This is a genomic window from Streptomyces sp. NPDC044704, assembly GCF_056433525.1.
This window is the reverse complement of record NZ_JBWKGY010000005.1, coordinates 531,734-630,707: the sequence shown is the minus strand read 5'-3', so window position 1 is coordinate 630,707 and position 98,974 is coordinate 531,734. Positions and strand designations below refer to the sequence as shown.

Here is a 98,974-nt window from a genome sequence, read left to right as displayed (position 1 = left end):
CGCGTACTGGACGTACTTGGCTTTCGCCCGGTGCGGCGAGAGCGCGTGCCAGGCGTCGCGGGGCAGACGGGAGTTTGACGACAGGCCCTAGCCGACGGCGCGCCCGGCCGCCGGGGGCGGGGTGGGCTTGCGGCGCGGCGGGAAGACCTCGCCGGGCGTCGGAACGGGCTTCGCGGGCTGCGCGGGGCGCTGCGGCTCCTCGGGCTGCCGGTCGGGGGCCGGCTTCGGCCGGGGCTGGGGCCGCCCGGGGTCGGGGTCGGCCGCGGAGCGGGTGCCCTCGCGGCCGCCGGCCAGGGCCAGCAGCCGGGTCCGGGGCGCGGGCGCGGCGGCCGACAGGCGGCGGCGTACGGAGCGCTCGGCGATGCCCTGGGCCCGCTCCAGCACCGCGGCCGCGACGGGGTTGGCCCGTAGGGCGCGCAGGGCGGCGAGGTCGTCGGGCACCGGCTCGTACCCGGCGGCGAGGGCGTCCTGGAGCAGCTCCAGGTACCCGGGGAGGCTGCCGGGGAGGGCCTCCCGGTAGCGGGCGAGGTCGGCCAGCAGGAAGGCTCTGAGCCGGCCCGCCTCCGCGGCCGCGTCGTCCACCGACGCGGCGAGGCGCAGGCAGTCCTGTACCTCGGCGGCCGCCAGGGGGGCCGTGGAGGGCTGAAGGGCGTGGGCGAGGAGACGCCTGAGCACGTGCAGCTCGGCGGCGCTGAACGCCATGCCGCCGCGGGATCCGTAGGGCGTGGGCATGACGCCGAAGATACGCGCTAATCGGACAAAATCCCCCGAGGGCGGGGAATTCCGGCGCGGCGGGCGCTCCCCCCGCGCCCGTCCTCTTTCAGCCGGTCTCCTTGACGGACCGGAGGAAATCGGCCCAGGCGGCGTGGGTGGTGGCCATCACGAGGTGGGCCGGGTCGGCCCGGTCGGCGATCCGGACGAGCGTCCCCGGGGCGGCGGCGACGTAGACGCAGGCGTCTCCGTCGCCGCAGTAGGACGACTTCTGCCAGGCAGGCCGGGCGGCGTTCTCGGTCATGGTGTCTCCTCCGCCGTGGACGAGGGTCGTGGTGGTTCTCGAGCGTGACGCTATCGCCGCCGGAGTCGTACTCCGGCCATTTCCGCAAAAATCACAGCGCGAAAAATACACGGTGGTACGGAACACCGGTACGCGGGCCCGGCTCGGAAAGCGGCGGCGGGGGCCCGGCCGTCATTCCACGGGGAAGGCGTACGCGATCTCGTAGCGGGAGTCCGGGATGACGAGATCGGCGGTTTCGACGGGGCGGCCGTCGGTGTCCACGTACGTGCGCTCGATCTCGGTGATCATCGCGCCGAGGCTGATCCCGAGCAGGTTGGCCTGGTCCTGGTTCGCTCGGGACGGGCGCGGGACCTCCACCACGGAGGCGACGGTGATCCCGATGGACCGCATCCGCGCCACGACTCCCGCCCCGCGCAGTTCCCCCACCTCCGGCAGCACGACCGGGGTGCCCGAGGTGATCGCCAACGGCTCCCAGGACTCGGAGAGTTCGGCGGGACTCCCGTCGGCCATGAACTCGTAGCGGGTCATCACGCAGGGGTCGCCCGGGGCGATGGCCAGGCGGGCCGCGATGCGTTCGGGGGCGGGCAGCTGGGCGACGGTCCGGGAGTCCCAGGACGCGGCGATGCCGTGGGCGGCGGCCTCGGAGCGGAAGGTGTTGCCCGCACCGGGGACCCGGCGGCGGGTGCGGAGCATCCGCATGCGCCGGCGCGGGGTGCGGACGTAGGTGCCGGAGCCGGCGCGGCCCTCCAGGAAGCCCTCGATGATCAGCTGCTCCATCGCCCGCTGGGTGACGCTCTGCCCGACGCCGTACTCGGTGGCGAACCGGGCCCGGGAGGGCAGCTTGTCGCCGATCACCCACTCACCCGCCTCTATGCGGGACCGGAGCGAGTCGACCACCTGCAAGTACGGGGATTCACGCGGCATTTGGCCACCTCAGGAGCGTGTGCGTCCGACGCGGCCCAAGCTAACCCATCAGGTTGAAGCTGACGGATCGACCTGACGAGGGGTGAAGGGGCAGGTGGGACGGGACGGGTGACCGGGACGTGACGGCCCCCGCCCGGGCGGGGCGGGGGCCGTCACGTCAGGCGAACTTGGGCGCGTTGCGCTCGTACACCAGCCGCAGGCCGATCAGGGTCAGCCACGGCTCGTGGTCGTCGATCACCGAGGACTCGCCGAGGACGATCGGGGCGAGCCCGCCCGTGGCGATGACCCGCACGTCGTCCGGGTCGCCGCCCGGGCCCGCGAGCTCCTTGGACATGCGGGTGACGATCCCGTCGACCTGGCCCGCGAAGCCGTACACCACGCCCGACTGCATCGCCTCGACCGTGGACTTGCCGATCACGTTGCGCGGGCGGGCCAGCTCGATCTTGCGGAGTTGGGCCCCGCGCACGCCGAGCGCCTCCATCGAGATCTCGATGCCCGGGGAGATCACCCCGCCCACGTACTCGCCCTTCGCGGAGACCGCGTCGAAGGTCGTCGCCGTACCGAAGTCGACGACGATCGCCGGACCCCCGAACAGCTCGGCGGCCGCGACCGCGTTCACGATGCGGTCCGCGCCGACCTCCTTCGGGTTGTCCATCAGGATCGGCACGCCCGTCTTCGTGCCCGGCTCCACCAGCACCGCCGGGACGTCGCCGTAGTAGCGGCGGGTGACCTCGCGCAGCTCGTGCAGGACGGACGGCACCGTCGAGCAGATCGCGATGCCGTGGATCCCGTCGCCCAGCTCGGTGCCGAGCATCGGGTGCGTCCCCATCAGGCCCTGCATCAGGACGGCCAGTTCGTCGGCCGTCCGGCGCGGGTCGGTCGAGATGCGCCAGTGCTCGACGATCTCGTCACCGTCGAACAGTCCCAGGACCGTGTGGGTGTTGCCCACGTCGATGGTGAGGAGCACGGGTCACACCGCCTGGCGCAGGTCGAGACCGATGTCGAGGATCGGCGAGGAGTGCGTCAGGCCGCCGACCGCGAGGAAGTCCACACCGGTCTCCGCGTAGGCGCGGGCCGTCTCCAGGGTCAGCCGGCCCGACGATTCGAGGGTGGCGCGGCCCGCGACGAGGGTGACGGCCTCCTCGGTCTCCGGGACCGTGAAGTTGTCCAGCAGGATCAGGTCGGCGCCCGCGTCCACGACCTCGCGGACCTGGTGCATGGTGTCGGCCTCGACCTCGACCGGCACCTCCGGGAAGGCCTCGCGGACGGCCTTGAAGGCCTGCGCGATGCCACCGGCGGCGATCACGTGGTTGTCCTTGACCAGCGCCGCGTCCGACAGGGACATGCGGTGGTTGACGCCGCCGCCGCAGCGGACCGCGTACTTCTCCAGGGAGCGCAGGCCCGGCGTGGTCTTGCGGGTGTCGCGGACCTTCGCGTTCGTGCCCTCCAGGACGTCCGCCCAGCGGCGGGTGGCCGTCGCGATGCCGGAGAGCCGGCACAGGATGTTCAGGGCGCTGCGCTCGGCCGTCAGCAGGTCGCGGGTACGGGCGCGCACGGACAGCAGTACGTCGCCCTCCGCGACCCGGTCGCCGTCCTCGGCGTGCCGCTCCACCTCGAAGGACTCCGTGCACACCACGGAGAACACGGCCTCGGCGACGCGCAGTCCGGCCACCACGCCGGCCTCGCGGGCCACGAAGTCGGCGACGGCCTCGGCGTCCTCGGGGACGGTGGCGACGGTGGTGACGTCGACCCCGCCGTCCAGGTCCTCCGACAGCGCCATGTGCGCGATGTCCTCGACCTCGATCGGGTCCAGGCCCGCGTCCGCCAGCAGCTGGGCCAGCGCCGGGTCCAGGCCGGACTCCTCGCCCTCGCCGCAGCCGCAGTCGTCGCCGCAGCCGCCTTCGTTCTGGTCGATCAGGGGAAGTTCGGGGGTGCTCACGTCACTGCTCCAGGCTCGGGGGGTTGAGGGGGACGTCGACGGACGGGAAGTCCGCGGAGTCGGTGGGGGTGACGACCAGGGCGCGCTTCTCCGTCGCCGACAGCCGCACCACGAGGTGGCGGCGCCAGGCGGCGTCGTCGCGGTCGGGGTGGTCCTCGCGCCAGTGGCAGCCGCGGGTCTCCGCGCGCCGCTGGGCGGCCGCGACCAGGACCCGGGCCACGCACAGCAGGTTGGTCGCCTCCCAGGTCTCCACCCCCGGGACGGCCGTCTTGCCGTGGCTCTCCAGCTCGCCCAGCGCCCGCGCGTACAGGGTCTCCAGGGCCTCGGCGGCCCCGGCCAGGGAGGCGGCGGAACGGAGCACGCCCGCGCCGTCCGTCATGATCCGCTGGACCTCGTAGCGGGCCTCGGCCGGCTGGAGGGGACCGGTCGCGGGCACCGGGACGCCCGGGCCGCTGCCGGTCGGCGCGTGGGCGACGACGTCGTCCGCGATGCGCTCGGCGAAGACCAGGCCCTCCAGGAGGGAGTTGGACGCCAGCCGGTTCGCGCCGTGCACACCGGTGCAGGCGACCTCGCCGCACGCGTACAGGCCCGGCACGGTCGTACGTCCCTGGAGGTCGGTCCGCACGCCGCCGGAGGCGTAGTGCGCGGCCGGCGCGACCGGGATCGGCTCCGTCACCGGGTCGATGCCGTGCGCGCGGCAGGCCGCGAGGATCGTCGGGAAGCGCTGCTCCCACATCTGCGCGCCGAAGTGCCGGGCGTCCAGGTACATGTGCTGCGCGCCCTGCTCCTGCATGCGGCGCATGATGCCCTTCGCGACGATGTCGCGCGGGGCCAGCTCGGCCAGCTCGTGCTGCCCGGCCATGAAGCGCACGCCGTCCGCGTCGACGAGGTACGCTCCCTCGCCGCGCACGGCCTCCGACACCAGCGGCTGCTGCCCCTCGGCGTCCGGGCCCAGGAACAGCACCGTCGGGTGGAACTGCACGAACTCCAGGTCGGAGATCTCCGCCCCGGCGCGCAGCGCCAGGGCCACGCCGTCACCCGTGGACACCGACGGGTTGGTGGTCGCGGAGAACACCTGGCCCATGCCGCCGGTCGCGAGGATCACGGCCGGCGCGTGGACGGCGCCGACGCCGTCGTGCTGGCCCTCGCCCATCACGTGCAGGGTCACGCCGGCCGTGCGGCCCTCGGCGTCCTGGAGGAGGTCCAGGACGAGGGCGTTCTCCACGGTCTCGATGCCCGCCGCGTGCACGGCCTCGACCAGCGCCCGGGAGATCTCCGCACCCGTGGCGTCACCGCCCGCGTGCGCGATCCGGCGCCGGTGGTGGCCGCCCTCGCGGGTCAGCTCTATCTCACCGGTCTCGGCGGAGGTGTCGAAGACGGCACCGGTCGCGATGAGCCGGCGCACGGCGTCCGGACCCTCCGTGACCAGCAGCCGCACGGCCGCCTCGTCGCACAGGCCGGCGCCCGCCACCAGGGTGTCGTCCAGGTGCTGCTCGGGGGTGTCGCCCTCGCCGAGCGCCGCGGCGATGCCGCCCTGCGCCCAGCGGGTCGAGCCGTCGTCGAGGCGCGCCTTGGTCACCACGACCGTACGGCGGCCCGCGGCCGCGCAGCGCAGGGCCGCCGTCAGGCCCGCGACGCCGGACCCGACGACCACGACGTCCGCGTCGACGGCCCAGCCGGGGGCCGGGGCGTGCAGCCGTATGCCGGTGCCCGTGCCGCTGCTGTGGGCAGCGCCTCTGCCTGTGGTGCTCACGCGTGTGCTCCGAACTCCAATGGAATGTTGTCGATCAGCCGGGTCGTGCCGACCTTCGCCGCGACGGCCAGCACGGCCCGTCCGGTGAAGTCCGGGCCGACGTCGGTGAAGTCCTGCGGGTCCACCAGCGCCAGGTAGTCCAGCGCCAGCGGCGGGTCGTACCGGCCCGCCTCGTCCAGGACGTGGCGCGCCGCCGCCCGGACGGCGTCCGGCAGACCGGCGCCCGCCGCCGACACGGCGTGCGCGTCGGCGGACGCCCGGATCTCGCCGAGCCTGGCCAGGGCCGTGGCCCGTTCGTCGCTCGCGGGGGAGGCCTCGGCGCGGGCGCGCAGCGCGGCCTGGGCGGCGAGCCGGTCCCGGCCGGCGAACAGGGCGCGGGACAGGGCCAGCGCCGTACGCCGCTCCACGAGGGAGAGGTAGCGGTTCCGGGAGGACAGCGCGAGACCGTCGTCCTCGCGGACCGTCGGTACGCCCACCACGTCGACGGGGAAGTTCAGGTCGGTCACCATGCGCCGGATCAGCGCCAGTTGCTGCGCGTCCTTCTGGCCGAAGAAGGCCAGGTCGGGGCGGGTGAGGTGGAGGAGCTTGGCGACGACGGTCAGCATGCCGTCGAAGTGCCCGGGACGGGTGGCCCCTTCGAGGCGCCCGCCCATCGGCCCGGCCGTCACCCGCACCTGCGGGTCGCCGCCCGGGTAGACCTCGTCGACGGCGGGCGCGAACACGGCGTCCGCCCCGGCCTCCCCGCAGAGGGCGAGGTCGGCGTCGAGGGTGCGCGGGTAGCGGTCGAGGTCCTCGTTCGCCCCGAACTGGAGGGGGTTCACGAAGACGGTCACCACGACCTGGCCCCGCGGCCCGGCCTGCTCGCGGGCCGCGCGGACCAGCGTGGCGTGGCCCTCGTGCAGGGCGCCCATGGTCATCACGACCGCGCGGCGGCCCGTACGGGGCAGCTTCTCCAGCTCTTCGGCGGTGTTCAGCAGGAGCGGGCCGGTCATCGCTCGCCACCCTCCGGTTCGGCGTTGTCCGCGGGACTGGTGTCCGCGAGGACGCCGAGCAGGTCCTCGGCGAGTTCGGGCTTGAGCAGACCGTGCGCGAGGGCCCGGTCGGCGGTCGTACGGGCCATCGCCAGGTACCCGGCGACGGTCGCGGGGGCGTGCTTGCGCAGCTCCGAGACGTGCGCGGCGACCGTACCGGCGTCCCCGCGGGCCACCGGCCCCGTCAGGGCTCCGTCACCGGACCGCAGCGCGTTGTCGAGGGCCGCGCCGAGCAGCGGGCCGAGCATCCGGTCGGGGTGCTCGACCCCGGCCTGGCCGAGCAGTTCCATCGACTGGGCGACCAGGGTGACCAGGTGGTTCGCGCCCAGGGCGAGGGCCGCGTGGTACAGCGGACGGGCCTCCTCCGCGATCCATTCCGGTTCCCCGCCCATCTCGATGACCAGGGCCTCCGCGGCCAGGCGCAGCTCCTCGGGGGCGGTCACGCCGAAGGAGCAGCCCGCCAGGCGCTGTACGTCGACCTCGGTACCGGTGAAGGTCATCGCGGGGTGCAGGGCCAGCGGGAGGGCGCCCGCACGGCGCGCGGGGTCCAGCACGGCGGCCCCGTACCGCCCGGAGGTGTGCACGAGGAGCTGGCCGGGGCGGACGGCGCCCGTCTCCGCGAGGCCCTCGACGAGCCCGGGCAGGGTGTCGTCGGGGACGGTCAGCAGGACCAGGTCGGCCCGCTCCAGCACCTGCGCGGGCGGCACGACCGGCACGTCGGGCAGCAGCCGCGCCGCACGGCGCACTGAGGCGTCCGAGACGGCCGACACGGCGACGGGACGGTGCCCGGCCTGCTGGAGGGCGCGGGCCAGGGCGGGACCGACGCGGCCGGCGCCGACGACGCCGACGGCGAGCCGGGCAGGGCGACCGGACGGATCCCGGGGCTCCGTCTGATGGGGTGCGTTCACGCGGGGAATGCCTTCCGTTCCAGTCCGCGGGGGGTACCGGACGATACGCCGCCATGCTAGCCCCTGGGGGCCCGGGCCGATCGGCGGCGATCCGCGATGATCGGGGGCATGAGTGATGACGCGGAACGCAAGAAGCGGCTGGTGACGGCGTGGCGGGGGGCCGACCGGGTCCTCTCGCACGGCCTGCTGGAGCCGACGGTGGGCGAGCTGCTGGCGGCGCTCGCGCGGGCCCCGTACGAGCTGGACACCCCGTACGACCTGGACGCACCGGCCGACCTGTACGGCGACGGCGTCGTCGCCGACCTGGAACGCCGCGTCGCCGAACTGCTCGGCACCGAGGACGCCGCGTTCTTCCCCACCGGCACGATGGCCCAGCAGATCGCGCTGCGCTGCTGGGCGGGACGCACCGGCAACCCCGTCGTGGCCCTGCACCCCATGAGCCACCCGGAGCGCTGGGAGGGCGGCGCCCTGTCCGCCGTCTCCGGGCTGCGCACCGTCCATCCCGTGGCGGAGGCCCGCCAGCCCACCGCCGCCGAGGTCCGGGACCACCCGGAGCCCTTCGGCACGCTGATGCTGGAGCTGCCGCTGCGCGACGCCGGCTTCCTGCTGCCCACCTGGGAGGAACTGACGGAGCTGGTGGACGCGGCCCGTGAGCGCGACGCGGTCGTCCACTTCGACGGGGCCCGGCTGTGGGAGTCCACCGTCCACTTCGGCCGGCCGCTGCCGGAGATCGCGGGGCTCGCCGACTCCGTCTACGTCTCCTTCTACAAGTCCCTCGGCGGGCTGAGCGGGGCTGCGCTGGCCGGATCGCGGGCCTTCGTCGAGGAGACCCGGGTGTGGCGCCACCGGTACGGGGGCCAGGTCTTCCGGCAGTTCCCGCAGGCCCTGTCCGCACTGGCCGGCCTGGAACGGGAACTCCCCCGGCTGCCCTCGTACGTCGCCGGGGCCCGCATGGTCGCCGGGGCCCTCAGGGAGGGCTTCGCCGAGGCGGGGCTGCCCTGGTACCGGGTCCATCCGGAGGTCCCGCACACCCACCAGTTCCAGGTGTGGCTCCCCTACGAGGCGGACCGCCTCACGGACGCGGGCCTGCGGCTCGCGGAGGAGACGGGCACGGTCCTCTTCCGCCGCTGGTCCCCCGACGCCGCCCCGGGCCTCGCGATGACGGAACTCGACGTCACGCAGCCGGGCCTGACCTGGACCCCGGAGCAGGTCCGGGACGCGGTGAGGGAGTTCCTGGGGCGGGTGTGAGGGGGCGGGCGCGGCCCCGGCCGGTCCGCATTCCTCCCTCAGCACGCCCTGCGGCGCAGCGGGAGCAGGCGGCGCAGCGTCGCCCGCCAGTGGTGGGTCGCCGGGCGGCCGGCGAGGACGGCCCGGAACTGGGCTTCGGTGTGGAGGGCGCGCAGGGTCGCGACGTCGTCGCGGCCCGGGGGCGGGGGCATCGGGGTGTGCTGCTGCGAGGCCCGGTAGGTGTCGATGAGGTACTGCTCGATCGAGGTCATGCATCCACCCTCACCCCCTCGGGCGCAGCCCGCGCGCCGATTGACGTTCCGCGTCAATCGACGCCTCCGACCTGCGGCGGAGCCCTCGTACGGGTCGCCCGGACGGCGGTGCCGCGGAGGGCACCCCGGGCCGCCGCGCCGCGGCCTGCCGGGCGAGAATGGGGCGATGAGCGTCACCATCGACATCGCCGGACTCCCCGCGGAGCGGATCGGCTTCGCGCCGTCCCCGCTCGCCGAGCTCTGCATGGCCCTGCACGCGCTCTCGCAGCCCGCCCACCACCCCGGGCTCCATTCCTGGACGACCGCCACCACGGCCGCGCTGGACTCGTGCCTCGCGGACCGGCTGCTGGAGGCCGACTTCATGTGGCGCAGTTCCTTCTCCGACATCTTCATGCCCTTCGCCGGGGTCCCGGGCGCGGGCCTGCCGGCCGCGACGCTGGCCGAGGAGCTCGACGTGCTCGACCGGCTGGACGACGAGCGGTTCGTGATGGCGGCCCTGGAGCACTGCTGGCTGGCGCTGTACAACGAGGGCGGCGGGCCGTCCCCCCTGCGCGATCCGGCCGCGCGGGCGAAGGCGCTGGACACGGCGGCCGCGCGCGGGCCCCGGCAGCTGGCGTTCTCGCTGCGGCTGCTGGACGACACGGCGGCCGTGCGGGTGTGGCTGCGGCGGCTCCTGGAGGACTGCGAAGAGGCGTTCTTCGCCGAGATCTGGCGGCGGGTGGGGCCCCGGCAGGCCGCGGACGCCCGGCACAAGGCGGAGGTGCTGCGCCGCAAGGGGCTGCCGGCCGCGCTGCGGGAGGTGTCGACGGCGCTGAGCGTCGACCGGGAGCAGCGCACGATCACCGCCGACAAGATGGTGCACGGGCAGGCCACGGCCACGGATCCGCGGATCGGGGCGGGGCTGGTGTTCGTACCGACCGATTTCGGCTGGCCGCACCTGCTGGTGCTGCACGCGCCGGGCTGGCGTCCGGTGGTCCACTACCCGCTGGAGTCGCCGGAGCTGGCGTCCACGACGGGCTCGGTGGAGCTGCTCCAGCGGCGGATGGAGGCGCTGGCGCATCCCATGCGGATGTCGCTGTGCCGCAGTCTGGCGCGGGCTCCGTACACGACGAGCGAACTGGCGACGGTGTACGCGATATCCGCGCCCGAGGTGTCCCGGCACCTGACGGTCCTGAAGAAGGCCGGCCTGTTGCGTACGTGGCGTCAAGGCCGCTATGTCCAGCATCAGTTGGATCTGTCCGTGGTCGCGCGGATAGGCTCCGATTTCATCGAGGGCATTCTCCGCTGACTGTCGGCCGACCTTTTTCCGGACGCTGGCCTGAATTGTTCGGCGGAGACTCACCGATATACGGATTTCACAAACCGGAAGCAGTGAAAACTCTGGCGAGAGGCGCCTGTTGGTGCCTAACGTGCGTCCACCACTCCCCCACGCACCGTGCGATGCGCACCTGCTGTGAAAGGACCTTCATGCCCTCTCGCCGTATAGCCGCAGCAACCGCCGCACTGGCGGCCGCGGCCCTCGTCTCCCCGCTGCTGCTCGCCGGACCCGCCGGTGCCACCGGCAGCCCGCAGAGCGACGCCGCCCGGGGTGACGCCCTGGCCAAGAAGCTGGTCCAGGAGGCGACCGGGAAAGGCGCCAACAACCACCTGAAGGTCTTCCAGTCGCTGGCCGACTACAACAACGGCAATCGGGTGGCGGGTTCCAAGGGACACGTGCAGTCGGCGCAGTACATCGAGGCCGTGCTGAAGGCCGCCGGCTACAAGGTCACGAAGAACGAATTCGACTTCGTGTACGTGGAGGCGATCGCCGAGAAGCTTTCGGTGAACGGCGACGGCGGCCGGGACATCCCGATCCACCTGATGACGTACACGGCGAGCGGCCCGGAGGAGGGCGTGACCGCTCCGGTCGCGGTCGTCCCGGTGGACGCCGACGGTACGAACGGCTGCGAGCCCGGCGACTTCGCGGCGGGCGCCTTCACGGGCAAGATCGCCCTGGTCCAGCGCGGCGGCTGCACCTTCGCGGTGAAGCAGGCGAACGCGGCGGCGGCGGGTGCGGTCGGCGCGATCATCTACAACAACACCGACGGCGCCCTGAACGGCACCCTCGGCGACGCGAACGCGGGGAAGGTCCCGACCGGCGGCATCACGAAGGCGGACGGCGAGAAGCTCGCCGCCGACGCGGCGGCCGGCCCGGTCGAGGTCACCCTCGACATCCGCGAGCTGCGCGAGAACCGCAAGACGTACAACGTGATCGCCGAGACGAAGGGCGGCGACGAGAACAACACCGTCTTCCTCGGCGCGCACCTGGACTCGGTCGCGGCCGGTCCGGGCATCAACGACAACGGCTCCGGTTCGGCGGGCATCCTCCAGGTCGCGCAGCGCCTGGCGAGCCAGCAGACGAAGATCAAGAACAAGGTCAAGTTCGCCTGGTGGTCGGCGGAGGAGTACGGCCTGCTCGGCTCCGAGGCGTACGTCGCCTCCCTGACCGAGGCCCAGAAGAAGCAGATCAAGCTGTACCTGAACTTCGACATGATCGGCTCGCCGAACGCCGCCTACTTCGTCTACGACGGCGACGACTCGGACGCGACGGGCGCGGGCCCCGGCCCGGAGGGTTCGGCGCAGCTGGAGAAGGGGATCACCGACTTCCTCGACTCCAAGAACATCCCGCACGAGGGCACGGACTTCTCGGGCCGTTCGGACTACGGCCCGTTCATCGAGGTCGGCATCCCGTCGGGCGGTACGTTCACCGGCGCCGAGGGCATCAAGTCGCCGGAGCAGGCCGCGAAGTTCGGCGGTCAGGCGGGTGTCGCCTACGACGTGAACTACCACGGCAAGGGTGACGACATCACGAACATCGACCAGAAGGCGCTCGACATCAACGTCGACGTCATCGCGAACGCGGTCGGCCACTACGCCCACGACCTGGCTCCGCTGTCCCAGCCGGTCGTCTCGCAGCCGACCACCCCGGGCACGGGCAGTGGCGGCGGCCTGCACGAGGGCCACGGCCACGAGGTCACCAAGTAACGGCACACCGCACCCGCTGCGGGGCAGGGGCCGGGACTCCCGTCAGGGGGTCCCGGCCCCTGCCGCGTCCCCGGCGCCGCCCGGCCAGGCCGGGACGCCGACGGGCTGGACCAGCCAGCCGAAGTCGCCGAGGCCTCCGCGCGCGGTGAGCTCCGCCGCCTCGCCCGCCGCCGCCAGGGCGCGGACGTACGCCGCCGGGTCGGCGGAGGCCAGGGCCAGCGGGGGCCGGCCGCCCGAGACGCCGAGGGCGGTGAGGGCCTCGCGCTGGGTGAGCAGGACCGCGCCCGGTCCCGCGCAGGCGTCGAGCGCGACGTGCGCGGTCAGATCGCGGCCGCCGTCCGGGACGGGGGCCACCTCCCGGCCCGCCCGGAACCCGGTCAGGGTGCCGTACGGGGGCCGGGCCGCCCGGGTGTGGCAGTAGTCGACGGCCACCGCCAGGCCCCGGTCGAGGGTGGCGACGGCCGCCGCCCAGGCCTCGTCCCGGGGCCGGCCGATCTCGGCCCGCCCGGTCCGTTCCCCGTCCGGCCACCACCGCTCCAGCCAGGCCCGGTCGGCCGCGTCGAGGGGTCCGCCGGGGCTCTCCGTACCGTCGGCGGCGACCAGGACGTACCGGCCGTCCTCGGCGACGTCCAGCGGTACGTTGTCCAGCCACTCGTTCGCGAAGAGCAGCCCGGTCGTCCCCGCGGGCGGCTCGGCCACCCAGCGGATCCGCGGGTCCAGCCCGTCCGGCGCCGCCGCGCGTTCGACGGCGTACGGGCGCACCCGCACGGCCGTCTCCGCCGGCAGGGCGGCGAGGACCCCGGTCAGCAGTTCTCCCCGGCCGGCGCCCACGTCGACGAGGTCGAGCCGCCCGGGCCGCCCGAGCGCGGCGTCCACCTCGGCCAGCAGCCGGGCGACGGCCCGCGCGTACAGCGGGGAGGCGTGCACGGAGGTGCGGAAGTGTCCGGCGGGTCCGGGGCCGCCGGGGCGGACGTAGAAACCGCCGGGACCGTACAGCGACGTCTCGATCGCCGTCCGCCAGCGGAGGGGCCCCGCGCCTTCATCCTGAGCACTCATCACACGAAGGGTAGGCTCACCCTCCACCTTGGGGAGTACTCCCCCGTCACAGGGATCGCTCCTGTGGTTGACTCCAGCACCTATCTCCTTTCCCTACTCTGGGTTACGTGCAGCGCCTCTACGACTTCATCCGCAGACACCCGACGGGCGTCGACAGCTTCTGGGCTGTCCTCTTCTTCGGGCTCTCGATGGCGGCCGTGGTGGGAAATCCCGAACCGAGCACGGCCCTGCGCCTGGCCACCGTGCCGGTGGTCCTCGCGCTCACGGCCGCGCTGGCCCTGCGCCGCAAGTGGACCCAGGCCATGTTCTGGGTCACCGTCGGCGCGGGCGTCTACCAGCTGGCCTTCGGCATCGAGGCGCAGATCTGCGACCTGGCGATGCTGGTCGTGCTGTTCACGGTCGCCGCCGGGGACGTGCCGCGCTGGGTCTCGCGGGCCGCCCTGGGCGTCGGACTGCTGGCCTCCCCGGTGTACTTCCTGCGCTTCGGCGTGGACAAGGGCCTCTCCCTCACCGAGAGCATCACCTTCGCCCTGATGGTGATCGTCCCCTTCGCCCTCGCCTGGGTGACGGGCGACTCCCTGCGCACCCGCCGGGCCTACTACGCCCAGCTCGTGGAGCGCAACCAGCGGCTGGAGAAGGAGCGCGAGGCGCAGGCGAAGGTCGCGGTGGCCGCCGAGCGGGCCCGCATCGCCCGCGAGCTGCACGACGTCGTCGCGCACAACGTGTCGGTGATGGTGGTGCAGGCCGACGGCGCCGCGTACGTCATGGACGTGGCCCCGGAACAGGCCAAGGAGGCCCTCCAGACGATCTCCGGGACCGGCCGTCAGGCCCTCGCCGAGATGCGCCGCCTGCTGGGCGTACTGCGCACCGGCGAACCGCAGGACTCCGAGGACTACGTGCCGCAGCCGGACGTCGAGCAGATCGAGGTGCTGGTGGAGCAGGTGCGGGCGGCGGGCCTCACCGTGGACTTCGAGGTCGAGGGCGCTCCGCGGAAGCTGCCGAGCGGGGTGGAGCTGACCGCGTACCGGATCGTGCAGGAGGCGCTGACGAACACGCGCAAGCACGGCGGTCCGGAGGCGAAGGCGAGCGTGCGGCTCGTCTACTTCGACGACGGGCTGGGCCTGCTGGTCGAGGACGACGGCCGGGGCGCGGCGCACGAACTGTACGAGGACGGCGGCGCGGACGGCGCCGGACACGGTCTGATCGGCATGCGGGAACGGATCGGTATGGTCGGAGGCACCCTGGACGCGGGACCGCGACCCGGCGGAGGCTTCAGGATCAGTGCTCTGCTCCCGCTCAAGAAGAGGTAGAGGTATTCACCGATGTCCATCCGAGTGATGCTCGTCGACGACCAGGTGCTGCTGCGCACCGGCTTCCGGATGGTGCTCGCCGCCCAGCCGGACATGGAGGTGGTCGCCGAGGCGGGGGACGGCCTGGAGGCGCTGGAGGTGCTGCGGGCCACGAAGGTGGACGTGGTGCTGATGGACGTCCGCATGCCGCGGCTCGACGGGGTCGAGGCGACGCGGCGGATCTGCGAGCCGGAGGAACACCCGAAGGTGATCATCCTGACCACCTTCGACCTGGACGAGTACGCGTTCTCCGGGCTCAAGGCGGGTGCGAGCGGCTTCATGCTGAAGGACGTCCCGCCCGCGGAGCTGCTGGCCGCGATCCGGTCCGTGCACAGCGGGGACGCCGTCGTGGCCCCGTCGACGACGCGCCGGCTGCTGGACCGGTTCGCCCCGATGCTGCCGACGACGACGGAGGAGCCGAAGAACAAGGAGGTCGAGCGGCTGACGGAGCGTGAGCGCGAGGTCATGCTGCTGGTGGCGCAGGGGCTGTCGAACGGCGAGATCGCGGCCCGGCTGGTCCTCTCGGAGGCCACGGTGAAGACGCACGTGGGCCGCATCCTGACGAAGCTGAGCCTGCGCGACCGCGTCCAGGTCGTGGTCCTGGCGTACGAGACGGGCCTGGTCCGCGCGGGCGGCCTGTAAGGGCCCCTCCCGCTACAGCGGGGCCGGCGCCGAAGTGCGCAGGTGGGCCAGAAGGGCGCCCAGGGTGTCCCAGCCGGCCGGGTCGGTGCCGTCGCCCAGCGGGTAGTGCAGTCCGGGCCGGCGGGCCGGGCCCACCCGGGCGGGCTTGAGGGCCAGCGGGGGCCGACGGGCGTGGGTCAGGGTGGCCTCGGCCACTCCGGCCCCGCCCAGGGTGAACGACACGGGCAGCGGGGGCGGCGCGAGGCGCGGGGCCACGCCGAGGTCCCGCCGTCCCGGTCCGGCCGAGGCCAGCATGCTGATCAGGCCGTGCCCGGTCACGAGCTCCTCCGCCAGGGCGGGCAGCGCGTCCAGCGGGAGTTCCTCCGACGGGCCGTAGCCGAGGGACAGGGTGACGTCCTCCTCGACCCCGGCGGCCGTCCGGGTCACGCGTACGGTCGCCAGCGCGGGCCGCTCCGGGTGTCCGACGGCGGTGATCAGGGTCGGTTCCGGGGCCCGGCCGCGGGCCAGGTCGGTGAGCTGGCGCGGGGACCAGGGCAGGTTGACGGGCTCGGCGGTGCCCCAGCCGGCGGGCGGCCGCCCGGTCAGGGTGCGCCAGGCGGCTTCCAGGGAGCGGCCCAGGGTCACGTCCGCCTCGGCGGGGTGTTCCGTACGGAACGACACGGTCAGGCGGCGTTCGCCGGAGGCGTCCGGCTGCGCGAAGGCCTCGGCGGGGCGGGTCTGCCCGGCTGCGTCCCGGACCGGGGCGAAGGTGCCGTCCTGCCAGCTCAGGACCGCTCCGGACAGGCCGTCGTAGTAGCCGCCCGCGGGGTCCTGGACGACCCACCGGTTGGGCGCGCCGGTCAGGGCGGTGCGCAGCGGGAGGCTGAGGCGGCAGTGGGCGGGGGTGACGACGTGCAGGGCCGCGCCGAAGCCGGCCGTGGTCCGCAGGACGTCCGACAGCCAGGCCGTGAGCGGGACCACGGGCCGGTCGGCGAGGACCACCGCCGTGGACTCGGTGACGACGTCCACGGTGGGCAGGGCGCCGACGGGCGCGGGCGCGGCCGAGGCCTCGGAGGTGACCTCCACGGCGCCGACGCGGCCGGCGCCCTCGGGCCAGACGGTGCCGCCGAGGACCTCGGCGAGCCGGCCGGCGACGGCTCCGGCGAGGGTGGCCGCCTCGGGCACGGCCGTGGACGCGCGGGTCTCCGTCCACCACACGGGGGTGGCGGTCGGGGTGCCCAGGAGCCGTTCCGCCTCGCCGGGGACCTGGACGAGTACGGGCGCCTCCACGGAGACCAGCGGCCGGCCGCCCGCTCCGAGGAGCTGGATGACGGCGCCCTCCCCGGCGGCCTGGGCGTCGAGGTCGGCGCCGCCCGCCGCGAGGGCCACCAGCATCGCGGTGGTGTCGGGCATGTGCGGGGTGAGGGCGATGACGTCCTTGGTCACGGTGCTTCCCGATCGGCCGGGGGCGAGGTGTTCTGCGGTGCGCCGGTCAGCGCGGTCTGCACGATCTGGTGGGGCCGTCCGCGCCGGACGAGCGTGCCGCGGCCCGGCGGCTGCGCGCTGGCGTACAGCTGCGGGAACAGCTGTCCTTCGGAGCGTTCGCCGGTCATCACGAGCGCCGCGGTGCCCGATTCGCGCAGGGTGGTCATCAGCGGTTCGTACAGGGCCCGGGAGGATCCGGCGACCCGTCGGGCGAGCACGAAGTGCAGGCCGATGTCCTGGGCGGACGGCAGGTACGGCACGAACGCCTGGAGCGGCTGCTGCCCGGCGGTGGTGAGGATGTCGTAGTCGTCGACGAGGACCACGATGCGCGGGCCGGTGAAGCCGGGGCCCTCGTCGGCGTCGGGGTCGATGCCGTCCTCGGGGAGCCGCTTGCCGAGCTCCTTGGCGATGCCGGCCGACAGCGCGGAGGCGATCTTCGCGTTGTGCGCGTACCCGCCCCGGTAGGGCTCGGGCACCACGCCGCGCAGGCCGCGCCGCGGGTCGTAGACGGCGAAGACCAGCTCGTCCTCCCCGTAGCGGGCGATGAGCTGCCGGGCGATCAGGGCGAGCAGGTTGGTCTTCCCGCACTCGCTGTCGCCGAGGACCATCAGGTGCTGGTCCTGCTCGAAGAGGTCGAGGAGGACCGGCGCGAGGACGTCCTGGTCCACCCCGATGGGGATCCGGTACGGCTCGTCCTGCGCGGACGGCAGCCGCTCGGCGGGCAGCCGCGCGGGCAGGACCCGTACGGGGGAGGCGAGGTCGCCGTGCCAGGTGGCGCGGACGGTGCCCGCGGCTTCCTCCAGGGCGGCGGCGAGGTCCGTGGTCCCGGACCGGGAGTCGATGCGGGGCAGGGCGACCTGCGCGAACAGTTTGGCGTCGGTGAGGACCCGGCCCGCGTCGTCCGGGGAGATGGTCTCGGACAGCTTGCGGTCGATGGCCGAGTCGGAGGGGTCGCCGAGGCGCAGTTCGACGCGGCCGCCGAACAGGGACTGGTTGGCGATGCGGACGTCGTTCCAGCGGAGCATGCCCGCGACGACGTGGATGCCGTAGCCACCGCCGCGCTTGAGGAGGTCGGTGACGGCGTCGTCGAGCTCGTCGAACTCCTCGCGCAGGGCCCCGTACCCGTCGACGATCAGGACGATGTCGGTGGAGGTGAGCTCCGGCAGCCCGCCCTGGGAGCGGAGCCGGCGCAGCTGGTCGACGGAGTCGATGGAGTGCTCGCGGAAGAGTTCCTCGCGGGCGGAGAGCATGCCCCGTACCTCGGCGACCGTGCGGGCGGCCCGTTCGCGGTCGGCGCGTCCGGCGATCCCGCCGACGTGGGGGAGCCCGGCGAGGGCGGCGAGGCCGCCTCCGGCGAGGTCGAGTCCGTAGACCGCGACCTCCTGCGGGGTGTGGGTGAGGGCGAGCGACAGTGCGAGGGTGCGCAGCAGGGTGGTCTTGCCGGACTGCGGGCCGCCGGTGACGGCGGTGTGGCCGCCGGCGACGGTGAGGTCCAGCTCCCAGGGGCCGCGCCACTGCCGGGCCGGGTCGTCGAGGACCCCGAGAGGGACGCGCAGGGGGCGGCGTTCGCCGGTGCCGAGGCGCAAGCCGCCCCCGGTGACGGAGAGGGGTCCGGCGGCGGCGTCGAGGGGGATCGCGTCGGGCAGCGGCGGCAGCCAGATCCGGCGGACGGGCGGGGCGGCTTCGGCGAGCTGGTCGACGATGACGGAGAGCACGCTGGGGCCGGTCTCGCGGACGGTGGCGGCTGGCTTCTCCTCGGCGTCCTCGGGCGGGGCGGCCGTGTCCCCGAGGGTGTTGAAGGTGGGGTAGGCGAGGGCGAGGGGGCCCTGCGCGTCGCCGTCGCGGTCGGCGGCCGGGCCGCGGTAGCGGCCGGAGACGTAGCCGGCCTTGAAGCGGGTGTAGGTGGAGGTGTCCACCTTGAGGTAGCCGAAGCCGGGCAGCGGCGGCAGCATGAAGGCGTCGGTGGTGTCGAGGACGGTGCGCGATTCGTCGGCGGAGAAGGTGCGCAGGCCGAGCCGGTACGACAGGTAGGTGTCGAGGCCCTTGAGCTTGCCGCCCTCGATGCGCTGGCTGGACAGCAGCAGGTGCACGCCGATGGAGCGGCCGATGCGGCCGATCGACAGGAACAGGTCGATGAAGTCGGGTTTGGCGGTGAGGAGTTCACCGAACTCGTCGATGACGACGAACAGGTGGGGCAGCGGCTCCAGTTCGGGCTTCTCGGCGCGCAGGACGGCGTAGTGGCCGATGTCGGCGACGTTCCCGGCGGCCTTGAGGACCTGCTGGCGGCGCTTGACCTCGCCGGCGAGGCTGGTGTGGACGCGTTCGACGAGTCCGGCCTGGTTCTCCAGGTTGGTGATGACGCCGGCGACGTGCGGGAGCTTCTCGAAGGGGGCGAAGGTCGCGCCGCCCTTGTAGTCGACGAGGACCATGGCGAGGTCCTCGGGCGAGTGGGTGGCGACCAGCGCGAGGACGAGGGTGCGCAGCAGCTCGCTCTTGCCGGAGCCGGTGGCGCCGACGCACAGCCCGTGCGGGCCCATGCCGAGCTGCGAGGACTCCTTGAGGTCGAGCAGGACGGGGCCGTGGCGGTCGTCGATGCCGATGGGCACGCGCAGGAAGTCCCGTTCGCCGCGCGGCGCCCAGAGGCGGGCCACGTCGAGGGCGGCCGGGTCGGTGATGCCGAGGAGGCCCATGAAGTCGACGGGTCCGGAGACGGGGGTGCCCTCGGCGACGGACTCGGCGGACAGGCGCAGCGGGGCGAGCATCCGGGCGAGGCCCTCGGCGGTGGCGGGGGCGAGCGGGTCGCAGAGGCCCTCGGCGGTGGGGCCGTGCGGGGTGCGCAGGTCGCGGACGGTGACGCGGGAGCCGTCGACGGTGATCCGTATGGTCACCTCGTCGGGCTCGTGGACCTGTTCGGCGAGCAGGTGGAGCACGGTGGTGTTCATGTCGGACAGGCCCACCGCGGTGTCGGGGCGGGGCAGTTCGACGGCGTTCTCGCCGTACTCGTCGCTGACGACGAGGAGCCGGCCGGCGAGCCGCAGCGCGCCCCTGTCGGACAGGCCGCGGCGGACCTCGGCGGCGTAGGAGGCCCTGCGGCGCAGGTCCGGTCCGAGGACCTCGGCGAGCTGGGGCAGGCTGGGGGCGATCCGCCGGGCGGGGACCGGGCCGTCCAGTTCCTGCGGGTCGAGGACGTGGGGCAGCCACTTGGCCCAGTCCCAGTCCCCGGCGAGGCGCTCGCCGGGGACGCCGAGGGCGATCGCGACGTCGTCGGGGGCGTGCAGCACGGCGGTGTGGACGAGCAGGGCGCGGGCGACGCGCAGGACGCCTTCGCGGTCGCCGACGATGCTGACGTTCCCGGCCCGGTCGAGGGGGACGGTCAGCGGGAAGTCGCTGGCCCGCTGGAAGCGGGACATCAGGGCGCCGGCCTCGTTCAGCATGAACCGGTCGGGCGGGGTGAGCACGCCGCCGGCGCCGGGGGCGAGGCCGAGGTCCTGGACGGCGACGGCGCCGGTGCCCAGGCGGGGGCGCAGGAAGTCGGGGTCGGTGCGGCGCCGCTCCCACAGGCGGGCCGGGTCGCGCACGAGGTCGTAGAGGGCCTCCGGCGGCGGGTTGAGGCGGCGGGCCTCGTCGCGCAGCGCCTTTTCGCGGGCGCCGAGTTCCTCGCGCTGTTCCTCCAGGTATTCGAGGTAGCGCTCGCGCTGGGCGCGGCGGGTGCGCTGGGCCTTGCCGCGCTGGGACCAGAAGAGGGCGACGGCGCCGAGCAGGGCGAAGACGAGCACGATCGCACCGACGGCGGCGAACTGGCTGTTGCGGATCACGGTCATCATGACGACCGAACCCATGACGCCGGCCATCGGCAGCAGTGCGGTGGCCGGGCTGCCGATCTTGCCTTCGGGGAGGTTGGGCGGGGCTTCGACGGTGCGGGGCGCGGCCGGGGCGGGGGGCAGGGTGCCCCGGGCGGGCCGGTGGACCAGCTGCTGCGTCACCGGGCGGCGCCGGCTGCCGGGAGCGCGACGGCGCGCTGGAGGACTTCGGCGGCCAGCCGGACGGCCGCCAGCCGGGTTTCGGCGCCGAGGAGTTCGGTGCGGACGGCGCCGCCGGAGGCGAGGTGGCGGTCGTAGGGCAGTACGACGACCCCGGCGCCCGTGGCCCGTAGTTCCCCGGCGGCCTTGGTGAGGTCGACGGCGGGGTGCGGGGCCTGGGAGGTGAGCACGACGACGGTGCGGGGCAGGACGGGCACGGGCAGGGAGCCGAGCCAGTCGAGGACGGCGTGGGTGGAGACCAGGCCCTCGGCGGTCGCGGGGGTGGTGAGGACGCGGGCGTGCGCGGTGTCGAGGGCGGTACGGGCCACCTCGCCGGGCAGGGTCTCGCAGTCGACGACGGTGACCCCGAAGTAGCGGCGCAGCGCGACCATGACGGTCCGGTAGGTGGCGACGTCGACCTGGGCGCCGATGCGGCCCTGGCTGCCGGGCAGCAGCCAGCCGCCGTCTGCGAGGGGCACGAGGTAGCCGGTGACGTCGGTGAGCTGCATGGAGGGGCGGACGATCTGGGCGAGGTCGCCGCAGGTCCAGCGCAGGGACTGGACGCCGAGCCGGACCGGGAGGGTGCCGAGGGCGGCGTCGGCCTCCAGCGTGAGCACCGGGTCGTGGCGGAAGTGGTTGTAGGTGCGGCTGAGCAGGGCGGTGACGGTGGTCTTGCCGGAGCCGCCGCGGATGCTGGTGACGACGATGTGGCGGCCCGTGGTGACGGGCTGTTGCACCTGGGTGGCCAGCTCCGTCTCGGCGGCGACGGCCCGGGCCACGGAGGAGCCGAGGGCGCCGCGCAGGGTGCGCAGGGTGCGGCGCACCAGGGGGTCGCCGTGGCGGGGGCGGCCGGCGGGGGCCCCGGACCCGGCGACCGGGACGGTCTCGGGGGCGGCGCGGGGCGCTGCGGGGCGAGGGGCGGGGGTGGGGTGCTGGGGGTGCCGCTGGGGCTGGTGCGGCTGTGGTTGCTGTTGTGACTGCTGCGGCTGTGGTTGCTGCTGCTGTGACTGCTGCGGGGGTACGGAGGCGGCCACGGGGGTCCCGGTCAGCTCGCCCAGGACCCCGGCCTGCCAGTCGTCGCGCTGGTTCATGTCTGCCATGTCTGAGAAGCAACCCTTAAGCGAAGGTGCCGAGCAGCCGCCCGTACACGCCGAACACCCCGATGAGCAGCGGGAACAGCACGATGACGCCGACGGACTCGGCGGTGTCACCGATCCGCCGCAGCCTGACCCGTACGTGCTCGGGCGGCTGTACGGCCAGCACCCCGAGCGCCACCAGCGCGAAGCCCAGCAGCGCCGCGAGCGGCCCGGCCGCACCGGCCCGTCCGGCCCACACCAGCAGCGCGGCCACGGTCACCGCCGCGCCCGCCAGCAGCAGCGCCACCACCTCCGCGACGAGCGGGAAGGCCCGCGCGCGCAGCCACAGTACGGCGGCGACGGCCGACGCCAGGCAGACCGTCCAGACGTCGGGTTCCCGCAGTGCGAGCACCCCGGCCGCGCCCGCCGAGACGGCGGTGGCGAGGGTGGCCAGCACCAGGCCCCGGTGGGTGGCGCCGAGGGCCGTCGCGACCTTGTACCGGCTGACGGAGGCCCCGCGGGCCCGCTGGTCGTCCAGTCCGGTCAGACCGGCCGCGGCCAGCGCGAGGCGCGGCAGCAGACCGAGCAGCACCACCGAGACCACGGCGAGGACGGCACCCGTACGGGCACCCGCGCCGCCCTGGAACAGGGCCACGCCCTCCCAGAGCACGGTCAGCCCGACGACGGCGGCCGCTCCGACGAACCCGCCCCGCCCGAGTGGCGTGAACCACCCCAGCAGCGCGAGCCCCACGGCCAGCGCACCCGCCACGGCGGCGAGCCGCCCCATGGCACCCCAGTGCTGCGCGTCGCACAGGGTCCACGCCCCGAGCACCCCGGCCGCACCGGCCGTCGCCAGCAGCGCCGCCGCCATCCCGGACCGCTTCAGCCGCCCGGACAGCGCCCCGACGACCGCGCAGACCCCGGCGGCCGCGAGCAGCGCCCCGGCCACCGCGCCCGGCGCGAACTCCCGCCGGGCGAACCACCCGGCGAGCAGCACCCAGCCGACCAGCCCGGCCCCGGCGGTGACCCGCCGCGCCGACGGCCGCCAGCGCCAGGCCCTTACGTCGAGGTCCTCGGCCGCCTCGTCGGTGACGTCGTGCACCACGGGCGCGGACGGCGAGTCCTGTACCCGGACCAGCCGCAGCACGGCTCCGTCGGAGATGCCCGCGTCCGCGAGGCAGGTGTCGTGTTCGAGTACCGATCCGTCGCCGGTCACCAGGTGACGCAGCATCGGCTGCGCCGCCACCCGGTCGTCCAGCAGTCGTATGACGTCGGGCAGCAGCCGCCCGACGGGCTCCTGGGAGGGCAGTACGAGATCCATCCGCCGCCGCTCACCGACCAGGGTGACCCGGCTGAGTGCCGTACCGCTCGTTGCCCCCGTGCTCACCACGCGTTCGAACCTATCACCGAGTACTGACCTGACCCGGCGTACCGGACTTGCCGATGAGCCGGTGCGAGATGAACGACCAGCCGACGCAGCCGGCGCACAGCACGGCCGCGATGACCAGCCCGGCCACGGCCTTGCCGATCCGCTCGTCGGCGACCCGCCGCCCGCGCTGGGCCCCGAACAGCACGGCGTCCCGCATGCGCCGCCGTCGTACCGCGACCGATTCGAGCAGCTGGCTGTCGTAGTCCTGTGCCGCCATGGCGGTCCCCCTTCCTGTCGGCCCCGACGCTAGTACGCCCCCGGCCCCGCGGGAAACCGCCCGCCGCCCGGACGCCCGGCCGCGAAGATCCCCGAACGGCGGTCCGGGGTTCCGCCGGCACTAGGCTCCCGTGACCCCACCCGCCCGGACCCTCCGACGGGTTCGGCCCCGACCCGATGGACGGCACGTGATCGACCCCGACGACCCCGACCGGCACTTCAAGAACTTCGTGTACACCCACCTCGAACTGGAGCGGGGTTACGACACCGACTGGGACATGCGCGGCACCCTGCACTCCTACGCTCCCTCGCACGTGGAGGCCGTCCGGCGCGGCTTCGACGACTTCCTGCGCGAAGGCCGCGGCGTGGACGCGTACGAGCGCCTGACCAACATCGAGTTCCCGGACGCGGAAACCCTGCACGCCTACCTCCGCGCCCTGTACGCCTACCTCTTCACCGGCACCGGCGACCGGGCCCCGATGCCGCCCGGATGACGGGCCGCTCCAGCGGCCGGGATGCGGTAGCCGTGAGCGTCCCGGTTCCGGCGCGGGCCCCTCGCGTCAATCCTGCTGTCCGAGCCACCAGCCGGGCTCCACGACCCGTACGTCCGCACCGCGGTCGCGGAGCCACTTCTCCAGGTCCACCCCGGCCAACTCGGTCCGCTGCCCGTCCTCCGACAGGAGCTGCGCGGGCCCGTAGACCGAACCGGTCATGCCCGAGACCACGGTGGTGTGGTCCAGCACCACCTCGAAGAGGTTCTCCTCGAAGACCGCGTCGGTGAGGTCCGCCCCGCGGAGGTCGACCTTCTGGAGGGAGGCCCCCATGAACCGCGTGCCCCGGCAGCGGGCGTGCGAGGCGTCCACCCCGTACACCGAAGCCCTGACGAGGTTCGCCCCGTCGAGGACGGTTCCGCGCAGCACGGCGTCGTCGAGGTTCGCCCGCAGGAACGAGGCGCCCGTCGCGTCGGCCCCCGTGAGATCGGCCCGCTCCAGGTCGGCCCGGTAGAACTCGGCACCGGCCAGGCGCGCGTCGACGAGCCGGGTGTCGGTGAACCACGAATCGGAGAAGTCCGCCCCCGACACGTCGGCCCCGCCGAGGTCCAGACCGATGACGTCGAGCCCGCCGGTGTCTTCGTCGAGCCATTCCCGCAGCCGCTCGGCGGCCTCCGCGTCAGCCGGCATGACGGGTGGGCGCCACCCTCTACGGGTACCAGATGACATCATTCTCCCAGCCGTTCCTTTCGATGATGCCCCGAATGTCATCAATTGCGGCCTGGTCCGCATTGCGCATGTCGAGGATCACGATGCGCTTCCGTGTTTCGATCTGTCCTCGCACCTTGTCTTCCCACTTGGCGGAGTCCCGGACGGAATCGTAGGCACCTGGCCAGGGGCCGTTCTTGTTGCGGATGTTGTTGAACGGCGGGTAGTCCGAGTGGACGCCCTTGATGTCGTAGTAGCGGCCGGTGGTCTCCGAGTAGAACTCACCCAGGTCGGCCTTGTGGGGACGGGCGATGTCGTCCGGGAGCCGGCCGCTCTCCCGCAGGTCCAGGCCCACCCTCGCCTCGTCCATCGAACTCTCGTTGATGCCGCCGTTCTTGTCCGGGTCGCGCTGGAGCTGGTCGAAGTCGTCCGCGTTGCGTCCCGCGACCTCGTCGAGGTGGCCCCAGTGCGCGGCCTTCTCCTCGGCGGTGAAGGCCTGCGCCGGCTCGTTCGGCCGTTCCGGCGTCGCGCCGGTCGGCGGCTCGTCCGCCTTCGGGGCTTCGGGCTCCCCGGGAGAGCCTCCGCCGTCGCCCTGGCGCGGAACGCCCGGGCCGTCGCCGTGGCCGCCGCCGTGGCCGCCGCCGGTGACCGGGCCGTCGCCGTTACCGCCCGTGGACGGGGTGTCCGTGTGGGTGCCGCCGCCCGTGGGGGTGGTGTCGGTGCGGGTGCCGGCGCCCGTGGGGTTCGTGGGGTCGGTGTGGCTGTTGCGGGCCGTGTTGTCCGCCACTCCGCCCGGGGTGTGGGTGGCCGCGCCGCCGGGGGCGTGGGCCGCGTTGTCGGCCGTGCCGGCCACCGAGTGGGCCGGGGCGCCGACCGGGGCCGGCTCGCGAACCGGGGTCTCGGCCAGGGGGTGGTCCGGTCCCTTCGGGACCGAGGTGAGGTCCTGCTTGGGGGCGCCCGTATGGTCCAGGAGCTGGTTGGTGGTCTTGTCGTAGTACTGCGGCCGGCCCAGGGAGTCGTCGGGAAGGCGGACCGTGTCGTCCGGGTGCGGGAAGGTGATGCCGGGGGCGTCGGCCTTCGGGAGGTCCTTCCACACCACGTCGTCGATCTTCGGGAAGGCCCCGTCGACCTTGCCGAGGTTCGTGAACAGGTCGCCGATCTTCAGCTTCGCCAGGGACCCGGCCTTGCCGATGTACGTGATCGGGTCGATCAGCCTGCCGGCCTTGCCCGCCGCGCCGATGACCTTCGCCACCGCACCCGTCTTGGCCACCGCGCCGGCGCCGCCCGTGAACACGGTCGTCACGACGTTGAAGGTGACCGCTCCGGCCGCCCGGGCCGGGTTCTTGCCCCACTCGTCCCACGCGACCAGCGCCTTGCCGGTCTCCTTCATGGCGGTACGCGAATCCCGCAGCCAGCCCGGCATGTCCTTCTCGTCGGCCGTCCAGAACGCGACGTTCGCCCCGGGGATGGCCGTGATCACCAGACCGGTCGCCAGCTTCGCCAGGCCCGTCCAGGCCTGGCCCATCGCGTCGAGACCGCCGAAGCCTACGAGCGTGCCGAGGCCCTTGAGCGTGCCCCAGATGCCGTCGACGATGATGCCGTCCCACACGAAGGACTTGACCCAGTACCCGACCTCCCAGGCCCGGTGGGTCTCCTCCAGCTGCGAACCCCACGGCAGGTCCTGGACCTTGTTCAGGTCCTCCGCCTTGTAGCCGTACATGTTCGCGCCGTGCGAGCCGTCGTCCGCCACGAGCGGCGGCGCGCAGTACAGGGCCCGGATCTTGTTGGCGCAGGTCCGCTCGGCGGCCCAGAACGCCTCGGCCGCCGCGTTGACGTCGTGGATCAGATCGTTGTTCTCGTCGATCTTGTCCCCGTCGTCCTTCCAGTGCTCGTCCCCGCTGATCTTGCTCGTGAAGGCCGTCGCCTTCGCCTGGAGCTCCTTCAGCCGCGCCACGATCGGCCGCGCCTCGGTGACGTACTCGCCCAGCGCCTTCGCCGCCGACTCCAGCTGGTCCGCGAAGAAGTCACTGTCCGTCTTGACCGGCTTCGTCGTCGCGAACAGCTTCGCCGCCTCCGGCGCCGAGTAGAACGCCGACAGCCCCTGGAACTCGGAATCCACGTTCGACCCCGCGTCACGGAACGTGCCCGCCGCCGTCGTCAGCTTCGCCTTGTCCAGCTCCAGCGACGCCAGGTCGCCGGTGAACTGCGGGATCGTGCAGGGGTTGATCGGAACGTGGTCCGTCACTTCTTGCCAGCCCCCGGCAGGTCGATCTTCGGCTCCTTCAGCGCCTCGGCCTGGGCGTTGGCGGCCTGGTCCAGATTGCCCTGCACGTAAGCCGTCGTCGCCGCGATCGCCCCGTTGACCGAGGCCGTCGTACGAGCTCCGATGAACGCGAGACGCTGGTCGTGGGCGTCCATGAGTCCGCCCAGAGCGGCCGCGATCGGGCCCATGCCGCCGCCCTCACCGGCGGTGGAACCGCCCTCGGTGATGGTCCCCGCGTGCTTCGCCGCGTCCGGCAGGGCCGTCTGCAGCGACTTGCCCGCCTTCTCGAAGCCACCGGCAGCGGTGACCGTCTTGTTCACGACCCCTTGTACGCCGGACGGTTTGATGTCCCAGTCCATGACCTGCCCCCGTTTCCCCGAATGGCCCGCGCCCGTGTCCGCGCCGAGGCGGTCAGCCGATCCCGTCCACGGCCGCCTTGGCCTTCTGCAGCGTCGCCTGCGCCGTCGCGTCGTTCTGGTCCAGCGTCGTGCGCACCAGGCGGATGATGTTGCGCACCTCGTTCGCCGCCTTGTTCCAGCGGGCTTCCTTGCCGTGGTACTCGTCCGAGACGCCGTCGGCCGTGAACTCGGCCATCGCCGCCTTCACCGCCGTCTCACGGTCGCCGAGCACCCGCTCCAGCTGGCCGATGATCCCGCCGAGACCGCCCTGCACCTCGACGGACGCACCGGTGTCGTACGAAGTACGGTCCTGGTTCTGTGCCATGTCCTTCGGTCCCCCGGGTCTCAGCGCGCGCCGAAGCGAGCGGCGTCGAAGTTCGCGGTGCCCATGTTCTGGTGGGCGTTGTCCTGCTGCTCGGTGGCACCCGAGGTGAACGAGGTGTCCATTCCGGCCTGACCGCCGAGGATCGCCCGCAGCGAGGCGTTCAGTTCCGTCGTGATCGCGTCCGAACGCCGCTTGAACGAGTCGAAGGCGACCTTGCCGGGTCCGTGGAACTTGCCCTCCAGCGGGTCGGCGGCGGCGATCAGCAGCTTGATCAGCGTGCCCAGGTCGTCGCTGGATCCCGTCGTGGCCTTGCCCAGATCGGACAGCGTCGTGCTGCCCATGTCGAACTTCATCCACCCACCCCTGACGTGTCGTTCCGTCACCTGCGTGTGTCCCTGTCTACCCAAGGGACGTTGCGAACACAAACACGGTTTCATCCGGCCGGTGCCTCTGGCCGAAAATCAACCCCGGCCGATTCCCGCCCCTCCCGCGCGCCCTCGACACCCCTCGTGTGCGAGCCACAGCGGTACGTGCACCCGCGGCCCGTCAGGTCATCCAGCGGTCGGGCCGCGCCGCCGCGCGCGAGGTTCGGGACCGGGCCGCCTGCGCGTCGAGCAGGACGGAGGCCTCCGCGGCGGGGCGCAGCCGGGCGGTGACGGTGCCGTTCGCGCCGGTGTCCACGTGCAGGTCGGCCACCCCGCGGGCCCGTTCCCAGGGCCCCTGGGAGCGGCGCACGCTCTGGACCTTCGCATGCGGAACGATCTCCGTACGACGACACAGGCGTCCGCGCCGGGCCGCGAAGAGCTCCGCCGAGACGGCCAGCCCGTACCCCTTCCACCACACCGGCACCACCCACCGCGAGCCCGCGCGGGGGGAGGGGCTGAAGACCAGGGCCCCCAGGTCAGCGCCCGGCAGCACCCGGGCGATCACGGCGTGGGCGGCCGCGCGGGTGGCCACGGGGACCAGCAGCCCGTTCTTGGAGCCGGCCACCTCCAGCTCCACCCGGACCCAGCCGCGCCGCCGCCACAGCAGCGGTTCCACGACGCGTACGGTCTGCACGCGGCCCGGCGGGACGGTCTCGTGGGCGCGGTCCAAGAGCCCGTGGTCGAGGCGCAGCCCGTCGGGGGACTCGGCGACCGTCCAGTCGTACTCGGTGAGGAAGCGGCCGACGCTGCCCGCCCAGACCGCGCCCACCATCGGGATCAGGGTGGCCACGGCCGCCCAGAGGTTCTCGCTGAACCACCACACGGCCGCCGGGCCGACGAGCCCGCCGACGAGCGCGGCCCACACGTCGAGGCTCAGCAGCATGGAGACGACCAGGTCCGCGACCGGGACCCGGAGCAGCCCCCGTTCGGGGGCCTCACCGAGCGAGACGGCCTCGTCGGGGGCGAATCCGGCGGCCCGGGCGAGCAGTTCGGCCCGCAGGGCGACGGCGTCGGCCTCGCCGAGGAAGGCCAGCTCGTCCTTGTCCTCGGTGCCGATGACGTCGAGCCGGAGTTTCGCGACGCCGGCGACGCGGGCCAGCAGCGGGCGCGTGACGTCGATGGCCTGGATGCGGTCGAGGCGGATGTGGGCGGTGCGGCGGAAGAAGAGGCCGGTGCGGATGCGCAGCTCGGTGTCGGTGACGGAGTAGTGGGTGAACCACCAGCTGAGGAACCCGTACAGGCCGAAGACGAGGACGAGCGCGGCCAGCCCCAGGACGCGCAGGCCCTGGGAGAGGCCGGTCACCCACTCCTGGGCCCGCTGGCCCTGCTGGGCGACGACGCCGACCGTCGCGGCGATCGGCACCCACGCGCGGCGCAGCGGGGTGAGGAGGTGCAGCCGCCGCTCGACGGCCGTGCCCGGTCCCCCGCCCCCGGGCGCCTTCGCCGGGCCTGCCGGGTCCGCCCGGTGCGCCGGGTCCGCCTCGTCCGCCTCGTCCGCCGGGCCCGCCGACGCGCTCACAGCCCCGCCGACCTTGCCTCGCCGAGCTCCGTCAGCCGGTCGCGCAGCCGCTCCGCCTCGGCCGGGTCCAGCCCGGGAATCTTGGCGTCACTCGCCGCGGCGGCCGTGTGCAGCTGTACGGAGGCCAGTCCGAAGCGCCGCTCCAGCGGCCCCGAGGTCACCTCGACCAGTTGCATCCGCCCGTAGGGGACCACGGTCTGCTCCCGCCACAGCACGCCCCGGCTGATCAGCAGGTCGTCGGCCCGCTCGGCGTACCGCCAGGACCGCCAGTTCCGCCCGAGCATCACCCACCCCCAGGCCAGCACCGCGAGCCAGACCGCCGCGAGGAGGGCCCAGGCGGGCCCGGCGAACAGGCCCAGCAGCAGCCCCGTCGCCACGGCCGGGAGCAGCGTCCAGATCACCAGCAGCAGCCGCCTCAGGGTCAGGAGCCCGCCCGGCAGTCCCACCCATTCGGGCGGCGCCGTCTCACCCTGCGTCCCGGTTTCCATGCCCCCAGCGTAGGGCTGAGACAATGCCGCCATGACGGAGACGACGGTCGGCATCGGCGGAGCGGCGGAGAGCACCGACATGGTGCTCAACATCGGACCGCAGCACCCTTCCACCCACGGTGTGCTGCGCCTGCGGCTCGTCCTGGACGGCGAGCGGATCGTCAGCGCCGAGCCCGTCGTCGGCTACATGCACCGGGGCGCCGAGAAGCTCTTCGAGGCCCGCGACTACCGCCAGATCGTGATGCTCGCGAACCGCCACGACTGGCTGTCCGCGTTCTCCAACGAGCTCGGCGTGGTCATGGCCGTCGAGCGGATGCTCGGCATGGAGGTCCCCGAGCGCGCCGTGTGGATGCGTACGCTCCTCGCCGAGCTGAACCGGGTACTGAACCACCTGATGTTCCTCGGGTCGTACCCGCTCGAACTGGGCGGGATCACCCCGATCTTCCACGCGTTCCGGGAGCGCGAGGAGCTCCAGGCCGTGATGGAGGAGATCTCCGGCGGCCGCATGCACTACATGTTCAACCGCGTCGGCGGCCTGAAGGAGGACCTGCCGGCCGGCTGGCTCGGCCGGGCCCGCGCCGCCATCGCCGACGTCCGGACCCGGATGGACGTCTACGACAAGCTCGTCCACGGCAACGAGATCTTCCGCGGCCGCACGCGCGGCGTCGGCGTCCTGTCCGCCGAGGCGGTGCACGCGTACGGGGTGTCCGGACCCATCGCCCGCGCCTCCGGGGTCGACTTCGACCTGCGCCGCGACGAGCCCTACCTGGCGTACGGCGAACTCCAGGACGTCCTGAAGGTGGTCACCCGCTCCGAGGGCGACTGCCTGGCCCGCTTCGAAGTGCTGCTCGACCAGACGCACAACGCCCTCGACCTGGCGGTGGCCTGCCTGGACCGGATGGCCGAGCTGCCGCCGGGGCCGATCAACCAGCGGCTGCCGAAGGTCCTGAAGGCGCCGGAGGGCAGCACGTACGCCTGGACGGAGAACCCGCTCGGCATCAACGGCTACTACCTGGTCTCGAAGGGCGAGAAGACCCCGTACCGGCTGAAGCTGCGCAGCGCCTCCTACAACAACATCCAGGCCCTGGCCGTCCTGCTGCCCGGGCAGCTCGTCGCGGACATGGTGTCGATCCTCGGCTCGCTGTTCTTCGTCGTGGGCGACATCGACAAGTAGCGCGGACCGGCACGCGGCGCCGACCGGCGAATACCTCGTGACCCCGCGGGATCCGCGTCCTATCGTGCGGGAATGACCTCTGGCATACGCGCCGGCTACTTGCGGCGACTCGGCATCTCCGACCCCGGCAGCCCCTCCGCGGAGGGGCTGTTCGCACTCCAGCGCGCGCACCTGGAACGCGTCCCGTACGAGAACCTCGACATCCAGGCCGGCCGGCCGCCCGGCATCGACCCCGAGCTGTCGGCCCGCCGCATCGAGGCCGGGCGCGGCGGCTACTGCTTCCACCTCAACGGCGCCTTCGCACTGCTCCTGGAGACCCTCGGGTACGAGGTGACCCGCCACCGCGGGGGCGTCCTGCACCGGGCCGAGGCCCACCGGCGCGACGTCAGCGGCGACCACCTCGCGCTGACCGTACGGGTCGACGGGCAGGAGTACTTCGTCGAGACCGGGCTCGGCGACGGACCGTACGAGCCGCTTCCGCTGCGGGCCGGGGAGCACCGGCAGGGCGGGTTCACGTACCGCCTGGAGGAGTCGGCGCCGGGTGCGGAACCGGGCTGGACCTACCTCAACGACGGGGGTCCGGCACCGGTGATGAACTTCCACACGGCCCCGGCGGTGACCGCCGACTTCGAGGCCGAGCACACCCGTCTGTCGACGTCGCCGGACTCCGGCTTCGTCCGTACCTGCGCCCTGCTGCGGCGCGACGCGCACGGCGTCGACGCGCTGCGCGGACGGGTCCTGACCCGGACCGAGCCGGGCAAGCCGGACTCCGAGCGGGAACTGACCACCTCCGGCGAGTTCTTCGACGTCGTCGCCTCCGTCTTCGGGCGGGAGCTGGACGACTTCACCCCGGCGGACCGGGAGGCGCTGTGGGCCCGCGTGAGCCTGGCGCACGAGGCGTGGCTGGCCGGGCGCCAGGGCTGAACCCCCGCGGCGGCGGGCGGGGCCGGGTCCGGCGGGCGGGAGGGCGCGGGTGACCCCCGGCCGGCGGGAGGGCGCGGCCGGCGGCCGGCGGTTCCGTTGTCGGCCCGGCAGGGCAGACTGGGGGTATGTCCCACTCCCCCCGGCGGGCCTGCCCCGCCTGCGGCCGCGACTGCGCCGTGACGGCCGGCCGGATCGCCCGCCACGATCCTCCCGCCGGCCGGGACCGGGCCGGTCTGGTGTCCTGCCCCGGATCCCGCGCCCGCGTGGTGCTCGGCGCCTCGGCCCCGACCCTGGACGGGTTCGCCCTGGGCCCGCTGCCGGGCCAGCTGCCGCTGTTCTGAGGGAAGTTGGGGGCACCGGATACGGGGGTTGTCCCCCGGCCGCCCCGGGGGAGGACGGGATGTCCAGGAGTCCGCGCCGCCCCTAGCGTTCGGGGCATGACGACGACGCACCCGACCCCCCGGACCGGCAAGCAGTGGCTGCGGCGCGGCGCCGCGGCCGTGGCCCTCGCTGCCGTACTCGGCGGCATCGCCGCCCCGGCCGCCCTCGCCGCGCCCGCCACCACGGGCGCCACGACCGCGGGCGCGGCCGCCTCCGCCCGGGGCGCTCTGATCTCCGTGGCCCCGCTCGCCACCCTCGGACGCGACCAGGTCGCCGCCGAGCTCACCGCCTTCGGCATGGACGCCGGCACCGTCCGCCACGGCATCAGCGCCTACCGGCTCACCTACGCCACCGTCGACCCCCGGGGCCGCCCCACCACGGCCACCGGTCTGCTCGTCCTGCCGCGCGGCGGCCCGCACCGCCTCGACCTGGTCTCCGACACCCACGGCACGGTCCCGACCCGCGACGACGCCCCGTCCGGCGGCGCCGGGTACAACCGGATCACCCCGTACCTGCACGCCTCCGCGGGCCGCGCCGTCGCCGCCCCGGACTACCTGGGCCTGGGCGGCGGGCCCGGCAGCCACCCGTACATGGACACCCGCTCCTCCGTCACCGCCTCCGTGGACATGCTGAAGGCCTCGCGCGCCGCCGCCGAGCGGCTCGGCCGTCCCCTCACCCGCGACGTGTACGCCACCGGCTTCTCCCAGGGCGGCCAGGTGGCGATGGCCCTGGGCCGCGAACTCTCCCGCGGCCGCGACGGCTTCCGGCTGCGGGCACTCGCCCCTATGGCCGGACCGCACGACCTGACGGGCACCGAGTTCCCGGGGATCACCGACGGCCGCGTCGCCCCGGTCAGCGCCGTCTTCTACCTCTCCTACTTCCTCACCGCGCAGAACCGGCTCCACCCGCTGTACGGGGACCCCGCCGAGGTGTTCCGCGCACCGTACGCGCAGACCGTGGAAGGGCTGTTCGACGGGAACCACCGGCCGGAGGAGATCGTCGGGGCGCTGCCCGCGACCCCGCAGGAGCTGCTCACCCCGGAGTGGGCCGAGAAGGTCCGGAGCCCGCGCGGGACCCTGCGCGCGGTCATCGAAGCCAACGACGGCTTCTGTGACTGGAAGCCCGCCGTGCCCGTACGCCTCTACGCGGGCTCCGGCGACACCGACGTGCCGATCGCCAACGCCCGGTCCTGCGCGGCGGACCTGGCCCGCCACGGGGTCCGGGCGAAGGTCGTCGACCAGGGGGCGGACGCCGACCACACCGCCACGGCGGTCCGCTCGGCCCCGCAGGCCGTCCGCTGGTTCGACTCGGTCCGCCGGAGCCCGTCGGGCGGATAGCCCCTGCGGCCTAGGAGATCGCCGTGCGCAGCCGGCCCACGTTGATGGGCTCGGTCTCGTCGTGGGCGGTCAGGTCGATGACCTGGCCCACCGCCCGCTGCTCGGGGGTGACCGGCTTGAACTCCGGGCCGGTGTCGGGGCGTACGGACTCCGCCTTGTGCACGGCGAGGGCCTCGGCTCCGACCACGTCGGCCAGGTCCTCGTTCTGCACGGACTCGATCACGGCGCGGGCCTGCGCGGCGGTCTTGGTGCCGAAGAAGTCGAAGCCGCCCTCGACGCGCGAGGCGGAGCGGCGCGCGGCCGAGTACGGGGCGACGGTCGCGGCCGGCCGGCGCGCCGGAAGCGGGACCGACGGGGTGGCGGCCGCCCGGGCGTGGGCGTCGGCGACCGGGGCGGCGGGGGGTGCGGTGGCGGCTGCGGCTGCGGGCTGCTCCGCGGCGGCCGCGGCGGCCTCCGCCCGGCGGGCCAGGGCCGTCATCGCCGCGTGGGCGCGGGCGTAGCCGACCGGGGTGGGCGCGCCGCTGCCGGTGCGTTCCTCGGACACCGCGGGCAGTTCCCTGGGCCCGGCGGCCGGGGCGGCGGCTTCGAGCGCCAGCAGCCGGCGCTTCTCCAGGGCGGTGGCGCGCTCGGTCTCGGCGGTCGCGTACCGGCGCAGCAGCGCGGCGTGCTCGCCGCGCAGGCCCGCCAGTTCGACGCGCTTGGCGCGCAGTTTCGTGTCGAGCTTGGCGCGCAGGACGCGCGCCTCCTCCAGGTCGGATTCGAGCTCGGCTATCCGCTCTTCCGTCTTCCACTCGTCCTTGACCCGTTCCCGGGCCAGTTCCGCGACCCGGCGGCCGGCCGACCGGTCCCAGGAGCGCATGAGGACGGCGCCGCCCACGCCCGCGGCCGCGGTGAGGGCCACGAGCAGGCGTAGCGCGAGCGGTTCCGCGAGGAGCCAGGCCGCGCCGGCGCTGGCGACGGAAACCCCGGCGACGGCCGTCGGCGTGAGAAGTCGGTGCAGGGGCTCGGGATTGCGGTGGCGTCCACGGGGCATGGCCTGAAATTTACAGGGCGTGGGCGGCGCGTGGGATACCCGCCCGGCAAACTCTTGCCGGGCGGTTGCCCCACAATTTCCCATCAACCAGGTTCTTGTTACTTCTTGAGAAGGCCCTTCGACTCCAGATAGGCCTTCGCGACGTCCGCCGGCTTGGCGCGCTCCGCGTCGACCTTCCGGTTCAGCTCGACGAGGTCGGCCGTGGTGAGCACCTTCGTGATCTTGCCGAGGGCCTCCGCGACCTCCGGGGCCCCGGCGTCCTTGGCGTTGACCACCGGCAGCACGTTGTCGGCGTTCTGGAGCTTCTTGTCGTCCTCCAGCAGGACCAGGCCGTAGCCGTCGAGGGTGGCGTCGGTGGTCGTGGTCAGCACCAGCTGGTCGACGCCGTCCTTGACGGCCTGCTTGGCCTGCGGGGTGCCGACGCCCTTGGGGTCGACGCCCGAAACGGCGATTCCGTACGTCTTCTCCAACCCCGGTGCGCAGAACGGCCGGACGGCGCATTCGTCACCGGCGGCGATCTTCACCTTGAGACCGGACTTGCCGAGATCGGAAAGGGTCTTGAGGTTGTTCTTCTGGGCGAATTCCTTGGTCACCGCGAAGGCGTTCTGGTCGACGGCCTCACCGGCCGGCAGGGCCTTGAGGCCCAGCGGCGCCGCGAGCTTCTCCAGGGCCGCCACCGTGGCGGCCGCGTCGCTGGAGGCGACCGGCTTGTCCTTCGGCGCGTCCGGTCCGTTGACCTTGGCGTTCAGGAACTCCGCGAGGGTGGCCGCGTACTCGGGGACGACGTCGATCTCGCCCTTCTCCAGCGACGGCTCGTACAGCTCGCGGTTGTTGACCGTGGTGATGGAGGTGCCGTAGCCCGCGTCCTTCAGGACCTGCGCGTACAGCTCGGCCAGCACGTTGGACTCGGTGAACCCGGCCGCGCCGATGACCAGCTTCCCCTTGGCCCCGCCGGCGGAGGAGGACGCGTCGGCGGAGGACCCGCCGTCCTTGGTCTTCTCCAGACTGTCGCCGCCGCACGCGGCGAGCGACACGGTCAGGGCCACCGCGCCCAGGGTCGCGCCGAGGATGCGCGTGGACTTGCTCATCAAAGCTCCTTCAGGGAAAACGGTCGGACGGAAACGGGGTACGGCCGCCGTCGCGCGGCGGGGGCCGGCTCAGCCGCTCAGCGCGACGGCGCCGGACGACGCAGCAGCAGGCGGTCCGCGGCCACCAGCGCGCCCTCCACCAGCAGGGCCAGCAGGGCGACCAGCACCGCCCCGGCGACGACCTGCGCCGTGTTGTACGTGTTGAAGCCGGCGGTGATGATCCTGCCCAGGCCGCCCTGCCCGACCATCGCGGCGATCGTGGCGGTGGCGATGACCTGGACGGCGCCCGAGCGCAGGCCCGTCATCACCAGGTCCCGGGCGAGCGGCAGTTCCACCCGCAGGAACAGCTGGCGGCCTGACATGCCCATGCCCCGGGCGGCCTCGACCACCGACCGGTCCACCTCGCGCATGCCCACGTAGGCGTTGGTCAGCAGCGGGGGGATCGCGAAGAGGACGAGCGCGACGACGGTCGGGAGGTAACCGGCACTGCGCAGCGGCGACACCATGAACAGGGCCAGCACCGCGAAGACCGGGACGGCCCGGCCGGCGTTGGAGACGTTCACCGCGAGGGCGCCGCCCTTGCCGAGGTGGCCGAGCCACAGGCCGATCGGCAGGGCCACCGCGCAGGCGATGGCCAGGGCGATCCCGCTGACGTAGACGTGCTCGCCGAGCCGGTGCCAGACGCCGTTCTCCCCGGACCAGTTGGCGCCGTTCGCCAGCCAGTCCCAGGCCCCTTCCAGCACGCCCACGGCCTCAGGCCCCCTTCAGGGATCCGGCCGCCCGGGCGGACCGGCCGCCACGGGCGGTGCGCTCGCGGCGGTCCGTACGGGTCCACGGCGTCAGCAGCCGCTGCACGCCGAGCAGCAGCAGGTCGGCGACCAGCGCCAGCAGGACGCACAGCACCGAGGCGGTGAGCACCTGCGCCTTGAAGGAACTGTTCACGGCCGGGGCGATCAGGTTGCCGAGGCCGCCCTTGCCGACGATCGAGCCGACGGTGGTCAGGGCCACGGTCGACACGGTGGCGATCCGCACCCCGGCGAGCAGGGCGGGCAGCGCCAGCGGCAGTTCGACCTGCCACAGCAGCAGCCGGGGGCCGTAGCCCATCCCGCGCGCGGCCTCCCGCACCTCCTCGGGGACGGCTTCCAGGCCGGCCAGCACGTTGCGGACGAGGATGGTCAGCGAGTACAGCACCAGGCCGGTCACCACGAGCGCCGCCGAGAGCCCGAAGAGCGGCAGCAGCAGCGAGAACATGGCCAGGGAGGGGACCGTGTAGAGCAGGGTGGTCAGGCCGAGCACGGGAGCCGCCCAGTGGCGGCCGCGGCGGGCGAGCAGCGCCAGCGGTACGGACACGGCCACGCCGATCAGCACCGAGGCGGCGGTGATCCAGACGTGTTCGACGGTGGCGTCGGTGAGCTCCTGGGAGCGGGAGGTGACGTACTCCCAGCACAGCCAGTCGTTCGCCACGAGGCAGTTCTGCCCCGCCATGCCCCCACCCCCCGTCATCGAACGCGCGTCCCGCCGACAACCTGCCGACAACTCAGAAGCGACCATAACCCCCGGCACCGACAATGGCCGGAAACCTTCGCACGGCGGCAACACTCTCCTAACAAAGGCTTCGCCCAAACCCGGCGACGGGTGCGCGAGGATGAGGGTGTGATCCGATTCGAGCATGTGACCAAGCGCTACCCCGACGGGACGACGGCCGTGGAGGACCTGTCCTTCGAGGTGGCGGAGGGCGAGCTGGTCACGCTCGTGGGCCCGTCCGGCTGCGGCAAGACGACCACGATGAAGATGGTCAACCGGCTCATCGAGCCGACGTCCGGCCGGATCCTGCTCGGCGGCGAGGACATCGCCGCCGCCGATCCGGTCGAACTGCGCCGCCGCATCGGCTACGTCATCCAGCAGGTCGGCCTGTTCCCCCACAAGACGGTGCTGGAGAACACCGCGACGGTGCCGCAGCTGATCGGCACCCCGAAGGCCAAGGCCCGCGCGCGGGCCGCCGAACTCCTCGAACTCGTCGGACTGGACCCGTCCGTCTACGGGGGCCGGTACCCGCAGCAGCTGTCGGGCGGGCAGCGCCAGCGCGTCGGCGTCGCCCGCGCGCTCGCGGCCGATCCGCCGGTGCTGCTGATGGACGAACCCTTCGGCGCGGTGGACCCGGTGGTCCGCGAGCGGCTCCAGAACGAGTTCCTGACGCTCCAGCGGACCGTCCGCAAGACGATCCTGCTCGTCACCCACGACCTCGACGAGGCCGTCCGGCTCGGCGACCGCATCGCCGTGTACGGAACGGGCACCATCGAGCAGTTCGCCCGCCCGGCCGCCGTCCTCGCCGCGCCCGCGACCGAGTACGTGGCCTCCTTCGTCGGCTCCGACCGGGGCCTCAAGCGCCTCGCCGTCACCCCGGTCGGGAAGGCCGACCTGATCCCGGCGCAAGCGGAGGCCCCGGCCACCAGCGTGGCCCTCGGCTCCTCGCTGCGCGAGGCCCTGTCCGCCCTGCTCCAGGAGGACTCGGGCCGGATCGGCGTCACGGATCCGGACTCCGGCGCGCTGGTCGGCGTACTCACCCCGGAAGCCGTCCACCAGGCACTGCGCCGAACCCGCCCGCACGAAGCGGAGTAGCGGCCCGGGTACGGCAGAGGGGCCCGGCCGTACTGGCCGGGCCCCTCCGCCGTGTCCGCGCACCGGCCTCAGGCCTGGATGCGCCCGCTCATCCACGTGAGCATCGGCGGGATCTCGCGCCGCCACGTGTTGAAGTTGTGGCCACCGCTGTCGAGGATGATCGAGGAGACCCGGTCCGGGCCCTTGACCAGCTTGATGAACTTCTTCGTGTCCGCCAGGTTCGGCTCGCCGATCTCGCTGCTGGTGACGAGGAACGAGGTGCCGGCCGGCTTCCTGTTCTCCATCGTGTGCAGCACGTCCGCGCGCTTCTTCAGCTTCTCGTCGCCGTGGAACAGGTCACCGGTGGTCGGGTCGTTCGGGGCGTCGTAGTAAGCGGACAGACCCGCGGCGGCACCGAAGGTCTGCGGGTGGTGCGCGGCGATCTTCAGGGCGCAGTAGCCGCCCGTGGAGTTCCCGATGAAGCCCATGTTCTGCGGCTTCTTGCCGACCCGGAAGGTGTCCTGGATGGCCTGCGGCAGGTCCTGGGCGAAGAAGGTCTCGGTCTGCGGTCCGCCGGGTATGTCCACGCACTCGGTGTCGCGCGGCGGCGCGATGGTCGGCCGCAGCATGACCAGGATCATCGGCTTCATCTTGCCCGCCTTCGACAGGCTGAAGGCCTTCATCGGGTAGTCGAGCCCTTTGATCAGGTTCTCGGCAGTGCCCGGGTAGCCGGTCAGGACGATCGACGCGGGAAAGTTCTGGTCCTTGTGCTGTGGCTGGAAGTACTCGGGCGGGAGCCACACGTAGCCGGGACTCGTTATCTTCGACTTCTGCCCGGATATGGCAACCTTCAGGATCTGCCCACCGACGTGGGGGGTCGCCCCGCCGGGCACGTCAAGCTTCTGCTTGTCGACGACCTTGATGTCCTTGCTGCTCATCGAGTGGTCGACGACCTTGCCGATGGACGTCTCCTGGCCGAACAGGTCGGCCCAGGAACCGTAGAACTGGAACGACTTGTTGGCTGCCAGACCGATCGCCGAGAACAGCGCCAGCTGGGTCGCGAGGAGGAGACCGATCCGGCCGGCGACCGAGCGCCAGGTGCGGCCCGAGAGCTTCGGCCAGAACCACACCGTGGCTGCGAACAGCAGCACACCGGCGACGATGGCCAGCGCCAGAACCGTATTACTGGTGAGACCCATGAGCAGTCAGTCGACTTTCTGATGGCAGGACTGGATTTTTCCGACGGAAGAGTGAACCCGCTCCTCGTCGATGTCGTCCTAATGGACGCACCACACACCGGAGGCTGTCGCGGTCTTCGGCCACATGATCTCTCGCGGAGCAACGGGAAGCGATGTCTAGCAGGATAGATGGCGATAAGTCGGGACAGGTTCCGAGCAGGGTCCGCCGAATCCTCCGTGGTCCACGGCCGGAGTCGGTGCCCGGCCTGGTAGGTACGGCCGTCATGATCGTCGGCCTTCTGGACATCGCGGCGGGTGTCTTCCCGCGGTTCCGGCACAGCCGGATCCACGCGGTCACCGAGGTGCTGCCCGGTTCGCTGGGCCCCTTCGCCGCGGCCATGTCCATCAGCGCGGGCGTGCTGCTCCTGCTGCTCGCCCACGGCCTCAAGCGGCACAAGCGGCGGGCCTGGCGGGCCGCCGTCGTCCTGCTGCCCGCGGGCGCGGTGGCGCAGTTCATGTACCGCCACTCCTTCATCGGCGTGGTCATCGCCGCGGTGCTCCTCGCACTGCTGCTGCGCCACCAGGGTGAATTCAAGGCCCTGCCGGACCCGCGCAGCCGCTGGAAGGCGCTCGCGAACTTCGTACTCATGAGCGCCGGCTCCATCGGGCTCGGCCTGGTCATCGTCAACGTGCACCCGGGCAAGGTCGTCGGCCGCCCGAGCCTGTACGAGCAGATCACGCACGTCGTCTACGGCCTCTTCGGCTTCGAGGGACCCGTCGACTACGCCGGCCGGGTCTCCTGGACCGTCGGCTACTCCCTCGGCGCGCTCGGCATGCTGACCGCCCTCACCACCATCTACCTGGCCTTCCGCCCCGAGCACCCCGCCGCCCAGCTCACCCCGGACGACGAGACGAAGCTCCGCGAGCTGCTCGCCCGGCACGGCGGCCGCGACTCCCTCGGCCACTTCGCCCTCCGCCGCGACAAGGCCGTCGTCTTCTCCCCGAGCGGCAAGGCCGCCGTCACCTACCGGGTCGTCTCCGGCGTCATGCTCGCCTCCGGCGACCCCATCGGCGACGTCGAGGCCTGGCCCGGCGCCATCGAACGGTTCATGGAGGAGGCCAAGGCCCACTCGTGGACCCCCGCCGTCATGGGCTGCAGCGAGACCGGCGGCGAGGTCTGGACCCGCGAGACCGGACTCGACGCCCTGGAGCTGGGTGACGAGGCGATCGTCGACGTCAAAGACTTCTCCCTCGCCGGCCGCGCCATGCGCAACGTCCGCCAGATGGTGAAGCGCATCGAGCGCAACGGCTACACCACCAAGGTCCGCCGGGTCAGCGAGCTGACCGAGGCCGAGCTGGAGCAGGTGCGCGGCGCCGCAGAGGCCTGGCGCGGCACCGACACCGAGCGCGGGTTCTCCATGGCCCTGGGCCGGGTCGGCGACCCGGGCGACGGCGACTGCTTCATCGCCACCGCCCACCGGGTGGAAGAGGGCGACACCAGCCCCTTCGGCGACCTGAAGGCCGTCCTGCACTTCGTGCCCTGGGGCAAGGACGGCATGTCGCTGGAGCTGATGCGCCGCGACCGCGCCGCCGACCCCGGCATGAACGAGCTGCTCATCGTGGCCTCCCTGGAGGCCGCCCCCGCCCTGAAGATCGAGAAGGTCTCCCTGAACTTCGCGATGTTCCGCTCGGCCCTGGCCCGCGGCGAGAAGATCGGCGCCGGCCCGGTGCTGCGCATGTGGCGCGGACTGCTGGTCTTCCTGTCCCGCTGGTTCCAGATCGAGTCGCTCTACAAGTTCAACGCAAAGTTCCGCCCCCGCTGGGAGCCCCGCTTCGTCGTCTTCCGCCAGACCCGCGACCTGCCCCGCATCGGCTTCGCCGCGATGCAGGCCGAGGGCTTCGTGACGCTGGCCCTGCCCCGGCTGTTCGCCAGCCGCCGCCGCCCCAAGCCGGTCCGCACCTGCGCCCACGAGCACCTCTCCGCGAAGGTTCCGGCCCAGGCGGAGCGCGAGGTCCAGGCCGCCTGACGCCCGCCGGGCGCGGTACGCACTCCCGGGCCCGGCGGCACACCCCGCCGGGCCCGTTCCCTTTCCCCGCACGGCCGCGGCGGCCCACCCGGATCCCCGTGAAACGCCCGGCCAGGACACGGGCTCTACCCTGGGACCCATGAACAACAACCGCGGAGCCGCCGCCAGGGGCCGGGTGACAGGTCTGCCCGACTGGGACCGCTGCGGGGTCATGGGCGTCGTCAACGTCACGCCCGACTCCTTCTCCGACGGCGGCCGCTGGTTCGACACCACCGCGGCCGTCAAGCGCGGCCTCGACCTCGTCGCCCAGGGCGCCGACCTCGTGGACGTCGGCGGCGAATCCACCCGCCCCGGCGCCTCCCGCGTCGACGCGGAGGAGGAGCTGCGCCGGGTCGTGCCCGTGGTGCGCGGCCTCGCCTCCGAAGGGGTCGCCGTCTCCGTCGACACCATGCGCGCGGCCGTCGCCGCCCGCGCCGTCGAGGCCGGCGCCGTCCTCGTCAACGACGTCAGCGGCGGCCTCGCCGACCCCGGCATGATCCCGGCCGTCGCCGCCGCCGAGGTGCCCTTCGTGGTCATGCACTGGCGCGGCTTCAGCGAGGGCATGAACAGCCTCGCCGTCTACGAGGACGTCCTCGGCGAGGTCACCGCCGAACTCCGGACCCGCATCGACGCCGTCGTCTCCGGCGGCATCGCCCCCGAGCGGATCGTCGTCGACCCCGGCCTCGGCTTCGCGAAGAACGCCGAGCACGACCTGGCCCTCGTCGCCCGCCTCCCCGAGCTCCGCGCGCTCGGCTTCCCCCTGCTGGTCGCCGCCTCGCGGAAGCGTTTCCTCGGACGGGTCCTGGCCGGCGCCGCCGACGCCTCCCCGCCCCCGGCCCGCGAGCGGGACGCCGCCACGGCCGCCGTCTCCGCCATAGCCGCCCACCAGGGCGCCTGGGCCGTCCGGGTGCACGAGGTACGGGCGACCGCGGACGCGGTTCGGGTGGCCCGTGCCGTGGAAGGGGCACTGTGATCCGCCGGACAGACAGGGAAGGGGCACGGTGAGCCGTACCGACATCGAAGCCGTCGAAGAGGTCAACGCGGCCTTCTACGAGGCCATGGAGCGGGGGGACTTCGACGCACTGTCGGCGCTCTGGCTCGAAGACGAGATCTCCTGCGTGCACCCGGGCTGGCCGGTCCTCTCGGGCCGCGGGGAGGTGCTGCGCTCGTACGCGCTGATCATGTCCCACACCGAGTACATCCAGTTCTTCCTCACCGACACCAAGGTGGCCCTGATAGGCGACACCGCCCTGGTCACGTGCACCGAGAACATCCTCAGCGGCGGGCCCGCCGAGGACGGCGGCGAGCTGGGCCCCCTCGTGGGCCAGCTGGTGGTCGCCACGAATGTGTTCCGACGCACACCGGAGGGCTGGCGGCTCTGGTCCCACCACGGTTCTCCGGTCCTCACGGACTCCGATGACGAGGAAGAAGAGGGCACCGACTGACCCCAAGGGCGGGGCCCGGGCTCCATCGCAGGTAAATTCGAAGGCGGACGACGCCGACCGCACTCGGCGTAGGCCCATGGCCCCGGGTGTCCCGGGGGCCGGAAGCACCTACGAAAGCAGGAGTGATTCGCGTGGATCGTGTCGCGCTGCGCGGCCTCAAGGCTCGCGGGCACCACGGCGTCTTCCCCCGGGAGCGCGAAGAGGGCCAGACCTTCATCGTCGACCTCGTGCTGCACATCGACACCCGCCCCGCGGCGGCCGACGACGACCTGGCCAAGACCGTGCACTACGGAGTGGTCGCCGAGGAAGTCGTCGACGTGGTCCAGGGCGAGCCCGTGGACCTGATCGAGACGCTCGCCGAGCGGATCGCCCAGCAGTGCCTCAAGCACGAAGCGGTGGCACAGGTGGAGGTCGTCGTCCACAAGCCGGACGCGCCCATCACCGTCCCCTTCGACGACGTGACCATCACGATCACCCGGAGCCGCGCATGAACAACGGACTGAACGCACAGAGCGACCCCACCGTCCAGCCGGTGCCCGCCTCCGTCGTCGAGGCGGTCGACGCGGCGGACGTCACGCTGTCCAACCCCAAATGGGCCGTCGTCGCGCTCGGCGCGAACCTCGGCAACCGGCTGGAGACCCTCCAGGGCGCCATCGACGCCCTCGGCGACACCCCGGGCCTGCGGGTCAAGGCCGTCTCCCCCGTCTACGAGACCGAGCCGTGGGGCGTCGAGCCCGGCTCTCAGCCCTCGTACTTCAACGCGGTCATCGCGGTGAAGACCACCCTGCCGCCGTCGTCGCTCCTGGAGCGCGGCCACGCCATCGAGGAGGCCTTCGACCGCGTCCGCGAGGAGCGCTGGGGGCCCCGCACCATCGACGTCGACATCGTCTCCTACGCCGACGTGGTCTCCGACGACCCCGTCCTCACCCTCCCGCACCCCCGCGCCCACCAGCGGGCCTTCGTCCTCGCCCCCTGGCACGACATCGACCCCGAGGCCCAGGTCCCCGGCATCGGCCCCGTCGCCGCCCTGCTGGCCGGAATCGGCCTGGCCGGCGTCACGGCACGCCCGGACCTGGAACTCCGCCTCCCCGAGTAGTCGTTAGCCTGTTCACTGCTACTGGCTGAAAGTGGGGAACGGGCAAGTGAAGCAACTGAGGCCGGCGGTCCTGGCGGGCATCTTCCTGATCGCCGGGGTCCTGTCCTGGGCGGGTGCCCGGCTGTGGAACGCCTACGGGACCCTGCCGGGCGTCCCGCTGGCCGCCCCGATCGTGCTGGCCGTCATCGCGGCCGTGCTGTTCGCCACCGCCCTGTCGATGCGGAGCCGGCTGAAGGCCCAGCGCGAGCGGCGTCCGGGGGCCAAGGGCGTCGAGCCGCTGATGGCGGCCCGCGCCGTGGTCTTCGGGCAGGCCAGCGCCCTCGTCGCGGCGCTCGTCGCCGGCATGTACGGCGGGGTCGGCGTCTTCCTGCTCACCGACGCCCTCGACGTGCCCGCCCGCCGCGACCAGGCCTGGTACGCGGGCGGCTCCGTCCTCGCGGGCGCCGCCGTCATCGCCGCCGCACTCTTCCTGGAGCACGTCCTGAAGCTCCCCGAGGACGACGACCCGGGCAAGGCCCCGGCCACGGCCTGAGACGTCCCGGGGAAGCCGCGGGCCCCGGCCGAGGTACCCGGGCCCTCGGGGGGACGGCTCGGCCGCTCCCGGACCGGATCAGCGCGCGATGATCAGGGACATGGCCTCGTTGCGGGTCGCCGGATCGCGGAGCTGGCCGCGAACCGCCGAGGTGATGGTCTTCGCGCCGGGCTTGCGGACGCCGCGCATGGTCATGCACATGTGCTCGCACTCGATGACCACGATGACCCCGCGCGGGTCCAGTATCTCCATCAGGGAGTCCGCTATCTGGGTGGTCAGCCGCTCCTGGACCTGCGGCCGGCGGGCGAAGACGTCCACGAGCCGGGCCAGCTTCGACAGGCCGGTGATCTTGCCGTCGGAGGACGGGATGTAGCCGACGTGCGCGACACCGTGGAAGGGCACCAGGTGGTGCTCACAGTTCGACATGACCTCGATGTCCTTGACCAGGACCATCTCGTCGTGGCCCAGGTCGAACGTCGTCGTCAGGACCTCTTCGGGCTTCTGGTAGAGACCGGCGAATATCTCCTTGTACGCCCGCGCCACGCGCGCCGGCGTCTCCAGCAGGCCCTCGCGGTCGGGATCCTCGCCGACCGCGATCAGGAGCTCTCGGACGGCCGCCTCGGCGCGCTTCTCGTCGAACTCGCCGATCGTGCCCTCGCCACCGGTCAGGGTCACTGGGTCGGTCATCTCATCCTCGTTCCTGGTCCGTACACACGGCCACATGAAAAGTGCCGCGCCCCCCAGGCTAGAACCTGGGGGGCGCGGCATCCATTCCGGGCCTGATCAGGCCTCCGGACGCTCCTCCGGGGAGGGCTCCGGGGCCTTCTCCACCGACACGGCCGACGAGGGCGCCGAGGCGCCGTTGGCGGCGTTCGTCAGCTGGAGCTCCTTGGGAGAGAGCACCGGCGGACGGGTGGAGGGGGTGCGGCGGGAGGAGCCGGTCCACGCGGGACGGGCCGGACGCTTCACGATCGTGGAGAAGATCTCGGCGATCTGCTCCTTGTTCAGCGTCTCCTTCTCCAGCAGCGCGAGCACGAGGTTGTCCAGGACGTCCCGGTTCTCGACCAGGATCTCCCAGGCCTCGTTGTGCGCGGTCTCGATGAGCTTCTTGACCTCTTCGTCGACCAGCGCCGCGACCTCTTCCGAGTAGTCCCGCGGGTGCGACATCTCGCGGCCCAGGAACGGCTCGGTGTTGTCGCCGCCGAACTTGATCGCACCGAGACGCTCGGTCATGCCGTACTGCGTGACCATGGCCCGCGCCGTGGCGGTGGCCTTCTCGATGTCGTTCGCCGCGCCCGTCGTCGGGTCGTGGAAGACCAGCTCCTCGGCCGCGCGCCCGCCCAGCATGTACGCCAGCTGGTCGAGCATCTCGTTGCGCGTGGTCGAGTACTTGTCCTCGTCGGGCAGGACCATGGTGTAACCCAGGGCCCGGCCGCGGGACAGGATCGTGATCTTGTGGACCGGGTCGGAGTTCGGGGAGGCCGCCGCGACCAGGGCGTGTCCGCCCTCGTGGTACGCGGTGATCTTCTTTTCCTTGTCCGACATGATCCGGGTCCGCTTCTGCGGGCCCGCCACGACGCGGTCGATGGCCTCGTCGAGCGCGTGGTTGTCGATCAGCTTCTTGTCCGAGCGGGCCGTGAGCAGCGCGGCCTCGTTCAGGACGTTGGAGAGATCGGCACCGGTGAAGCCGGGCGTGCGCCGGGCAACCGCGCCCAGGTCGACGTCCGGGGCGACCGGCTTGCCCTTCTGGTGGACCTTGAGGATCTCCAGACGGCCCTGCATGTCCGGGCGGTCGACCGCGATCTGCCGGTCGAAGCGGCCCGGGCGCAGCAGTGCCGGGTCGAGGATGTCAGGACGGTTCGTGGCGGCGATCAGGATGACCCCGCCCTTGACGTCGAAACCGTCCATCTCGACCAGCAGCTGGTTGAGGGTCTGCTCGCGCTCGTCGTGACCGCCGCCGAGACCCGCACCGCGGTGCCGGCCGACGGCGTCGATCTCGTCGACGAAGACGATCGCCGGCGCGTTGGCCTTGGCCTGCTCGAACAGGTCGCGGACACGCGAGGCACCGACACCGACGAACATCTCGACGAAGTCGGATCCGGAGATCGAGTAGAAGGGAACGCCGGCCTCGCCCGCGACGGCGCGCGCGAGCAGGGTCTTGCCGGTGCCGGGCGGGCCGTAGAGCAGCACGCCCTTGGGGATCTTGGCGCCGACGGCCTGGAACTTCGCCGGCTCCTGGAGGAACTCCTTGATCTCGTGGAGTTCCTCGACGGCCTCGTCCGATCCCGCGACGTCGGCGAACGTCGTCTTCGGGGTGTCCTTGGTGATGAGCTTGGCCTTGGACTTCCCGAAGTTCATGACCCGGGAGCCGCCGCCCTGCATCTGGTTCATCAGGAACAGGAAGACCACGACGATGAGGACGAAGGGCAGGAGCGAGAGCAGCACGCTCAGGAACGGGCTGGTCTTGTCCGGGGTGACGGAGTATCCGTCCGGGATCTGACCGGCTTCGTACTTGGTCTGGAGGTTCTGGGCGAGCTGTACGCCCTGATCCCCGATGTAGTTGGCCTGGAACTTGGTGCCGTCGTTGTTGCCGAGCTTCTGGTCCTTCTTGAGCTCGATCTTGATCATCTGGCTGTCGCCGGTGGTCAGCTTGGCGCTCTCCACCTGGCCACTGTTGATCGCCTTGATGACCTCGCTGGTCTCCACCGACTTGTAGCCGCCGCCGGAGCCGACGACGTTCATCAACACGACCACGGCGAGGACGGCCAGCACGATCCACATGACCGGCCCACGGAAGTATCGCTTCACGTCCATCCATACGGGGCGCTAGGCACCCCGTCCCTCCTGCCCGTAGGTAAATGCTGCTGTGAGTAAAGACTGTTCTTCGGAATGTACCCCTGTATTGTCACCCGCGGCCCCGTGGGACGGCTGACAGACCCGCCTTCCCCTGCTCCAACGGCGGGAATCGCCCCGAGGTTCCCCAGGTTCCCCCGCGGTCTTGGCCGGGGGCGCGGTTCCTCGGTGGCGGCTGCGCGGGTGGCGCGGCCAGGGGGTGTCAGCCGCCGTAGACGTGCGGGGCGAGCGTGCCGACGAACGGCAGGTTGCGGTACTTCTCCGCGTAGTCGAGGCCGTAGCCCACGACGAACTCGTTCGGGATGTCGAAGCCGACCCACTTCACGTCGATCGCGACCTTCGCGGCGTCGGGCTTGCGCAGCAGCGTGACGACCTCCAGGGAGGCCGGCTGGCGCGAGCCCAGGTTCGACAGCAGCCAGGACAGCGTCAGACCGGAGTCGATGATGTCCTCGACGATCAGGACGTGCTTGTCCTTGATGTCGGTGTCCAGGTCCTTGAGGATCCGCACCACGCCGGAGGACTGGGTCCCGGCGCCGTAGGAGGACACCGCCATCCAGTCCATGGTGAGCGGGGTGGACAAGGCGCGCGCCAGGTCCGCCATCACCATCACCGCGCCCTTGAGCACGCCGACGATGAGCAGGTCCTTGCCCGCGTACTCCGCGTCGATCTTCGCGGCCAGCTCGGCCAGCTTCGCGTCGATCTCTTCCTTGGTGATGAGCACCGACTGGAGGTCGCTGCCCATGTCCTTCTCGTCCACCCGCATCACTTTCGTTGTCGGCCGGGGCTCCGGGGGGTGTCCCCGGAGGACTCAGCCGTGTTTCAGCACCAATCAGCCCTGCCGGATGACAAGTCTGCCACCCTGCCGCTGGGCCTCGACGCGGCCGGGCAGGTTGATGGCGCCCTGACCGCGCCAGCCGGTGATGAGGCGGTCCACTTCCTCGATGTGGCGGGCGAACAGGGAACCCGAGGGGGATCCGGCCGCGACCACGGCCCTGCGCAGCACGCGGCGCCGTACGGCCGGGGGCAGGGCGTACAGCTTGGCGCACTCCAGGCGTCCGTCATCGTCACGTACGCCGGCCTCCGCGTCGGCGGCCCAGGCGTCCAGGGCGTCCGCGTCGTCCCGGGAGAGCTGCGCGGTGCGGGCGAGCGCCTCGACGACTCCCTTGCCGAGCGCCTTCTCCAGGGCGGGCAGTCCCTCGTGGCGCAGCCGGGAGCGGGTGTAGGCGGGGTCGATGTTGTGCGGGTCGTCCCAGACGGGGAGGGACTGGACCATGCAGGCCTTGCGGGCGGTCTGCCGGTCGATCTGGAGGAAGGGGCGGCGGTAGCGCTTGGTGCGGCCGGGTCCTCCGGAGACCTCCGCCATGCCCGAGAGGGAGCGGATGCCGGAGCCGCGGGCGAGGCCGAGCAGGACGGTTTCCGCTTGGTCGTCACGCGTGTGGCCGAGCAGGACGGCGGCGGCTCCCAGCCGGTCCGCGGCCTCGTCGAGGGCGGAGTAGCGGGCGTCGCGGGCGGCGGCTTCGGGTCCGCCGTCGCGGCCGACGCGCACGGCGACGGACTCCACCGGGTCGAGGCGGAGTGCGGTCATGCGGGTGACGACCTCGGCGGCGCGCAGGTCGGAGCCGGCCTGGAGGCCGTGGTCGACGGTGATGCCGCCGGCCCGGATGCCGAGCTTGGGGGCTTCGAAGGCGAGGGCGGAGGCGAGTGCCATGGAGTCGGCGCCGCCGGAGCAGGCGACGAGGACGAGTGGCGGGGCGCCGTCCGGGGTGCGGGGGGTTCCCCGGGTCGGGGTCCGGGGGTGGTCGGTGAGGTCGGTGAGGACGTCGTGGAGTACGCGGCGGACCGCCAGGCGTATCGCCGCGACCGCAGGATGGGGACCCATGTCCGGTGCCCTTCGTGGAGTTCGGATGCTCGGAGGCGTTGGGGTGGTGCGAGGGGGTGCTGTTCGGCGCTGTTCGGTGCTGCCCGGTTCGCTGTCCGGTGTCCGCGGGATCCCGCGGAGGAGCCCCCGGAAGGAGCGGGTTGTCACTCAGAGTGCGTCGATGGTGACAGAACCGAGCCGTTCCCCGAGCATCGCACGCCCTTGCACGGCCCACGGTCCCTCGGACGGGTGACGCTGCTTCCCCCAGTGAGACATGTTTACGCCCCCTGCGTCACCTTCCTTAGCTCCCTTCGCTCCCCCTGCCGTGCACCCGGGCCACCCAGTCCGCGGGCTTGGCGATCTCCGCTTTGGTCGGCAGCGTGTTCGGTGAGGTCCAGACTCGGTTGAAGCCGTCCATGCCGACCTGGCCGACGACGGCGCGCACGAAGCGCTCGCCGTCGCGGTACTGGCGGAGCTTGGCGTCGAGGCCGAGGAGCTTGCGCAGGGCGGCGTCGAGGCGGCCCGCGCCGCTGGCCCTGCGCTGCTGGAACTTCTCGCGGATCTCGGCGACGGAGGGGACGACCTCGGGTCCGACGCCGTCCATGACGAAGTCGGCGTGGCCCTCCAGGAGGGACATGACGGCGGTGAGGCGGCTCAGCACCTCGCGCTGTTCGGGGGTCTGGACGAGCTCGACGAGCGAGCGGCCCTCGTCGCCGTCCTCGGCTTCCGGGCGGGCCCCGGCGAAGGACTGGACGGCCTCGCGGAGGCGTTCCAGGACGGTGGAGGGGTCCATTTCGGTGGCGCCGAGGAACGTCTGGATTTCGCCCTCCAGGTGGGCGCGCAGCCACGGGACGGCCGTGAACTGGGTACGGTGCGTCTCCTCGTGCAGGCAGACCCACAGCCGGAAGTCGTGCGGGTTGACCCCGAGCTCGCGCTCGACGTGCACGATGTTCGGGGCGACGAGGAGCAGCCTGCCGCCGGTCGCGGCGGAGCCGGGCAGGTCGAGGCCGCCCGGTGCGAAGGTCTCGTACTGGCCGAGGACGCGGGAGGCCAGGAAGCTGAGCAGCATGCCCAGCTCGACGCCGGTGACCTTGCCGCCGACCGCGCCGAGGACGGCGCCGCCGGCGCCGGTGCCGCGGCGCTCCTGCATCTTGCCGAGGAGCGGGCCGAGGAGTTCGCGGAACCCGGCCACGTTGGCCTTGACCCATCCGGCCCGGTCGACGACGAGGACGGGCGTGTCGGGGACGGAGGCCCCGCCGTCGGGCAGGGCGGCCATCATCCGGGTGAAGTCGCGCACGTGCTGTTCCGAGGTCCGCGCGTGCCGCCGCAGTTCCGCCACCACGGCCCGGGCCTCGTCGCGGCTGACTTCCGGACCCGGCCGCACGAGCCGGGTCGCGGTCGCCACCGCGAGGTTCCAGTCGACCATCTCCGCACCACCGATGCTCGTCATGCGTAAACCGTACGTGGACCTGCGCCGGAGCGGACCCCCTACGGTGTGGTGGCCACCGCGGCGGCCAGCTTGTCGAGGCCCTTCTCGGCGGCGGGACCGTCGGTGCTGTTGGCGGTGAGGAAGGCGAAGGCGAGGAGCCGTCCGGACGGGTCGACGGCGGTGCCGGCGAGGGAGTTCACGCCGGTCAGGGTGCCCGTCTTGGCCCGGAGCAGGCCCGCGGCGGGGGAGGTGCCGGCGTTGCGGGCGCGCAGGGTCCCGGTGAATCCGGCGACGGGCAGGCCGGTGAGGACGGGCCGCAGCTCGGGGTGGCGGGGGTCGGCGGCCTTGGCGAGGAGCCCGGTCAGGAGCCGGGTGCTGACCTTGTCGGCGCGGTTCAGGCCGCTGCCGTCGGCGAAGCGGGAGCCGCTGACGTCGAGGCCGAGGGCGGCGAGCTCGTCGGAGACGGCCTTCTCGGCGCCCTCGAAACTGGCGGGGGCGCCGGCGGCGAGGGCGGTCTGCCGGGCGAGGGCTTCGGCGATGTCGTTGTCGCTGTTGGTCAGCATCCGCTCGACGAGCCCCGCGAGCGGGGTGGAGTGGGTGGCGGCCAGCGGCTGCGCCCCGGCGGCGGCCTTGGTGCGGGCGGGGTCGCCGGTGACCTTGATGCCGCGTTCGCGGAGCAGGGCGGCGAAGGCGGCGGCGGTGTCCGTCGAGGGGTCGTCGCTGCGCTCGACGGGCCCGGAGACGGATTCGTCGGGGCGTCCTTCGTCGGCCGTGAGGGCGGTGACGGGGGCGATGTTGTCGTTGCGGCCGATCGGGTGCCGGACGGTGCCGGTGTAGAGGAAGTCGTCGTAGCCGAGGGTGACGGTGTCGGTGCCAGCGGCCTTGAGGGCCTGGGCGGTGTCGGCGGCGAGGGCGACGAGGCTGCCGCCGGATCCGGCGGGGCTCTTCTTCTTCGCGGTGAGCGAGGGGTCGCCGCCGCCGACCAGGACGATCTGCCCGGGCCCGGCCCCGGGGACCACCGTGGTCCGGATCCGGTGCTCGGGGCCGAGGGCGGCCAGCGCTGCCGCCGCCGTGGCGATCTTGATGGTGGAGGCCGGGGTCATGGCCTCGCCCGGCCCGGACTCGTAGAGGACCCGGCCCGTCGCGGTGTCGACCACCGAGGCGCTGCGGACGGTACCGAGCGCGCGGTCGGCGAGCAGCGGCCCGAGGACCCCGGCCAGCGCCGCGGAGCCGCCGGGGGCCGCGGCGGCCGGCTGGTCGGGCGCTCCGGTGCGCGGGGCGATGCCGGGCAGCACTCCGGGGGCGCTGGGCGCGGGCCGCGGCAGGCCGCCGGCGACGTGATCTCCGCCACCCGTATGGCTCCAGGAGGCGGCCCTGTCCCGCTCGGCCTTACGCTGGCCGGAGTCCCACGGACCGGCGGCTGCCACCGTCACCGCCGAGAGGGCGAGGCCGGCGACGGCCGACCCCGCGATGAGCTGCCACGTCTTGACCAATGGCACCTCGGACCAGCCCCTTTCGCGATCACACATATGCGTGAGGGACACTTAACCACTGCGTCTTGCCGCGAGCATGGCACCCCACCCGACAGGGCCGGGCCGGACGCGCACGCAGTTGAATTCAATGCAGTCCCGAAGCATGAAGCTGGACATGGAGGAGCAGGACGTGGAGTTCGACGTCACCATCGAGATCCCCAAGGGTTCGCGGAACAAGTACGAGGTGGACCACGAGACCGGCCGGATCCGTCTGGACCGTCGCCTCTTCACCTCGACCAGCTACCCGGCCGACTACGGCTTCGTCGAGAACACCCTCGGCGAGGACGGCGACCCGCTGGACGCGCTGGTCATCCTGGACGAGCCGACCTTCCCCGGCTGCCTGATCAAGTGCCGCGCGATCGGCATGTTCCGCATGACGGACGAGGCGGGCGGCGACGACAAGCTGCTGTGCGTGCCGGCCTCGGACCCGCGTGTCGAGCACCTGCGCGACATCCACCACGTCTCCGAGTTCGACCGCCTGGAGATCCAGCACTTCTTCGAGGTCTACAAGGACCTGGAGCCGGGCAAGTCCGTCGAGGGCGCGAACTGGGTCGGCCGCACCGAGGCCGAGGCCGAGATCGAGGCCTCGTACAAGCGCCTGGAGGCGCAGGGCGGCCACCACTGAGCTCCGCTCGGTGAGGTTCCGTCGGCGCCTTGCGCCGACCGGCTGACATGACGACGGGCGGCACCCTTCCGGGGGTGCCGCCCGTTCGTCGTGTCCGGGGCCGGACGGGCGTGTTCCGGAGAGGTGCCGGAGGAACGCCGGAGGGACGCCGGAGCAGCGCCGCAGGAATGCCGTAAGGGCGCCTGAAGGGGACCGGAGGGACGCCGCAGGGGCGCCGGGAGATTACGGGCGGCCCGGCGGAGGAACACGGGCCGGTGCGGTACCGAACCGGCGGACGATCGTCCGCTTCGCCGGGGAGGAAACGATTCCGCATACTTGTGACCGGGCTGGCCAGGACAGGAGGACGCGTGGCGGAGGCCGAAGGACCGGGTTCCGAGGACCGGAAGCCGAAGTCGGACGAGGCGCGCAGTGCCTTCACACCGCCGCCCGGCATCGCGTCGGAGGTCCCGGAGGACGACCAGCCGACCTCGGAGTTCGCCGTCCCCGACGGCATGGCCGCGGTGCCCGTGGAGCCCGAGGGCTCCGCCTTCGCCGCCCCGGCCACCTACAGCGCCCAGCACTCCCCGCCGGCGTATACCCCCGGGATGAGCGGTCTCCCCGTGTCCCGGATGAAGGAATCGCCCTGGCAGGACCGCATGCGCGTCATGCTGCGCATGCCGGTGGACGTCCGCCCGGTGGCCGAGCCGGTGCAGAAGGGCGAGAGCGGACCCGCGGTGGGGCGCGTGCTCGACCTCACGCTGCGCATCGGCGAGCTGCTCCTGGCGGGCGGCGAGGGCGCGGAGGACGTCGAGGCGGCCATGTTCGCCGTCGCCCGCTCGTACGGGCTCGACCGCTGCGAACCCACGGTCACCTTCACCCTGCTCTCCATCACCCACCAGCCCTCCCTGGTGGACGACCCCGTCTCGGCGAACCGCACCGTGCGCCGCCGCGGCACGGACTACACCCGGCTCGCGGCCGTCTTCCGGCTGGTGGACGACATCAGCGCGCACGAGGTGGAGGTCTCCCTGGAGGAGGCCTACCGCCGCCTCGCCGAGATCCGCCGCAACCGCCACCCGTACCCCTCCTGGGTGCTCACGGCCGCCGCCGGGCTGCTCGCCGGGGCCGCGTCGACGCTGGTCGGCGGTGGGGTGACGGTGTTCTTCTGCGCCGTCCTCGGCGCCGTCCTCGGCGACCGGCTGGCCTGGTACTGCGCCGGGCGCGGGCTGCCGGAGTTCTACCAGTTCGTGGTCGCGGCGATGCCCCCGGCCGCGATCGGGGTGGCCCTGAAGATCGCCGAGATCGACGTCCGCGCCTCCGCCGTGATCACCGGTGGGCTGTTCGCGCTGCTGCCCGGGCGGGCCCTGGTCGCGGCCGTGCAGGACGGCCTGACCGGCTTCTACATCACCGCCTCGGCCCGGCTCCTGGAGGTCATGTACCTCTTCATCGGGATCATCGTGGGCGTGCTCGTGGTGATCTACGTCGGCCTGCAGTTCGGCGCCGAACCGAACGCGGACGAGGTGCTCCAGATCCCGTCCCGGCCGGTGCTCCAGATCATCGCCTCGATGGTCCTGGTGTTCACCTTCGCCATCCTGCTCCAGCAGGAGCGCTCCACGGTGCTGATCGTGACCCTGAACGGCGGGGTGGCCTGGGTGACCTTCGGGGCGCTGCGGGCCGCGGAGCTGCCGGCGGTGCCGTCCACGGCCATCGCGGCCGGTCTGGTCGGCCTCTTCGGGCAGCTCTTCTCCCGTTACCGGTTCGCCTCCGCCCTGCCGTACGTGACGGCGGCCATCGGGCCGCTGCTGCCGGGCTCCGCGACGTACTTCGGGCTGCTGTCGATCGCCGAGAACCGGCTGGACACGGGGCTGGCCTCGCTGACCAACGCGGCGGCCATCGCCCTCGCCATCGCGGTCGGGGTCAACCTCGGTTCGGAGACCTCCCGCCTGTTCATGCGGATCCCGGGGGCGGAGAGCGCCGCGAAGCGCCGGGCGGCGAAGCGGACCCGCGGCTTCTGACCGCCGCTGGGCGGCCGCCTGCGGGCATACGAACGCCCCGGGACCCGTCGGGGTCCCGGGGCGTCGTACGAGCGCCCGTACGGGCGGTCAGCGCTTGGCGTGGCGGCCGCGCGGGCCGGGGGCCTGCGGGTCCTCCGGGGCGCCGTACGGCTGGGCCGGGGCGGCCGCGGCGGCCTTCGCCTTGTTCTTGCGGGCCTTCAGCACCTCGAAGATCACCGGGATGATCGAGATCAGCACGATGCCGATGAAGATCGGCTCGATGTTGGTCTTGATGACCTCGAACTGGCCGAGCTTGTAGCCGAGGCAGGTGACGCCGGCGCCCCAGAGGACGCCGCCGATGATGTTGAAGGTCAGGAAGGTGCGGTACTTCATCTCGCCCGCGCCCGCGACCATCGGCGCGAAGGTGCGGATGATCGGCACGAAACGGGCGAGGACGATGGCCTTCGGGCCGTGCTTCTCCATGAACTCGTGCGCGGCGTCGAGGTTCTCGCGCTTGAACAGCCTGGAGTTCGGCCGGTTGAAGAGCTTCGGCCCGAAGTACTTGCCGATCAGGTAGCCCACCTGGTCGCCGATGACGGCCGCGAGCACGATCAGGGTGCACACCAGCCACAGCGGCTGGCTGATGTTGCCGCTCGCGACGAACAGGCCTGCCGTGAAGAGCAGGGAGTCGCCGGGCAGGAACGCGAACAGTCCCGATTCGGCGAAGACGATGATCAGGATTCCGATCAGACCGAACTGCCCGATCAGATAGTCCGGGGACAGCCACTCAGGGCCGAGCGCAAGCGTGTACACGAGTTCCGGGCTCTCCTGGATCGGGGGGAATCAGCGGGGGTGCGGGGCAAGACGGGTGGTTCCAATTATGAACGCACACGGCCCCCGCCAGGTTCCAGGTACCTGCGGGGGCCGTGCGGTGACTGTCCGGGGGCCGTTCGGAGTACTCCCGAGGGCCCTGCGGCTACGCCTTCCGGATCGCGTTGGCCACGATCGCGTCCCGGACGAACACGGCCAGACCCGGACGGACGGCCTCGTAGTACGCGGTGAACCGCTCGTCCGCGACGTACATCTCGCCGAGGCAGGTGTGGATCTCGTAGGTGCAGAAGTAGTAGGCGCCGTTGATCCAGTCCCGGTGCTCCTCCGCGAGGTCCATGGCCGGCTCCGACTCCGCGGACGCGCCGGAGTCGAGCAGGGCGGCGAACCGCCCGTTGATGCCGTCGGCCCGGTCCTGGATCCGCTGCCAGTCCTCCTTGGTGTACGAGGCCGTCCGGCGGGCCGACTCCCGGTAGGCGTCGGTGTTCCCCCAGCGGCGCTCCGCTTCCTCCGCGTGCTCGTCGGGGTCGAACTCCCCGAAGACCTCGAACTTCTCCTCGGGCGTGAGGTTGATGCCCATCTTCTTCGCCTCCATGGCGTGCTCAACGGCCTTGGCCATCTGCTGGAGCCGGGCGATCCGGTCGGTCAGCAGGACGTGCTGCCGGCGCAGGTGCTCCTTCGGGTCCGATTCCGGATCGTCCAGCAGGGCCGCGACCTCGTCGAGCGGGAAGCCGAGCTCCCGGTAGAACAGGATCCGCTGCAGCCGGTCGAGGTCGGCGTCGTCGTACCGCCGGTGTCCCGCCCCGCTGCGGCTGCTCGGGGAGAGCAGCCCGACCTCGTCGTAGTGGTGCAGCGTGCGCACCGTCACTCCGGCGAACCCGGCGACCTGACCCACTGAGTAGCCCATCGCTTCCCGCTCCTCCGATCGGTTGGGTACGCCCTTCACTGTGGGACCTCACGCCGCGTGAGGTGCAAGTCCGCCGCCCGGACCTACCGGCTGAGTCCGCGGAAACGGGCCACGGCCAGCGGGAAGAACACCGCGAGCAGCAGGAGCGGCCAGCCCACCGCGAGCAGCGCCGCGTGCTCGGCGGCCCAGGACCCCGCCTGCCCCGCCGCCGCGCCCGCCGGGTTCCCGAACAGGTCGCGCACCGCCGTCGCCGTCGCCGACATCGGGTTCCATTCCACCACCGCGCCCAGCCATCCCGGCATCGACTCCGGGCTGGCGAACGCGTTGGACAGGAATCCGACCGGCCACACCAGGATCTGCACCGCCTGCACCAGCTCCGGCCGGCCCGCGACCATGCCGAGGAAGATCCCGATCCACAGCATCGCGAAGCGCAGCAGCAGGAGCAGCGCGAAGGCGGTGAGCGCGGCGGCCGCCGAGCCGTGCCAGCGCCAGCCGAGCAGCAGGCCGACGCCCGCCAGGACGGCCAGGCCGAGCGCCGACTGCAGCATGTCGGCCGCGCTGCGGCCCACGAGCACCGCGGACGAGGACATCGGCATGGCGCGGAAGCGGTCGATGACCCCCTTGCCGAGGTCCTGGGTGACGGCCGTCATCGTCGCCTCCAGCCCGAAGGCCATGGTCAGCGCGAACATGCCGGGCACCAGGAACTCGACGTACTCGCCGTCGATCCCCCGTCCGCCGCCGACGAGGAAGCCGAACATCAGCAGCATCATCACGGGGAAGACGAGCCCGACCAGCACCTGCACCGGCTGCCGCGCCCAGTGCGCGAGCTCGCGGCGGGTCATCGTCCAGGAGTCCGCGAGGACCCACGGGGCGCTCCACGGGGTGCTCCACGGCGCGCTCATGCGGCCACCTCCGCCACGCCGTCGCCGGCTCCGGTCAGCTGGAGGAAGACCTCGTCCAGCGTGGGGCGGCGCACCGAGAGGTCGGCCGCTTCGACGCCCGCCTCCTCCAGGGCCCGCAGGGTCCGGGTGAGGCCGGCCATCCGGTCCTCGACCGGGAAGCTGAGGGTCAGCGCGTCCCGGTCGACGGACGGGTCCGGGTGCGGTGCGGCCTCCGCCGCCCGGGCCAGGTCCGCCGCGTCCCGCAGGACGACGACGATCCGGTCGGCCCCGACGCGGGCCTTCAGTTCGTCGGCCGTGCCCTCGGCGGCCACCCGGCCCGCGTCGACGAGCGCGATCCGGTCGGCGAGCACGTCGGCCTCCTCCAGGTACTGGGTGGTCAGCAGGACGGTCGTGCCGCCGCCGACCAGGGAGCGGACCGCGGCCCACACCTCGGCGCGCCCGCGCGGATCGAGCCCGGTGGTCGGCTCGTCCAGGAACAGCACCTCCGGGTCGGTGATCAGGGAGGCCGCGAGGTCGAGGCGCCGGCGCATGCCCCCGCTGTACTGCTTGACCGGCTTGCGGCCGGTGCCGGCGAGGCCGAAGCGCTCCAGCAGCTCGTCCGCGCGCGTCCCGGCCCGCCGCGCGCCCAGGTGGTGGAGCCGGCCGAACATCTCCAGGTTCTGCCGCCCGTCCAGGCCCTCGTCGAGGGCGGCGTGCTGGCCGAGCAGCCCGATGCGGGCGCGGACGGCCGCCGCGTCCTTGCGTACGTCGTGCCCCGCCACCCGGACCAGGCCCTCGTCGTGCCGCAGCAGGGTGCTCATCACGCGGACGGCCGTGGTCTTGCCGGCTCCGTTGGGGCCGAGGACGGCGTGGACCGTCCCGGCCGGGACCTCCAGGTCCAGCCCGGCGAGGGCCCGCTTCCCCCCGTACCGCTTGTGCACTCCTTCGACGAAGATCGCCAAGATCGCTCCCTCATTAGTCAAATTTGAGTAGCCGGATCGGCCAAGGTACGCCCGCCCTGCGGGTTAGTCAAACTTGATTAGCTGTCCTTCCGCGGAGCCCGCGGCTCCGCGAAGGGGTTCTCCTGGCCGTCCGCCAGCACCCCGACGAACGGCTCGCCGCCCTCGCCCGCGAAGGAGTACGCGCCCCCCTCGATCCGGGCGATCAGCCCCCGGGTCCACTCCGCCTCGGCTTCCGCGGAATGGACCCACATGTGCATGATCTCGCCGATGTGGCCGAGCTGGCCCGGCCCGCCCTCCGGCGTGTAGTAGTCGGTCACCGCCGACCGCCAGCCCGCCAGCTTCGCCAGCCGCTCCCCCAGCAGCCCCAGTACCTCGTCCCGGGGCAGGTCGACCATGAAGCCGATCGCCGCCGACAGCACGTCCGTCTTCTGGTCGTAGGCGGCGAGGGCCTCCCGCAGCAGCCGGAAGTACTCCTCGCGGCCCGCGTCCGTCACCTCGTACTCGGTGCGCGGCGGCCCGCCGGCCGCGCTCGGCGCCACCTCGTGCGCGAGCAGGACGCCCTGCTTCGCCATCTGCTTCAGCGCGTGGTAGATCGAACCGGGCTTGGTGTTGGACCACTCGTGCGCGCCCCAGTACTCCAGGTCGTTGCGCACCTGGTAGCCGTGCGCCCGGCCGTGCTGGCGGACCGCACCGAGGACGAGGAGCCGAATCGCTGACATCGGGCCAGGCTACTCATCCCCCGCGCGCCCCCCGCTCACCCCATGGCCTTGGTCCCGTCCAGGGACTCGCGGATGACGTCCGCGTGCCCGGCGTGCCGCGCGAACTCCTCCACCAGGTGCAGGAGCATCCAGCGCACCGACACCTTGCCGTTCTCGGGGAACCAGGGCGCCGGAGGCAGCGGGAAGGTGTCGTCCAGGCTGGGGACGCTCGCGACGAAGGCCTCGGTCTCCCGCCGGACGCCGTCCCAGAAGGCCAGGACCTGCGGCACCGACTCCCCCTCGACCAGCCGGAAGGAGTCCTTCCAGGTTTCCGCGTCGCGCTGGTTCTCGTTCGGCCGCTGCTGCGCCATCCGCAGCCAGCCGAGCTCGCACTCGGCCACGTGCTTGAGCAGCCCGGACAGGGAGAGCTCGCTGACCGTGGGGCGGCTCGCCGCCTGCTCCTCGGTCAGCCCCTCCGCCGTCTCGCGCAGCGCGGTGCGCTGGGCCTCGACGAAGGACAGGAGCGTGCCCCGCTCGTCGCCGGGGACCTCTGTGGAAACCTGAGCCATGGCCGACCGCCTCTTTCCGTGGTGGTTCTTCTCCTGCTGACGAGAACCACGCTACGGAGCCTTGCGGTCAGCTTCTGTCCTCAACTCTCCCGCGTTCCCGGGGAGCCGGTCACTGGCCCTCGCCCTCCTGCCGGATCGCGGGCAGAGCGGTCGCGGGCTGCGGCAGCAGGGCCTTGGAGAGGTCCTGCTTGCCCGTCGGGTCGAGCCCGTACATCGCCTCGTAGATCTTGCGCACCGCCGGCCCGGAGGCGCCGGAGCCGGTGCCGCCCTGGGAGATCGTCATGACGATGGCGTAGTCCTCCGTGTACGAGGCGAACCACGAGGTGGTCTGCTTGCCCTGGACCTCGGCGGTACCGGTCTTGGCGTGCATCGGGATCTGCTTCTGCGGCCAGCCGACGAAGCGCCAGGCGGCGCTGCCGCTGGTGGCCACTCCGGCGAGCGCCCCGTCGATGTCGTCGCGGGTCTTGGCGTCCATCGGCAGCCTGCCCTGCTCCTTCGGCGCGATCTCCCGCACCGACTGCCCGTCGGCGCTGACGACCGCCTTGCCGACGCTGGGCTGGTGCAGCGTGCCGCCGTTGGCGATGGCCGCGTAGACGGAGGCCATCTGGACCGGGGTGACGAGGGTGTCGCCCTGCCCGATCGAGTAGTTGATCGCGTCACCCTCGCGGAGCTGGTTGCCCTGCCGGCAGTTCTCGTAGGCGATCTTCTCGGCGAAGCTGCCGTTCTTCTTGCCGTCCCGGCACCAGGCGTCCTTGTTCGCCTCGAAGAAGTCCTGCTTCCACTTCCGGTCGGGGATCCGGCCGGGCACCTCGTTCGGCAGGTCGATGCCGGTGCGCTTGCCCAGGCCGAACTCGTGGGCCGTCTTGAAGAACCAGTCGCTCGGGTCCTTCTTGGGCTTGATGCCGCCGTCCTTCTTCCACTCCTGGTCGGCGATGGCGTAGTAGACGGTGTCGCAGGAGACTTCCAGGGCGCGGCCGATGGTGATGTCGCCGTGGCCCTGCGACTCGAAGTTCGTGAAGGTCTGGTTGCCGACCGAGTAGGCGCTGGGGCAGGGGTAGCGCCGGTTGAAGGGGTAGCCGGCGTTGACCGCGGCCGTCGAGGTGACCACCTTGAAGATGGAGCCGGGTGCCGCCTGGGCCTGGATCGCCCGGTTCAGCAGGGGGTAGTTCGACTCCTTGTCGGTGAGGGACGCGTAGTCCTTCGCGGAGATGCCGCCCACCCAGGCGTTGGGGTCGTAGGTCGGGTTCGAGGCCATGGCGACGATCCGGCCGGTCTTGGCCTCCATCACCACGACGGAGCCGGCGTCGGCCTCGTAGTTCCTGCGGGTGTTCTTGTCGTACGTCCCGCGGGCGTCGACCATCGCGTTGTTCAGCTCGCGCTCGGCGACCGCCTGTACGCGCGAGTCGATCGAGGTCACGATGTTGGAGCCGGGCTGCGCCGGGTCGGTCACGCCCTGGCCGAGGATCCGGCCGAGGTTGTCGACCTCGTAGCGGGTGACGCCCGCCTTTCCGCGCAGCTCCTTGTCGTACGTGCGCTCCAGACCGGAGCGGCCCACCTGGTCGGACCGGAGGTACGGGGAGTCGGACTTCTTCGCCTTGACGATCTCCTCGTCGGTGACCGGCGAGAGGTAGCCCAGCACCTGGGACGTGTTGGCCTGGTCCGGGCCCGCGTAGCGGCGCAGGGCCGTCGCCTCGGCCGTGATGCCCGGGAAGTCCTCGGGGTGCTCACGGATCTGGAGGGCCTGCTCGGTGGTGGCCTCGTCACTGACCGGGATCGGCTGGTACGGGGAGCCGTTCCAGCAGGGCTGCTTGGTCTTGGAGTCGCAGAGGCGGACCTTGTCGATGACCTCCTGGGCGTCCATGCCCAGGACCTCGGCGAGGCGGGTCAGCACGGACCTGCCCTTGTCCTTCATGGTCAGCAGCTCGGTGCGGCTGGCGGAGACCACCAGGTGCGTCGCGTTGTCGGCGAGCGGGACCCCGCGCGCGTCCAGGATCGACCCGCGCACGGCGGGCTGGATCACCTGTTGGACGTGGTTGTTCTTGGCCTCGTCCGTGTACTCCTGGCCATTGCGTATCTGCAGGTACCAGAGCCGTCCGCCGAGCGTGAGGAGCAGCGAGAAGACGACGACCTGGATGACGACGAGCCGGTTCTGGACCCGAGGGGTCCGGCCGGTCTCCGGAATGTTGCTCAACCCTGATCTCCCCCGGACGCGAGCCGTACGCCCGGCCGAGTCTAGGGGGTGCCGCGGGATCGGTCCGGACGGCCTGCCTGCTGCCGGTCACAGCACTAGAAGGGGAACTGCGTGCGGCCGTGCTGTACCGAGATCCACTTCTGGGTGGTGAAGGCCTCCACGGTGGCCTCGCCGCCCAGCCGCCCCAGGCCCGAGTCCTTCTCCCCGCCGAACGCGGCGAGGGGCTCGTCCCCGATGGTGGAGTCGTTGACGTGGATCATGCCGGTCTCGATGCGTCCCGCGAAGCGGACCCCGCGCTCCACGTCCCGCGTGTGCACCGCGCCGCTGAGCCCGTACGGGGTGGCGTTGGCGAGGCGCACGGCCTCGTCCTCCCCGTCGAAGACCACCAGCAGCGCCACCGGCCCGAAGATCTCCTGGCCGAGCAGCGGGGAGTCCTCCGGGAGCCCGGCCAGCACGGTCGGCTCGACCAGGTTGCCGCGCGTAGACCCTCGTACGAGCGCCTGCGCGCCGGACTCCACGGCCCGGTCCACGAGCGCGGTCAGGGCGTCGGCCTGGAAGGAGTTGATGAGCGGGCCGATGTGGGTGTCGGCCTCGCGCGGGTCGCCGGTCTTCAGGGCCCGCACCCGGGCGGTGAACTTCTCGGTGAACTCCCCGGCGACCGAGGCGTCGACGAGGATCCGGTTGGCGGCCATGCACACCTGGCCCTGGAAGACGAACCGGCTGAAGACGGCCGCGTCGACCGCGTAGTCGAGGTCGGCGTCGTCGAGGACCACCAGGGCGCTGTTGCCGCTGAGTTCCAGGACGGTCCGCTTGAAGTGGCGGGCGGCGACGGAGCCGACGTGCCGGCCGGTGCGGTCGGACCCGGCGAAGGAGATCACCTTCGGTACCGGGTGGGTGAGGATCGCGTCGCCGATCTCGGCGATGTCCGTGACCAGGACGTTCAGCAGTCCGGCCGGAAGGCCCGCGTCCTCGAAGATCTTGGCGATGATCCCGCCGCCGGAGACCGGGGCGTTCTGGTTCGGCTTGACGACCACCGCGTTGCCCAGCGCGAGGGCCGGGGCGACCGACTTGATGGTCACCAGGAGCGGGAAGTTGAAGGGGCTGATCACGGCGACGACCCCGACCGGGAGGCGCTGGACCCGGTTCTCCTTGCCCTGGACCAGGGAGGGCAGGATGCGGCCCTCGGGCCGGATGGCCAGCTGGACCGCCTCGCGCAGGAACTCCATCGCGAGGTGGACCTCGAACTCGGCCTTGGGACGGGTCCCGCCGAGCTCGTCGATCATCGCCTCGACGATCTCCTTCTGGCGCTCCTCCGTGATGCGCAGGGCGCGTTCCAGTACCGCGCGTCTCGCGTAGGGGCTGGTGGCGGCCCATTCCTTCTGGGCCCGCTCGGCCGCGCGGTAGGCCCGGTCGACCTGCTCGACCGTGGCCACCGTGATGGCCGCGAGCTTCTCCCCGTTGTACGGGTTGACGTCGATGATGTCCCACGAACCGGTGCCGGCCAGCCATTCGCCGTCTATGTACTGGTGAGCAAGGTCGGTGAATATGGACATGCCATCCCTTACTGCGAGCGCGCACCCTTGCGCTGCACCGGAGACCGATCGGTCGTCATACACTGATCAGACGTCATAGTACGTGCGGATCAAGACAGTTGGAGCAGTCCACGCAGGAGATCCCGGGTCCTGTCGGGATCCGGGCAGTCCGACTGGAGGCGTCGCATCGCCCGCGCGTACTGCGCCACTTCCTCTTCTTTGTCCAGGTAGAGGGCACTGGTGAGCTGTTCCAGATAGACGATGTCCTGCAGGTCGGACTCGGGGAAGCGCAGCAGGGTGAAAGCTCCGCTCTCGCCCGCGTGGCCGCCGAAGGAGAAGGGCATCACCTGGAGCTGCACGTTCGGCCGCTGGCTGATCTCGATCAGGTGTTCCAACTGCCCGCGCATCACGTCGCGGTCGCCGTACGGGCGGCGCAGCGCGGCCTCGTCGAGGACGGCGTGGAAGACCGGGGCGTTCTCGGAGACGAGGACCTTCTGGCGCTCCAGGCGGAGCGCGACGCGGCGGTCGATCTCGGCGGCGGTCGCACCGGGCATGCCGCGGCTGACGACGGCGTGGGCGTAGGCCTCGGTCTGCAAGAGCCCGTGGACGAACTGGACTTCGTAGATCCGGATCAGCGAGGCGGCGCCCTCCAGGCCGATGTACGTCTGGAACCATCCGGGCAGCACGTCGCCGTAACTGTGCCACCAGCCGGTCGCGTTGGCCTCCCGGACCAGCCCCAGCAGGGACTCGCGCTCGGCGGTGTCCGTGACTCCGTAGAGCGTGAGGAGGTCTTCGACGTCCCTGGCCTTGAAGCTCACCCTTCCCAACTCCAAGCGGCTGATCTTCGATTCGGATGCGCGGATCGAGTAGCCGGCCGCCTCACGGGTGATGCCGCGGGATTCTCGGAGTCGCCTGAGCTGAGAGCCCAGGAGGATGCGTCGCACCACAGAACCGCTGGCTTCTGCGGTCACTAGTCCTGCCCTCCCCATCGCAATGGTGTGCGCGTGGTGTGCGCGTGCTCGGCGGGGCCCCCGTACCCCGGTGCCGCAGTCTGCCACCAAAACGCATCGGCCCGTACTCGTTCTGTAACGGAATCCGGCGTCCCGGAAAAGAAGTCCGTAAGTATGCGTAGGAAGAAATGAGCAAGAACCGTCACGGGAGTGGACGGGTCGGGCGCGTGCACGTGCATCTGCCCTTGCATCCGGCTTCGGCATTCGGAACGATGGTGCCGCGCACCTGCGTGCTCTTCGCGCCGGCGCCGGACCCACCCCGCAGTTCTCTTTGGACGATGCCGCCGCTTCGTCCGCGAATCCCGGGAGTGCCTCGCATGGGGACGAATGGATCGACCATGCTCGAGCCGTTACGGCAGGGGCTGCCCCCGGTCGACCCCACGGCTGTCTCCGGGTCCGCGTCCTGCGCTCTGCCCGCCCGCTTCGAGGCGGTGCGGGGCGCACGTTCGTTCACCCGGTCCACGCTGTCCCAGTGGGGCCTGGACGACCGCTTCGACGACGTCTCCCTGGTCGTCTCCGAACTCGTCACCAACGCGCTCCGCCATGCCCTGCCCGACGAAACCCGGCCGGGCGAGCCGGAGGCGGCGGTGCGGCTGCACCTGATGCGGTGGAGCACGCGGCTGGTGTGCGCGGTACGGGACCCCAGCGAGGACCGGCCCGGCGGGTCGTTCACGCCGGAGCGGCACGACGAGAACTGCGACCTGGAGTCGGGGCGCGGACTGTTCCTGGTCGACGCGTACAGCGACAGCTGGGGCTGGCACCCGCTCGCGGGCCGGCTGACCGGCAAGGTCGTGTGGGCGCTGTTCCTGCTCCCGGACTGCTGACACGGCACGAAGGCATTCGGGGCGCGGGTCACGTTGAAGACGGAAAAACGCGGGGCCACTGGCCGGGGTTGATCATTTCGATCAGTCCCGGCCAGTGCACGTGCATGGCTTGAACCGAGGCGCTGTTCCTTCAGCCGATCAGGTGATCGAACTCGCCGTCCTTGACGCCCAGCAGCAGGGCCTCTATCTCGGCCGGCGTGTACACGAGCGCCGGCCCGTCCGGGAAGCGCGAATTGCGCATGGCGACGTCGCCGCCCGGCAGCCGGGCGAACTCCACGCAGGAACCCTGCGAGTTGCTGTGTCGGCTCTTCTGCCAGGTCAGCTCAAACATGGAAGCGAGTTCTGCAGCTGCCATCCCGTTGTACGCGTGGTCCACAGGAAGCCCCCGATAGTGCAGATGTCAACTCCACCGGATCATAGCTGTGTTCATAAGCGCATGCATGGGCAGATGCACGTGCACGCGCGGTACTGCCTTGATCACTGTCAGGGGCGAAGAGCCTCCGACACCTCGTCGAGAGAGCCCAGGAGCTGCCCCGCGGCTCCCCGCAGAACACCCGATTCCGGAGCATTCCAGTCGGCCAGCAGGCTCCGCACCCCGTCCCACTCCGGAACCCGGCGCTCCCGCACCGCCTTCGCGCCCGCCTCGGTCGCGGCGCGCAGGGCCTCGGCGAGCTCGGCCGCACCGGGCACCGGGTCCTGCGCCCGGTCGGGTACGTGCGCCTCCAGCAGCATGGCGTTGCGGCCGAAGGCGGCCACCGCGTCCCCCGCCCCGTCGGCGGCCGCCCGGGACAGGCCCCGGTGCCGCACCGGCTCCCCCTCCGCCCGGGCCAGCGCCTCCTGCCACGCGACCCGCGCGTCACGTGTCGCCAGCAGGGCCTCCCGGACGTCGGCACGCCGGGCCCCGGCCGGATCCGCGTACTGCCCGAGCACGGCGGCCGCGTACCGGCCGACGGCGGCCACCCAGTCGGCGAGCCTGGTCCGCAGCCGCGGGGTCTCCCAGGCCGGGTAGACGGCGTAACCGACCATCGCGAGCACCCCGCCGACCAGGGTCAGCGCGATCCGGTCGGGCACGGTCTGGTCCCAGCGGACGCCGCCCATGCCGAGCAGGAAGACGACGTAGGCGGAGACGAAGAGCTGCGCGACGGCGTACCCGGTGCGCATCAGCACGTACATCAGCCCGGCGCTGACCACCGCGAGCAGACCCGACAGGTACATCCCCGGCTGCGCCAGCTGCACGATCGCGGTGGCGACACCGACCCCGGCCAGGGTGCCGGCGAAGCGGGCCACCGCACGGGACCAGGTCTGCGAGAAGTCGGGCCGCATGACCATCACCGAGGCCATCGGCGCCCAGTAGGCGTGCCCGAACGGCAGCGCGTGCCCGACGAGGTAGCCGGCGCAGGCCACCGCCGACACCCGCACCGCGTGCCGCAGGACGGGCGAGCCCGGGTGCAGCTCGGCCCGTACGTCCTTCAACACCACCGGCACCAGCCGCGTCAGGCTGGGCCGCAGCATCGCCTCACCGGGATCGGCGGTGCGCCCGGATCCCGGCGCGGCCGTCTCCAGTACGTCGTCCAGCAGCGCGGCGAGCCGGCGCGCGGCCCGCAGCGGCGCCCCCCGGAGCAGGTCCGGCAGGTCGGGGGCCTTCAGCACGGCCAGCGAGGGCGCGGGCAGCCGTACGGGCTCCCCCTGCCGGATCGCCCGCGCGGCGCAGTCCAGTACGGTCGCGGCGGCGGCGAGCAGCTCCCGCACCCGGTCCCGGCCCGGCCCCTCGGCGGGCGCCCCCACGGCCGGGTCGGCGAGCGAGGCCAGCACCGGCCGGATCCGCTCCGCGAGCCCGCGCGCCCCGTGCAGCTCGGCGGGACGCCGACGGGCCTGCCGGACGGTGACCGCGGCCGCGGCCCGGGCCTTCATCAGGGGCTCCGGGTCGAAGGGCGCGGCGGGGTCGTGGCGCAGCCGGCGGGCGTAGTCGGCCTCGGCGGCCAGCGCGTCGGCCAGCGCGTCACGGTGAGCACCCCAGCGGCGGACCGGGAAGAGCACGATCAGCAGCGCCTGGACCACCCCGCCGGCGGCGATCATCGCCGCGTGTCCGGCCGCCTGCGGGACGGAGGTCGGCAGGGTCACGGTGACCAGCATGATGGCGACGTTGCCGGAGGCGATGATCCCGGCGGTGGGCCCGGCGGCCCACATCAGCCCCGAGGCGAAGGCCCAGAGCGCGAGCAGCAGGAGGAACAGCCCGGTCTGCGAGGCGCCGACCAGGTAACCGACGAACGTGGAGACGGCCAGGGTCAGCCCGGAGGCGAGGGCGAGCACCGGGCGCGGACGCCAGCTCGGCTGGAAGGTGGCGATGGCGGCCATGAAGGCGCCGAACGCCGAACTGGCGGCGGCGCCCGGCCCGAGGAAGACCAACCCGGCCCCGATCACGATCGCGAGCCCGACGGTGGCCCGCAGGGCGACGAGGGGCTCCAGCGGGGTCCGGGCGACCTTCACGCCCGAGCGAGCGGTGTCCTTCAGCGCCCGGAGCCAGCTCATGGACCGAGATTAGCCGCGATCGGGCTTTCGCCCGATTCCCGGAGTTCATCAGGGTTCTTCAGGGCTTCTTCAGATTTGTCAGGGGCCGGGTGGTGCCGGTTCCATGGGCCCGATCTTCGGAAAAGCATCCGGATCATCCGAAAGGTGGAACGCCCATGCTCCGCAACGCCGTCGAGCCCTGGCACCTGATCGTCGTCCTGGTGGTCTGCCTGCTGGTGTTCGGCTCCAAGAAGCTCCCGGACATGGCCCGGTCGCTGGGCAGGTCGGCCCGCATCCTGAAGGCGGAGTCACGCGCCCTGCGGACGGAGGACAGTCCGTAGGGCGGGGCCGGAGGGGCCTCGGGCGGGTCCCGGGGGGGGTGGCCGCAGGCCGGGGCCGGGGCCGGGGCCGCAGGCCAGGGCCAGGGCCACAGGCCAGGGCCGGGGCCGCAGGCCGGGGCCGCAGGCCAGGGCCGGGGCCGCAGGCCAGGGCCGGGGCTAGCCCTTGGGCAGGGGGTGGCGGCGGCCGCCGCCCACGTGCGCGGCGTCGGCGGCCGCGGTCCCGTCCTCCCAGCCCGCGTGGTCGGTGGCGCCGCGCAGCCGGGTGGTCGTGGTCCGGGGGAACATCTCGTCCGCCCGTGAGGTGACGGCGACGTCCCGGGCCACCAGGGCGGGCAGGTTGTCCGGGGCTTCGGTAGCCGCGTGCTCGGCGGTCTCCGCGAGTCGGCGCCCCAGCCGGCTGGCGTAGGCGAGCAGGAACGACTGCCTGAAGGTCTTGGTCCGCTTGCGGCCGCCGGCGCGCTGCGCGGCCTCGGCCCGGGTCATCGCCGCCGTCCCCTGCACGAGCAGCGAGGTGTAGAGCAGTTCCACCGCCTCCAGGTCGCTCTCGAAGCCGACCACCGTGGAGAACTCGAATCCGCTGTTCCACACCGCCCGGCAGCGGTTGGCGGTGGCCACCGCGTCGAGGAGCACCGCCTTGGCCTCCTCGTACGGCGGCTCGACCCCGATCCGGCAGGCCCCCGGGACCTGCGCCGGGCCCCCGCCGCGCACGGCCAGCAGCGCCTCGTCCACCGTGTGGCGGGCCATCAGTTCCTGCGCCTTCGCGCTGAGCGCCTCCGCCTCCTCCGGGAAGGTCGTCGCCTCCGCCTTCGCCAGCAGCGCCCGGATCCGGCCCAGCATGCGCGGCTCGATGTGCGCGTGCTCGGCGAGGGCGTCGGCCGGATCGCCGGGCAGCGGGCCCACGGGCTCGATCGACGGCAGCCGGATCAGCAGCCGGAAGACCTCCAGGACGGCGGTGGCCAGCGTGAACCGGTCTGCCTTCTCGCGCCGCGCGAGCTGCTCGGCGTACGCGTCGTCGCCGTCCCCGTCCCCGTCGGACCGGCTCCACCACACCTCGGCCTCGGTCCACCGCTCCGGGAGCCGCGCGTAGCGGCGCGCCTCGGCGGCGATCACGTCACCGGTGATCCGCAGGTGGACGTCGTCCAGGTCGCGGCGCACCAGCCGCAGCACGTCCGCCGGCTGCCAGCCGCGCTCCCAGGCCTGCCGTACGTACGCCTCTCCGCGCGCCAGCAGCTCCCGCCCGGTCCCGCCCCACCGGCCGGGGTCGGCGGCGAGCACCGAGGCCCCCGTGTCCAGGCCCGCGTCGTCCTGGGCGTAGAGGGCGGCGGCGAAGGCGCGGTCGACGGTCTCGGCATACTCACTCACCCCTTCAGCTTGGCATGTCCGCCTACCCGCCCCACGCCCGGCGGTCGCCCCCGGCACGCGACCCCCTCGACGCCACGCCCGAGCCCGCTCACCCCCCACCCGACCGGCAACGCCACAGTCACCCGCACGACCCCCGCTCCGCCCACCACACCCACCACCTCGGTCCCCGATGCCCCGACCACCCCACCACCGGGCACGGGACGAGCCGCAGGCGCACCCCTGGGCGCGGGCACACCCCGACGGGGCACAACCCGGGGCGGGCACACCCCGACGGAGCACAACCCCGGGGCACGCTCAGCCCCAAGGCGGGCACACCCCGACCGGGCGCAGCCCCGGGGACGGGCGCAACCCGACGGGGCCCAACCCTCGGGCACGGGCACACCCCCGCAGGGCACGGACCCGTGCACGGGCGCAACCCGACGGGCCGCAGCCCCAGGGCACGCTCAGCCCCGGGTGGGCACAGCCCGACCGGGCGCAGCCCCGGGGGCAGGCACACCCCGACAGGGCGCAGCCACCGGCGCGGGCACAACCCCGGGCGGGCGCGGGCGCACACCGACCGGGCGCAGCCACCGGCGCGGGCGCAACCCCGGGCGGGCGCGGGCGCACCCCGACGGGCGCAGCCCACGGGGGCGCACCCCGGGCAGGCACAGCCCCGGGGACAGGCGCAACCCGGCAGGGCCCAACCCTCGGGCACGTACACACCCCCACGGGGCACAGGCCCGGGGGCAGGCACACCCCGACGGGGCCCAACCCTCGGGCACGGGCACACGCCCACGGGGCACAGGCCCGGGGGCAGGCACACCCCGACGGCGCCCAACCCTCGGGCGCGGGCACACCCCGACGGGGCACAGCCCCGGGGCACGCTCAGCCCCCCCCAGGGGGGCGGGCACACCCCCACGGAGCGCAACCCCAGGGGCAGGCGCACCCCGGCGAGGCGCAGCCACCCGCACGGGCACAACCCCGGGCGGGCATCGGCACAGCCCGGCCGGCCGCAGTCCCCGGCCCCGCCGGGCGGGCCGCGGGGTGTTGTCAGACCCCGGTGGGACACTCCACCCGTGAGCGACCAAGCCGGCCGGTGGGCCCTCGCCGAGCACGGCGACGGGTGGTGGCACGCCGCACCCGTACACGCCGCACCCGTACACGCCGCACCCGTACACGCCGCGCCCGTACCCCCCGCGCCCGTACCCCCCGCGCCCGGCGCCCGGATCACCGTGCGCGACCCCGCGGAGGCGATCCGCGCCGCCCCGCCCGGTACGCGCTGGATCTGGCGGTCCACCGCCGCCGTGTACCCCCGCCTGCTCGCCGCAGGCGCCCGCGTCGAGCGGTGCTACGACGTCGAGGACGCCGAGCTGCTGCTCCTCGGCCACGAGGGCCGCTCCGGCGAGCCCCGCTCGGCGGCGGCCGCCTGGGCCCGCCTCACCGGCGGCCCCGTACCGCCCGATCCGCCCCAGCGCGCCGCGGAGCCCGGCACGCAGGACTCCCTCTTCGATCCGCAGCCCGCCGTCCCGGTCACCCTGGACGCCCTGCTCGCGGTCCACGCCGATCAGGAGCGCCGGCTCGCCGCCACCGCCCACCCCGACCGGATGCGCCTGCTCGTCGCGGCCGAGTCCGCCGCGTTCCTCATCGCCGCGGAGATGCACCGCGCGGGCCTGCCCTGGCGGGCCGACGTACACCGGTCCCTGCTCACCGAGCTGCTCGGCGAGCGCTACGCGGGCCGCGGCGAGCCCCGCCGCCTGGCCGAGCTCGCCGACGAGGTCTCCGCCGCGTTCGGCCGCCGCGTACGCCCGGACCTCCCCGCCGACGTCGTCAAGGCCTTCGCGGAGGCCGGGATCAAGCTGAAGTCGACCCGTCGCTGGGAGATCCAGGAGCTGGACCACCCCGCCGTGGAGCCCCTGATCGCGTACAAGAAGCTGTACCGGATCTACACCGCGCACGGCTGGTCCTGGCTCGCCGACTGGGTCCACGACGGCCGCTTCCGCCCCGAGTTCGTACCCGGCGGCACCCTCACCGGACGCTGGGTGACCAACGGCGGCGGGGCCCTTCAGATCCCCAAGGTGATCCGGCGGGCCGTCGTCGCCGATCCCGGCTGGCGGCTCGTCGTCGCCGACGCCGACCAGATGGAACCCCGCGTCCTCGCCGCGATCTCCCGCGACCCGGCCTTCATGGAGGTCGCGGGCCGCCCCGAGGACCTCTACACGTCCATCTCCCGCCAGGGCTTCTCCGGTGACCGGGACATGGCCAAGATCGCCGTACTCGGCGCCGTCTACGGCCAGACCTCCGGCGACGGCCTCAAGAACCTGGCCGCGCTCCGCCGCCGCTTCCCCCGCGCCGTGGCCTACGTCGACGACGCCGCCCGCGCCGGCGAGGAGGGCCGGCTCGTACGGACCTGGCTCGGCCGGACCTGCCCGCCGCCCGTCTCCCCCGCCGAGGACGACGGCGAGGCCGGGGTCCCGCAGGACCGCGAGGACGGCTGGACCCCGAGCTACGCCTCCACCAACACCCGGGCCCGCGGCCGGTTCACCCGTAACTTCGTGGTGCAGGGCAGCGCCGCCGACTGGGCGCTGCTGCTGCTCGCCGCCCTGCGGCAGGCCACCGCCGGGATGCGGGCGGAGCTGGTGTTCTTCCAGCACGACGAGGTGATCGTGCACTGCCCCGCCGAGGAGGCCGGGGCCGTCGCCTCGGCGATCCGCGCCGCCGGTGACCGGGCGGGCCGGATCGCCTTCGGCGACACCCCCGTCCGTTTCCCGTTCACCACGGCGGTCGTGGAGTGCTACGCCGACGCGAAGTGAGCCCGGGCCCCGCACACCGTCAGCGGCCCCAGAGTTCCTTCCAGTTGTCGCTCAGCGCGATCTCCTTCAGCTGCTCCACGGTGAGCACCGGCGCCGTCCGGCTCGGCGTGCCCGACTGCTTCGGCGCGTTGTACGCCGAGACCGTCACCCGCTTCCCGTCGGAGCGCAGGGTGTCCACCGTCCAGCGGACCACGGCCCCGCCGTTGTCGACGGGCCCCTGCGACGCCTTCATCCGGACCCCGCCCGGCTGCGTGGTGGCCCCTGCGGCGAAGCCCGAGCTGTCCGTCTGGTCCATGATCCGGAGTTCGATCAGCGACTCGCCGTTGCCGTCGTCGAGGAGCACGTAGCCGTAGCCGCCCTCGCCGCCGCGTCCGACGGGCGGGATCTCGTACCGGCGGAGCAGGTGTTCCAGCGCGTCCTTGGCGACGACGGCCTTCGAGCCCGGCCCCGTGTCCCCCGGCGCCGTATCCCCCGGCTTCGTCTCCGGGCGGGCAGCCGGCAGGTCCTCCAGGGCGGGCCGCCACTTGTCGGAGAGCGCGAGCGCCTTCATCCGCGCCATCGTCAGCACGGGGTCGGGCCGGCTGACCCGGGAGTCCTTCTCCGTGGGCGCGTTGACCTCCGACGCGTCGACGAGGAAGCCCTCCGGGGTGGCCAGGGTGGCCCGCCAGTTCTTGGCGTCCTTGCGCTCGTCGTCGTAGACGTACGACTGGACGAGCAGCAGCCGGGACCCGTCGGGCAGCTTCTCCTCCACGCAGGAATCGACGTGCTTCACGACCTTCCGGTCGGGGCAGGCCGTCATCTCCTTGGCCATCGCACCGACCGGATCGATCCGGGTGAGGCTGACGCCGATGCTCCCCCGGCCCTTCCCGTCGTCGATCACCCCCCGCACGTACGGGCCGGGTTCGTCCCCGGTACCGCGGCCCTCCGAGCTGATCAGGTTCGCCGGCGCCACGAGCTCCCTGAGGATGTCGCCCAGCCGGCCGGCGGAGACGGCGCCGGTGCCGGCACTGGAGGGAGGGCCGTCGGCGGACCCGGACTTCGGCAGCCGCGGCGGCGCCGCGACGTCTCCCCCGCTGCCGGGGCCGAGCAGTCCGGTGCTCCAGGCGCCGGCCCCGCCCACCAGGGCCAGCGCCAGCGCCGACCCGCCGACGACGGCGGCCCGGCGCCGGGCCACCAGCCGTCGGCCGCGCCGCTCACCGGCCTCGACCAGGGCGTTCGAGTCGGTGGTGAATCCGGCGCCCGCGCTGCGGAGGGCTTCGCCGAGCTCGTCTTCAAAAGGCATGGGGAACGGAACCTTCCGCTTCTGGGTGAGGGGTGCGCGACAAGACGGACGGGGCGAACGGGAAGACGCCCCGGCGACGGCCCGGACGGCCCACGGCTCGGCGGCCGGGCGACTCCGGGACCGGGACCTGGACCGGGACCTGGACCGGGACCGGGACCGGGACCGGTTCAGTGGCTGGCGAACTCGGCCAGGCTGCCGCCCAGTTGCTCCCGCAGCCGGGCCAGCGCCCGGGACGACCGGGTGCGTACGGCCGCCGAGCTGACGCTCATCGCGTCGGCGGTCTCCTCGACGCTGCGGTCCTCCCAGTACCGCAGCACCAGCACGGCCCGGTCCTTGGGCGCCAGCCGCCCCAGCGCCTCCAGCAACGTCAGCCGCAGCAGCGGGTCACCGGCGCCGGCCGCCTGGTGCGCGCCCGGCTCGGGGAACTCCCCGAGGGGACGCTCCCCCGCCGAACGGCGGCGCTGGTGGGTGAGGAACGCCCGTACCAGCACGGTCTGCGCGTAGGCCGCCGGATTGTCGATGCGGGAGATCCGCCCCCAGAGCAGGTACATCCGCCCCAGGGTCTCCTGCACCAGGTCCTCGGCGAGATGGGTGTCCCCACTGGCCAGCAGACAGGCCGATCGGTACAGATGTCCCGACCGGCCCGCCGCGAACTCACGGAACCCGTCTCTGCGACCCTGCCGCATGCACTCCCCCTCGCGTCCGTCTCACCCCATTGACGCGACGGCGGCGGAGGAATGTTTCACCCCTCAGCCGAGATCGTGGAAATAGACGTGGAACTCCTCGCGCACGAAGCCTTCCGACTCGTACAGCCCCTGCGCGACGTGGTTGTCGTACGCCGTCTCCAGCTGCACCCCGGCCACCCCGGCCTCCTTCGCCCGGCGCAGCACCTCGCGCAGCAAGGCCCGGCCCGCGCCGGTGCGGCGGCCGGAGGGGGCGACGTACAGGTCGTTGAGGATCCACGCCGTGCTCAGGGTCAGCGACGAGAACGCCCGGTACACCTGCGCGAAACCGACCGTGCCGACGCCGGGCACCTCGGCGAGCAGGACGAGCGACTCGTCCTTCGCGATCCGCTCCGCCAGGAACTGCCGCGGCCCGTCCGGGTCTTCGGCCGGCACCTCGTAGAAGTCGAGGTAGCCGCGGAAGAGCTCCGCCGCGATGTCCAGGTCCGCCTCGCCCGCGACGCGGAGCACGGCCTCGGGGCCCTCCGCCGAAGACGTGACTCTGAGCTGTTCCGCCGCCTGGTCCCGCATGCCGATCTCCCTCGTTCACCCGCTCGTGCCGGCTTCCATTGTGCGCGGGCGAGCGCCGGGCCCGTGGGCCGGGTGGCCGCCGCACGGCCCGCCGGTCAGTGCGCGGTGACGGGCTGGGCCGGCAGCCGGAACACGTGGTCCGGGGTCACGATCTTCGTGATCGCCTCGCCGAACAGCGCGCTGGGCTCGGCGCCCTCGTACGCGATGTCCGTGTTGAGCAGCACCACCAGCGTGGCCTGCGACTGTGGCAGGTACACGGTCAGCGACTGGTAGCCGGGCAGGGATCCGTTGTGCCCGATCCAGCCGTCGACGTTGAAGATGCCGAGGCCGTACCCCGTGTCCGGGAGGTTCCCCGCCGGAGTCACCTTCAGCCGCTGCGCCTGGGTGGCGGGGGTGAGCAGCGTGCCCGTGGCCAGGGTCTTCGCCCAGCTCTTCAGGTCGCCGAGATCGGAGATCATCGCTCCGGCCGCCCAGCCCCAGGAGGGGTTCCAGTCCGTGGCGTCCTCGGTCTTCCCGGTGGCCGTCTGGTCCGTGTAGCCGTGGGCGTGCGGGCTCGGGAACTCCGCGCCGACCGGGAAGAGCGTCCGCTTCAGCCCGGCCGGGGCCGAGACCTCCTCGTTGATGTACTCGGCGAGGGGACGCCCGCTCAGCTTCTCCACCACCAGCCCGAGCAGGATGAGGTTGGTGTTGCAGTACTGGAACTCCGCGCCGGGCTGGAACACCACCGGGTGCTTGAAGGAGTACCCCAGCAGCTCCTGCGGGGTGAACTCCCGGCGGGGGTCGCTGGTCAGGGCCTTGAAGAAGCTCTCGTCCGCGGAGTAGTTGAACAGCCCGCTGCGCATCCCGGCGAGCTCGCGCAGGGTGATCCGGTCCCCGTTGGGGACCCCGGCGACGTACTTCCCGATCGGGTCGTCGAGCCCGGCCTTCCCCTCGTCGACCAGCTGGAGCAGGGCCGTCACCGTGAAGGTCTTCGTCTCGCTGCCGATCCGCATGTTCAGGCCGGTCGCCATGGGCCCCTTCGTCACCTTGTCGGCGACCCCGAAGGCCCGTACGTACTCCCCTTTGCCCGGCGCCGACAGCGACACCATCACCCCGGGCACACCGGCCTGCCCGAGCACCTTCTTCACGGCCGCGTCGAGCTGCGCCGCCACCGCGGGCGTGAGCTGCGGAAAGTCGTCGGCCACGGGGGCCGCGGCCACGACCGGCGGGGCCACCCCGTCCGACGCGTACCCCGCTCCGGCGCCGAGCGGCACCACCACCAGCCCCACCGCGGCCGCACCCGCCACGACACCGCGCCACCGTGTCCTCATGGCCGGCCTCCTGCCACACGCCGCCGAACCCCCCGCTCCCTCCCAACCTAGCCCCGCCCCCAACCCCCCTGCGACCGGAACCCCACCCCGCCCCCCGCACGGGACGGTCTGACCAGGTCCGCAACCGGACCCGGCGAGGCAGCCGGGGAGGCCGGCCGCCGGCCTTCGACAAGCAGGTCTACAAGCGCCGCAACGTGGTGGAACGGTGCTTCAACCGGCTCAAGCAGTGGCGCGGCATCGCGACCAGGTACGACAAGACCGCCCAGTCCTACCAAGCAGCCGTCACCCTCGCGTCGCTCCTGATGTGGGCGTGACACTTTGACGACAACTCCTAGCCTCCACCGCCCGAACCGTCGCCACGCTCACCCGCCGCAGCCGCGCCGCCATCGGCTCAACACCCGCCACCGGCTTCGCCCATCAAGTCGGCGGGGTCACCATGACGTGAACGCGCCCCAGACACTGCCCCGCTACGGCAAAGCGTGCGCGTACATCGGCATCACCGGCGTGCGCCGGGTCAGCCAGTGCCACCACATCACGAAGTGAGCCGCGCATGACCACCCATCCCGCCCCCGAAGACGCCGCGTGGGAAGCCGAGCACCGCCGCGCCGGCCTGGCCGCGTTCCTGATCGGCGCCGCCTCGTCCTTCGCGTTCTTCGCCTTCTTCCCGGGCCTCCCCCACATCATCGACTGGGGCGCCATCGCGGTCGCCCTCACCGTCGGCGCCCTCGCCCGCTGGGCCTGCCGCTCCCGCATGAAGCGAAGCCACACCGCCCCCAGCTAGGCCGCGCCGCTCAACGCTCCCAGCTAGCGCCGGGTCGTGCAACCGAATGCTGCATGACGTGGCTTGCGAGCCTCGGCTGGAGACGGGTTTCTACACTTGTGCGGTCAGGACCCTGTTTCCGGCGACTGGCCGTGTTCCAAGTAGGCGGTCAGGCCGCTCGTCCGGGCCTGGATGCCTGCGGCGATTCGGCGTGCGAGGCGGGGGATGGTGAGGTCTGGCACCTGCTCGGCGCCGTGGAAGTCGTAGCCGCGGAGTTCGTCTGCTTGGAGTGCGATCCGCTGGCGGTGATCTGCCCTTAGGCGGCCGCCGTCGAAGAGGTAGAGGACCTTGTCGCCCTCTCCCGGGTTCGGCGCCCAGTCGACAACGAGGAGGCGGCCGATGTGGGGCTTGATGCCCAGTTCCTCATGGACCTCGCGCACGCAGGCTTGTCGGGGAGACTCGCCCTCTTCGACGTACCCGCCGGGAATGTCTCGATAGTCCTTGTACGACGGCTCGACGAGCAGGACTCGATCAGCTTCGTCGAAGAAGAGAGCGCCAGCCGCCATGCGGGGGTGGGCCATCTTCGCTTCCTGCTCGTTCGCGCTCACGGATTCGACTCTAGCCGCCCACCACGATGTGGAGCCTTCGGGCCAGGTCCGCCACGGGATGGGACGGCCTGCCTCTGGTCCCGCGTATCCAGCCGATGACCAGCTCTCGACTCATGTAGTGGTGGCGGACCTGCTCGGGGGCGGCTTGTTCGGCTTCCAGCAGGACGGCCAGGGCTTCGTCGGTCCGATTCCAGGCACTCAGCGCCCTGGCGACTTCGAGGCTGTGCCGCACACGCCGTTCCACTGGCATACCGCTGGTGTCGATGCGCGCTCCGAGGTCCGCAGCAATCTGAATGTCACCGAGTTCGCCGGCGGTAGCCACGCAGTGGATCGCCACGTTCGTCGGACCGAAGGCTGTCCACATGTGATTGGCATCGGCGCCGAGTCGCTGCGCGGTCTCGTCGGCCTCTCGGAGGAAAGTCTGCGTAGATGCCCGGTCCTCTGCTCGTGCAGCGGCCATCGCGCCGGTGAGGAACAACGTGCCGTACACCGAGAGGTACTCGTCGTCTGCGGTGCCCAGCTCCGGCTGCATGACGGCTGCCGCGTCGTTCACGAGCTGGACCGCTGCCGTAAAGCGGCCGGTGGCCAGGAGACAGTGCGTGACCGCGCGGAACAGCGAACCTGTGACCTCGCTTCGGCCGCTGTGCTGCGCGGCTGCCAGCCCGCGGTCAGCTGCGATCCATGCCAGCTCGGACTCACCTACCTTGCCCAGCACCATGGCTGCGCCGTGGTAGGCCAGGGCGAGTAGCGCATGGGATTCCTCACTCTCACGCCCCGAGTAGGCGCGAGATGCCGCGAGAGCGTCTGTCAGGAGAAGGGGAAGACGTCGAGTGGCGAATCCGTAGCGGGACGCCTGATAGGCGTCGAGGACCTCGCTCACGTGGGAACGAAGGTCCTCTAGGGCAGGTGGCTCGTCATCGGGCGCAGACCCCAGCAGGGGTGTGAGCTGCTTGTAGTCCATGAGCGCTTCGCGCAACGCTGGGACTGTGCGGTGGCCGCTGTCGGCCGACCACTCCATGAGTGTCGGCTCGGCGAGCAGGTCTCCAAGGGAGACATCGAGGGCCTCGGCGAGTGAGGTGATCACCGAGAGGCGATCAAGCTCGATCCGATTGTTCTCCGCTTTGCTCAGCCAGTCCGTGGTGCGGCCGACAAGGCCGGCCAGTACCTCTTGGGAGAGGCCGCGGCGCCGCCGGTACCAGGCGACGCGCTCACCGATGGTCAGGTTCTCTGTCATCCCTCGCATGTCCTGATCATCACCTGGTGACCGAAGCGGACCCCGGAAGGATTTTCCGGGGTGTCGTGGGGCGCCCTGGCTACCGTCGCAACAGACCGAGAAGGCCGCTGGGAGATGCAAGCAACTCGGCTCGCAAAAACTGGCTTTGGCGAACGGCGCCCGTCCGCCGAACCCCCGAAAGGTTCGGCAAGAGGCAATCACCACTGCGGCGATCGACGCCCGGTCTACTTCGGAACGGCTCGGAACAGTGACAGCACCAGGGGGAGTAACGCGGATGAAAACCGACTCTCGAACAACAACAACGATCTCGGTCCCCAGGCCCCCGGCCCTCCGCAGTGTCGAGGACCCGCTGGGGCGGGCTTCCGCTCGCGATGTCCGCCCTGCTGCTCGTCGGCACAACCTCGTCGTGGTCGGTTTCGACGAGATCGTCGCCAACAAGTACCTGCCCTGCATCAGGGAGGCCATCGAAGCCGGGCACGTCGACTCGTACTCCGTCATCGATCTGGAATCGGAGAGGTCGACGATCGAGGAACGCATACAGGGTGTGGCCCTGAAGCCTCGGGAGGTCATCTACCTTCCGGGCAGCGGCGCGGCCACACAGCAGACGCAGCCGGAGCTGATCGGAGCCGCCCTCAGGCAGCTCCGTCTGCCCGACCTGCCGATGAAGGTGTACATCGCGACCGAGGTGCGGGCGCACGAAGCCTATCTGCGCTACTGCGTCGAGAACGGCATCGATTCGCTGGTGGAGAAGCCGGTCTTGGCTCCGCTGGTGGACGGCCAGTTCGCGCCGTCCCGGATCACCGAGGTGATGCAGGAGCTCATCGCTCAGGCCAGCCGCACAGGCGCCAAACACTCCGTGATGACGCTGAGCCGGTATCACCGCGTCTACAACGGGGAGCTGCTCCGCTCGCTCGAAGAGAGGGTGCGGGGCTGGCAAGCCCCCGTCACGTCCTTCCACCTGCGAGCCGCCGGCGGCGTGTGGAACCTCCAGCACGAGTACGAGTCGCGGGACGATCACCCCTACCAGTACGGCTACGGGATGGTGATGCACGGCGCCTACCACTACATCGATCTCGCCGTGCAGTGCCTGTCCCTCAACAAGCTCGTATTTCCCGACCGCCGCTTGAGGCTCGAAGTCAGCTCGTTCGGTGCCTTCCCGACCGACCAGCACCTCCGGATCCCGAATCCGGCCGCGAGCCGGTTCGAGGACGGCCACTCGCGCTGGCCGGACCCCGAGAGCCTGGCGCATTCCTTCGGCGAGACGGACATCACCGCCACGTTCCGCCTGGTCGACGTCGCGTCGGATCGGACACTGACCGTCGGAACGCTGTCCTTCGAGCAGACGACGCCGTCGATCCGCAGCTGGCAGAACCTCCCGGATGACGTCTACAACAAGAACGGGCGCACCTCCAGCGTCGACCTCGAAGCGCAGCTGTCGACCCTCTACTCCGCACACGTCCACTGCTACGACGTGCCCCGCGGGCAGAACGCAGACAAGATCGACGCCTTCGCTCGGCTTACCACCAGGGCGAACGCCTCCTTGCTACCGGAGGAGCGGTACACGACGGTCAGAATGTTCGACGGGTTGTTCCACAGCGACAGCAACAGGCAGCTCATGGAGAACTGGCTGCAGGGAACCGAAAACAAGAGCTCGCTCTCCGCACACCTGCTGCCGATGAAGGTCACCGAGGCTTTGGCGGCCTCTCTCCGCACACCCGGCCGGGCCGTCGAGATCGCCGAGTTCTAGGTGCCTGCCCTCGCTCGTCCCTCCAGCCCCAGGTGGTACCCCTTGCCCGTACAGCACTCGAAGGCGTCCCTTCACGCCTTCTACGCAGACGCGTTACGGAACGGCCGGAGCACCGGCGAGAAGCTGCGTGCACCCGTTCCGGCGCGATTCCTCACCCTGCTGAGTTCCCTCCCCGCTGATACTCCGCGTCGTGCTCTGGACCTCGGATACGGCGCCGGGGCGTACACCATCGCCCTGGCCGAGGCCGGGTTCACCGTTGTCGCGGTGGATCAGGCCCCGGCCGAGCCGCTGCTTCAGCGGCTCTCGGAGTACGAGGACCTAGCCGAGCAGGTCACGGTGGTGGAGTCCTCCATCGAGCAGTACTCCATCCAGGAGGACTTCGGCGTGCTCGTCGCCAAGGACGTTCTCCACTACCTGTCACAGCACGACGTCGAAGCTCTGCTCACCCAGGCTGTGCAGAGTTCCCGCTCGGTCAACCTGCACTATCTGGAGGTCTTCACCGAGATCTGCCGGATAGACGCCCACGGCGTTGAGATCCACATAGAGGGCGAGGCCCAGTACGCGCGGGAGTCGTTCAGCCGCGCGCTGGAGCGGATCTACGAGGGCTGGGACATCACAGTGAGGTGGGACGACCACACCGAGCAGGACACGCGCTCACGGCGCACCTATTTCAAAGCGGCTCGCGCGACCGTCATAGCGGCGCGCAGGTGCCCGGCTCCCGTCGGCACTGAGGCCAAGAGCGGAAGGGAGACAGCGTGACCATCGCGGATTCTGGAGGCATCAGCTTCGTAGTCCCCTGCCACAACGCGGGTGACTATCTCATCGAGGCCGTGAAGTCCGTCGTCGAGCAGCCGCTTCGGCGGCCGCACGAGGTAGTGATCGTGGACGACGGGTCGGATGACGACACGACCCTCAAGGCCATCGACACCTGCGCCGACCTGCCCGGCGTACGCATCGTCCGGCTCGAACAGCGCCAAGGGCACCACGTGGCCAGGAACGCCGGCGTGGCAGCCGCGCGGATGGAGTACGTGATGCAGGTGGACGCCGACGACCGGCTGGCCACCGACCCGCATCTCCTCAGGGAAGGGTCCTACCCGGACAGGGCGGTGGAGGTCCTCGAGTCCGATGCCGATACGGCCTTCGTGCACACGATGTCGTGGATGATCGGTGCCTTCGAGGGGTTCACCATCTCCTCGTACCCGTGCCGCGAGGATCTGGTGGCGCGCAAGCACCACGTTCCGACGTCGATAGTCTGCCGGCGGGCCGACGCTCTCGAATGCGGGCTGTACGACCCGAAGGTGCTCAAGTGGGGTGACTGGGCTTTCGCGGTCAATCTGCTGGCCAGTCGGTACAGGCGAGGGGCAGGCAACAACATCCACTGCGTCGCCGGTCCCTTCTACGAGTACCGAGTGCACTCTCGGTGCGGTCGAGTCTCCGATGCGGAGATCTCGGAGCTCGACATGACTCTCCTCGTCGTCGAAAAGAACCTGGACTTTTTCCAGGACCGACTGAACCGGAGAGACGGGGCTGCCGAGATCGCCCTCGACCTGCTGGCTCAGAAGCCGACGCGCCTCGACGACCTCCTGCACATGGCGAAGTTCGACCTTCACCAGGCCCAGATCGTCGCTGAGCAACGCGAGTTCTCTCTGTCGAGTCCGTACGAGACGCTGCGCATTCCGTAGGCTTCACCGCCGAGAGGCCGAGTCAGCGGGTGTCGGAGGCCGAAAACCCGAAGGGGGCCCAGACCACGTGGTCTGGGCCCCCTCGGCCTGCGTCCAGCCTTCGCCGGTCGGCGGCTCCTCGTCGCGCAGAGCGCCGACGATCGCGGAGCGCGCCTCGAAGCGGTCCAGGCCCTGAACGGGGTGGTGGACGATGGTGGTGCCGCGCTCGTCGAGGACCTCGATGGATTCGAGGTTGTGGCACTGGCCAACGGCGAAGTAGTTCGGGTCGTGCGCGGGGGTCTCGCCGGCGGACCCCGGAAATAGCAAAAGCCCCAGGTCACGGCGAGTGAGTCCTGGGGCTTCTACAGAGCCGCCTTCGGGATTCGAACCCGAGACCTACGCATTACGAGTGCGTTGCTCTGGCCAACTGAGCTAAGGCGGCACCGCTGGAAAGACAAGAATTTCCTTGGAGGGAGGCTCTCATCAGCAGCGGCGCCAAGTCTACAGGGTTAAACCGGGTGCCCCGAACCGGGTCGGCGGGGCGGGGGCGGACGGGGTCAGCAGCGCTTCCCGTCCTTCGGGGGGACGCCCTGGAGGAGGTAGCGGTTGATCGCCGTGTCGATGCACTCGCTGCCCCGGCCGTACGCCGTGTGGCCGTCGCCGTCGTACGTCAGGAGGGTGCCCGAGTCGAGCTGGCCGGCCAGGGCCTGGGCCCACTTGTACGGGGTCGCGGGGTCGCGGGTCGTGCCGACCACCACGATGGGCGCGGCCCCCTTCGCGGGCAGCGCCTTCGCCTCGCCCGTGGCTTTCACCGGCCAGTACGCGCAGTTCAGCGAAGCCCAGGCCAGGCCCGCCCCGAACACGGGCGAGGCCTTCTCGAAGGAGGGGAGCGCGGCGTCGACGGCGTCCGGACCGGCGAAGGCGGCCGGCTGGTCGAGGCAGTTCACGGCGGCGTTCGCGAACATCAGGTTCGCGTACGTCCCGTCGGCCTCCCGCTCGTAGTAGCTGTCGGCGAGGGCCAGCAGCGCGGCGCCGTCGCCGTTCATGGCGTCGGTGAGGGCCTCGCGCAGTTGCGGCCAGGCGCTCTCGTCGTACAGGGCCGCGATCACTCCGGTCGTCGCGAGGGACTCGCCCAGCGGGCGGGAGGTGTCGCCGGTCGGGACGGGCTGGGCGTCGACCTTCCGGAAGAACTCCTTCAGGCGCTGCGCCACCGCGTCCGGATCGCCCTGGCCCAGCGGGCACCCGGCCTGCTTCGCGCAGTCCTTGGCGAAGGACCGGAAGGCGGTCTCGAAGCCGGCGGTCTGGTCCCGGTTGAGGTCGAGCGCGGGCCGGGAGGGGTCCATCGCGCCGTCCAGCACCAGCCGGCCGACCCGGTCCGGGAACAGGTCCGCGTACGTCGCACCGAGGAACGTGCCGTACGAGGCCCCCACGTAGTTCAGCTTCTGGTCGCCCAGCACCCCGCGCAGCAGGTCCATGTCGCGGGCGGCGTCGACGGTGGAGACGTGCGGCAGGATCCGCTGCGAGCGGGTCTGGCAGCCCGCGGCGAACTCCTTGAACGCGGCCACCAGCCGGGCCCGCTCCGCCTTGTCGTCGGGCGTCTGGTCCACCTGGGTGAACTTGTCCATCTGCGGGCCGGTCAGGCACTCGACGGGGCTGCTGCGGTCCACCCCGCGCGGGTCGAAGGAGACCATGTCGTACTGGGCGCGCACGGCGGCCGGGTACCCGATGCCCGCGTACGCCTGGAGGTAGCCGATGCCGGAGCCGCCCGGTCCGCCCGGGTTGACCACCAGGGAGCCCAGCCGCTTGCCGGGCCCGGTGGCTGCGCGGCGGGCGACGGCGAGGTCGATGTCCTGGCCGGAGCCGGGGTTCCCGTAGTCCAGCGGCGCCTTCATCGTGGAGCACTGGAAGCCGGGCACGCCGCACTCCCGCCAGCTCAGCTTCTGCTCGTAGTACGGGCGCAGCCCGGCGGGGACCGAGGACGGCCCCGACGAGGCCGCCATCCCCGAACCACCGGAAGTGCACCCGGAGAGCAGCAGCCCGGCGGCTGCGATCACGGTCCCGGTGGTACGCAGCAGGCGCCTGGTGTCCATGCCAGGAGCCTACGGCCCGGGCCGCTCCCCCGTCGGGTCGTGCCGATCCGGGCAGCCGACGGCCGACCGGGGAGAGGCCGTCGCCCGCCCGGAGCGGCCCGTCCCGCGCAGGGCGCGCCGGATCGCTCGTACGGGTGAACCCCCGAGGTGGGCCGGACCGCGACGCGGGCCGTACGGACCGTCCGGACGGCCGTACCCGGCCCGTGAGCGGCGGCCCGCCTCGTGCGCGGCCCGGCGTCAGCCCGCGCGCAGCGCCATCGTCATGGCCTCGACGGCGAGCAGCGGCGCCACGTTCCGGTCGAGGGCGGTCCGGCAGGCGATGATCGCCTCGATGCGGCGCAAGGTGCGCTCGGGTCCCGAGGCGCGGGCGATCCGGTCGAGGTCCGGCCGTATCTCCTCGTTCGCGATGGCCAGGCCGGAGCCGAGCTGGAGGGCCAGCACGTCCCGGTAGAAGCCGGTGAGGTCGGTCAGCGCCAGGTCGAGGCTGTCGCGCTGGGTACGCGTGCGGCGGCGCTTCTGCCGGTCCTCGAGTTCCTTCATCACGCCCGCGGTGCCCCGCGGCATCCGGCTGCCCGCTCCGGCGCCGGCGCCGAGCGCCGCCCTCAGCTCCTCGGTCTCCTTGCCGTCGACCTCCTCCGCGACCTGCTTGGCGTCTTCGGCGGCGGCGTCGACGAGTTCCTGCGCGGCCTTGAGGCAGCCGCCCACGTCGTCCACGCGCAGCGGGAGCCTGAGCACGGCGGTGCGCCGGGTACGTGCGGCCTCGTCGGTGGCGAGCCGCCGGGCCCGCCCGATGTGGCCCTGGGTGGCGCGGGCGGCGGCTTCGGCGGCCGCGGGCTCGACGCCGTCGCGCCGCACCAGGAGGTCGGCCACCGCCGCCACGGACGGGGTGCGGAGCGTCAGGTGCCGGCAGCGGGACCGGATGGTGGGCAGCACGTCCTCCAGGGAGGGCGCGCACAGCAGCCACACCGTGCGCGGAGCGGGCTCCTCCACGGCCTTGAGCAGGACGTTCCCGGCGCCCTCGGTGAGCCGGTCCGCGTCTTCCAGGACGATGACCTGCCAGCGTCCGACGGCCGGCGAGAGCTGCGCCCGGCGGACGAGGTCGCGGGTTTCCTTCACGCCGATGGACAGCAGGTCGGTGCGCACGATCTCCACGTCGGCGTGCGTACCGATCATGGTGGTGTGGCAGCCGTCGCAGAACCCGCAGCCGGGTTCACCGCCGAGGGCCCGGTCGGGGCTGACGCACTGGAGCGCGGCGGCGAAGGCGCGGGCCGCCGTCGCCCGTCCGGACCCGGGAGGGCCGGTGAACAGCCAGGCGTGCGTCATCTTGGACGTGGGCGGTACGGGGGTGCCGGCCGAGGTGGCGGTGACCAGGGCGTCGGCGTCCCGGGCCGCGGCGGCCAGCTGCGCCTGCACGCGTTCCTGTCCCACCAGGTCGTCCCATACGGGCATCCCGCCCACCACCCTTCCCAGTCCGTCGTTGCGCGGGGTCCCTGCGACCCCTTCGGCCCGAGCACCCGATTCCGAGCGCCTGCTTCCGAGCACCCGCTTCCAGGCGCCCAATTCCGGGCACGCGGTCCGAGCTCTCGCTCAGGGTGCCTGCCGGCCCCGCGCGCGCCGTTCCCATTGTGGCGCGCGCCACCGACAATCCCGGCCGCCCCCGGTCAGCGCCGACGGCGCCGGCCGGCCTCGTCTTCGCCCTCGTCGTCCCGGTGCGGCCCGAGCAGCTCGTCCGCCAGGGTCGGCAGATCGTCCATCGGGGTCGCCTCGGCCCAGTCGGAAGGCTCCCGGCGCGGCCGCCCGTCGTCCCCGACGACCGGGAGCTCGCGCGTCACGTCGTTCCCGGCGTCGCGGAAGATGCCGGGCGGGACCCGGTCGGCCGGGTTCTCCGGCGTCCGGCGGGCCGTCGGCCGCGAGGCGGAGCCGGTCCGGCCCGCGGAAGCCTCCGGCGGCGCGGACGGGGTCCGCCGGGCCGGCGCCCCCTGAGCCTGCGCGGCACCGGAACGCCCGGACCCACCGGACGCACCCGTGTCACCGGAATCGCCCGGGCCGTCGGGCCGTACGGCCGGCAGCACCGCCGTCTCGTCCGAGGCTCCGGCCGCGCCCTGCCGCCGCTCCGGGTCGATCTTCGGCACGGGGACCGTCTGGGTCACGTCGTCCGGCCGGACCATCCGCCGGACCACCGGGGTCTCGACGGTGACCGCCTCGTCCGGCAGCGGCTCCTTGCGCATGCCGACCTTGCGCGCGGGCGCGGACGGCCCTGCGGGTTCGGAAGAAGCAGGAGCAGCAGGAACAGAAGGAGCTGCGGGAGCCGCAGGAGCCGCGGGCGCAGCAGGAGCCGCCTGGGCAGCCGAAGCGGCCGCCGCCGCGGCGGCGGCCGAAGCCTCCGCCAGCCGGCGCGCCTCCTCCGCCCTCAGCAGGGCCTCCTCGGCGCGCCGCTGCTTCTCCAGCCGCCGCTCCTCGGCCTCGGCCCGCAGCCGGACCTCCTCCGCTTCCTGCAGCCGCATCCGCTCCAGCTCGGCGGCGCGGGCCTTCGCCTCGGCCTCGGCGCGCAGCCGTTCGGCCTCGGCCCGGGCCCGGGCCTCCTCCTCGGCGCGCAGCCGCTCCTCCTCCGCCTTGCGGGCGGCCTCCTGCTCGGCCCTGATCCGGGCCTCTTCGGCCTCGCGGGCCAGCCGGGCTTCCTCCTCGGCCTTCAGCCGGGCCTCCTCCGCCTTGCGGGCGGCCTCGGCCTCGGCCTTGCGCCGGGCTTCCTCCTCCGCGAGCCGGCGGGCCTCGATCTGCGCCGCCACCTCGGCCTCGGACAGCGGGAGCATCCGGTCCAGGCGGTGCCGTACGACGGTGGTCACCGAGCCCGGGTCCTGTCCCGCGTCGACAACCAGGTAGCGCCCGGGGTCGGCCGCGGCGAGCGTCAGGAATCCGGCGCGTACCCGCTGGTGGAACTCGGCCGGCTCCGACTCCAGCCGGTCGGGCGCCTCGGTGAAGCGCTCCCGCGCCGTCTCCGGCGACACGTCGAGCAGCACGGTCAGGTTCGGGACGAGTCCGCCCGTGGCCCAGCGGGAGATGCGGGCGATCTCGGTCGGGGCGAGGTCGCGGCCGGCGCCCTGGTAGGCCACGGAGGAGTCGATGTAGCGGTCGGAGATGACGATCGCACCGCGCTCCAGTGCGGGCCGGACCACGGTGTCGACGTGCTCCGCGCGGTCGGCGGCGTACATCAGCGCCTCGGCGCGGTTCGACAGTCCGGCGGAGGACACGTCGAGCAGGATCGAGCGGAGCCGCTTGCCCACCGGCGTGGCTCCGGGCTCCCGGGTCACGACGACCTCGTGGCCCTTGCCCCGTATCCAGTCGGCGAGGGCCTCCGCCTGGGTGGACTTGCCGGCCCCGTCCCCGCCTTCGAGGGCGATGAAGAACCCGGTGGTGGAGGGGGCCTGTACCGGGTCCCCGCCGCGCAGCGCCTCGCGCAGGTCGCGGCGCAGCGGTACGCCGCCGCGGTCGTCGGCCTTGGCGAGGACCACCACGGCGACGGGCAGCAGGAGCGCGCCGACCAGCATCAGGGTGAAGGCGGCGCCGCCGTGCGAGAACACGAGCTCGCTGCCGACCAGCCGGTGCGGGCCGATGGCGGCGGCGAGCAGCGGGGCCGCGACCGCGCCGAGGGCGACCGCCACCCGGACCACGGCCTGGAGGTGCTCGGTGACCCGGGCCCGGCGGAACTCCTCGGTCTCCTGGTCGATCAGGGTGTGGCCGGTGTTGGCGGCCACCCCCGCGGCGGTCCCGGCGAGCAGGGCCAGGAACAGCACGGTGGCCGTGTCGGGGACGAGTCCGGCCAGCAGCAGCGCGAGCCCGGTCACGCCGGTGGCGAGGGCGAGCAGTCGGCGCCGGGACAGGGTAGGCAGCACCTTGCCGGCCTGGGTGGCGCGGATCCCGAGGCCGGTGCCGCCGACGAGGGCGAGCACCAGCAGGGCGTAGGTGGCCGGGCCGCCGCCGAGGTCGAAGGCCTGGAGTACGGCGACGGAGGCGGCGGAGGCGATCGCTCCGGCGACGGCCGCGCAGGTCAGGACGAACAGCGGGATCGCTCCCGTACGCCCCTTCTCGGGCCGGTCGCCCGCCTTGGGGGCCCGCAGGCCCTCCAGCGGGGAGCGCGGCCGCGGGGTCTTGGTGGCGGGCAGGGCCAGCGGCAGCAGGAGCGAGACGGACGCGGCGAAGAGACCTGCGGCCACGTACGAGCCGAGGGCGGCCTGGTTGGCCGCGAACCAGTCCACGCCCAGCCCCAGCGCCCGCCCGACGAGGGTGGCGGCGAGCAGCGCCCCGGCCGCGACGGGCAGCGCCGCGAAGGCGGTGCGCAGCGTCAGCCGCCGCAGGGCGTCGAGGTGGTCCGGGAGCGGGCGTACGGTCGCCCCCTCGGGCGGCGGCTCCGGCAGCAGCGCGGGCGCGGCGCTCTCCTTGGCCAGGGTCCACACCCGCTCGGCGGCGCCGGAGACGAAGACGGTGGCGAGCAGCGCGGTCGTGGCCTGCCCGGGGATCCAGTCGAGCCAGAGCGGGGCGACGACGAACAGGCCGATGCGCAGCCCGTCGGCTCCGACCATGGTCCAGCGCCGGTCCAGCTTGCCTCCGGGGGCGGTGAGCTTGGCCAGCGGGCCGAGCAGCACCGCGCCGAACAGCACGGTGGCGAGGATCCGCACGCCGAAGACGGCGGCGACCGCGAAGGCCGCGCCCCGGTAGCCGTTGCCGAAGAGTTCTCCGGGGCCGGCGGAGACGGCCGCCTGGAGCGTCAGCAGCACCAGGACGAGCAGGGCGAGGGCGTCGCCGATGCCGCTCACCAGCTGCGCGCTCCACAGCCGGCGCAGTCTGGGGGTGCGCAGCAGGGCGCGCACCGCTCGCTCGCGGGAATCCGCGGCCAGGGCTTCGTCGTAGGCGGGGTTCTCGGAGGCGGTCACGACCGTTGGCTGCTCGGCTCGCGTCATCCGCCCAGCCTATCCGCTGTGCCTGGCCGGTGCGGTGGGCTGTGGACAGGGCCCGGTGTGACCCCGCACCCACTCGGGGCGCGCCCCCGGTGCGGGACGCCCGAGGGCCCCGCGCGGATCGCGCGGGGCCCTCGTGAGAGCGAAGTGCCGGAGTCCCGGAGTCCGGATACCGGCGGCTACGCGTCCGCGGCCGGAACCGCCGCCGTCTTCTTGGCCGCCGTCTTCTTCGCGGCGGCCGTCTTGGTGGCGGTCGTGGTCTTCTTCGCGGCCGTCGTCTTCTTGGCGGCGGCGGTCTTGGTGGCCGTCGCCTTCTTCGCCGGAGCCTTCTTGGCCGGTGCCTTCTTCGCGGGCGCCTTCTTCGCGGTCTTCTTCGCCGGACCCTTGGCCCGCTTCTCCGCGAGGAGCTCGTAGCCCCGCTCGGGGGTGATCGTCTCGACGTCGTCGTCCCGGCGCAGGGTCGCGTTCGTCTCGCCGTCCGTCACGTACGGGCCGAAGCGGCCGTCCTTGACGACGACGGGCTTCTCGCTGACCGGGTCGGTGCCCAGTTCCTTCAGCGGCGGCTTGGCCGCGGCCCGGCCGCGCTGCTTCGGCTGCGCGTAGATGGCGAGGGCTTCGTCGAGGGTGATCGAGAAGAGCTGGTCCTCGGTCTCCAGGGACCGCGAGTCCGTGCCCTTCTTCAGGTACGGGCCGTAGCGGCCGTTCTGGGCGGTGATCTCGACGCCCTCCGCGTCCACGCCCACCACGCGCGGCAGCGACATCAGCTTGAGGGCCTCGTCGAGGGTGACCGTGTCCAGGGACATCGACTTGAAGAGGGAGGCCGTCCGCGGCTTGACCGCGTTCTTGCCCGTCTTCGGCGTGCCCTCGGGAAGGATCTCGGTGACGTACGGCCCGTAGCGGCCGTCCTTCGCGACGATCTGGTTCCCGCTCACCGGGTCGGCGCCGAGTTCGAATTCACCGCTCGGCTTCGCGAACAGTTCCTGCGCGTACTCGACCGTCAGCTCGTCCGGAGCCATGTCGTCCGGTACGTCGGCCCGCTGGTGGCCTTCGGCGTCCTTCTCGCCGCGCTCCACGTACGGCCCGTAGCGGCCGACGCGCAGCACGATGTCGTCGCCGACGGGGAAGGAGGAGATCTCCCGGGCGTCGATCGCGCCCAGGTCCGTGACCAGCTCCTTCAGGCCGCCGAGGTGGTCGCCGTTGGCCGGGACGACCTGCGAGGCCTCTTCGGAGCCGAAGTAGAAGCGCTTGAGCCACGGCACGGACTGGGCCTCGCCCCGCGCGATGCGGTCGAGGTCGTCCTCCATCTTGGCGGTGAAGTCGTAGTCGACGAGCCGCCCGAAGTGCGTCTCCAGGAGGTTCACCACGGCGAACGAGAGGAAGGACGGCACGAGTGCCGTGCCCTTCTTGAAGACGTAGCCGCGGTCGAGGATCGTGCCGATGATCGACGCGTACGTCGACGGCCGGCCGATCTCCCGCTCTTCCAGCTCCTTGACCAGCGAGGCCTCGGTGTAGCGGGCCGGCGGCTTGGTCGAGTGGCCGTCGGCGGTGATCTCCTCGGCCGACAGCGCGTCGCCCTCGGCGACCTGCGGCAGCCGCTTCTCGCGGTCGTCGAGCTCGGCGTTCGGGTCGTCGGCGCCTTCGACGTAGGCCTTCATGAAGCCGTGGAAGGTGATCGTCTTGCCGGAGGCGCTGAACTCGGCGGCCCGGCCGTCCGACGCGGTGCCGCCGATCTTCACGGTCACCGAGTTGCCGGTCGCGTCCTTCATCTGGGAGGCGACGGTCCGCTTCCAGATCAGCTCGTACAGGCGGAACTGGTCGCCGGTCAGACCCGTCTCGGCCGGAGTGCGGAAACGATCACCCGAAGGCCGGATCGCCTCGTGCGCCTCCTGCGCGTTCTTGACCTTGCCGGCGTAGACGCGCGGCTTCTCCGGCAGGTAGTCGGCTCCGTAGAGCTGGGTGACCTGCGCGCGGGCCGCGGAGACGGCCGTGTCGGAGAGCGTCGTGGAGTCCGTACGCATGTAGGTGATGAAGCCGTTCTCGTACAGCTTCTGGGCCACCTGCATGGTCGCCTTCGCACCGAAGCCCAGCTTGCGCGAGGCCTCCTGCTGGAGGGTCGTCGTGCGGAAGGGGGCGTACGGGGAACGGCGGTACGGCTTGGAGTCGACCGACTTCACGGCGAACGAGGTCTGCTCCAGCGCGGCGGCCAGCGCCCGCGCGTTCGCCTCGTCGAGGTGCAGCACCTCGCCCTTGAGCTGCCCGGTCGAGCCGAAGTCGCGGCCCTGCGCGATGCGCTTGCCGTCGACCGAGTTCAGCCGGGCGACCAGCGTGGAGGGGTCGGAGGCGTCACCGGCGCGGCCGGTGGAGAAGGTGCCGGTCAGGTCCCAGTACTCGGCGGAACGGAACGCGATGCGCTCGCGTTCCTTCTCGACGACCATGCGGGTGGCCACCGACTGGACGCGGCCCGCCGACAGCTTCGGCATGACCTTCTTCCACAGGACCGGCGAGACCTCGTAGCCGTAGAGGCGGTCGAGGATGCGGCGGGTCTCCTGGGCGTCGACCATGCGCTGGTTGAGCTCGCGCGGGTTGGCGACGGCGTCGCGGATCGCGTCCTTGGTGATCTCGTGGAAGACCATCCGGTGGACGGGGACCTTGGGCTTGAGGACCTCTTGCAGGTGCCACGCGATGGCTTCGCCCTCGCGGTCCTCATCGGTGGCGAGGAAGAGTTCGTCGGACTCGGCCAGCAGGTCCTTGAGCTTGCGGACCTGCGCCTTCTTGTCCGCATTGACGACGTAGATCGGCTGGAAGTCGTGCTCGACGTCCACGCCGAGCCGGCGGACCTCGCCGGTGTACTTGTCGGGAACCTCGGCCGCGCCGCTGGGGAGGTCGCGGATGTGCCCGACGCTCGCCTCGACGACGTATCCGGGGCCGAGGTAGCCCTTGATCGTCTTCGCCTTGGCAGGGGACTCGACGATGACGAGTCGGCGGCCGCCCTTTGCGGTCTCGCTAGTCGGGGACAACTTGGCTCTTCTCTCCGGTCGGCACTCGGTCGCAGTACGGCGACGCTGCGGAGTGTGACGGTACAACCCGCCCCCGTGTCAAACGGCACAAGCCCGCAACGGCCACTCGAACGGTAACCCGACAAGTGCCGTTTCTGCCGCCCGGATGCCGCGCCGGACCCCTTCCGGTCACCGCCCAGGGTGGCCGGGGGGCCGTCTGGCCCCGCCTCCACACCCGCTTCGACGTCGGGTTTCACACCCGTACGGAGATCACCGGCGAGCCCGCCTCAGAAGCGCTGGAGGCACCAGAACCCGAGGGCCAGGGAGCCCGCGCCGGCCAGCAGCGCCAGCGGTACGGCCACGACGGGGCGCACGCCCTCAGCCACCGGCGCACGGTGCAGGGCGCGCGCCCCCGTCCAGACCAGCAGAGCGGCTCCGAACAGCAGGAACACGGCTGCCGCGAAGATCGCCGGACCGCGCTCCATGCCGTTCCCCTTTACCCCTGGGCCGCTCCGGGATCCCCCCGGATCCCGCTGCCGGGGAGCCTGCCAGCCGCGGGGGTACGACGGGCGAACCCCGGGTTACATCACGGGTACGGAAGCACTTCCGGGGCCGGGCGGTCCGGGCGGCCAGAGCGGCACTAGGAGACGGTCCCGCCCGGTACGGGCTCCAGGAAACCCTGCTCGACCAGCATCCGGATCGCCTCCGGGGTCCGGTCCCGCAGGACGACCGGATCCTCTTCCATCAGCCGGGCGATCGCGTCGAGGATCCGGCCCGCGCTGAGTGAGCCGTCACACACTCCCGCGAAGCCCGCCCCGACCGTGTCGACCTTGGTCGCCCGCCGCATGCCGCGGTTCTGCCGGAGCACCACGTGCTCCGGGTCCTCCGCCCCGGGCGCGCCGACCTGCTCCTGGACGACCTCGGCGGTCAGCCGGAAGTACCCGGTCAGCAGGGCCGCGTCATCGTGTTCGCGCAGGTAGTCCTGCCGGGCGAAGTGGGCCAGCACGGTCTCGCCGAGCGGCTGCTCCACCGAGTGCGGCCACTCCTCGACCACGATCGAGGGCTCCGCGGCGTCGGTGCGGCGCAGGGTGATCCAGCCGAAGCCGACGGCCTTGGTCTTGCGGGCCTCGAACTCGTCCAGCCAGTCCTCGTACCGCCGGGTGTACTCGGCCGGGTCGGTGCGGTGGTCGCCCGCGTCGCGCAGCCACAGCTCCGCGTACTGCGTCACGTCCTGCACGTCACGCTGCACGATCCAGGCGTCGCAGCCGCGCGGCACCCAGGAACGGAGCCGGTCGTGCCAGTCCTCGCCGTCCACGTGCTGCCAGTTGCCGAGGAACTGGGCGTACCCGCCCGGGTTGAGGTGCGCGCCGGCCTGCTGGACCAGCATCCGGCACAGGTCGTCGCCGCCCATGCCGCCGTCGCGGTAGGTGAGCCGGGCGCCGGGGGAGATCACGAAGGGGGGATTCGACACGATCAGGTCGTACGTGGCGTCCCCGACGGGCTCGAACAGCGACCCGGCGAGCAGCTCCGCCTCCGGCGCCCCCGAGAGCGCCAGCGTCAACCGGGTGAATTCCAGGGCGCGCGGGTTGACGTCGGTGGCGGTGACCCGGGTCGCGTGCTGGGCGGCGTGCAGGGCCTGGATCCCGGATCCGGTGCCGAGGTCGAGGGCCGAACCGACGGGGATGCGGACGGTGATGCCGGCCAGGGTGGTGGACGCCCCGCCGACGCCGAGGACCACGGCCTCCTCCCGCTTGCCGATCCCGCCGGCCCCGCCGACGGCGCAGCCGAGGTCCGAGACGATGAACCAGTCCTCGCCCTCCGGACCGCCGTACGGGCGTACGTCGACGGTGGCGTGCACCGTGTCCTCGCCGTCGGCGGCATCCTCCCGGCGGAGCCAGCCGCCGGCGAGGGCGGCCTCGACGGGCAGCGCGGCGGCCGCGTGCGCGTGGGGCACGGGCTCCTGGAGGAGGAAGAGCCGGACCAGGCTCGCGAGGGGCGTGTCACCGGCGCTGCGGGTGGCCCGCAGGGCGGGGACCGTCTCACTGCGGGCCAGCGCCGCGTAGGCGGGGGCTCCGAGCAGGTCGAGCAGCCCGTCGGCGGTGAAGCCGGCGGCGAGCAGGGAGGCGCGGAGTTCGGCGGCGCAGTCGGGCGAGGGAAGGCTGGTGGTACTCACGCGTCCATTGTGGCCGCTGGGACCGGCAAACCGAACGACCCGCTACGCGCGGCAGGGCGACCGGGTCCGCGGGGGAAATCCGGCCGCCCTGGGCGGCGTACGACCCGCCGGGGGCGGCGGGTGGCGGCGTACGGCCCGCCGGGGACGGCGGGCGGTCGCACTCAGCCGTTGGCGGGCGTGCTGACCTGGCAGCCCTTCTGGCTGTAGATCACCTTGAGGCCGGTGGACTCGAGCTTCTGCTTGCTCGCCGTCTCGTTCGCCGCGACCTCCGTGAGGCCTCCGGCCACCTGCTGGAGGCCCTCAGCGAACTTGCTCTGGTCCTTGGCGTCCAGCGCGTCGATCTTCGTCTTGAGGTCGATGTAGCTCTTGGAGATCTGGTCGTAGCTCTTCACCACAGCGTCCTGGGACGCCTTGCCGTCCGTGACGGGCGCCTCGCCCGCGGCGGTCAGGGCGCCGCCCATGGACTTGTACGCGTCGGACAGCGTCTGGAACGCGGCCGAGTCGGTCTTCTGGACCTCTTCGGGCTTGTTGCTCTGGGTCGCGACCCGCTTCAGCTCGTCGTTCGTGGTCTTGATCTTGGTGAGCTCGGGCTCCCACTTGTCGCAGACCTTCTTGGCCCAGGCATCGGCCTTCGCCTTGCCGTCGTCGCCGTCTCCGCCGCAGCCGGACAGGACGAGCATCAGTACCGCACCGCCGGACACCGCGGCCGCAAACTTCTTGTTCACCGGATTGGTCCCTTCGAAGGCTCTCGGCCCGGAAGATACACGGCCGCCCTCAGGGGACGCACAAAGGCGGACAGACGACGCGTCAGTACGCGCCGCCCGTCCGCCGTTCGGGCGCATCTTCGAGCCGGTCGGCCCAAGGGGTCAGGACCCCTGAGCGTCCGGCGTCCGCGGCGTCAGGAAACCACCGCCGGGCCGGGTGACTGTGCCACCCGCTCGGCGGCGCCCTCGCCGTCGCCCTCGTCCCCGACCGCGATGCCGCGGCGCTTGGAGACGTACACCGCGCCGACGATGACGCCGATGGCGAGGACCGAGACGACGGCCCGCACGGTCGCGCTGGTGTCCTCGCCGTAGCTGAACTGCACGACGGCGGGTGCGATCAGCAGCGCCACCAGGTTCATGACCTTGAGCAGCGGGTTGATCGCGGGGCCCGCGGTGTCCTTGAACGGGTCACCGACGGTGTCTCCGATGACGACCGCGGCGTGGGCCTCGCTGCCCTTGCCGCCGTGGTGGCCGTCCTCGACGAGCTTCTTCGCGTTGTCCCACGCACCACCGGAGTTGGCGAGGAACACCGCCATCAGCGTGCCGGTGCCGATGGCCCCCGCGAGGAAGGAGCCGAGCGCGCCGACGCCGAGGGAGAAGCCCACCGCGATCGGGGTGAGGACGGCGAGCAGGCCGGGCGTGGCGAGCTCGCGCAGGGCGTCCTTGGTGCAGATGTCCACGACGCGGCCGTACTCGGGCTTCTCGGTGTAGTCCATGATCCCGGGGTGCTCGCGGAACTGGCGGCGCACCTCGTAGACGACGGCTCCGGCCGACCGGGACACGGCGTTGATGGCCAGGCCCGAGAACAGGAACACGACGGCCGCGCCCAGGATCAGGCCGACCAGGTTGTTGGGCTGGGCGATGTCGAGGCTGAGGTTCATCTCCCCGGCCTTGGCCCCGACCTCCTTCACCGCTCCGGCGATCGCGTCGTTGTACGAGCCGAAGAGCGCGGCCGCGGCCAGGACGGCGGTCGCGATGGCGATGCCCTTGGTGATCGCCTTGGTGGTGTTGCCGACCGCGTCCAGGTCGGTGAGCACCTGGGCGCCCGCGCCCTCGACGTCGCCGGACATCTCCGCGATGCCCTGTGCGTTGTCCGACACCGGGCCGAAGGTGTCCATCGCGACGATGACGCCGACGGTGGTGAGCAGTCCGGTGCCGGCGAGGGCCACGGCGAAGAGCGCCAGCATGATCGACGTACCGCCGAGCAGGAAGGCTCCGTAGACCCCGAGGCCGATGAGGAGTGCCGTGTACACGGCGGATTCCAGGCCGACGGAGATGCCGGCGAGGACGACGGTGGCCGCGCCGGTCAGGGAGGACTTTCCGATGTCCCGGACGGGACGGCGGTTGGTCTCGGTGAAGTAGCCGGTCAGCTGCTGGATCAGGGCGGCGAGCACGATGCCGATCGCGACGGCGACGATCGCCAGCACCCGCGGGTCGCCGGGGTGGTTCGCGATGGCCGCGTCCTCGACGCCGACGAGCTCCTTGTACGTGGCCGGCAGGTACGCGTAGACGGCGATCGCGACGAGCACCAGCGAGATCACGGCGGAGATGAAGAAACCGCGGTTGATGGCGGTCATGCCGCTGCGGTCGGAGCGGCGCGGAGCGACCGCGAAGATTCCGATCATGGCGGTGATGACACCGATGGCGGGCACGATCAGCGGGAAGGCGAGGCCGAGGTCGCCGAACGCCGCCTTGCCGAGGATGAGCGCGGCCACGAGGGTGACGGCGTACGACTCGAAAAGGTCGGCGGCCATCCCCGCGCAGTCGCCGACGTTGTCGCCCACGTTGTCGGCGATGGTCGCGGCATTGCGCGGATCGTCCTCCGGAATGCCCTGCTCGACCTTGCCGACCAGGTCGGCGCCGACGTCGGCGGCCTTGGTGAAGATGCCGCCGCCGACACGCATGAACATGGCGATCAGCGCGGCGCCGAGACCGAAGCCCTCCAGGACCTTGGGCGCGTCCGCGGCGTAGACCAGTACGACGCAGGAGGCGCCGAGCAGGCCGAGGCCGACGGTGAACATGCCGACCACGCCACCGGTGCGGAAGGCGATCTTCATCGCCTTGTGGGACACGTCGGTCAGGTCCTTGGCGGGTTCGCCCTCGGCGGGGGTGGCCTCGCGGGCGGCGGCGGCGACGCGGACGTTGGCCCGGACCGCCAGACGCATGCCGATGTAGCCGGTGGCGGCCGAGAACAGCGCGCCCACGAGGAAGAAGGCCGAGCGGCCCCCACGCTGCGACCAGTCGTCGGCGGGGAGCAGGAAGAGCAGGAAGAAGACGACCACGGCGAAGACGGCGAGGGTGCGCAACTGGCGTCCGAGGTAGGCGTTGGCGCCTTCCTGAACGGCTGCGGCGATCTTCTTCATGCTGTCGGTTCCCTCGTCGGCGGCGAGGACCTGGCGGACCAGGATCTGCGCGACGACGAGCGCGGCCAGTGCGACGACCGCGATGACGATCACGATGAGCCGATTGTCATCGGTGAGTACTGCGGCTGCCAGATCATGTGCGCGATCCGGCGCGATAGGGGTGAAGAGCCCCGTCATTCGTCCTCCTTGACGTGATGAGCTCAAGATGTGGACGGATTGTAGGGAGCGCGACCTGATCAAAACAGTGGGCGTGAAACGGAATTGGCCCGCACTTGCTCCTCAGCAATAGATCGCGTCACTCCATTACCCTCGAAAGAAGTAATGGGGCAAAGGCATTGACGGCTGATCAACGATCTAGAGCGTTTTTCCGAGAAATGCGAAAGGCCCTGCTCAGCAGGGCCTTGATAAAGATCGGAAGATACGACGCATGCGGTCGCGGACCGCGCGTCGAAGCGTGACGGGACACCCCGGGAACACGATCAGGACGCGACGCTCACGGCCGGCTACTGCCGCACCACACGGGCAGCCTGACGCTACGAAAGCGCCGGGCCCCCGGACACGGGCCAGCTCATGCGGATGGTGCCGCCCGCCTCGCCCGAGGTCACGGCGACGTCGTCGACGAGCCCGCTGATCACCGCGAGGCCCATCTCGTCCTCACCCTCGATGTCCGGGTCCAGGACGGCGGCGATGCCGGACACGGCCTCGCTGGAACCGCCGGCCGGTCCGGGCACCTCGTCACCGACCTCGATGGAGAACAGCTTCTCCTCCTCGGTCAGCACGACCCGGACGGGCGCGGTCAGTCCATTGCTGCGGTGCAGTCCGACGGCACGCGAACACGCTTCGCCCACGGCGAGGCGGACCTCGTCGAGTACGGCTTCCTCGACCCCCGCCCGGCGCGCCACGGCGGCCGCGACCAGGCGGGCCGTCCGGACGTGTTCGGGCTGGGCGCTGAAGCGCAGTTCAACGGTGGCCATGTGCGTCCCCCTCGGACTACGGGCGTGACTTGACAGGGGACCGGACCGCCCATGGCCCGGTACCCCCGCTCCTCGTCGGCGCCTGCGCCGTTTCCGGCGGCAGCCGCCAGGAGCCGTCAGTCGGTGGCGTTGACGGCGTCTTCCACCGTGGTGTGGATCGGGAACACCTTGGTCAGACCGGTGATGCGGAAGATCTTCAGGATGCGCTCCTGGTTGCAGACCAGACGCAGCGAGCCCTCGTGCGCACGAACGCGCTTGAGGCCTCCCACGAGCACACCGAGGCCGGTGGAGTCGAGGAAGTCCACTCGCTCCATGTCGACAACCA

87 protein-coding genes, 1 tRNA gene and 2 pseudogenes (1 of these 90 only partly in view) are annotated in these 98,974 nt (G+C 72.4%); 27 read left to right on the top strand and 63 right to left on the bottom strand.

Features of this window, described 5'->3' with window-relative positions; translation table 11 throughout:
* Positions 1–87 precede the first annotated feature (87 nt).
* From AC07B0_RS16780 to AC07B0_RS16745, 8 genes are all read right to left on the bottom strand, one after another.
* Entirely contained in the window at positions 88–702 is a 615-nt protein-coding gene (locus AC07B0_RS16780; RefSeq protein WP_356871607.1) for a hypothetical protein, read from the bottom strand.
* A gap of 118 nt (positions 703–820) precedes the next feature.
* The gene (locus AC07B0_RS16775; protein ID WP_356871199.1) at positions 821–1,015 is read right to left on the bottom strand and encodes a DUF397 domain-containing protein; all 195 of its coding nucleotides are present in this window, start codon (positions 1,013–1,015) and stop codon (positions 821–823) included.
* A gap of 171 nt (positions 1,016–1,186) precedes the next feature.
* Positions 1,187–1,939 (bottom strand): GntR family transcriptional regulator, encoded by a 753-nt coding sequence (locus AC07B0_RS16770; protein ID WP_356871201.1) that lies wholly within the window; start codon positions 1,937–1,939, stop codon positions 1,187–1,189.
* A gap of 157 nt (positions 1,940–2,096) precedes the next feature.
* Positions 2,097–2,906 (bottom strand): type III pantothenate kinase, encoded by an 810-nt coding sequence (locus tag AC07B0_RS16765; RefSeq protein ID WP_356871203.1) that lies wholly within the window; start codon positions 2,904–2,906, stop codon positions 2,097–2,099.
* Positions 2,907–2,909: 3 nt separating this feature from the next.
* Positions 2,910–3,878, bottom strand: coding sequence for a carboxylating nicotinate-nucleotide diphosphorylase (nadC, locus tag AC07B0_RS16760; RefSeq protein ID WP_356871205.1), 969 nt, complete (start codon positions 3,876–3,878; stop codon positions 2,910–2,912).
* A 1-nt stretch (position 3,879) separates the two neighbouring features.
* Complete coding sequence (locus tag AC07B0_RS16755) at positions 3,880–5,631, bottom strand: L-aspartate oxidase (protein WP_356871207.1); 1,752 nt, start codon at positions 5,629–5,631, stop codon at positions 3,880–3,882.
* The gene (gene panC, locus AC07B0_RS16750) at positions 5,628–6,623 is read right to left on the bottom strand and encodes a pantoate--beta-alanine ligase (RefSeq protein WP_356871209.1); all 996 of its coding nucleotides are present in this window, start codon (positions 6,621–6,623) and stop codon (positions 5,628–5,630) included. Before panC ends, AC07B0_RS16755 begins: the two co-directional genes overlap by 4 nt.
* Entirely contained in the window at positions 6,620–7,570 is a 951-nt protein-coding gene (locus AC07B0_RS16745) for a Rossmann-like and DUF2520 domain-containing protein (protein ID WP_356871211.1), read from the bottom strand. Before AC07B0_RS16745 ends, panC begins: the two co-directional genes overlap by 4 nt.
* Positions 7,571–7,678: 108 nt before the next feature.
* On the opposite strand from AC07B0_RS16745, the gene AC07B0_RS16740 reads away from it, so the two are divergent.
* Positions 7,679–8,818, top strand: a complete 1,140-nt coding sequence (locus AC07B0_RS16740) for a threonine aldolase family protein (RefSeq protein WP_478898502.1) — start codon at positions 7,679–7,681, stop codon at positions 8,816–8,818.
* 38 nt (positions 8,819–8,856) lie between these two features.
* On the opposite strand, the gene AC07B0_RS16735 is transcribed toward AC07B0_RS16740, so the two are convergent.
* Complete coding sequence (locus AC07B0_RS16735; RefSeq protein ID WP_356871216.1) at positions 8,857–9,069, bottom strand: hypothetical protein; 213 nt, start codon at positions 9,067–9,069, stop codon at positions 8,857–8,859.
* Between the two features lie 166 nt (positions 9,070–9,235).
* Here AC07B0_RS16735 and AC07B0_RS16730 point away from each other — a divergent pair, with 166 nt between their 5' ends.
* Both AC07B0_RS16730 and AC07B0_RS16725 read left to right on the top strand, forming a co-directional pair.
* Positions 9,236–10,357, top strand: coding sequence for a DUF5937 family protein (locus AC07B0_RS16730; protein ID WP_356871218.1), 1,122 nt, complete (start codon positions 9,236–9,238; stop codon positions 10,355–10,357).
* Between the two features lie 179 nt (positions 10,358–10,536).
* Positions 10,537–12,093, top strand: a complete 1,557-nt coding sequence (locus AC07B0_RS16725) for a M28 family metallopeptidase (protein WP_356871220.1) — start codon at positions 10,537–10,539, stop codon at positions 12,091–12,093.
* 42 nt (positions 12,094–12,135) lie between these two features.
* Here the strand turns inward: AC07B0_RS16725 and AC07B0_RS16720 are convergent, their stop codons facing one another.
* The gene (locus AC07B0_RS16720; protein WP_478898501.1) at positions 12,136–13,149 is read right to left on the bottom strand and encodes an SAM-dependent methyltransferase; all 1,014 of its coding nucleotides are present in this window, start codon (positions 13,147–13,149) and stop codon (positions 12,136–12,138) included.
* 107 nt (positions 13,150–13,256) lie between these two features.
* Here AC07B0_RS16720 and AC07B0_RS16715 point away from each other — a divergent pair, with 107 nt between their 5' ends.
* Positions 13,257–14,459 (top strand): sensor histidine kinase, encoded by a 1,203-nt coding sequence (locus tag AC07B0_RS16715; protein WP_356871224.1) that lies wholly within the window; start codon positions 13,257–13,259, stop codon positions 14,457–14,459.
* Positions 14,460–14,471: 12 nt separating this feature from the next.
* Entirely contained in the window at positions 14,472–15,140 is a 669-nt protein-coding gene (locus AC07B0_RS16710; protein WP_356871226.1) for a response regulator transcription factor, read from the top strand.
* A gap of 12 nt (positions 15,141–15,152) precedes the next feature.
* Here the strand turns inward: AC07B0_RS16710 and AC07B0_RS16705 are convergent, their stop codons facing one another.
* From AC07B0_RS16705 to AC07B0_RS16685, 5 genes are read right to left on the bottom strand one after another with little or no spacing between them, the layout of a single operon-like run.
* Positions 15,153–16,565, bottom strand: coding sequence for a DUF6177 family protein (locus AC07B0_RS16705; RefSeq protein WP_478898500.1), 1,413 nt, complete (start codon positions 16,563–16,565; stop codon positions 15,153–15,155).
* Positions 16,562–20,587, bottom strand: a complete 4,026-nt coding sequence (gene eccCa / locus AC07B0_RS16700; protein ID WP_478898499.1) for a type VII secretion protein EccCa — start codon at positions 20,585–20,587, stop codon at positions 16,562–16,564. The genes AC07B0_RS16705 and eccCa overlap by 4 nt, the downstream gene beginning before the upstream one ends.
* Positions 20,584–21,723 carry a MinD/ParA family ATP-binding protein gene (locus AC07B0_RS16695; protein WP_478898498.1) on the bottom strand — a complete coding sequence of 380 codons (1,140 nt, stop codon included), beginning with the start codon at positions 21,721–21,723 and terminating at the stop codon, positions 20,584–20,586. Before AC07B0_RS16695 ends, eccCa begins: the two co-directional genes overlap by 4 nt.
* Before the next feature lie 16 nt (positions 21,724–21,739).
* Entirely contained in the window at positions 21,740–23,089 is a 1,350-nt protein-coding gene (gene eccD / locus AC07B0_RS16690; protein ID WP_478865877.1) for a type VII secretion integral membrane protein EccD, read from the bottom strand.
* A 13-nt stretch (positions 23,090–23,102) separates the two neighbouring features.
* Positions 23,103–23,345 carry a hypothetical protein gene (locus AC07B0_RS16685; protein WP_356871235.1) on the bottom strand — a complete coding sequence of 81 codons (243 nt, stop codon included), beginning with the start codon at positions 23,343–23,345 and terminating at the stop codon, positions 23,103–23,105.
* Positions 23,346–23,532: 187 nt separating this feature from the next.
* Here AC07B0_RS16685 and AC07B0_RS16680 point away from each other — a divergent pair, with 187 nt between their 5' ends.
* Positions 23,533–23,838 (top strand): hypothetical protein, encoded by a 306-nt coding sequence (locus tag AC07B0_RS16680; RefSeq protein WP_478898497.1) that lies wholly within the window; start codon positions 23,533–23,535, stop codon positions 23,836–23,838.
* Between the two features lie 66 nt (positions 23,839–23,904).
* On the opposite strand, the gene AC07B0_RS16675 is transcribed toward AC07B0_RS16680, so the two are convergent.
* From AC07B0_RS16675 to AC07B0_RS16645, 7 genes are all read right to left on the bottom strand, one after another.
* Positions 23,905–24,525 (bottom strand): pentapeptide repeat-containing protein, encoded by a 621-nt coding sequence (locus AC07B0_RS16675; protein ID WP_356871239.1) that lies wholly within the window; start codon positions 24,523–24,525, stop codon positions 23,905–23,907.
* Positions 24,526–24,544: 19 nt separating this feature from the next.
* Entirely contained in the window at positions 24,545–26,788 is a 2,244-nt protein-coding gene (locus AC07B0_RS16670) for a hypothetical protein (protein ID WP_478898496.1), read from the bottom strand.
* Entirely contained in the window at positions 26,785–27,165 is a 381-nt protein-coding gene (locus tag AC07B0_RS16665) for a DUF6507 family protein (protein WP_356871243.1), read from the bottom strand. Before AC07B0_RS16665 ends, AC07B0_RS16670 begins: the two co-directional genes overlap by 4 nt.
* Positions 27,166–27,217: 52 nt before the next feature.
* The gene (locus AC07B0_RS16660) at positions 27,218–27,529 is read right to left on the bottom strand and encodes a pore-forming ESAT-6 family protein (protein WP_356871245.1); all 312 of its coding nucleotides are present in this window, start codon (positions 27,527–27,529) and stop codon (positions 27,218–27,220) included.
* Between the two features lie 20 nt (positions 27,530–27,549).
* A complete protein-coding gene (locus AC07B0_RS16655) occupies positions 27,550–27,882 on the bottom strand; it encodes a hypothetical protein (RefSeq protein ID WP_356871247.1) in 333 nt (110 codons plus the stop codon).
* A gap of 193 nt (positions 27,883–28,075) precedes the next feature.
* Positions 28,076–29,473, bottom strand: coding sequence for a PH domain-containing protein (locus AC07B0_RS16650; protein ID WP_478898495.1), 1,398 nt, complete (start codon positions 29,471–29,473; stop codon positions 28,076–28,078).
* Complete coding sequence (locus AC07B0_RS16645; protein ID WP_356871251.1) at positions 29,470–29,961, bottom strand: PH domain-containing protein; 492 nt, start codon at positions 29,959–29,961, stop codon at positions 29,470–29,472. Before AC07B0_RS16645 ends, AC07B0_RS16650 begins: the two co-directional genes overlap by 4 nt.
* Positions 29,962–29,992: 31 nt before the next feature.
* On the opposite strand from AC07B0_RS16645, the gene AC07B0_RS16640 reads away from it, so the two are divergent.
* From AC07B0_RS16640 to AC07B0_RS16625, 4 genes are all read left to right on the top strand, one after another.
* Positions 29,993–31,135 (top strand): NADH-quinone oxidoreductase subunit D, encoded by a 1,143-nt coding sequence (locus tag AC07B0_RS16640; RefSeq protein ID WP_467295578.1) that lies wholly within the window; start codon positions 29,993–29,995, stop codon positions 31,133–31,135.
* Between the two features lie 72 nt (positions 31,136–31,207).
* Positions 31,208–32,059 carry an arylamine N-acetyltransferase family protein gene (locus AC07B0_RS16635; protein ID WP_356871255.1) on the top strand — a complete coding sequence of 284 codons (852 nt, stop codon included), beginning with the start codon at positions 31,208–31,210 and terminating at the stop codon, positions 32,057–32,059.
* 125 nt (positions 32,060–32,184) lie between these two features.
* Positions 32,185–32,400 (top strand): hypothetical protein, encoded by a 216-nt coding sequence (locus AC07B0_RS16630; RefSeq protein ID WP_356871257.1) that lies wholly within the window; start codon positions 32,185–32,187, stop codon positions 32,398–32,400.
* Positions 32,401–32,496: 96 nt separating this feature from the next.
* Entirely contained in the window at positions 32,497–33,777 is a 1,281-nt protein-coding gene (locus AC07B0_RS16625) for an alpha/beta hydrolase family protein (RefSeq protein ID WP_469381424.1), read from the top strand.
* A 10-nt stretch (positions 33,778–33,787) separates the two neighbouring features.
* Here the strand turns inward: AC07B0_RS16625 and AC07B0_RS16620 are convergent, their stop codons facing one another.
* The 4 genes from AC07B0_RS16620 to AC07B0_RS16605 form a co-directional block, all read right to left on the bottom strand.
* On the bottom strand, positions 33,788–34,810 hold the full coding sequence (locus AC07B0_RS16620; protein WP_469381422.1) for a hypothetical protein: 1,023 nt from the start codon (positions 34,808–34,810) through the stop codon (positions 33,788–33,790).
* 98 nt (positions 34,811–34,908) lie between these two features.
* Complete coding sequence (locus AC07B0_RS16615; protein WP_356871263.1) at positions 34,909–35,898, bottom strand: ABC transporter substrate-binding protein; 990 nt, start codon at positions 35,896–35,898, stop codon at positions 34,909–34,911.
* A 77-nt stretch (positions 35,899–35,975) separates the two neighbouring features.
* Entirely contained in the window at positions 35,976–36,647 is a 672-nt protein-coding gene (locus AC07B0_RS16610; protein ID WP_356871265.1) for an ABC transporter permease, read from the bottom strand.
* 4 nt (positions 36,648–36,651) lie between these two features.
* Entirely contained in the window at positions 36,652–37,383 is a 732-nt protein-coding gene (locus AC07B0_RS16605; RefSeq protein ID WP_478898494.1) for an ABC transporter permease, read from the bottom strand.
* Positions 37,384–37,551: 168 nt separating this feature from the next.
* Here AC07B0_RS16605 and AC07B0_RS16600 point away from each other — a divergent pair, with 168 nt between their 5' ends.
* Positions 37,552–38,517 carry an ABC transporter ATP-binding protein gene (locus AC07B0_RS16600; protein WP_356871269.1) on the top strand — a complete coding sequence of 322 codons (966 nt, stop codon included), beginning with the start codon at positions 37,552–37,554 and terminating at the stop codon, positions 38,515–38,517.
* 68 nt (positions 38,518–38,585) lie between these two features.
* Here AC07B0_RS16600 and AC07B0_RS16595 read toward each other — a convergent pair whose 3' ends face one another.
* On the bottom strand, positions 38,586–39,695 hold the full coding sequence (locus tag AC07B0_RS16595; RefSeq protein ID WP_356871271.1) for an alpha/beta hydrolase: 1,110 nt from the start codon (positions 39,693–39,695) through the stop codon (positions 38,586–38,588).
* A gap of 152 nt (positions 39,696–39,847) precedes the next feature.
* Between AC07B0_RS16595 and AC07B0_RS16590 the strand changes: the two genes are divergently transcribed.
* The 6 genes from AC07B0_RS16590 to AC07B0_RS16565 all read left to right on the top strand — a co-directional run bounded on the left by AC07B0_RS16590 (position 39,848) and on the right by AC07B0_RS16565 (position 44,813).
* Positions 39,848–41,701: a phosphatidylglycerol lysyltransferase domain-containing protein gene (locus AC07B0_RS16590; RefSeq protein ID WP_356871273.1), complete on the top strand. Its 1,854-nt coding sequence runs from the start codon at positions 39,848–39,850 to the stop codon at positions 41,699–41,701.
* Between the two features lie 139 nt (positions 41,702–41,840).
* The gene (gene folP, locus AC07B0_RS16585; protein WP_356871275.1) at positions 41,841–42,713 is read left to right on the top strand and encodes a dihydropteroate synthase; all 873 of its coding nucleotides are present in this window, start codon (positions 41,841–41,843) and stop codon (positions 42,711–42,713) included.
* Positions 42,714–42,798: 85 nt separating this feature from the next.
* Entirely contained in the window at positions 42,799–43,185 is a 387-nt protein-coding gene (locus tag AC07B0_RS16580) for a nuclear transport factor 2 family protein (protein WP_467295767.1), read from the top strand.
* Between the two features lie 131 nt (positions 43,186–43,316).
* Positions 43,317–43,676: a dihydroneopterin aldolase gene (folB, locus tag AC07B0_RS16575; protein ID WP_150209025.1), complete on the top strand. Its 360-nt coding sequence runs from the start codon at positions 43,317–43,319 to the stop codon at positions 43,674–43,676.
* The gene (gene folK, locus AC07B0_RS16570) at positions 43,673–44,281 is read left to right on the top strand and encodes a 2-amino-4-hydroxy-6-hydroxymethyldihydropteridine diphosphokinase (protein WP_356871279.1); all 609 of its coding nucleotides are present in this window, start codon (positions 43,673–43,675) and stop codon (positions 44,279–44,281) included. Before folB ends, folK begins: the two co-directional genes overlap by 4 nt.
* Positions 44,282–44,327: 46 nt before the next feature.
* Positions 44,328–44,813: a DUF3180 domain-containing protein gene (locus AC07B0_RS16565; RefSeq protein ID WP_356871281.1), complete on the top strand. Its 486-nt coding sequence runs from the start codon at positions 44,328–44,330 to the stop codon at positions 44,811–44,813.
* A gap of 78 nt (positions 44,814–44,891) precedes the next feature.
* On the opposite strand, the gene folE is transcribed toward AC07B0_RS16565, so the two are convergent.
* From folE to dacB, 6 genes are all read right to left on the bottom strand, one after another.
* Entirely contained in the window at positions 44,892–45,500 is a 609-nt protein-coding gene (gene folE, locus AC07B0_RS16560; protein ID WP_356871283.1) for a GTP cyclohydrolase I FolE, read from the bottom strand.
* Positions 45,501–45,596: 96 nt separating this feature from the next.
* On the bottom strand, positions 45,597–47,627 hold the full coding sequence (gene ftsH / locus AC07B0_RS16555) for an ATP-dependent zinc metalloprotease FtsH (protein ID WP_356871285.1): 2,031 nt from the start codon (positions 47,625–47,627) through the stop codon (positions 45,597–45,599).
* Between the two features lie 241 nt (positions 47,628–47,868).
* On the bottom strand, positions 47,869–48,429 hold the full coding sequence (gene hpt / locus AC07B0_RS16550) for a hypoxanthine phosphoribosyltransferase (RefSeq protein WP_030158549.1): 561 nt from the start codon (positions 48,427–48,429) through the stop codon (positions 47,869–47,871).
* A 66-nt stretch (positions 48,430–48,495) separates the two neighbouring features.
* A complete protein-coding gene (gene tilS / locus AC07B0_RS16545; protein WP_469381413.1) occupies positions 48,496–49,545 on the bottom strand; it encodes a tRNA lysidine(34) synthetase TilS in 1,050 nt (349 codons plus the stop codon).
* 280 nt (positions 49,546–49,825) lie between these two features.
* Positions 49,826–50,974 (bottom strand): zinc-dependent metalloprotease, encoded by a 1,149-nt coding sequence (locus AC07B0_RS16540; protein ID WP_478898492.1) that lies wholly within the window; start codon positions 50,972–50,974, stop codon positions 49,826–49,828.
* A gap of 38 nt (positions 50,975–51,012) precedes the next feature.
* On the bottom strand, positions 51,013–52,482 hold the full coding sequence (gene dacB / locus AC07B0_RS16535; protein WP_478898490.1) for a D-alanyl-D-alanine carboxypeptidase/D-alanyl-D-alanine endopeptidase: 1,470 nt from the start codon (positions 52,480–52,482) through the stop codon (positions 51,013–51,015).
* Positions 52,483–52,615: 133 nt separating this feature from the next.
* Between dacB and AC07B0_RS16530 the strand changes: the two genes are divergently transcribed.
* Entirely contained in the window at positions 52,616–53,110 is a 495-nt protein-coding gene (locus tag AC07B0_RS16530) for an inorganic diphosphatase (RefSeq protein ID WP_008742522.1), read from the top strand.
* A 347-nt stretch (positions 53,111–53,457) separates the two neighbouring features.
* Positions 53,458–55,101, top strand: coding sequence for a threonine/serine exporter family protein (locus AC07B0_RS16525; protein WP_469381408.1), 1,644 nt, complete (start codon positions 53,458–53,460; stop codon positions 55,099–55,101).
* Positions 55,102–55,218: 117 nt separating this feature from the next.
* Here the strand turns inward: AC07B0_RS16525 and AC07B0_RS16520 are convergent.
* The 9 genes and pseudogenes from AC07B0_RS16520 to AC07B0_RS16480 form a co-directional block, all read right to left on the bottom strand.
* A pseudogene (locus AC07B0_RS16520) lies at positions 55,219–55,893 on the bottom strand (DedA family protein); the annotation flags it as partial.
* A 163-nt stretch (positions 55,894–56,056) separates the two neighbouring features.
* The gene (locus AC07B0_RS16515) at positions 56,057–56,815 is read right to left on the bottom strand and encodes a MerR family transcriptional regulator (protein ID WP_356871297.1); all 759 of its coding nucleotides are present in this window, start codon (positions 56,813–56,815) and stop codon (positions 56,057–56,059) included.
* A gap of 83 nt (positions 56,816–56,898) precedes the next feature.
* Positions 56,899–57,717 (bottom strand): ABC transporter permease, encoded by an 819-nt coding sequence (locus AC07B0_RS16510; protein WP_469381406.1) that lies wholly within the window; start codon positions 57,715–57,717, stop codon positions 56,899–56,901.
* A complete protein-coding gene (locus tag AC07B0_RS16505; protein WP_356871301.1) occupies positions 57,714–58,658 on the bottom strand; it encodes an ATP-binding cassette domain-containing protein in 945 nt (314 codons plus the stop codon). Before AC07B0_RS16505 ends, AC07B0_RS16510 begins: the two co-directional genes overlap by 4 nt.
* Positions 58,659–58,735: 77 nt before the next feature.
* Complete coding sequence (locus AC07B0_RS16500) at positions 58,736–59,377, bottom strand: PadR family transcriptional regulator (RefSeq protein WP_467295608.1); 642 nt, start codon at positions 59,375–59,377, stop codon at positions 58,736–58,738.
* A 35-nt stretch (positions 59,378–59,412) separates the two neighbouring features.
* Positions 59,413–59,925 (bottom strand): DinB family protein, encoded by a 513-nt coding sequence (locus AC07B0_RS16495; RefSeq protein ID WP_356871305.1) that lies wholly within the window; start codon positions 59,923–59,925, stop codon positions 59,413–59,415.
* Between the two features lie 109 nt (positions 59,926–60,034).
* Positions 60,035–62,116: a penicillin-binding protein 2 gene (mrdA, locus tag AC07B0_RS16490; protein ID WP_356871307.1), complete on the bottom strand. Its 2,082-nt coding sequence runs from the start codon at positions 62,114–62,116 to the stop codon at positions 60,035–60,037.
* Between the two features lie 95 nt (positions 62,117–62,211).
* Positions 62,212–63,669, bottom strand: coding sequence for an aldehyde dehydrogenase family protein (locus AC07B0_RS16485; RefSeq protein WP_469381399.1), 1,458 nt, complete (start codon positions 63,667–63,669; stop codon positions 62,212–62,214).
* 89 nt (positions 63,670–63,758) lie between these two features.
* The gene (locus AC07B0_RS16480; RefSeq protein WP_356871311.1) at positions 63,759–64,637 is read right to left on the bottom strand and encodes a helix-turn-helix domain-containing protein; all 879 of its coding nucleotides are present in this window, start codon (positions 64,635–64,637) and stop codon (positions 63,759–63,761) included.
* 359 nt (positions 64,638–64,996) lie between these two features.
* Here AC07B0_RS16480 and AC07B0_RS16475 point away from each other — a divergent pair, with 359 nt between their 5' ends.
* A complete protein-coding gene (locus AC07B0_RS16475) occupies positions 64,997–65,482 on the top strand; it encodes an ATP-binding protein (protein ID WP_467295615.1) in 486 nt (161 codons plus the stop codon).
* 130 nt (positions 65,483–65,612) lie between these two features.
* Here the strand turns inward: AC07B0_RS16475 and AC07B0_RS16470 are convergent, their stop codons facing one another.
* Together AC07B0_RS16470 and AC07B0_RS16465 are read right to left on the bottom strand one after the other, a co-directional pair.
* Positions 65,613–65,858: a DUF397 domain-containing protein gene (locus AC07B0_RS16470; protein WP_356871315.1), complete on the bottom strand. Its 246-nt coding sequence runs from the start codon at positions 65,856–65,858 to the stop codon at positions 65,613–65,615.
* A 107-nt stretch (positions 65,859–65,965) separates the two neighbouring features.
* Positions 65,966–68,011 carry an FUSC family protein gene (locus tag AC07B0_RS16465; protein WP_356871317.1) on the bottom strand — a complete coding sequence of 682 codons (2,046 nt, stop codon included), beginning with the start codon at positions 68,009–68,011 and terminating at the stop codon, positions 65,966–65,968.
* Positions 68,012–68,166: 155 nt separating this feature from the next.
* Between AC07B0_RS16465 and tatA the strand changes: the two genes are divergently transcribed.
* Complete coding sequence (gene tatA / locus AC07B0_RS16460) at positions 68,167–68,331, top strand: Sec-independent protein translocase subunit TatA (protein ID WP_356871319.1); 165 nt, start codon at positions 68,167–68,169, stop codon at positions 68,329–68,331.
* A 156-nt stretch (positions 68,332–68,487) separates the two neighbouring features.
* Here the strand turns inward: tatA and AC07B0_RS16455 are convergent, their stop codons facing one another.
* Entirely contained in the window at positions 68,488–69,693 is a 1,206-nt protein-coding gene (locus AC07B0_RS16455) for a DUF2786 domain-containing protein (protein WP_469381393.1), read from the bottom strand.
* Between the two features lie 1,055 nt (positions 69,694–70,748).
* On the opposite strand from AC07B0_RS16455, the gene AC07B0_RS16450 reads away from it, so the two are divergent.
* Positions 70,749–72,482 (top strand): bifunctional 3'-5' exonuclease/DNA polymerase, encoded by a 1,734-nt coding sequence (locus AC07B0_RS16450; protein WP_478898485.1) that lies wholly within the window; start codon positions 70,749–70,751, stop codon positions 72,480–72,482.
* Positions 72,483–72,501: 19 nt separating this feature from the next.
* On the opposite strand, the gene AC07B0_RS16445 is transcribed toward AC07B0_RS16450, so the two are convergent.
* The 4 genes from AC07B0_RS16445 to AC07B0_RS16430 form a co-directional block, all read right to left on the bottom strand.
* Positions 72,502–73,764 (bottom strand): hypothetical protein, encoded by a 1,263-nt coding sequence (locus tag AC07B0_RS16445; RefSeq protein WP_469381389.1) that lies wholly within the window; start codon positions 73,762–73,764, stop codon positions 72,502–72,504.
* A gap of 167 nt (positions 73,765–73,931) precedes the next feature.
* Positions 73,932–74,450, bottom strand: coding sequence for a SigE family RNA polymerase sigma factor (locus AC07B0_RS16440; protein WP_467295627.1), 519 nt, complete (start codon positions 74,448–74,450; stop codon positions 73,932–73,934).
* A gap of 63 nt (positions 74,451–74,513) precedes the next feature.
* On the bottom strand, positions 74,514–75,017 hold the full coding sequence (locus tag AC07B0_RS16435) for an N-acetyltransferase family protein (protein WP_478898483.1): 504 nt from the start codon (positions 75,015–75,017) through the stop codon (positions 74,514–74,516).
* Positions 75,018–75,112: 95 nt separating this feature from the next.
* Entirely contained in the window at positions 75,113–76,327 is a 1,215-nt protein-coding gene (locus AC07B0_RS16430) for a serine hydrolase domain-containing protein (protein ID WP_469381385.1), read from the bottom strand.
* A 104-nt stretch (positions 76,328–76,431) separates the two neighbouring features.
* Between AC07B0_RS16430 and AC07B0_RS16425 the strand changes: the two are divergent.
* Both AC07B0_RS16425 and AC07B0_RS16420 read left to right on the top strand, forming a co-directional pair.
* Positions 76,432–76,641 (top strand): annotated as a pseudogene (locus AC07B0_RS16425) (transposase); the annotation flags it as partial.
* A gap of 236 nt (positions 76,642–76,877) precedes the next feature.
* The gene (locus AC07B0_RS16420; RefSeq protein ID WP_478898481.1) at positions 76,878–77,108 is read left to right on the top strand and encodes a hypothetical protein; all 231 of its coding nucleotides are present in this window, start codon (positions 76,878–76,880) and stop codon (positions 77,106–77,108) included.
* Between the two features lie 104 nt (positions 77,109–77,212).
* Here the strand turns inward: AC07B0_RS16420 and AC07B0_RS16415 are convergent, their stop codons facing one another.
* On the bottom strand, positions 77,213–77,695 hold the full coding sequence (locus AC07B0_RS16415) for an NUDIX domain-containing protein (protein ID WP_469381380.1): 483 nt from the start codon (positions 77,693–77,695) through the stop codon (positions 77,213–77,215).
* Between the two features lie 10 nt (positions 77,696–77,705).
* Positions 77,706–78,929: a helix-turn-helix domain-containing protein gene (locus AC07B0_RS16410; RefSeq protein WP_469381379.1), complete on the bottom strand. Its 1,224-nt coding sequence runs from the start codon at positions 78,927–78,929 to the stop codon at positions 77,706–77,708.
* A 406-nt stretch (positions 78,930–79,335) separates the two neighbouring features.
* Between AC07B0_RS16410 and AC07B0_RS16405 the strand changes: the two genes are divergently transcribed.
* Genes AC07B0_RS16405 through AC07B0_RS16395 form a run of 3 tightly spaced genes read left to right on the top strand, consistent with a single transcriptional unit; the run spans position 79,336 to position 82,358 of the window.
* The gene (locus AC07B0_RS16405; RefSeq protein WP_469381376.1) at positions 79,336–80,676 is read left to right on the top strand and encodes a Gfo/Idh/MocA family oxidoreductase; all 1,341 of its coding nucleotides are present in this window, start codon (positions 79,336–79,338) and stop codon (positions 80,674–80,676) included.
* Between the two features lie 42 nt (positions 80,677–80,718).
* The gene (locus AC07B0_RS16400) at positions 80,719–81,435 is read left to right on the top strand and encodes a class I SAM-dependent methyltransferase (RefSeq protein WP_469381374.1); all 717 of its coding nucleotides are present in this window, start codon (positions 80,719–80,721) and stop codon (positions 81,433–81,435) included.
* Entirely contained in the window at positions 81,432–82,358 is a 927-nt protein-coding gene (locus tag AC07B0_RS16395) for a glycosyltransferase family 2 protein (protein ID WP_469381372.1), read from the top strand. The genes AC07B0_RS16400 and AC07B0_RS16395 overlap by 4 nt, the downstream gene beginning before the upstream one ends.
* Before the next feature lie 3 nt (positions 82,359–82,361).
* Here the strand turns inward: AC07B0_RS16395 and AC07B0_RS16390 are convergent, their stop codons facing one another.
* From AC07B0_RS16390 to bldG, 12 genes are all read right to left on the bottom strand, one after another.
* Positions 82,362–82,664, bottom strand: coding sequence for a hypothetical protein (locus tag AC07B0_RS16390; protein WP_478898510.1), 303 nt, complete (start codon positions 82,662–82,664; stop codon positions 82,362–82,364).
* A gap of 41 nt (positions 82,665–82,705) precedes the next feature.
* A tRNA-Thr gene (locus tag AC07B0_RS16385) sits at positions 82,706–82,779 on the bottom strand.
* A gap of 115 nt (positions 82,780–82,894) precedes the next feature.
* A complete protein-coding gene (locus AC07B0_RS16380; protein WP_469381370.1) occupies positions 82,895–84,427 on the bottom strand; it encodes an alpha/beta hydrolase in 1,533 nt (510 codons plus the stop codon).
* A 237-nt stretch (positions 84,428–84,664) separates the two neighbouring features.
* Complete coding sequence (locus AC07B0_RS16375) at positions 84,665–85,876, bottom strand: DNA polymerase III subunit delta' (RefSeq protein ID WP_356871349.1); 1,212 nt, start codon at positions 85,874–85,876, stop codon at positions 84,665–84,667.
* 212 nt (positions 85,877–86,088) lie between these two features.
* Positions 86,089–89,382, bottom strand: coding sequence for a dTMP kinase (tmk, locus tag AC07B0_RS16370; RefSeq protein ID WP_478898477.1), 3,294 nt, complete (start codon positions 89,380–89,382; stop codon positions 86,089–86,091).
* A gap of 176 nt (positions 89,383–89,558) precedes the next feature.
* Complete coding sequence (gene topA / locus AC07B0_RS16365) at positions 89,559–92,396, bottom strand: type I DNA topoisomerase (protein ID WP_356871353.1); 2,838 nt, start codon at positions 92,394–92,396, stop codon at positions 89,559–89,561.
* Between the two features lie 266 nt (positions 92,397–92,662).
* The gene (locus AC07B0_RS16360; protein ID WP_356871355.1) at positions 92,663–92,860 is read right to left on the bottom strand and encodes a hypothetical protein; all 198 of its coding nucleotides are present in this window, start codon (positions 92,858–92,860) and stop codon (positions 92,663–92,665) included.
* A gap of 155 nt (positions 92,861–93,015) precedes the next feature.
* The gene (locus AC07B0_RS16355; protein ID WP_467295639.1) at positions 93,016–94,548 is read right to left on the bottom strand and encodes a DUF7059 domain-containing protein; all 1,533 of its coding nucleotides are present in this window, start codon (positions 94,546–94,548) and stop codon (positions 93,016–93,018) included.
* 161 nt (positions 94,549–94,709) lie between these two features.
* Complete coding sequence (locus AC07B0_RS16350) at positions 94,710–95,273, bottom strand: small secreted protein (RefSeq protein ID WP_356871359.1); 564 nt, start codon at positions 95,271–95,273, stop codon at positions 94,710–94,712.
* A gap of 173 nt (positions 95,274–95,446) precedes the next feature.
* Positions 95,447–97,852: a sodium-translocating pyrophosphatase gene (locus AC07B0_RS16345; protein ID WP_356871361.1), complete on the bottom strand. Its 2,406-nt coding sequence runs from the start codon at positions 97,850–97,852 to the stop codon at positions 95,447–95,449.
* 356 nt (positions 97,853–98,208) lie between these two features.
* Positions 98,209–98,649, bottom strand: a complete 441-nt coding sequence (locus AC07B0_RS16340; protein WP_356871363.1) for an ATP-binding protein — start codon at positions 98,647–98,649, stop codon at positions 98,209–98,211.
* A gap of 116 nt (positions 98,650–98,765) precedes the next feature.
* Positions 98,766–98,974: the 3' portion of an anti-sigma factor antagonist BldG gene (gene bldG, locus AC07B0_RS16335; RefSeq protein WP_008743037.1), read on the bottom strand. Its footprint extends 133 nt past the window's final position; 209 of the gene's 342 nt are visible here — the last part of the coding sequence; its start codon lies beyond the right edge, outside the window — the gene reads right to left on this strand; the stop codon is at positions 98,766–98,768.

Bases quoted from the DNA above. Each gene is read 5' to 3' on its own strand.
- AC07B0_RS16660 (WP_356871245.1), bottom strand. From the start codon at position 27,529: ATGGCACAGAACCAGGACCGTACTTCGTACGACACCGGTGCGTCCGTC.
- AC07B0_RS16665 (WP_356871243.1), bottom strand. From the start codon at position 27,165: ATGGACTGGGACATCAAACCGTCCGGCGTACAAGGGGTCGTGAACAAG.
- AC07B0_RS16360 (WP_356871355.1), bottom strand. From the start codon at position 92,860: ATGGAGCGCGGTCCGGCGATCTTCGCGGCAGCCGTGTTCCTGCTGTTC.
- AC07B0_RS16605 (WP_478898494.1), bottom strand. From the start codon at position 37,383: ATGGCGGGGCAGAACTGCCTCGTGGCGAACGACTGGCTGTGCTGGGAG.
- AC07B0_RS16640 (WP_467295578.1), top strand. From the start codon at position 29,993: ATGACGGAGACGACGGTCGGCATCGGCGGAGCGGCGGAGAGCACCGAC.
- AC07B0_RS16730 (WP_356871218.1), top strand. From the start codon at position 9,236: ATGAGCGTCACCATCGACATCGCCGGACTCCCCGCGGAGCGGATCGGC.
- AC07B0_RS16725 (WP_356871220.1), top strand. From the start codon at position 10,537: ATGCCCTCTCGCCGTATAGCCGCAGCAACCGCCGCACTGGCGGCCGCG.
- AC07B0_RS16495 (WP_356871305.1), bottom strand. From the start codon at position 59,925: ATGGCTCAGGTTTCCACAGAGGTCCCCGGCGACGAGCGGGGCACGCTC.
- AC07B0_RS16340 (WP_356871363.1), bottom strand. From the start codon at position 98,649: ATGGCCACCGTTGAACTGCGCTTCAGCGCCCAGCCCGAACACGTCCGG.
- AC07B0_RS16500 (WP_467295608.1), bottom strand. From the start codon at position 59,377: ATGTCAGCGATTCGGCTCCTCGTCCTCGGTGCGGTCCGCCAGCACGGC.
- AC07B0_RS16685 (WP_356871235.1), bottom strand. From the start codon at position 23,345: ATGGCGGCACAGGACTACGACAGCCAGCTGCTCGAATCGGTCGCGGTA.
- AC07B0_RS16435 (WP_478898483.1), bottom strand. From the start codon at position 75,017: ATGCGGGACCAGGCGGCGGAACAGCTCAGAGTCACGTCTTCGGCGGAG.
- AC07B0_RS16720 (WP_478898501.1), bottom strand. From the start codon at position 13,149: ATGAGTGCTCAGGATGAAGGCGCGGGGCCCCTCCGCTGGCGGACGGCG.
- AC07B0_RS16735 (WP_356871216.1), bottom strand. From the start codon at position 9,069: ATGACCTCGATCGAGCAGTACCTCATCGACACCTACCGGGCCTCGCAG.
- hpt (WP_030158549.1), bottom strand. From the start codon at position 48,429: ATGCGGGTGGACGAGAAGGACATGGGCAGCGACCTCCAGTCGGTGCTC.
- ftsH (WP_356871285.1), bottom strand. From the start codon at position 47,627: ATGGACGTGAAGCGATACTTCCGTGGGCCGGTCATGTGGATCGTGCTG.
- AC07B0_RS16475 (WP_467295615.1), top strand. From the start codon at position 64,997: ATGCTCGAGCCGTTACGGCAGGGGCTGCCCCCGGTCGACCCCACGGCT.
- folK (WP_356871279.1), top strand. From the start codon at position 43,673: ATGAACAACGGACTGAACGCACAGAGCGACCCCACCGTCCAGCCGGTG.
- AC07B0_RS16635 (WP_356871255.1), top strand. From the start codon at position 31,208: ATGACCTCTGGCATACGCGCCGGCTACTTGCGGCGACTCGGCATCTCC.
- AC07B0_RS16515 (WP_356871297.1), bottom strand. From the start codon at position 56,815: ATGGGCTACTCAGTGGGTCAGGTCGCCGGGTTCGCCGGAGTGACGGTG.
- AC07B0_RS16630 (WP_356871257.1), top strand. From the start codon at position 32,185: ATGTCCCACTCCCCCCGGCGGGCCTGCCCCGCCTGCGGCCGCGACTGC.
- tatA (WP_356871319.1), top strand. From the start codon at position 68,167: ATGCTCCGCAACGCCGTCGAGCCCTGGCACCTGATCGTCGTCCTGGTG.
- tilS (WP_469381413.1), bottom strand. From the start codon at position 49,545: ATGGGTCCCCATCCTGCGGTCGCGGCGATACGCCTGGCGGTCCGCCGC.
- AC07B0_RS16770 (WP_356871201.1), bottom strand. From the start codon at position 1,939: ATGCCGCGTGAATCCCCGTACTTGCAGGTGGTCGACTCGCTCCGGTCC.
- AC07B0_RS16780 (WP_356871607.1), bottom strand. From the start codon at position 702: ATGGCGTTCAGCGCCGCCGAGCTGCACGTGCTCAGGCGTCTCCTCGCC.
- AC07B0_RS16420 (WP_478898481.1), top strand. From the start codon at position 76,878: ATGACCACCCATCCCGCCCCCGAAGACGCCGCGTGGGAAGCCGAGCAC.
- dacB (WP_478898490.1), bottom strand. From the start codon at position 52,482: ATGTGTGATCGCGAAAGGGGCTGGTCCGAGGTGCCATTGGTCAAGACG.
- AC07B0_RS16590 (WP_356871273.1), top strand. From the start codon at position 39,848: ATGTCTAGCAGGATAGATGGCGATAAGTCGGGACAGGTTCCGAGCAGG.
- AC07B0_RS16380 (WP_469381370.1), bottom strand. From the start codon at position 84,427: ATGGACACCAGGCGCCTGCTGCGTACCACCGGGACCGTGATCGCAGCC.
- AC07B0_RS16620 (WP_469381422.1), bottom strand. From the start codon at position 34,810: ATGCCCCGTGGACGCCACCGCAATCCCGAGCCCCTGCACCGACTTCTC.
- AC07B0_RS16410 (WP_469381379.1), bottom strand. From the start codon at position 78,929: ATGACAGAGAACCTGACCATCGGTGAGCGCGTCGCCTGGTACCGGCGG.
- AC07B0_RS16675 (WP_356871239.1), bottom strand. From the start codon at position 24,525: ATGCCGGCTGACGCGGAGGCCGCCGAGCGGCTGCGGGAATGGCTCGAC.
- AC07B0_RS16540 (WP_478898492.1), bottom strand. From the start codon at position 50,974: ATGACGAGCATCGGTGGTGCGGAGATGGTCGACTGGAACCTCGCGGTG.
- folE (WP_356871283.1), bottom strand. From the start codon at position 45,500: ATGACCGACCCAGTGACCCTGACCGGTGGCGAGGGCACGATCGGCGAG.
- AC07B0_RS16580 (WP_467295767.1), top strand. From the start codon at position 42,799: ATGGAGCGGGGGGACTTCGACGCACTGTCGGCGCTCTGGCTCGAAGAC.
- AC07B0_RS16595 (WP_356871271.1), bottom strand. From the start codon at position 39,695: ATGGGTCTCACCAGTAATACGGTTCTGGCGCTGGCCATCGTCGCCGGT.
- AC07B0_RS16740 (WP_478898502.1), top strand. From the start codon at position 7,679: ATGAGTGATGACGCGGAACGCAAGAAGCGGCTGGTGACGGCGTGGCGG.
- AC07B0_RS16480 (WP_356871311.1), bottom strand. From the start codon at position 64,637: ATGGGGAGGGCAGGACTAGTGACCGCAGAAGCCAGCGGTTCTGTGGTG.
- panC (WP_356871209.1), bottom strand. From the start codon at position 6,623: ATGACCGGCCCGCTCCTGCTGAACACCGCCGAAGAGCTGGAGAAGCTG.
- folP (WP_356871275.1), top strand. From the start codon at position 41,841: ATGAACAACAACCGCGGAGCCGCCGCCAGGGGCCGGGTGACAGGTCTG.
- AC07B0_RS16775 (WP_356871199.1), bottom strand. From the start codon at position 1,015: ATGACCGAGAACGCCGCCCGGCCTGCCTGGCAGAAGTCGTCCTACTGC.
- AC07B0_RS16430 (WP_469381385.1), bottom strand. From the start codon at position 76,327: ATGAGGACACGGTGGCGCGGTGTCGTGGCGGGTGCGGCCGCGGTGGGG.
- tmk (WP_478898477.1), bottom strand. From the start codon at position 89,382: ATGACGCGAGCCGAGCAGCCAACGGTCGTGACCGCCTCCGAGAACCCC.
- AC07B0_RS16625 (WP_469381424.1), top strand. From the start codon at position 32,497: ATGACGACGACGCACCCGACCCCCCGGACCGGCAAGCAGTGGCTGCGG.
- AC07B0_RS16710 (WP_356871226.1), top strand. From the start codon at position 14,472: ATGTCCATCCGAGTGATGCTCGTCGACGACCAGGTGCTGCTGCGCACC.
- AC07B0_RS16345 (WP_356871361.1), bottom strand. From the start codon at position 97,852: ATGACGGGGCTCTTCACCCCTATCGCGCCGGATCGCGCACATGATCTG.
- AC07B0_RS16445 (WP_469381389.1), bottom strand. From the start codon at position 73,764: ATGCCTTTTGAAGACGAGCTCGGCGAAGCCCTCCGCAGCGCGGGCGCC.
- AC07B0_RS16375 (WP_356871349.1), bottom strand. From the start codon at position 85,876: ATGCCCGTATGGGACGACCTGGTGGGACAGGAACGCGTGCAGGCGCAG.
- AC07B0_RS16440 (WP_467295627.1), bottom strand. From the start codon at position 74,450: ATGCGGCAGGGTCGCAGAGACGGGTTCCGTGAGTTCGCGGCGGGCCGG.
- AC07B0_RS16510 (WP_469381406.1), bottom strand. From the start codon at position 57,717: ATGAGCGCGCCGTGGAGCACCCCGTGGAGCGCCCCGTGGGTCCTCGCG.
- AC07B0_RS16645 (WP_356871251.1), bottom strand. From the start codon at position 29,961: ATGGAAACCGGGACGCAGGGTGAGACGGCGCCGCCCGAATGGGTGGGA.
- AC07B0_RS16465 (WP_356871317.1), bottom strand. From the start codon at position 68,011: ATGAGCTGGCTCCGGGCGCTGAAGGACACCGCTCGCTCGGGCGTGAAG.
- AC07B0_RS16485 (WP_469381399.1), bottom strand. From the start codon at position 63,669: ATGTCCATATTCACCGACCTTGCTCACCAGTACATAGACGGCGAATGG.
- AC07B0_RS16655 (WP_356871247.1), bottom strand. From the start codon at position 27,882: ATGAAGTTCGACATGGGCAGCACGACGCTGTCCGATCTGGGCAAGGCC.
- AC07B0_RS16695 (WP_478898498.1), bottom strand. From the start codon at position 21,723: ATGGCAGACATGAACCAGCGCGACGACTGGCAGGCCGGGGTCCTGGGC.
- AC07B0_RS16615 (WP_356871263.1), bottom strand. From the start codon at position 35,898: ATGAGCAAGTCCACGCGCATCCTCGGCGCGACCCTGGGCGCGGTGGCC.